We start from the raw sequence: 115,343 nt of genomic DNA on the forward strand, positions 1-115,343 counted from the left end.
AAAAGTGATTGTTAATGTTTTCTTTGGCTTTTTGCAACATTGCCTGTTTATCTTTAGTATTAAGACCACTTATAAACCTGATTTGCCCATTATGGACATCGCCCTGGTCAATTTGTGTTACAAACTCATAAAGCGACATTTGATCATTAAATAAGTCCTGTTGTCTTAATCTATGATTGGGCCTACGTTTTACATAATAATAATAGGATATTATACGCTCTACTGGGTCTCTCAAAAACGTAACATATTCAGAATTTTTAGAAAAATAGGCATGCAAACCAAACTCCATATGTCCTTTAATAAGCTTAATAGCATCACGTTCTTTCTGTGGCAGATCAATAAATGCTCGAGTGTTTAACGCATTATGATTTACCACCTTTATATCAAAAATTTCAGAGGGCTTATACATGCGTTCTAAAACACTATGAAACGTTGTGCCACCACACTTAGGTAAATGCATGAAAATTAAGTGATCGCCCATCATTTTGACTCCTTGTTATAATTTAAATAAGTTGCTCCTGTTTGTCTATTCCTCTCAACACTCTTTAAAATATCTCGTTTTGCTTTCATAAAAAGTTGCTGCTCCTGTTTCAACCCTTTTAGGTGTTTAAATCTACCCATACACAAAGATTTGACCATTTGCTTATTGTAAGCAGATATCTTTTTGTTTAACAATGATACATCAAAAGTATTTACATTAGCCTGCTGTATTTTAAAATTCTTTAGTTTATGTTCATAATAAACCCTAGAAAAAGGTTTCATAGGCTTTGGTGGACGATCTTCTCTATCATGAATAACCTTAGCCTGCGGCAGTACTCCTATATGTCCACCATGAAACAACACCCGTTGACAATAATTCTCATCCTCTCCATAATGAAAAAAAATGGGGTCGAAACCACCCACCATTTGCAAACAGGTCCTAGAAAGCAACCAAGCCGCAGCATTTACAAAAGGCACATCGTACACCTCTTGTATCGTATTACTTAAAACAAAATCGGAATAGAACGTAGGTGATTTATCATAAGTCATATAATACGAAAACTGTTTATCCAACCTTTTTTTATCTGGAGTTATATGTAAAGGACTCACAATCCAATAATTGGAATTTACTTTTTGAAATGCTACCAAGCGTTCCAATGCATTATCTTCCAAATAGGCATCTTGATTCAATAAAAATACGCTCTCTGCTCCTTGGTTTAAGGCATAACGAATACCTATATTATTAGCTTGACCAAACCCTAAATTTTCAGTTTGCTTGATTAAGCTTACCTTAGGATATCCTTTTTCAATAAGGGAAACAGTACCATCGGTTGAGGCGTTATCTACGACCACTACAGGATAATCTCCACAGCTTTCCAAGCAACGTCTTAACCACGAAGTCCCATTATATGCAACAATTACTATGTAAACAAGCTCGTTCACCTACGCCATAATTTAGATTTCAAGCGGAAAACTTTATCTAGCCACCTATACCGTTTTCTCAATAGCTGGAGTTGCTTCTTTCTCCCTAAATACCAAAAATAGTCATTTTCAATAAGCTCAAAATATGTGGTATAGTCAGCTGCATCCTTTCCTTTATTCAGTTGCGTAGCTTGATTGGAATGCAACCTAAATTTACATAACGCGACGTTGATTATCACAATTTCTTCTTGTTTTAAAATCCTATTACAAAATTCATAATCCAAAACCTGTTTTAAATCCTCCCTAAACCACCCTACTTTATCAATCAGATTTTTTCTAAAAATGAAAGTGGTAGGTTCACCTATTTTATTTAATGGAGACATTAAAAACGTGGGGGATTTAAAAATACTTTTATCCAAAACCATGGCATTCCCATCATTCTGTTTATAATACGCTATATTTTTTTGCAAATCACCATATTTTTTAAGCCATTCTTGTAATTCAGAAGTTTCATTTTCAAAAGATATGATAAACTCCCGCTTACAAGCTACAAGACCTAGTCCCTTTTTGCTTTCTATAACCTTAACCATTTCCTCTACACAAATTGGTAGCAGCACATCATCTTGAAATAAAAATTTTATATACTTCCCTTTGGCCTGTTTTACACAATGGTTCCAATTTGCACCGATACCCCTAGGTTGATGATGGTAGATGTAGATGGGTGTTTTGGTCTTGGCCTTATACCCTTCAACAATCTCCAAAGTATCGTCTTTTGATGCGTCGTCACTCACCACAATCTCAAGATTAGTATAGGTTTGAGCAAGGGCACTTTCCATGGTTTCAGCTATATAAGTAGCTCCATTAAAGGTAGGGATACATATTGAAACTAAAGGCTTAATCATTTTGCTCTAAGGCTTTTTTAGTAGCCTCTAAATAAGCTCTACCATATTTAATACAGGGCTCCAAATGGTTTCCCTCCGCCCATTCATTCATAGCGTTGATAAATACAAAATTTTCCTCTTTAGAATAAGGTTTAAAATGCGTAACAATATGGTGCAACCATTTGTAATACAATTCAGGACTACTACCTATGCATATTGTACCTTCTTTTCCTTTTCTAGCAGTATTATCCCATGATGGGGTAACACATCTAAATAATTTGAAATCTGGTTTAGGTCTAGACATGATAGTTGACACAGCACTCTTAAAATCTCTAAAGTCAAACGTTTTTTTAAACCCTTTTTTCTCCAAAAATGATTTAGGCACTCTCTGTTTTAAAACCATATGAGGTGAAAATTCAATAGTAGCGTCAAAATCATAAGCATTAGGATCAACAGATCTGTTAAAGCTCTCAATAACAATTAAATACAAATTTGGAAAACCATATTCTTCCTTTGCAATTTGTCGCCATAGTTCTCCTGTTTGCTTTAAATCAGGGAACTGTCTATGATCATAAACAGAAAATACTGGGCATCCATTAACCTTTATACAACGCTCATCAGAAAACACATTTTCACATAACCAACGTATATGTTCCATATCGTCATCAAGCCTATATTCCTGCTTCATTAAAACTTCGTTCTCTTTACCATCCCAGCGTCGGGTCCAGTTTTCATTGGCCCAACACAACATAAAAGGCATATCCAAATCCTTTTGTGCCAACATTCCATCTATAGGTTCATCCAACAAGCGCTTACCATTAAACCAATAGTGATAATAACAAAACCCATGTATTCCATATTCTTTTGCTAAATCAGCTTGTGCTTTTCTGGCTTCAGGAAGCCTTAGGTCGTAAAATCCTAAATCAGTAGGTAATTGAGGTTGGTAATGCCCTTTAAACAAAGGTTTAGCCCTCGTAACATTGGTCCATTCAGTAAAGCCTTTACCCCACCAAACATCATTTTCAGGAATGGGATGATATTGTGGTAGTACAAAAGCTATTGGTCTTAATTTACTCATTATAGTTTCTTTTTCTGAACAATAATTTCGATATATTCAGCTCTAATACCTTGTGATAAATCGTTTAAATAAATAATTTCACAATCGGCTTCGGTATGTGTTTCTATAAAATGTTTTATGTCATATCCCCAACGAAAAGTAACAGGTGAGCCTTTTTCATCTATAGGATTACTATGCCATTCTGGTTCAAATAAAAAATTAGGCTGTCCATCTTCTCCTTTAATCGCCCAACGTTGTGTAGGCTTGTGTTTATTAACCAATGGAACAGAAAAAATGTGGGCTCCTCCAGGTTTTAAGGTACGGTATATTTCTTTAAAAGCTCTGTCTGGTTCATATACATGCTCCATAACATCAGAGGTTATCACCAAATCAAACATTCTATCTTCAAAAGTCTGTTGTTCCAAATCTTCATTTCTAAATCCTTTAACTAAAGCACCTCGCTTTTGGTTTGGAAAAAATTGGGATATAGTATAGTACTTACAATGCTGTTTTAAACTAACACTATGCCCTCTATTACTTGGAGATGACTCGTGAATATGTAAATCTTTCCAGTAGGGATACATCGTTTGTATAACATACATTAAAGCTCGTTCTCTTGGCAAACTGCTACAATTACTACATGTAAAGTGATCGCGCAACCACGGGTCATGCGATATAAATACCACTTCCTGTTCACAACAAGGACAAAAACCTGGTTGTTTGAAAAAGAAATGACCTAAATTATTTTCATAAATTTCTGCTATTGTAGCCTTTATTTTATTTTTAATTTTTTTAATCAATCTAATTATAATATTTTTTTAATAGAATACCATCCTTGCCTATTATCTTGAAAAGTATATCCAAAATTGTCTATGTCCATTTTAAATTTAGATTCAACAAGTTTTTTATTAGAGTTACTATAAAACAACGAGTAGTCTCGTTTTCGATTACTTTTATTCTGATGTTCGCCAAATGATTTTGCTTTTCCTATATTCTCCAATATTTGATTTATATCTTCAGAGAAATTTTCAAATCTTCCAATAAAATCTAATGAATATTTCCCTTTATTATCAAAAAAACTTGACTGAGGCAATAAATGATCCCCTAAATACTGACTATTAGAATGGTCATTAAAAATATTGTAAAACTCTTTGCATTTATTTAGATAGTCTTTAAAACTACCTTTAACATTAGCAAAATCCTGAACCCATAAATAATCAGAATAGGCCCGATCCCAAGGGTTTCTAACAAAAGTGAACTTATAATAAGTATCCCATTGTTCTTTTGTAACCAAACCTGTATCTAACAATTGCTTTGCCGTAGCGTGTTGCATATGTATTTGCCGTTCAGGACACCAACCAAATAAAATCTCATAATTTGGCACATCTTGATAAAAAACTGTGTTTGGATTAAAAAAAGTATAAATGCTCATCCCGCCAGTTTTGGGAATGTGTATAAATATGCATTTATGTTTATGGGATATCATAAATTAAATAGCTTTTTGAATAATGATTATGTCTTGGAAAAACACACTTGGTATTTCTTTCCAGTTTCCTGGATAATATTCTATTAATTTCAATCCACTTTCTTTTAATAGCATCGCAATTCCACCTTCAGTAACTCCAATAGCTTTTTCAGGTACATCCAATATAGAAGGATAAAACCATTCCTTTGATTCATAAGCACTTTTATCAAAAATCCATTCAAGTTGTGAAGTAGAATGGTATTTTCCTTTTATATTTTTCCTTACACTTAAACTTTTTCTATATAAATCATCCAAATAGAAAAAAGTAATTATAGCTTTACCATTTTTTTTAAGAACTCTTTTAATTTCTTTGAAATAAAATAAAGCATCATTCTCATTTAAATGAGTCCAAACAGATAATGCAGTGATTAAATCAATAGAATTATTATTAATATCCCATTTTACATTAGTCTTTAGTTGATTGTTGGCATATAAAGCATTATTAGCATCAATATGCTTGAAAATAAAATTTGGATGAGTATAATAATTTTTACAAAAATCAATTTCTTTTCTATTTATATCTATCCCAAGATAAAATCCATCACCTTCTATAAAATTTTGAGCTGCCATAGACAGCAAACCTGAACCACAACCGATATCTAATATTTTATTTGCTTCTTTCTTTTCAAGCTGTTGATAAATTAAAGTTTGAAAAATTCCAATTACGTGAGCCCATTCTGCATAAGAATTTTTTCCACCTGTTCTATGGATTCTATATGGGATATTTTGAATATTATTTGTTCTGTAAACTTGTTTTTTATCTTCTTGTAAAAACAATTTATCCAAATCAATTTTTGGGTTGACTTTAATTTTTTTCTTATTAGGAATATCTGAACCAAAGTATCTATTTAATCTTTCTTTAAATGTCATTACTCTTTATACAAATTAATTTCAATTAATCTAAATTAATATTTTCATAGGTTGTGGGTAAAAAAAATGTGGGCCAAACATCTTCTTGGTGCAATACTTGAAAACTTAGCGCAGATTTTATTCGAATATATGGTTCTTTTGTATAAGCTTTACAAATTAAAAGATCAACAGTATAGATCCCTTTTGACAAATTTATTTTTTCGTGTATGATTTTAAAATTCAAATAATTATCCCTTTGTAAATCTTCCTTAACAAGTTCTATTTGTTTTAAATAAGCAACTGGCCGCTGTTCTTTATCAAAGAGTAACAAAATCACCCATGGCATTTCCTTAAGGTCCAAAAGTTGAAATTTGACATTAATACATAAGGAATCATTCCAATTCAATTGAGATATACCATGACTATATTTTCTTGCATTTAAGATTTTTACATGTTCAACCACCACAGATTGGTCATCAAACAAAATGCCGCTTTCATTGTTTGCAAAACGCATATAATATAAATCAATAGCCTTAGCCACATCATCCCCCTGAAAAATAGAATTGCCCCTATCCATCAAAATTATTTGATTACACATTCGATTAACCATGGGCATACTATGGGATACAAATATAACAGCTGTTTTGGGCAAAATATTATCGATGGTTTTAAAGCACTTGAGTACAAAACCTAAATCCCCTACTGCCAACACCTCATCAATGATCAACACATCGGGTTCCATTTGGGCGGCCACGGCAAAGCCCAAACGTACTTTCATCCCGCTACTGTAATGTTGTACGGGCATATCGATAAACTCCTCCAACTCAGCAAAGGCGATGATGGCCTCCAACTTGGCATCAATCTCTTTACGGCTAAATCCTAAAATGGCCCCATTGTTATAAATATTTTCACGGCCACTTAAAATGGGGTTAAAGCCCACGCCCAGTTCAATAAGGGCACCAACACGGCCTCTAATGGTCACTTTTCCGGCATCGGGCATGATAAGACCATTGAGGATCTTCAATAAAGTAGATTTTCCAGCGCCATTATGCCCTATCAAACCCAAACATTCCCCACGGCGTACCTCAAAGCTCACATCTTTCACGGCCCAGAACTCCTTGGGGCGCAACAAACGTTCATGTTGGTTACCACGCACATTCGAAATAAGATCCTTCACCCCATACCACAAACTGGTCTTCAAGTCCTTACAGAACTTTTTGCTCAAACCTTCAACTTTTACTAGTATGTCATCATGATCTTTCATGTTCAATATAAACCTCTTAAAATCTAACTTTTAAAATCTAAGCTTATTATTTAACGTTCTACAATGATAGGGATGGACAAACGGTAAAACACCAATCCTATCACAAATAAAGGGATACAACAGCCCATAACAACTAAAAAATAACTTAAGTGTTCCGGATGCTGGCCCGTAACAAAATCCCGCGTAGTTAAAATAATAGGGGTTAAGGGGTTATAGGTCATTACCATTTTCATAACACCGTCTTTGGGGATAGCATACACTACAGGAGTGACATACATTAAAAACGTAAGTCCAAAGCTGATGAGTTTCCCAATATCCTTATAGAGCATTCCAAAAGGGGTAATAAATAACCCAATGGCAGTGCCTATAAGGACGGCCCCCAATAAAATAAAAGGAAACAATAAAAGGCTCCAGTGAAAACCAATACCAAATGCAAACACAAAAACAACTAATAATAACACCTTAATGGCACTGTTAAATAACAATTTATAAATTCCTGAAATTACAAGGGCTTCCTTGGGAAAATTAAGTTTTGTCAAAAGTCCTTTGGCACTATTCGTACTGGCCATGGGTGCATTAATGGAATCAGTGATAATGGACCAGATCAGCGTCCCTGCAAAAGCATACACGGGATAAGGAATACCAGTTGGACTCAACCGCACTGTACCCGAATTTTTTAATAAAATCCAAACCAAAGCTGTGACCAAAGGGGTGATAAACGCCCACAAAATTCCTAAATACGATTGCCGGTATTGGGCACTGATATCACGTATGGCTAGCTGCTTGGACAAAAACCGTGAAGCATAGATATCGTGTAAAGACGCTTTTAAAAGTTTTCCAAAATGTAAGCGGTTTTCCTTTTGATAAACACGGGTTTCTAAAGCCATTGGGGTAATATGATGTTATAACTCTGGCTAAGATAGCAAATGCGCTTGAAAACAACCAACAACCTTTAATTTTAAAATAATAAACTTAAAACGTTTTGTCATCTTGAAAATGTCCTCTTGAGCCTAGTTTATCCCGAGCTTGATGAAGAGTGGAAGGTTTGTTTCTGGATCTAATAAACTTAAAAACAAAATCAAAAACCTGTCAATTTTAGGAAATAAGGTGCAAAAAAAGGCCTCTAAGATCTGGCAGGCGAGCGTCAATGATTTAAAGAGGACGTAAAAAAAGAAATGTTGTTTGAGTCAGAATGATGCGTTCATTTATTTTAGGTCTCAAAAATCTAATTGAGCGCCAAAGATCGAAAGGCTAAACCTTTTTGGTTCTTTTGCGGCAATGGGAAATAGAAGAGAATAAAATAATAATGAAAAAAATAATTTAGTGATTAAAATACTCCCAAGTCCGTTTCAACCCTTCCTTAACCCCAACCTCAGGCGCAAACTGAAGCAACCGCTTCGCCTTCGAAACATCCGCTAAACTATCCCGTACATCCCCTACCCGCTCCGGTCCATAAACAGGCTCAAGATCCGATTGGGCAGCAGTGCGTAAAGTATCCCACAACGCATTGACACTGATACGCTCGCCACAGGCGATATTGAACACTTCATTAGAAGCCTCCTCATCCGCAAAAAAGGATATGATATTGGCCTGTACCGCATTATCCACATAGGTAAAATCCCGGGTCTGTTTCCCATCCCCATGAATGGTGGGGGCCTTCCCCTCCCTTAAGGCCTGCATAAATAATGGAATGACCGCCGCATAAGGGCCCTTAGGACTTTGCCCCGGTCCGAACACGTTAAAATAACGTAGGCCAATGGTATCGGTACCATAAGTATGGGCAAACACCCCGGCATACAATTCATTCACATATTTCGTTACGGCATAAGGTGATAAGGGTTTACCAATCACGCCCTCCCTCTTGGGTAATGTGGTATTATTCCCATAGGTGGAACTGGAGGCCGCATATACCATACGTTTTACATGAGGGCTTTCCTTTAAAGCGATCATCATGTTTAAAAAACCGGTAATATTAACGGCATGTGTCGTGGCCGGATCTTCAATAGAACGCGGCACCGAACCCAAGGCCGCTTGATGGCTCACATAATCCATACCCATCAATGCTTGCTTACAGGTGTCCAGATCCCGTATATCCCCTTCCAAAAGTTCAAAATTGGCGCATTCCAGAAAGGGTTGGACATTTTCCTTATATCCGGTAGAAAAATTATCCAACACACGAACGCGCTTGGCTTTATACCTTAGCAAATACGACACCACGTTTGATCCAATAAAACCAGCCCCTCCGGTAACTAAAAATGAATACGGGCTTAAATCCTGATCGTGATATGGGGTGTTGTACATGTTATTGTATCTCTTACAAGTCAATCTATTCCTCCTTTATGGAGCCACTATAATTGCTTTATGAAGCGCTTTATTTTTTTTACCATAGTATCCTTACCGCCTTCATGGTAAGCTTCTCCGTATACCCCGTAACCATAACCATAGCCATACCCATAACCATAGCCATACCCATAATTCTGGTTGGTTTTATGCTTATAAAAGTTGAGGATGTAACTGATGTTTTTCAGTTCCCCACTTCGATACTTGGCATTTACCAATTGCAGCATGCCTTTTTTGGTGTAATCCAAACGTATGACAAAAAGGGTGGCATCGGCATAATTGGACAGTTCCAACGCATCGGTGACCAGCCCTAAAGGCGGGGTATCCATAACTATCATGTCATAAGCATCCCTTAGCCTGTTTATTAAATCAGGCAGGTCGCTGCCCATAATCAATTCGGAGGGGTTAGGCGGTATGGGACCGGAGGTAATGACGTCCAGATTTTCCACATGGGTCTTATTTAAAACCATTTCCAATGGTTCTTCACCCATAAAGTAATTCACGATGCCAAGCTCATTATCCAGGTTGAAATCATTAAATATTTTGGGCTTGCGTAAATCCATACCCAACAAAAGGGTCTTTTTACCCGATAAAGCATAAGCCGTCGCAATATTGATGGAACAAAAGGTCTTGCCTTCCCCACTTACCGAAGAGGTAATCATGAGTGTTCTCCCTAAAACCTTGGATCCATTATGCTGGTTTTTATAAAAAAACTGCAAACTGGAACGAATGGCTCGAAAGGACTCGGCAACGGCCGACTTTGGCTTCTCCAATACCACCAGGTTGTTCTTATATTTATATTTTCCTACCAAGCCCACAATAGGAATACTCGATAATCGTTCTACCACATCAGAGCCATGGATGGTGGTATCCAATAAAAAGACGACAAATATGAGAGCCAAAGGCACAAAAAAGCCCATCATAAGGGCGATCATATAATTGAGGCTCTTATTAGGCCCGATCAACCCACCCCCAATATCTTTGGCTTCGTCTATTACCGAAATATCAGATACGTTGGCAGCCTTCACGATGGCCGCTTCACTGCGTTTGGCCAGGTACACATCATAAGCCTCCTGGCTCAGGTCCATCCTGCGTTGTATCTTTAAATAGGTTTGCTGCTCCTCCGGAAGATCGCTTAATTTCGCCTCCAATGTGGCGATCTGACGGTTAAGGGTCTCTAATTGAATCCCCAAGGTATTTCTTGTCGCATTTACAATTTCAAACAACACATTCTTCTCTGCATCGATACGGCTATCCAGTTCCTTAAACAAACTGGAGCCCTCTTTGGTTGTCGCCTCTAAATTTTGACGCTCAATAGCCAGTGCCGTTATTTTCCCAACACTGGAAAGAATGTTGTTTTCTTCAATACCTACCGACGTGGGAGCTGCAATTTGTGTGTAGTCTGTTTTAGTTCGCAAATAATTCTCCAGGAGATCCAAATATTTAAGTTTGTTTTGAATACCCTCCTTTTCCAAATCAAAATTTTTAAGTTTTGAAGACACCTCGGCGACCTCCGCATCCACATCGAAGACACGGCTTTGCTTCCTAAACTGGTTCATTTCGTCGTTAACGTCCTGAAGATCCACATTTACTGCAGCCAAACTACTGTCAATGAACTTAATCGTATTCGTGGCATACATATTCTTGCGTTCCAATTCGGTTCGGCTCAAAATGGCTGCGGTAGTGTTCAAATAATCCACAATTTTATCCTTGTTGGTACCGGTCATGGATAAACTCAGTACGGAAGATGCATTGGAATTAGGGGCAGCCCTTACCACCCTGGAGTAACTTTGGACAATGGCATCAAAATTTAGAAACCGTAAATAAAACGCATTGCTCAAATCGATCTTATGTCCGGGGCGTTTAAATATTTTTAGGTTTAAAAAATGCAGTTGCACGGGGTCCCCAAGACGAAATGTTTGTTTGAAGGTACCCTGAGGCAAAGATATGCTTTGCATGGATTTATCATCATAACGCTGTACCGTGCCTTTTGGCTTTTCAAACTCAGCAGAGACCTCATATACGCTGTCATTTATAAAACGAATGCCCAATGGAGTGCCCAGTAATTGGCCCTTGGATTTGTCCAATTCCGCATAAAAAGGTGCTTTTTTATAGATATCTTCTTTTCTGTATTTACCCTCTTTTAAATACAGCATATAAAACTGCAGGGAATCCACCACTAGAGCATTATGCCTTCGTGTATTGAGTGCGGTAATGATCTTTCCTACCTTTCCCGACACCCCGCCCCAGTTAAAGGATATACTCGTATTGGCCGTAAAAAAGGGGTTTTGATCATTCTCGATCGATATTAAGGACCCCAAACGATAAACGTTTTGTTTCCTTACATTGATGGAATAGGCAATTATTAAGGCGATACCAATACTCACTAGCACCAGCTTCCATAAGTGCAGCACTTTAAATAAAAAGCCTTTAAAATCGAAGGTCGTGCCCTTGGCTTCAATATGGTCGAGATCTTCAAATTCGTTATAAGACATAGGTTTAAATGCGTTGGAATAGTAAAATTGATGTCGTAATTAAAGACAAAACCGTGGCAATGGCCCCGATATTCTGTAAGGTGGTCGTTCCCGTTCCCCAGGATTTTTGCTTTAAAGGTTTCACATAGATCATATCGTTGGGTTGGATATAGTAATAAGGCGATTGCATGACCCGTCTATCGGTTAGATCGATATGGTGGATCTGTTGTCCGTTGGGATACTGCCTGATGATCCACACATCTTTTTTATCACCCGTATCGGGGATATCCCCGGAATTGGCAATAGCCTCAAAGATATTGGCGCGCTCTTGATAGAGTATTCTAGTACCTTTGTTGCCAATTTCCCCATACGTAGTATACTTCAACCCCGTTAGTTTCACCGTTACAAAAATATTGGCCGTTTCCTTAAATTGTTCCTCTAAAAGCCTTTCGGTGATCAATTGTTCAATTTCCGATGAGGTATGACCCAGGACAAAAATCTCACCCAATTCTGGGATTCGAATCTTACCATGCAAATCCACGGTAAAGCCATCAAAATACGCCCGTTCCCCGGCAGAGGCATTTAAATTGCCTTCCCCAATGGGATTGAAGATCTCTGCGTTTTCCTGATCGGTCACCTTAATGCGGATATTCAAGATATCATTAATCTGCACCCGATACGGCTTTTGTTGCTCTACAATCACCTGGGTGCTATCCGATGCCTGGGATTTGTTCTGTAAATACAGGGTATCTTTATAAGGAATGCAGGACACCAGGGCAACCTGCATGAGTATAATGGTAATTAAAAAGGCGTTCTTCATATTGAGGCATATAGCATAATCACAAATCTACATATTTTTTTTGGCATTCGGCGTACCCACCTTGTCCATCGGTTAACATGGCTCTCCGTCCTCTGTCACCAGATGCTTTAGTGGGTCGTAAACGCAGTTCTTCAGAATGACACGACTGTCATTCAGAGCGCAGTGAAACGCAGCGAAGCATCTCATTATCATACCACTTTACATAAAGTGAAGACTACTTAAATGACCTGGTTTTTATACCGTAGCAAAATCTAGACAATGGATCGCTCAGGGCAGTGGAGCATTGCCTAAGCGAAGTGGTTGCAATGCGCATGATAAGCCATTGGTGACAGATTTTCAAGGTATAAAAAGCAAGTCTAGAGTTTTTGCATACTTTTTTATCAATGAAAAAAGTATGAACCAAACAAAAATAAATTGAACATCATCAATTAAACGGTTGTTTTTAAGAACCACTGTCATTCAGAGCGAGCGTAGTGAAGTGAAGCATCTCAATATCATACCACTTTACATGAAGTGAAGACTACTTAAATGACCTGGTTTTTATACCGTAGCAAAATCCAGCCAATGGATCGCTCAGGGCAGTGGAGCATTGCCTAAGCGAAGTGGTTGCAATGCACATGATAAGCCATTGGTGACAGATTTTCAAGGTATAAAAAGCAAGTCTAGAGTTTTTGCATACTTTTTTATCAATGAAAAAAGTATGAACCAAACAAAAATAAATTGAACATCATCAATTAAACTCCCCTTTCTCCCATTACTTAGCCTGCCCGCCAGCTCGCCCCTTCGCTAAATCTATCCACTGGATAGATCTCTAACGCTCGGTCGTCTTGTTTATAAGGGAGGTGGCTAAAGGCCTGAGCCTTTAGACGGAGGGTTTAGAAATAGTTAAATAATTCTGGATCATTTAAATCAAACTCCCCTTTCTCCCGCTATACAGCGGGATTCATCCCCCTCTTTACCCAAAGAGGGGAACAAGTTCATTTAGTGCTTTTGATATTTAGATGGAGGGTTTAAATAAACACCTGAGAACTTCCCATTTTTTTCCGTTCTTTGCTAAAACATCACGTTGAATTACCTTACCGTAGAAAATATATCCAAATCGTATGGTGAATTGGTGCTATTCGAGAACCTATCCTTTAGCATCCATAAAGACCAAAAAATTGCCTTTGTGGCCAAAAACGGTACCGGAAAGACCTCCATACTCAATATACTGGCCGGTGAGGACCAGGCCGATTCCGGAAATATCATCTTTCGAAAGGATATTAAAGTCTCCTTTTTATCGCAGGATCCGAAATTTGACCCCGCCCTAACCGTTGAGGATACTATTTTTGCCAGTGACAACCCCATTTTAAAGATCATAGCCCATTACGAGCATGCCCTTAAAACCCCTGAGGATACGGAAACCTACCAAAAAGCCTTTGAAGCCATGGAGCGGCACCAGGCATGGGACTTTGAAACCCAGTACAAACAAATTTTGTTTCAATTGCAACTGGAGGACCTCGACCACAAGGTAGGTACCCTTTCCGGGGGTCAAAAAAAACGGTTGGCCCTGGCCATAGCCCTCATCAATCATCCCGATCTCCTCCTGTTGGATGAGCCCACCAACCATTTGGACCTGGAAATGATTGAATGGCTGGAATCCTTCTTTGCTAAAGAAAATATCACCCTTTTTATGGTGACCCACGATCGGTATTTTTTAGAGCGCGTCTGCAATGAAATCATCGAGTTGGATGAGGGGCAATTGTATACCTATAAGGGCAATTACTCGTATTATCTGGAAAAACGCGAAGCCAGGATGGAACGTGAGGCCGTTGAAACCAACAAAGCCAAACAACTCTTTTCCAAAGAACTGGAATGGATGCGCCGACAACCCAAAGCCAGAACAACCAAATCGAAATCAAGAATTGACGATTTTAAGGACATCAAACATCGGGCACACCAACGCCGTAAGGACCATGTGGTACAGTTAGCCCTTAATATGGAACGCCTGGGCAGTAAAATCCTGGAACTGCACCGTGTTTCCAAAGCCTACAAGGACAAAACCATACTGCATGCATTCGATTATACCTTTAAAAAAGGTGAACGCGTCGGGATAATTGGTAAAAATGGTACCGGAAAAACCACATTCCTGGATATACTGACGCAAACCACCAAACCGGACTCCGGGAAGGTCATTCAGGGTGACACGGTTAAATTTGGGTATTATACCCAGCATGGCATGACCCTTACTCCGGAACAAAAGGTGATTGATGTTATTCGTGAGTACGGCGATTATATCCCCTTAAAGAAAGGACGTCAAATTAGTGCCCAACAATTATTGGAACGCTTTTTATTCGACAGAAAGAAACAATACGACTATGTTGAAAAATTGAGTGGCGGTGAACGGAAGCGGTTGTACCTGTGTACCGTTTTAATTCAGAATCCTAATTTTTTAATCCTCGATGAGCCTACCAACGATCTGGATATTGTTACCTTAAATGTGCTGGAGGAATTTCTATTGGATTTCCCGGGATGCATTATCGTGGTATCCCATGACCGTTATTTCATGGATAAGGTGGTCGATCATTTGTTTGTGTTTAAAGGGGATGGCGTCATTGAAGATTTCCCGGGGAATTATACCGATTACAGGGTCTATGAGGACAGTCAGCCTGCCGTTTCAAATGCCTCGGAACCGAAAAAGGACAAAGCCTCCTGGAAACAAAACGAATCCACAAAACTCAGCTATAATGAAGAAAAAGAATTAAAGAATATCGAAAGTAAGCTCAACACGCTAGCCTATGATAAAAAAGCCTTGGAAAATAAATTCAATAATCCCAATTTAACCCAGGAACAAATCCAAACCCTGTCCCTGGAGTTACAACACCTTATCGAGACTATTGAAGCCAAGGAAGCCCGTTGGTTCGAACTATCGGCGAAATTGGAGCCATAACTTCTCGATACCATCCTGTTTCAGCTCATGCCGGACCAGGATTACTCGAAGTGACAGTGCCCATAATCGTTTGGACGTCAATTGGAGTGACATGCTGAGGTACAAAAATGTATTATCGAAAGCAGCTAAAAATATGTTTTATAACATCTTACAATACATCAAATTCCTATTCAAATCCACCAACCAACATGGAGTGCACTCCCCGTTTGTATTTCAGCTAGTCACCAGCTGTTTTTATGACAAGACCCCTTATCCGGCATATGAGGCCATAGCACATTACAGACACACCTTATTGCAAGACGGCACGCAGATTAAGGTGGTCGACCTCGGTGCGGGCTCACAGGTGATGACGGCCGGGAACCGTAGGGTGTCGACCATAGCCAAACATGCAGGAACACCGCTAAAACGGGCCAAATTACTTTACCGATTGAACCATTATTTTAAGTGCGATACTATTTTGGAATTAGGGACTTCACTGGGTATCGCTTCACATGCCTTGCACCTGGGAAACCCCAAAGCCCATATCACCACCCTCGAAGGATGCCCCAACACCGCGGCCTATGCGAAACAAGCTTTTGAAGCACAGGGCATCACCCGAATCACTACCCTAGTGGGCCCATTTGAGGATACTATACATCAATTAACAGCCCCTACCTACGACCTTGTCTTTTTTGATGGCCACCATCAGAAAACAGCGACCTTACATTATTTTGAATTACTGATCGATCGTGCCCATAACGATTCGGTATTTATTTTTGATGACATCCATTGGTCTAAAGGCATGACCGAAGCCTGGGAGACCATTAAACGGCATCCCAGGGTTTCTGTAACCCTGGACACCTTTTTCTGGGGTTTCGTTTTCTTTAGAAAGGAACAGGCCAAAGAACACTTTACCATAAGAGTTTAGTCGTTTTGTTGTTAAGTCGCTAAGTTTGCTTTACTTTTGAAAAAAAACAGGCGTTCCTGGCGCCATTGCGAGATACATACCATGAAAATTTATACTAAAACAGGCGATTTGGGCACTACGGCATTATTTGGTGGCACACGGGTGCCCAAGCACCATATGCGCATTGATAGCTATGGCACCGTGGATGAGCTCAACGCCTTTCTGGGCTTGATTCGTGATCAACCCATCGATCAGGCCTATAAAAACACGATTATTAAAATTCAGGAAAACCTATTTACCATAGGCGCTATATTGGCCACCGATCCTGAAAAAGCCACGCTTAAAAGTGGAAAGGACCGATTGAACATTGAAAAAATTACTGCGGAAGACATACAACTTCTGGAACAGGAAATGGATACCATGGATGCCGCTCTGGCGCCTATGACCCATTTTGTGCTGCCCGGTGGGCATCCAACCGTGTCATTCTGTCATATTGCGCGCTGTGTTTGCAGAAGGGCCGAACGTTTGGCTTCTGCCTTAAATGCCATAGAGCCATTCGAACCGAATGCCTTAATTTACTTAAACCGTCTATCTGACTATCTTTTTGTCTTGGCACGAAAGTTGACTTACGACTTGAAAGCAGAAGAATTGAAATGGATTCCTGAGAAAACCTAGTTTTACTAAGAAATGCTTAAAAACGTATATCGAATGCTCTTAAGCATATTTTAAAAAAACAAAGACCGGGTAACCTTTAAAGATATGAATTTAATTTCAACTGCAAGGACAAAATTAACGCTCTTTAAAGTAATGATTAATTAATTGAAATTTTTCTTGTTTGTTTAAACTAAAAATTTATTTTTGCAAAAATTTAAACGCGCAATAAAATGTATTGGACTTTAGAATTAGCATCGTATTTGAGCGATGCGCCGTGGCCAGCAACAAAAGATGAATTAATAGATTATGCTATTAGAACCGGAGCCCCTTTAGAAGTTGTTGAAAATTTACAGTCAATTGAAGATGAAGGTGACTCATACGATTCCATTGAAGAAATTTGGTCCGATTACCCAACGGATGAAGATTATCTGTGGAACGAAGATGAATATTAAACAAGATGATTGATATTAAACAAAAAGCATAAGGAATAGTTAAAAAAGTCTCGATTTGAGACTTTTTTTTATTCTAAAATTTAATAAACTGATTACATAATGTATCTTTGAATGCTGTTAAAAGCATAAACATACTACTTTAAATCATGATAAACTGAACGGTAGCATTTGGTCAATTCAAAATGCAGTTTCAGTTTCATATATAAAATACATATACCCATGAATTTTTTAAATTCCGTAATCAAGGTTTTTGTTGGAGACAAATCCAAACAAGATGTGAAGGCCTTGATGCCCCTTGTGGAGCAAATAAAAACATTCGAAGCGGCTCTAGAGGCCCTGTCCCATGATGAATTACGAGCTAAAACCACCGAATTTAAAGCCGTTATAGCCGAGGCCACTAAAGCCATTGACCAGCAAATTGCAGCCTTGTTGGAAGAAGCTGAAAATACGGAAGACATAGACCGCCGTGAGGACATTTATCAAGATATTGACAAGCTTCATGACGAAGCCTATGAGATAACCGAAGCCGTTTTAAACGACCTCCTTCCTGAAGCTTTTGCGGTAGTTAAAGAAACCGCCAAGCGTTTTGTGAATAACGAATCCATTCCTGTAAAAGCCAACGAATTTGACCGCCTCCTTTCCGGTGAGAAAGATTATGTAACACTGGACGGCGATCAAGTGATCTGGTCCAACTCCTGGGATGCCGCCGGAAAGCCCATTACCTGGGATATGGTGCATTACGATGTGCAGCTTATAGGTGGTATTGCCCTGCACCAAGGTAAAATTGCCGAGATGCAAACCGGTGAGGGTAAGACCTTAGTAGCCACTTTGCCTGTGTATTTAAATGCCTTGGCCGGTAAAGGGGTACACCTGGTAACCGTGAACGACTACCTGGCCAAACGGGATAGTGCGTGGATGGCTCCCATTTTTGAGTTCCACGGGTTAAGTGTAGACTGTATAGACTACCATCAGCCCAATTCAGCGGCTCGTAAAAAAGCCTATAATGCCGATATTACCTATGGTACCAATAACGAATTTGGTTTTGATTACCTGCGTGATAATATGGCACATGCGCCGGATGACCTCGTGCAACGCCCCCACCATTACGCTATAGTGGATGAGGTGGATTCGGTATTAATCGATGACGCCCGAACACCACTAATTATTTCCGGGCCCATTCCTAAAGGCGACCGCCATGAGTTTAACGAGTTAAAGCCCAAGGTCGACGATATTGTAGGTGTGCAGCGTAAGTATTTAACGGGAGTCCTGGCGGAAGCCAAAAAGCTTATAAAAGAAGGCGATACCAAAGAAGGGGGGGTTCAATTGCTACGCGTTTTCCGGGGCATCCCCAAAAATAAAGCCCTTATTAAATTCCTTTCGGAAGAAGGTACCAGACAACTGCTTCAAAAAACCGAAAATTTTTACATGCAGGACAACAACCGCGAGATGCCTAAGGTGGATGCGGAATTGTATTATGTAATTGATGAAAAGAACAACCAGATTGAGCTTACCGATAAAGGCGTGGAATACCTCTCGGGAAAAGACGACCCGAACTTTTTTGTCATGCCTGAAATTGGTTTGGAAATTGCAAAAATTGAAAAACAAGGTCTTCCCGTTGCGGAAGAAGCCAAACTCAAAGAGGAATTATTTAAAGATTTTGGTGTAAAGTCCGAACGCATCCATACACTCAATCAGCTTTTGAAGGCCTACGCCCTGTTTGAAAAAGACACGCAATATGTCGTTATCGACAACAAGGTCATGATTGTTGATGAGCAAACCGGTCGTATCATGGAGGGGCGTCGCTACAGTGATGGTCTGCACCAGGCCATTGAAGCCAAGGAAAATGTAAAAATCGAAGACGCCACACAAACCTTTGCTACGGTTACCCTGCAAAATTACTTTAGGATGTACCGCAAATTATCAGGTATGACGGGTACCGCGGTGACCGAAGCAGGCGAATTTTGGGAAATCTACAAACTGGATGTCGTTGAAATCCCTACCAACCGCCCTATTGCGCGGGATGACAGGGATGACCTGGTGTATAAAACCAAACGGGAAAAATACAATGCCGTTATTGATGAGGTAACCAATTTGTCTGAAGCCGGACGCCCGGTATTGATTGGTACCACCTCGGTAGAAATTTCAGAGTTGCTGGCCAAAATGCTGAGTATCCGTAAAATTCCACATAACGTATTGAATGCCAAGCTCCATAAAAAAGAAGCCGATATTGTAGCGGAGGCCGGTAGATCGGGACAGGTCACCATTGCAACCAATATGGCGGGACGGGGTACCGATATTAAATTAACCGACGCGGTCAAAAAAGCCGGAGGGCTGGCCATTGTTGGTACAGAACGTCATGATTCCCGTCGGGTGGACCGCCAGTTACGCGGTCGTTCCGGTCGACAAGGTGATCCGGGAAGTTCACAATTTTATGTATCGCTGGAAGATAATTTAATGCGTTTGTTTGGAAGTGAGCGTATTGCCAAGATGATGGATCGCATGGGATTGAAGGAGGGTGAAGTGATTCAGCATTCCATGATTTCAAAATCCATTGAGCGTGCACAGAAAAAAGTGGAGGAAAATAACTTTGGGGTTCGTAAGCGATTACTGGAATATGACGATGTCATGAACGCCCAACGTGAGGTGGTTTACAAACGCCGGCGCCATGCCTTGCACGGAGAACGGTTACGCGTTGACTTAGCCAACATGATTTTTGACACTTCAGAAGGTATAGCCGAAACCAACAAAGGCGCCAACGACTATAAAAATTTTGAGTTTGAATTGATCCGCTATTTCTCAATGAGTTCGCCCATTTCGGAAGCCGATTTTGGTAAACTTACCGGTCAGGAGATCACCTCAAAAATATATAAAGCGGCCTTTGAACACTACCGGGAAAAAATGGAACGCAATGCCGATATTGCCTTTCCCGTCATTAAAAATGTATATGAGACCCAAGGTGACAAATTCAAGCGCATTGTGGTGCCGTTTACCGATGGCGTGAAAACCTTAAATGTGGTGACCGATCTTGAAAAAGCCTATAAAACCAATGGTAAACAACTCATTACCGATTTTGAAAAGAACATTACCCTGGCCATCATTGATGATGCCTGGAAAACCCACCTTCGTAAGATGGATGAGTTAAAACAATCGGTTCAGTTGGCCGTTCACGAACAAAAAGATCCCTTATTAATTTACAAGTTTGAGGCTTTTGAGTTGTTTAAGGGCATGATAGACCAGGTTAATAAAGATGTGATCTCCTTCTTGTTTAAAGGAGAGCTGCCACAGGAAACCCAGGATACCATTCAGGAGGCACGCGCCAGGAAACGCGAAAAGCTGAGCATTCAAAAGGATGAGATTCCTAATTTGGATGAACGCTCATCTCAGGCCAGGGCTGCCGGTAATACTCAACGGAACCAGGAACCTGTTGAAACCATTGTACGGGACCGCCCTAAAATTGGTCGTAATGACCGCGTTACCATTAAGCATGTCATTAATGGTGAGAACAAAACCCTAAAATACAAACAGGCTGAACCTTTAATTGCTAAAGGGGATTGGGTTTTGGTTGAGGATTAAGAGCGGGTTTATCCTTTTCCCATCGGACGAAACTTGTTTCATATTATTGAGATGCGTCGCTGCGTTGCACTACGCTTTGAATGACAGGAAAATTCAATAAAAATGTTTTTTTACAAACCCTCCGTCTAAATATTCTATACATTAAATCAACTTGCTCCCCTCTTTGGGTAAAGAGGACGACCGAGCGTTAGAAATCTATCCGGTGGATAGATTTAGCGATGGGGCGAGCTGGCGGGCAGGCTAAGTAATGCGAGAAAGGGGAGTTTGATTAAAATTATCTGGAATTATTAATCTATTTCTAAACCCTCCGTCTAAAGGCTCAGGCCTTTAGCCACCTCCCTTATAAACAAGACGACCGAGCGTTAGAAATCTATCCTGTGGATAGATTTAGCGATGGGGCGAGCTGGCGGGCAGGCTAAGTAATGCGAGAAAGGGGAGTTTGATTTAAAATCACCTATGTTATGAAACCAACTTGCTCCCCTCTTTGGGTAAAGAGGGGAATGAATCCCACTGCTAAGTGGGAGAAAGGGGAGTTTGATTAAAATTATCTGGAATTATTAATCTATTTCTAAACCCTCCGTCTAAAGGCTCAGGCCTTTAGCCACCTCCCTTATAAACAAGGGAGGAACAAGGTACATTCATCTTTCTTGCTTCCCTCTTGATATTAAGAAAGGCGTTTACGACCGACTGAAGCATCTGGTTGAATAAAAGTGAGATGCTTCGCTGCGCTGCGCTGTACTTCGTTCTGAACCAGTGGTTTTCCTTACATGCGCTCCGGTACCGCAATACCCAATAGCTCCAGGGCGCGTTTTATGGTTAATCCGACTTTCTTGGAAAGTCGTACTCGAAAGTGCTTATCCGTCATCGTCTCTGCTCCTAAAATAGACACGTTTTGATAAAACGAATTAAACTCCTTGACCAAATTGTAGGTATAATTGGCGATTACAGCAGGACTATGTTGCTCGGCCGCTTGTTGAATAGTATCTGGAAACCCTTCCAATTGCTTGATCAGTTCTCTTTCTTTACTGTGAAGCGGCTGTTCCAGGTCATCGGGGGCAGTATCCGTTTCAAATTGGGCCTTTCGAATGATCGATTGTATCCTGGCATAGGTATATTGAATAAAAGGCCCTGTATTACCTTGGAAATCAATAGATTCCTTAGGATCAAACAAGATCCGCTTTTTAGGGTCCACCTTTAAAATAAAATACTTTAAGGCACCTAAACCAATCACTTTGTATAGCTCCTGTTTTTCATCTTCAGTGTAGCCGTCTAATTTTCCCAATTCTTCTGAAATCTCTCCGGCGGTTTGCGTCATTTCGTCAATCAAATCGTCGGCATCCACCACGGTTCCTTCCCTGCTTTTCATCTTGCCGCTCGGTAAATCGACCATACCGTAGCTTAAATGGTACAGGTTTTTGGCCCAGTCGAACCCCAGTTTTTTCAGAATTAAAAACAAGACCTTAAAGTGGTAATCCTGTTCGTTACCCACGGTATAAACCATACCGCCCACATCCGGAAAATCCTTAATGCGCTGGATCGCGGTACCAATATCCTGAGTCATATACACTGCAGTACCATCTGCACGTTGTACAATTTTCTTATCTAAACCTTCATCGGTTAAATCGCACCACACTGAACCATCTTCGGCCTGTTCAAAAACCCCCGTTTTCAATCCTTCGGTCACCAATTCCTTACCTAATAAATAGGTCTTGCTTTCGTAATACAAGGTATCAAAATCCACTCCAAGGTTCTTGTAGGTCTCGTTAAATCCATCATAGACCCAACCGTTCATGGTTTTCCAAAGTGACACCACCGCGTCATCCCCTGCCTCCCATTTACGAAGCATGTCCTGCGCTTCCAGGAGTATGGGGGCTTGTTTCCGGGCTTCTTCGTCCGACAATCCCGCATTCTTCAGTTGCTCAATTTCAGCTTTATAGGCCTGGTCAAACTGGACGTAGTAATTCCCAACCAGTTTATCACCCTTTAATCCGGTGCTTTCCGGTGTTTCCCCTTGACCAAAACGCTTCCAGGCCAACATACTCTTGCAGATATGAATGCCTCGGTCATTTATGATCTGCGTTTTATACACTTTTTTGCCGGAAGCCTTCAAAATTTCGGCAACGCTGTAGCCCAATAAGTTATTCCTTATATGTCCCAGGTGTAACGGTTTGTTGGTATTGGGAGAGGAATATTCGACCATGATGGCCTTATCCCCGGGTATTGGAGTCTTAAATCCGAAATCATCCTCGGTAAAAATGCCATTAAAAAAGTGGCGGTAATAGGAATCGCTTATTTCAAGGTTTAAAAATCCCTTCACGACGTTAAACGCCTTCACATCTCTGGCATGTTCAACCAAATAGTGACCAATGGCTTCTCCTATATGTACCGGATTCCCTTTAACAAAACGCAACATGGGAAACACCACTACAGTAACATCGCCCTCAAATTCCTTTCTGGTCGCCTGAATTTCAACGGCTTCTAGAGCAACTTGAAATACCGTTTTTACGGCCTGTTTTACCTGGATGGTGATCGTATCTTGAAGATTCATTCTGCGGGTATTATTGAAGGTGCAAAGATAGAATTTTTACACATACTGCACACGATACGTCCCTGTTATTCCCATACGCTATGTACCATAAAATTCATGGTCATGAACCACCAGGGTTGTTAACTCCACGACATGTCCGTCCGGATCCCTGGTATATATGGAATGAAAATAGTGGTGATCCTGAATCTGGAATTCCAGTTCTAATTCGGTGTAATGCCGCTTTGCCTTTTCAAAATCGGTATTGGTGACATGGAAGGCAAAATGGTCAATCTTTACATGCTTCGACTGTAAATCCAGTGCAGGGTCGTCCATTTTAGCCGGGAAAAGTGCGATTCCCGATTTACCCGACATGAGAAAAATGGGAAATTCACCCCATTCGGGAAGTTGATATTTTCGCAGTCCCAGGACCTTTTGATACCAGGCCACCGAATGGTTTAAGTCCCTTACCCTAATAGCCACATGGTCTAAAAATGCAATGTCGAATCCATTTTTCATTTCAATTTCAGGTTTTAAAAGAGTGCCCATTAAAAAAAAACATCCATTTCGCCTTTAATGAAATGGAACATAATGGGTTTTAATTTTTTTTAGCGGCCACCAAGCCTAAAACAATAGCCACCAATCCAAAGGCCATAGTGATATAGGCATCTGAATTATCTTGAGTTTCAACACTAAAATCACCAATACTTACCGATGCTTCGGGTGCAATAAGGGTGTAAATTCCGTAAATTAAGAGCCCAAATCCTACAATCAATAGAATTTTTTTTACCGTATTATTCATAATAGCAATTCATAAAGTTAACCCCTGAATATAAGCATTATTTAATTACGATATGGTCCATTTCGCGGGAACACCGTGGCATTAAAAAAAAGAGGGTTCCCTCGGAATGCATTTCATCGACAGAAGTGTCGTTATTCCATAATATCTGCTGTTTATCTATTCGTCGATTATTATCCGAATTTTTACGCTCCATTTCATCTAATATATTGGTAGTAAAACCTAAATATTAGCTTTTGATAGGCGATTTTACAAATTTTGTTAAGCTATTGATTATCCATTTCAACCAAAAATATATTTTTAATACTAACGCGCAGATACATTTAAATTTAGTAATATAGAGAACTCTTGTTTCCCTCGATGAAGGTCTCCTTAAAATACCTATTTATTAAATGCTTTAGTTTAATGTAGATATTGTATGAGGAAATTAATTACGTTAGGTGCTTTTTTAACTGTTTTCTTAGGTTTTTCACAAACTCAGGATATAGATAGCCTTACGTTGCAATTAGCCTATCAAAAACAAGACACCTTAAAGGCAGATACTTCCCTTGAACTTATTAGACGCCTTTACGACCATGAGGACTATAACAGAGCCCTAAGATTTATTGTAAAAAGCGAAAAATTAACCACCGAATTAAACTACAAGAAAGGGCTTGCCGATATTACCTATTACAAAGCCTTAATTTATGCCAAAAAGAACGATTATATCAATGCCATAAACAGTTACCACACATGTAAAAGCCTATATCACCAACTCAAGGACACCCTGGGCATAGCCAAAGTGAACAACGGTATTGGGCTCATTGAAATAAAACGGGGGAATTACGCTAAAGGCTTGCGTTATGCCTTATCTGCCATGACCACTCTGGAAGAAAAAGGACTCGACCGGGAACTGAGTCTGTCCTATAGTAATCTTGCCGATGCCTATTACCATATTGGGGTGTATGATAAAGCCATCACCTTTTTTTTAAAGGCCTTGCCACTGCAGGAGACCTTACAGGATGTTCAGGGAAAAAATAACTCCTACGGTAAATTGGCAGAGTTATATTCTCTAAAAAGGGAGCATCGAAAAGCTATAGAATACTATAAAAACCTGTTACAGAACAATACCGATAATGATTCCCTGAAAGGGGCGATCTCAGCCAAATTAGGAGGTGAATATTTACAGTTTAATGATTTTACCAATGCTTCAAATTATCTATTGGAAAGTCTGTCCATCAACAGAGGCAACAACAATACCTCCGGCCTGTTAACGACCTTAATAAATTTAGGAACCCTAAACCTGAAACAAGGACGGTTAATCCTTGCCGAACGTCAATTGATGGAAGCAAGCGTTATGGCCAAGGAATTGGATAATAAACATGAACTCTTACGGTATTACGACCGAATGAAGCAACTGGACTCCACCAAAAGACGCTTTGACCGCGCTTTTGTCTGGCAGCGCGAATATTACAGTTTAAAGGAACGGTTAGACCGAAAACAGGTTTCATTAAGCAGGGACAGTTTAAGTCCTGATGCCATTTACGACCACTTAGAAGGTCGTGATCCGCTTTTAATAGATGATTCCAATGCCCTGCTTCCCTCAGCCCCTGAAACCGGACTGGATGGACATACCCCCTTCAAATTGTTCTTTTATATTTTATTGGCCATTCTTATCATGGCCATTGTATTTATTGTAATGACCAATTCCAAACGCATGAACAACATGAAGTTGGTACAGAATCTGGAGGAAGAAAACCTGAAAGCCAAATTACAGTATGAAGCCAGCCTTGAACAAATAGCCCAGTTGGAAAACATTAATAATGTTAAAGACAAATTATTTTCAATTATTTCCCACGATTTAAAGGATTCGTTATCATCCATTAATGGTTTCATCGATTTGCTGAAGGATGATACCCTATCCAAGGAAGAGTTCGACAAATTAATCCCTGAATTGAGTGAAAATGCCAATAATGCCTCGCTCCTGCTCTTTAATCTTTTAAATTGGTCTAAATCCCAAATGCAGTCGCTAGAGCCCAAGCCCAGCCTGTTTGATATTCAGGAAGTTTTTGAAGATAAAATCAATCTGATTGAACAACGCATGGCTCAAAAGGGGATCCAACTGATAGACCATTCCCTGCGCGATTTTGCCTATGCCGATAGGAGCATGATTGAAATTGTGATTCAGAATTTGCTTGCCAATGCCTTAAAGTTTTGTAACAAAGGAGATACCATTACCGTGTCTAACCATATTAGCAATGGCAGTTGTATTTTAAGCATCGCCGATACCGGGGTGGGCATTTCCAAGGAGAACTTAAGTAAACTCTTTAAAGGCAGTTCTTACACTACAACGGGTACCCATAATGAAAAAGGCACTGGTTTAGGCTTGTCCATTTGTAAGGAGTTGGTAGAACTTAATAATGGTAAGATCTGGGTGGAAAGCACGTTAAACGTTGGCAGTACATTTTATGTTCAGCTTCCAAAATCTAAATCCGTTTAATAGGATCCTATACCTTCTTGGGCAAAAACACCTCTGCCAGCATACAACGCGCACTACCCCCCCCACAGGCTTCAATGGTGTCCAAAGAACTGGACATAATATGAGTATGTCTCTGCAAGCGTTGTATTTGTTGTTTGGTTAAGGCATTGTAGGCGGCCTGGCTCATCACCAAATAGCGGGTACTGTCTTCTCCTTTTACCTGTAACATATTTCCAGCAAAATGACTCACCTGGTCTTCGGTGATATCAATAATCTCCTTGCCGTCGTCTTTTAATTGTTTTACAACGGTTCTGCGTTCCTTCTGATCGTCAATACTTTGCAAACAAATAACGGCAAAGGTTTCCCCTATACACATCATGACATTCGTATGATAAATAGGTACGCGTGTCTCATTAACCGACTGGTAGGCGGTAAACATCACCGGCATATATTCAAAATCTTCACAAAACTCGATGAACAGTCCTTCATCTGCACGAGCCGACAGGGCACAATAGGCCTTTCGGTTAACGCGGTCCAATACCGCACTTCCCGTTCCTTCAAGAAAAACACCTTCATCTTCGGCACTGGTATAATCTATAATATTATGGATCACAAAACCCTTATCTTCCAGAATTTGAAATACATCCTCCCGCCGTTCCAAACGCCTATTTTCAGCGAACATCGGATAAATCGCTATATCGCCGTTTTCATGAAAAGACACCCAATTATTCGGGAAAATGGAATCCGGGGTATCAAATGCCCCGGTATCGCTAATCACAATAACCTGAACCCCGATTTGCTCTAACTTTTCAACATAGGTATCAAATTCCAGTTGTGCCCGGGTATTAATGGTTTCGGGTAAAACATGTTCTAGCTCCTTTTGATAGAAGTTATTAATGGCCGTTTGCTCATTCATCCTGTAATTTATAGGACGAATCATTAAAACCGTATTTGTAATTTGTTCCATGAGTCTTGGTGACCTCTACAAACAAGAGGTCTTTTTTAGTATTACAACGCATTAATTAATTTAAAAACCACAGCATCCGCATCAGATGAATCGATTAATCCCGGATAAGCGGCAAGGTGGTACAGCGCAACAGGCCTTCCTGCTTCCCTATTTCGGCATAGGGGACTTCTTCAACGGTAAACCCCTGTTGTCTTAACCAGGTATTCAGGCGTGTAAATCCCTGTTCACTGATGATAACATCGTCTGAAATGGAAAACACATTGCTATACATATCATACATCTCGTCTTTGGTAATCTCAAAAACATGATCTTTTCCAAAGAAATCGACCAACCACTGGTATTCCTCTTCCTTTAGGAATCCGTTTTTATGAATTATGGCTTTCCCTTTCCCCAATGGATTGAAACAGCAGTCCAGGTGTAAGGCATTTTCTCTTGGATCGGTATTCGATTTCCGCAATTCGAAGGATTTAACGGTTTTATCCGGAAACAAGTCCTGAATGGCTGCTACCGCTTCCCGATTGGTTCTGGCAGTAATGTATTCCGCATAATCTGCTCCGGAATACACGCCCACAAAGATATAATCATTCCAAGGCATGACATCACCGCCTTCAACGTGGCAAGCTTCCGGTAGAACAATTCTGTTTGCTCTATCTACCTGATCCCAGACATATCTTATGGCTTCCACCTCATCTTCGCGATCGGGCAAAATATTAGCCCTGATGATTTTATCCTCGATGACAAAGGCGATATCCCGGGAAAATATTTGGTTACAATCCTCAATGACATTGGGTCTGTAAACAGTAACGTCATATTTTTTGAATACTGCAGCAACGGCCTCCATTTCCAAAATCATATCCTCCTCCCTGGGGTAGGTCCCGTTTAGGACATGCTGAATGCTTTTGGGATCATAACAGTCTTCAACTTTAGGTATGGGCCCATTACTTTTTGCCGTACCTAAAATCACAGCCCTTAACCTGGAGGTTTCGTTTTTTATGTTGAGTTTTAGCATAAATTTTACCGGCTCGATTTAAAAGTCAAAACTAAGGATAATTAATCCGCTTTTAGAAATAAATTTACGAATAATGACCAAAAAAAGGAAAAGCTTCATGACATTAACATGAAGCTTTATGATGGTATAAATTCAAGGTCTTATCGTTTATCTATTGGAACAAATGAGCGTGCTGTTTTTCCTACATACAGTTGTCTCGGCCTACCGATAGGTTCCTTATTTAATCGCATTTCAAACCATTGGGCAATCCATCCCGGTAAGCGTCCCAGTGCGAACATGACGGTAAACATATCTGTGGGAATCCCTAAAGCACGATAAATAATACCGGAGTAAAAATCGACATTGGGGTATAGTTTTCGATCCACAAAGTACTGATCTTCCAGGGCTTCCTTTTCGAGCCCTTTGGCGATATCTAAAATGGGATCATCAATACCTAAGTCATCCAGAACGTCATCGGCTGCTTTTTTAATGATACGTGCTCTGGGGTCGAAGTTCTTATAAACACGGTGTCCGAAGCCCATTAATCGGAAGGGATCATCTTTATCCTTGGCCTTGGCCATATATTTTTTGGTATCTCCTCCATCTTCCTTAATGGCTTCCAGCATTTCCAGTACAGCCTGATTAGCCCCGCCGTGAAGTGGACCCCACAAGGCGGAAATTCCGGCAGAAAGGGAAACAAACAATCCGGCATGCGATGAACCGGTAATTCTGACCGTTGATGTCGAACAGTTTTGCTCATGATCGGCATGCAGAATTAAAAGTTTGTTCAGAGCCTCTACAATAACCTTATTCTGAACATATTCTTCATTGGGCTGCTTAAACATCATTTTAAGAACATTCTCCACGTAGTCCAGATTCTTGTCCCCATAATCCAAGGGTAGTCCGTGTTTTTTTCTAAACGTCCACGCAACAAGTACAGGAAATTTTCCTATGATTCTTACAATGGCCTTATACGCCTCTTGCTCGGAATTGACATTGACAGAGGAGGGATTAAACGCTGTCAAGGCACTGGTTAAGGAGGATACAATTCCCATTGGATGCGCCGATTTTGGAAAGGCATCTACAATTTTCCTAACGTCGTCATCTACAACCGAGTACGATTTAATGTCGTTATAGAACTTCTCATATTGCTCCTGAGTGGGAAGTTCACCAAAAATAAGCAAATAAGCCACTTCAAGGAAACTGGCTTTTTCTGCTAATTCTTCAATAGAATACCCCCTGTATCTCAGTATTCCATTCTCACCGTCAAGAAAGGTGATTTTACTTTTACAGGATCCGGTGTTTTTATAACCCGCATCTAACGTAATGATACCCTTTGTTGCACTTCTCAATGATGAAATATCTATTGCAACTTCATTTTCTGTTCCAGTAATTAGTGGGAATTCGTAGTTTTGACCATCTATCGCAATGGTAGCTGTTTTTGCCATAAGTTTAAGTAAATTTATGTTATTACGCAGAACGCTAAGTTACGAAATATCTCCCTATTTTTAAAGCCGGTTCGCCGGATTTAGACCTTTTTGAATATTATTTAAATTGAGTTAAAATAAAATAGCGATTGCTCAAAAAAACAACCGCTATCAAAAATTCAAAAATGTGTTTTTATTTTACTTTAAAGGCTTTTTCTTGTGGAAAATAGGCCACATCATCAAGTTCTTCTTCAATACGAAGCAATTGGTTGTATTTCGCCATTCGATCACTACGTGACGCAGAACCGGTCTTGATCTGACCACAGTTTAAGGCTACTGCCAAATCGGCGATAGTATTATCTTCCGTTTCTCCTGAACGATGGGACATCACTGAGGTATAGCCTGCATTTTTAGCCATATTCACGGCTGCAATAGTTTCGGTTAAGGACCCTATTTGGTTTACCTTAATTAATATGGAATTGGCTATGCCGTTTTCGATCCCTCGAGAAAGGCGTTCTACGTTGGTAACAAATAAATCATCACCCACTAATTGCACTTTATCCCCAACCAATTCGGTAAGGTATTTCCAACCCTCCCAGTCATTTTCGTCCATACCATCTTCAATGGAAATAATGGGATACTTTGCTACCAACTCCGACAAATAATCCGCCTGCTCCTTACTGGTTCTTACCTTTCCTGTGTCGCCTTCAAACTTGGTGTAATCATATTTACCGTCCACATAAAACTCTGCCGAAGCACAATCCAATGCAATTTTTACCTCATCTCCAAAGGCATAGCCTGCATTTTGAACCGCTTTTGCTATGGTTTCGATCGCATCTTCCGTACCATCCAAAGTCGGTGCAAATCCCCCCTCATCACCTACGGCCGTACTTAAGCCGCGATCATGCAATACTTTTTTCAAATGATGGAATATTTCGGTTCCCATTTGCATGGCATGCGTAAAGTTTTTTGCTTTAACGGGCATGATCATAAACTCCTGAAACGCAATTGGCGCGTCACTATGCGATCCTCCATTGATGATATTCATCATGGGAACCGGTAAAGTATTTGCGGACACCCCTCCAACATATCTGTATAACGGCAATCCCAACTCCCCAGCTGCTGCTTTGGCCACAGCCAAAGAAACACCCAGAATGGCATTGGCTCCTAATTTTGATTTATTTGGAGTTCCATCCAAATCGATCATGATCTGATCGATGAGGTTTTGCTCAAAAACCGAAATACCCAGTAAGGCATCGGCTATGGTGGTATTTACATTTTCCACTGCTTTTAACACGCCTTTACCCATGTAGGCAGGTCCTCCATCTCTAAGTTCAACCGCTTCGTGTTCTCCTGTAGACGCTCCCGAGGGTACCGCAGCCCTACCCAAAACATTGTTTTCGGTAATGACATCGACCTCCACGGTGGGGTTCCCTCTTGAATCTAATATTTGTCTTGCATGAATATTTAATATAGCACTCATAATTGGTTTGATTATAAACTGTTAACAGCTCAAATTTACGACTTAATCTTAGCATTATAGTCCTAATTTTGGACAAATACCTAAAAAAAGCATCTATAACGTTTTAGTGAAATCTGAGGATAATTTTATGGATTTATTCTACTAATGACAGTTTACTTTTTTTGATATTTTCAATAAACTGATCAAACAGGTACGACGAATCATGTGGCCCCGGACTGGCTTCGGGGTGGTATTGTACCGAAAAACAATTTTTATGTTTCATGGCCAATCCTGCTATGGTATCATCGTTAAGATGAACATGCGTTATTTGGAGTTCGTCATGCTTTTCGGCTTCTTCTCTATTCACGGCAAAACCATGGTTTTGTGAAGTGATCTCTCCTTTTCCCGTAATCAAGTTTTTAACGGGATGGTTGATTCCCCTGTGCCCATGATGCATCTTATAGGTAGACACCCCATTGGCAAGGGCAATGATCTGATGCCCGAGGCAAATCCCAAATAAAGGCAAATCCCGTTTGATTATTTCCCTGGCCAGGGCTTGTGCCTCCTTTAAGGGTTCCGGGTCGCCGGGACCATTGGACAAGAAATACCCGTCCGGCTGAAAGGCCTCCAGGTCTTCAAACCTGGCATTATAAGGAAACACCTTAATATAGACATCCCGGCTTGCAATACAGCGCAGGATATTCTTTTTTATTCCTATATCCAAAGCGGCAACCCTGTAGGTGGCTCTTTCATCTCCAAAATAATACGGTGCCTTGGTAGACACTTTTGAAGCCAACTCCAAACCTTCCATATTGGGCACCTCTGCCAATTCTTTTTTCAGCCGTTCAATTTGATCCACTTCGGTGGATATAACGGCGTTCATAGCCCCATTATCCCGAATGTAACTCACCAAGGCTCTTGTATCGACATCTGAAATGGCCAATAGGTTATTTTTGTCCAGGAAGGCTTCCAGGGAATCATCGGCACTGACCCTTGAATACTCATAACTGAAATTTTTCACAATGAGTCCGGCAATTTTAATGGAATCGGACTCCACTTCATCCACATGGGTGCCATAGTTGCCAATATGTGCATTGGTGGTTACCATTAATTGCCCATAATACGACGGGTCTGTAAAGATTTCCTGATAACCGGTCATACCCGTATTAAAACAAACCTCACCGAATGAAGTGCCTTGTTTATTACCTACTGCTTTACCGTGAAAAATAGTGCCATCTGCAAGGAGAATGATGGCTTTTTGTCTTTTTTGATATTTCATATGTTTATTTAAATTCAAAAAGTTCCTGCCGGGCAGGAATGAAGTTTTACAAAATTGCATAAAAAAAAGGATAAACTAAAATAGTTTATCCTTTATATGTTAAACGTTTATCAACATTTACTCTTCTTCCTCATTTGAAGATGTCGTCTCTACCGGAGCAGCGGCAGCAGGCTTGGAGCCTCCTCTTCGACTTCTTCTGGTGGTTTTCTTTTTAGGTTTATCGGCATTGTAAATGTCGTTGTAATCTACAAGCTCGATCATGGCCATATCGGCATTATCTCCCAAACGATTTCCAAGCTTTATGATTCGCGTGTACCCTCCTGGTCGATCCCCAATTTTAGCGGCAACATCCCTGAACAATTCGGTTACCGCCTCTTTTTGTCTTAACCTGCTAAAAACGATCCGTCTGTTATGGGTGGTATCTTCTTTGGATTTCGTTAAGATGGGCTCTACGAATTGTTTTAAGGCTTTGGCTTTAGCCACCGTTGTATTAATTCTTTTATGTTCAATTAATGAACAGGCCATATTCGCCAACATAGACTTTCTATGCGGGGCCTTTCTTCCCAGGTGGTTGAATTTTTTTCCGTGTCTCATGACATTTGTGTTAAACCTTTATCTTGCTACAATCCCTTTTTCCGGGGAGAGCAAACTATAAAGGAGTTAGAATTAATTAATCTTTATCTAATTTATATTTGCTTAAATCCATACCGAAGTTCAAACCTTTAACACTGACTAGTTCCTCTAGCTCCGTCAAAGATTTTTTACCGAAATTACGGAATTTCATTAAGTCGTTTTTGTTAAAGGACACCAGGTCCCCTAAGGTATCCACTTCAGCAGCTTTTAAACAGTTCAGTGCTCTTACGGAAAGATCCATATCGATCAACTTCGTTTTAAGCAACTGCCTCATGTGAAGTGATTCTTCGTCATAGGTTTCCGTTTGTGCGATTTCATCGGCTTCCAGAGTAATACGCTCATCAGAGAATAACATGAAGTGATGAATTAAGGTTTTAGCGGCCTCGGTTAACGCATCCTGAGGAGTAATAGAACCATCGGTGATGATTTCAAAAACCAATTTTTCGTAATCTGTTTTTTGCTCAACACGATAGTTTTCTATACTGTACTTAACATTTTTTATCGGGGTATAGATGGAATCCGTAAAAATAGTTCCAATGGGCGCCGACGCTTTCTTGTTTTCTTCGGCAGGCACATATCCTCTACCCTTTTCGATGGTGATCTCGATGTTGAAATTCACCTTGGGATCCAAATTACAAATAACCTGTTCTGTATTGAGTACCTGGAATCCCGAAATAAACTTTTGAAAATCACCAGCTAATATCTGTTCCTGACCAGAAATTGATATGGACACCGATTCGTTATCGATATCGTCAATTTGTCTTTTAAAACGAATTTGCTTTAAATTTAGGATTATTTCAGTAACATCTTCCACCACTCCGGCAATTGTAGAAAATTCATGATCTACGCCTTCAATTCTAACCGATGTTATTGCAAAACCTTCCAGGGAAGACAATAAAACTCGTCTTAATGCATTTCCTACTGTTAATCCATACCCAGGTTCTAAAGGACGAAATTCAAATTTCCCTTCAAAATCTGTTGAATTAATCATGATTACTTTGTCCGGCTTTTGAAAATTAAATACTGCCATATTTGAGATTTGTATCTGTTATTATTTAGAATATAATTCGACTATAAATTGTTCATTTATGTTTTCCGGAATTTGGATTCTAGCCGGAACTGAAACGTATGTTCCTTGCTTGGTTTCATTATTCCAGGTAATCCATTCATAAATGTGATTTGAATTGGAAAGAGAATTATCAATAGATTCAAGTGATTTAGATTTTTCTCTAACAGCCACCACATCTCCGGCTTTCAATTGGTAAGAAGGAATGTTAACCAAATTACCGTTTACCGTTATGTGTCTGTGAGAAACCAATTGTCTTGCTGCACTTCTGGAAGGTGCAATACCCATTCTGTATACCACATTATCCAATCTGGACTCACAAAGTTGTAACAATACTTCACCTGTAATGCCCTGAGCACTTCTCGCCTTTTTAAATAAATTTCTAAATTGGCGCTCTAAAATACCGTAAGTATATTTCGCTTTTTGTTTTTCCTGCAACTGGATTGCATATTCGGATCTCTTACCACGTCTTCTGTTGTTTCCGTGTTGACCCGGAGGGTAATTTCTTTTTTCAAAAGACTTATCGTCTCCAAAAATAGCTTCGCCAAACTTACGCGCTATTTTAGTTTTAGGACCAGTATATCTTGCCATTTTTAAATTGAGTTTTAAGAGCGATTATGAATTAAGGTCTTAATCTTATCCTTCGATAACCGTTAATCTCTTGTTGATACTTGTTATTAACTATTTTCTATTATTAAAATAAACTGAAAGGTGTTCAGCTTAAACTCTTCTGCGTTTTGGAGGTCTGCACCCGTTGTGCGGAAGTGGCGTAACATCGATGATTTCTGTTACTTCTATTCCCGCATTATGAATAGACCGAATAGCAGATTCTCTACCATTACCGGGGCCTTTCACATAAACCTTTACCTTTTTCAATCCGGCTTCCAATGCTACGGAAGCAGCATCTTCAGCAGCCAACTGAGCGGCATAGGGGGTGTTTTTCTTGGAACCTCTAAATCCCATTTTACCGGCAGACGACCATGAAACCACATCGCCTTTTTTATTGGTAAGGGAGATAATAATGTTGTTAAATGAAGCTGCTATATGGGCTTCGCCCATTGCGTCTACAATAACTTTACGTTTTTTTGTACTTGTTTTTGCCATGTTCTTTTAGTTTCTAGTTGTTAGTTTTTAGTTATTGGAATCCTAAACTTTTACATTTCGGGCAGATTCTTCTAACGTCCAAATACTAATGACTAATGACTATTGTTTTAATGATTATTTAGTTGCTTTCTTTTTGTTAGCAACTGTTTTTCTTCTACCTTTTCGTGTTCTGGAATTATTTTTGGTACGCTGACCTCGTAAAGGAAGTCCAGATCTATGACGAATACCTCTGTAACATCCAATATCCATTAAACGCTTAATGCTCAATTGGGTTTCAGACCGTAATTCACCTTCAATGGTATAAGACCCTACAGCTTCACGGATTGCACCAATCTCGTCGTCTGTCCAATCTTGTACCTTAGTGTTTTCGTCTACTTTAGCGGTCGCTAAAATCTCTTTTGCTCTACTTTTACCAATACCATAGATATAGGTTAAGGAGATAGCACCTCTTTTGTTTTTTGGTATGTCTACACCTGCAATTCTTGCCATAATTACCCTTGTCTTTGTTTAAATCTAGGATTCTTTTTGTTTATTACGTAAAGTCTGCCTTTTCTACGCACAATTTTACAATCTGCGCTTCTTTTCTTTACTGATGCTCTTACTTTCATAATGCTTTGATTTATGATGCACGATTTACGATTGAGAAAACCTTATTTCTAAAACCGTAGGCCGTATTTCTAAAATTTAATATCTATACGTTATACGAGCCTTTGTTAAATCGTAAGGACTCATTTCTAATTTTACTTTATCTCCCGGTAACAACTTGATGTAATGCATCCGCATTTTACCGGAAATATGCGCCGTCACAATATGACCATTTTCCAGTTCAACGCGAAACATAGCATTGGATAATGCTTCGATAATTGTTCCATCTTGTTCGATTGCTGCTTGTTTTGCCATAGTTTATCTATATTAAGCTACTGCTTTTCTATTTTTACCAGTTTTCATCAAGCCGTCATAATGTCTGTTCAACAGATACGCATTGATCTGTTGCATCGTGTCAATTGCAACTCCAACCATAATTAAAAGTGACGTTCCCCCAAAAAACAAGGACCATCCTTGCTGCACGTTCATTAACTTAACAATAAATGCAGGGAATACCGCAATTAATGCTAAGAATATAGAACCCGGCAGGGTAATCTGGGACATTATTTTATCCAAATATTCAGAGGTTTCCGATCCAGGTCGAATGCCGGGAATAAACCCACCACTTCGCTTTAAATCATCGGCCATTTTATTGGTAGGAACGGTAATTGCCGTATAAAAGTAGGTAAATACAATAATTAAAAGTGCAAATACCAGATTATACCAAAATCCGAAAATATCCGAAAATTGTGTTTGCATCCATGTCCCCACAGTGGTTTCTTTTAAAAATGACGATCCCCCTATTAAACCGGGCACAAACATGATGGCTTGCGCAAATATAATGGGCATAACACCGGAAGCATTTAACTTTAAAGGAATATACTGTCTGGATCCGGCCATAACGTTTCGTTCATAACCCCCGGATGCCGTTCTTCTGGCATATTGTACGGTCACTTTTCTAACGGCCATCACCAATAATATGGATAATAAAATAATGACAAACCAAATGACCAGTTCAAAAAGAATAAGCATCACATTATTCCCGTCCAGTCGTGTTGCCGCGTTTTGAATAAACGCTTGAGGCATTCTTGCTATGATTCCCACCATGATTAACAGGGAAATACCATTACCAATACCTTTATCTGTAATTTTCTCTCCTAACCACATGGCGAAAATACATCCTGTAACCAGGATGATCACCGACGAAAAATAGAATAATCCACCGGTACCCAGTAAGAATGCGGATTGGGGAATACCCAATGCGGGTAAACTCGCCAAATAACCAGGGGCTTGCAATAAACAAATGGCAATGGTTAACCATCGCGTAATTTGTGTGATTTTCTTTTGGCCACTGGCACCCTCTTTCTGCAGCTTTTGCAAATACGGAATCGCTATTCCCATTAACTGAACCACAATGGAGGCAGAAATGTAAGGCATGATACCCAGGGCAAACACTGATGCATTTGCAAAAGCTCCACCCGTAAACGCATTAAGTAACCCTAATATACCGCTTTCTGTACTATCTGCTAAACCACTTAACTGTTCGGCATCAATACCGGGTAGTACCACCTGTGCACCAAATCGGTAAACTAACAACAGACTCAACGTCACGATGATTCTGTTTCTCAGTTCTTCGATTTTCCAAACATTCTTTATAGATTCTATAAACTTCATGTAATGTAAAGTCTTATAATGTTATTGCTTCTCCTCCTGCAGCTTCTATAGCAGCTTTTGCCGAAGCAGAAAATTTATGGGCTGATACTTTTAATTTGGCCTTCAATTCACCGCGTCCCAATATTTTAACAAGATCATTTTTCCCGGCCAAACGATTGGTAAACAATGTTTCAAAATCTACGGTGTCCTTCACTTTTTTATCATCGACCAATTGTTGTAAGGTGTCTAAATTAACTCCTTGATATGCCACACGGTTAATATTAGTGAACCCAAATTTAGGCACACGTCTTTGCAGTGGCATTTGGCCTCCTTCAAAACCTATTTTCTTGGAATATCCGGAACGTGACTTAGCCCCTTTGTGCCCACGCGTTGCCGTACCGCCTTTACCAGAACCCTGGCCTCTGCCTATTCGTTTGCCTTGATGTTTTACTGAACCTTCTGCAGGTTTTAAATTACTTAAATCCATTTTTTCAGTCTATATTTTTAAGCTTCTTCAACAGAAACTAAATGTGAAACTTTCGCAATCATACCCAAAATGTTTGGCGTTGCTTCGTGTTCTTTAACCTGACCTATCTTTTTAAGACCCAGAGCTTCTAAAGTTCTTTTCTGTCTTAATGTGCGATTGATAGCGCTCTTAACTTTTGTTACTTTAATCTTTCCCATTTCTGATGTTTTTTACGCATTAAAAACCTTTTCAAGTGAAATACCCCTGTCCCGAGCTATGATATGCGCATCTCTTAACTGCAATAAGGCATCAAAAGTGGCTTTAACCACGTTGTGTGGATTGGAAGAACCCTGAGATTTTGACAATACGTCATGAACTCCCACTGCTTCCAATACGGTTCGTACAGCACCACCGGCAATCACTCCGGTACCGGGAGCCGCAGGAATGATATTTACCCTTGCTCCACCATATTTACCTTTTTGCTCGTGTGGTACAGTTCCTTTTCGAATAGGTATTCTCACTAAGTTTTTCTTAGCATCCTCTACAGCCTTGGCAATGGCACTGGCCACATCCTTAGACTTCCCTAAACCCTGGCCCACAACACCGGCTTCATCTCCAACAACAACAATAGCTGAAAAGCCGAATGCTCTACCACCTTTGGTTACTTTTGTAACTCTTTGTACACCAACTAAACGATCTTTTAGATCTAATCCACCTGGTTTTACTAATTCTGCACTTTTATATTTCTGAAACATATTTTCTTTAGAATTTAAGTCCTGCTTCTCTAGCTCCGTCGGCTAACGATTTAACTCTACCATGATATAAATAGCCTCCTCTATCAAAAGCAATGGCATCTACACCCGCTTTTAACGCTTTTTCAGCCACGGCTTTACCCACAAGGGCTGCAACTTCAGATTTGGTTGCTTTAGCAGTATCTATATCCTTATCTCTGGAAGATGCTGCAGCAATGGTTTTCCCATTTACATCATCAACGATTTGAGCATAAATTTCTTTATTACTTCTGTAAACAGATAATCGCGGTCTTGTCTCGGTACCGGAAACAACCTTTCTAATTCTGTTTTTTATTCTTATTCTTCTTTCGTACTTTGTCAATGCCATAACGTAATTATTAAGCTGATTTACCTGCTTTTCTTCTTATTTCTTCACCAACAAACTTGATTCCTTTTCCTTTGTAAGGTTCAGGTTTTCTAAAACTGCGGATCTTGGCGGCAACCTGACCGACAAGTTGTTTATCGTGAGACGTTAATTTCACAACAGGATTCTTTCCTTTTTCTGAAACGGTCTCAATCTTTACTTCCGGAGCAATGTCTATTAATATGTTGTGCGAAAACCCTAAGGCCAAATCTAATTTTTGTCCCTGGTTGCTGGCTCTATAACCAACACCAACCAACTCTAACTGCTTGGTCCATCCTTTGGTTACGCCCACGATCATATTGTTTATTAAGGCTCTATATAAACCATGCTTCGCCTTTTGGTCTTTGGTTTCCGAAGCACGTGCAACTAACACGTTACCATCTTCAACTTTTATCGCAACAGAATCGTAAGGTTGTGTTAATTCGCCTAATTTTCCTTTTACAGTAATAACGTTATTGCTGACGTCTACTGTTACACCTTCTGGAATGGCTACTGGATTATTTCCTATTCTTGACATTTCTTTACGGTTTTATATTAGTAAACGTAGCACAAAACTTCACCACCTACATTTTCTCTTTTGGCTTGTTTACCAGTCATCACTCCATGAGAGGTCGACACGATGGCAACACCAAGACCGTTAAGAATTCTAGGCAATTCATTAGCACCGGCATACTTTCGTAAACCTGGTTTACTAACCCTTTGAAGTTTCTTAATTACGGGTTCTTTTGTTTCCTTGTTGTACTTTAGCGCTATCTTAATAGAGCCTTGTACCGTTGAATCATCAAACTTATAACTTAAAATATATCCCTGATCGAATAATATTTTAGTTATGTCCTTTTTTAAATTAGATGCAGGGATTTCAACCACTCTGTGATTCGCACGCACTGCGTTTCTAATTCGAGTAAGATAATCCGAAATTGGATCTGTATACATATTTATTAATTTGCGGTTGTGGTTTTCAATACCGTCTCTCGGTCCCGAACCTTCAACCCGTTTATAATTCTTTTTTTTACCAGCTGGCTTTTTTAACACCCGGAATTAGACCCTGATTGGCCATTTCCCTGAACGTGACACGAGAAATTCCAAACACTCTCATGTATCCTTTAGGTCTTCCTGTTAACTTACATCTATTATGCTGACGTATTGGGGAAGCATTTTTAGGCAGCTTTTGTAAGGCATCATAATCGCCAGCTTCTTTCAAAGCTTTGCGTTTTGCCGCGTATTTAGCCACTATTTTTGCTCTTTTTACCTCACGGGCTTTCATTGATTCTTTAGCCATATCTTAATTTCTTTTAAAAGGTAACCCTAATTCCGTTAATAATGATTTTGCTTCTTTATCTGTTTCCGCAGATGTGACAAAAGTAATATCCATACCAGAAATTCGATTAACCTTATCGATATTAATTTCTGGAAAAATAATTTGTTCGGTAACGCCTAAATTGTAGTTACCACGACCATCAAATCCGGTTGCTTTTACCCCGTTAAAGTCTCTAACACGTGGTAAGGCAGAGGTAACCAATCGATCCAAAAACTCATACATTTTCTCTCCCCGTAAAGTTACTTTAGCCCCAATAGGCATCCCTTTACGCAATTTAAAAGATGCCACATCCTTTTTTGAAATGGTCTGTATAGCCTTTTGTCCGGATATGATGGTTAATTCTTCTACAGCGTAGTCAATTAACTTTTTATCTGCAACTGCAGCGCCAACGCCCTTAGATATCACTATCTTTTTAAGCTTAGGAACCTGCATCACATTTTTATATCCAAATTCATCTGTAAGAGCAGCAATTACCCTGCTTTTATACTCTTCCTTAAGTCTTGGTGAATATGCCATAACTATATTACTTCATTAGATTTTGTTGAAAACCTCACTTTCTTATCGCCTTCCATTCTGAATCCAACTCGGGTTGCCTCTCCTTTAGAGGTTAACAACGCTAAATTAGACACATGTATAGGCGCTTCTTTTTCAATAATACCACCTTGAGGATTCTGTGCGCTTGGTTTCGTGTGTTTCTTAACCATGTTCACTCCTTCCACGATGGCTTTGTGATCGTCTTTAAATACTTTTTGCACTTTACCTTCAGCACCTTTGTGGTCTCCGGCGATAACGCGCACGGTATCTCCTGTTTTTATTTTAAGTTTTCCCATCTTCATATTGGTCTTAGAGCACTTCCGGTGCCAATGATACAATTTTCATGAATTGTTTATCACGAAGTTCTCTTGCAACAGGTCCAAACACCCGGGTACCTCTCATTTCTCCTGTAGGATTTAAAAGGACACAGGCATTATCATCGAATCTGATGTAGGATCCGTCCGGACGCCTTACTTCTTTTACGGTACGTACTACAACTGCAGTAGAAACAGCACCTTTTTTTATGTTTCCATTGGGCGTTGCATCTTTTACGGAAACAACAATTTTATCGCCTACAGAGGCATATCTTCTTTTAGTACCACCCAGAACACGAATCGTTAAAACTTCTTTTGCTCCGGTGTTATCTGCTACCTTAAGTCTTGTTTCTTGCTGTACCATAATTACTTCGCTCTTTCAATTATTTCAACTAATCTCCAACACTTGGATTTACTCAAAGGTCTTGTTTCCATAATCTTTACAGTATCTCCAATATTGCAGTCATTTTTTTCGTCGTGCGCCACATACTTCTTTGTTTTTAACACGAACTTACCATACATAGGGTGCTTTACTTTTTTAACCTCAGAAACTACAATAGATTTCTGCATTTTGTTACTTGTAACAACGCCTATACGTTCTTTTCTTAAATTTCTTGTTTCCATCTTTCAGCAGAATTATTGTAATTCTCTTTTAGTTAATTCGGTTGCAATTCTTGCCACTGTTCGTCTTACCGTACGCAGTTGAATTGGATTTTCTAAAGGAGATATGGCATGAGCCAATTTCAGGTCTGCATAACTCTTTTTTGTCTCACCAAGTTTTTCCTGTAACTCAGCTGTTGATAATTCTTTAATTTCTGATTGTTTCATCTGTAATCTTAATGTTTTTGTTTTGGTCAGATGTCATTCGCAATTCTAATTTTTAATTACATTAGGAATTGCTCATTTCATAATATCAAATAAATTATGCTTCGTAATCTCTCGCAATTATAAACTTAGTTTTTACCGGTAGTTTCTGTGCTGCTAAACGCAAAGCTTCCTTTGCGGTATCCAAAGGCACACCACCGATTTCAAATAAAATACGTCCAGGTTTTACAACGGCTACCCAATACTCAACAGCACCTTTACCTTTACCCATACGTACCTCCAAAGGCTTTTTGGTTATGGGTTTATCCGGAAATATTTTAATCCATAACGACCCTTCCCTTTTCATATAACGTGTAGCTGCAATACGTGCTGCTTCTATCTGACGGGAAGTTATGAATGTTGAATCCAATGCTTTTATACCAAAGGTACCGTATGCCAGTTGATTCCCTCTTTGGGAAACCCCCTTCATGCGACCTTTTTGTTGCTTACGAAATTTTGTTCTTTTAGGCTGTAACATTTTCTTTTACTTTAAAAAATTACTTTCTACGACGCGGTGTTTTTCCACGTCCTCCTCCTCCTTTTCCTTGCTTCTTGGATAACCCAACAAGCGGAGAAAGTTCTCTTTTACCATACACTTCGCCTTTCATAATCCATACTTTAACACCTAACCGACCATAAGTGGTATGGGCTTCTACTAAAGCATAATCAATATCGGCTCTGAATGTTGACAATGGAATACGTCCTTCTTTATAGTGCTCACTACGTGCCATTTCAGCACCATTTAAACGACCACTAATTTGAATTTTGATTCCTTCAGCATTCATACGCATAGTAGCAGCAATCGCCATTTTTATGGCACGTCGGTATGAAATACGATTTTCAATTTGACGGGCAATACTTGATGCTACTAAAAAGGCATCGAGTTCAGGTCTTTTAATCTCAAAAATGTTAATCTGAACCTCTTTACCGGTAATTTTTTTAAGCTCTTCCTTTAACTTGTCTACCTCTTGACCGCCTTTACCGATAATGATACCTGGTCGGGCAGTAGTGATAGTAACGGTTACAAGTTTAAGGGTTCTTTCAATAATTACCCTACTCACACTAGCTTTGGCTAGACGTACGTGAACGTACTTTCTTATTTTATCGTCTTCGGCAAGCTTATCGCCATAATCGTTTCCTCCATACCAGTTGGATTCCCATCCTCTGATAATTCCTAAGCGATTTCCGATTGGATTTGTCTTTTGTCCCATACTTCTACTATCTTAGCTTTGTGTGTTATTGTTAGCACCAACCACCAATGTAACGTGATTGGAACGTTTTCTAATTCTGTGTGCACGACCTTGCGGTGCCGGACGTAATCGTTTTAACATCGATCCGCCATCCACTCTAATTTCTTTCACGAATAATTCAGCCGATTCTACATCCACATCTTCGTTTTTCGATTGCCAGTTGGCAATCGCAGAAAGTAATAGTTTTTCTAAACGACCTGATGCTTCCTTTTGGTTGAATTTTAAAATGTTGAGGGCCTTTTCCACGCGCTCACCTCTTACCAAATCGGCAACTAAACGCATTTTTCTTGGTGATGTAGGACAGTTATTAAGCTTCGCAAAAGCCACTTCCTTTTTTGCTTCCTTAATAGCGTCTGCCATTTGTTTTTTACGACTTCCCATAGCTTACTACCTTTTACCTTTATTTTTAGCACCTGCATGCCCACGGAATGAACGTGTTGGTGAAAATTCTCCTAATTTATGCCCTACCATGTTTTCGGTTATATACACCGGAACAAATTGACGGCCATTATGAACTGCTATGGTTTGCCCAACAAAATCCGGTGTAATCATACTTGCTCTTGACCAAGTTTTGATGACTGATTTTTTATTGGCTTCAACATTTGCAGCCACTTTTCTTTCTAATTTATAATGAACGTAAGGTCCTTTTTTTAATGATCTTGCCATGTGTCTTATTTCTTTCTACGTTCTACAATATATTTATTACTAGCTTTCGATCTGGAACGCGTTCTGTAGCCTTTGGCCGGTATCCCTTTTCTTGATCTTGGGTGACCTCCGGAGGCCCGTCCTTCACCACCACCCATCGGGTGATCAACCGGGTTCATTACCACCGGTCTGGTACGTGGTCTTCTGCCTAACCATCGTGTTCTACCCGCTTTACCGGACACCATCAATTGGTGGTCGGAATTGGAAACAACACCTATGGTTGCCATACAGGTTACCAGTATTAAACGGGTTTCACCGGATGGCAATTTAATCGTGGCGAACTTACCATCCCTTGCCATTAATTGAGCAAAGGCACCGGCACTACGCGCCATAACAGCACCCTGACCCGGACGTAACTCCACACAGGAGATTATGGTTCCTAAAGGAATTTGACTCAACGGCATGGCATTTCCAATTTCCGGAGCAACGCCTTCATTCCCGGATACCACATTTTGCCCTACCTGTAAACCATTTTGAGCTATAATGTATCTTTTCTCACCGTCCTGATAATTCAGTAAGGCGATAAAAGCCGTTCTATTTGGATCGTATTCTATGGATTTTACCTCGGCAGGTATTCCCGTTTTATTACGTTTAAAATCGATAATACGATACTTTCTCTTATGACCACCGCCTATGTAACGCATGGTCATTTTTCCTTGACTGTTTCTACCACCAGACCTTTTATTCGGAGCTAATAAACTTTTCTCCGGCTTATCAGTAGTAATGGCGTCAAATCCATTAACTACTCTAAAACGCTGCCCTGGTGTGATTGGTTTTAATTTTCTTACTGACATTGTTGTCTAATTACAGGTTACTGTATAAATCAATCATTTCACCTTCCGCCAGTTGTACAATCGCCTTTTTAACGGCGTTTGTTTTACCATGTTGCATCCCCGTTTTTGTATAACGGGTCTTTCTTTCTGGACGGACATTTATAGTACGAACTTTTTCAACAGAAACCCCATAAGCAGCTTCAACTGCTTTTTTAATTTCTATCTTGTTCGCCTTTGGATTCACCGAAAACCAATAGCAATTCTTTAACTCGCTATCTGCTGTCGCCTTTTCCGTGATTATAGGTTTAATTAAGATACTCATGGTCTCTATTTACTTAAATTTGATTCAATTCCTTCTATAGCACCTTCTAAAAGTACTAATTGACTTGCATTTAAAATTTTGTAAGTGCTTAATTCTGAGTTTGTTATAACTTCAGAGCCTTTCAAATTACGCGATGACAAATATACATTATTATTTGACCCGCCCAACACAAACAAAGATTTTTTGTTTTCCAGATCCAGAGCCTTTAAAACCGCAGTGAAGTTTTTGGTTTTTGGAGCTTCAAAGTTGAAGTCCTCCAAAACAACAATAGCCTTTTCACTTGCTTTGATACTTAAAGCCGATCGACGTGCTAAACGCTTCAGGTTTTTGTTAAGCTTGAAGCTATAGTTTCTTGGTCTCGGACCAAAAATACGTCCACCACCTTTAAATACACCTGACTTTATACTCCCTGCTCTGGCCGTACCTGTTCCTTTTTGCTTTTTAATCTTACGTGTACTTCCGGTAATCTCATTTCTTTCCTTAGATTTATGAGTCCCTTGTCTTTGGTTTGCCAGATATTGCTTAACATCCAAATACACGGCATGATTATTAGGCTCAATAGCAAACACTTCCTGAGAAAGCTCTGCTTTTCTACCGGTGTCTTTTCCGTTTATATCTAAAACTGCTACTTTCATTATTTTCTAATAATTACATAAGCGTTCTTATGACCAGGCACACAACCTTTAACTACAATCAAATTCTTTTCGGCCACTACTTTTAAAACTCTTAAATTTTGAACTTTCACTTTTACGCCTCCCATTCTTCCGGCCATTTTCATGCCTTTGAATACTCGTGAAGGATAAGATGCCGCACCAATAGAACCCGGTGCCCTTAAACGGTTATGCTGCCCGTGGGTTGACTGTCCAACACCACCAAAACCATGGCGTTTAACCACCCCTTGAAAGCCTTTACCTTTCGATGTTCCTGCAATATCAACAAATTCACCTTCGTTGAAATGTGCTACGGTGATCGCGTCACCTAATTTGTACTCCTCATCAAAACCTTTAAATTCCACGACTTTGCGTTTTACAGAAGTACCCGCTTTTTTAGCATGACCTAAATCTGCTTTTGTAGCGCTTTTTTCTGTCGCGTCATCGAAACCAAGCTGCACAGCCTCATAGCCGTCAACTTCTTTGGTTCTGACTTGGGTAACGATACATGGTCCAGCTTCAATGACCGTACAAGGAATGTTTTTCCCGTTCTCATCGAAGATGCTGGTCATACCGATTTTTTTTCCAATTAACCCAGACATACTGATTTTTGATTTACGATTGTTGACCCTTTCGTTTTACTCAGGGCAGGTGTTCGATGTTTTTCTTATTCTAAATCGAAACCTTCAATCTTGTTAATACTTACTTTACTATTTAAAAAAACCTCAGGGACAAATACGTTTCGTCCCTGAAATGTATTTTTCCGTTTTTCCCGCGACCGCATCGGTGGGACATTTTATCCCCGCAAAAGCGGAGATCTCATAGAACTTTTCACCAAAATTTACACTTCGACTACGCTCAGTGTTTGTTCGGCTAAGACTTTCATGAAAAAGAAAGTCAAGTCCTCACTAAACTTTTATTTCAACTTCAACCCCACTAGGTAATTCCAGTTTCATCAAGGCATCAATGGTTTTTGATGATGACGAATAAATATCCAATAAGCGCTTAAAGGAGCTTAATTGAAATTGTTCTCTAGATTTCTTGTTGACGTGTGGTGAACGCAAAACAGTAAAAATTTTCTTGTGTGTTGGTAACGGAATTGGACCTGTTACCACAGCACCTGTACTTTTAACTGTTTTTACAATCTTATCGGCAGACTTGTCTACCAAATTGTGATCGTATGATTTTAATTTTATTCTGATTTTCTGACTCATGTTCTTAAATTATTAAGCTTCAACGCCTTTAGCTGCTTTAATGACTTCTTCAGATATATTTGAAGGTGTTTCGGCATAGTGTGAAAATTCCATTGTTGACGTTGCACGCCCAGATGACAATGTACGTAATGCGGTTACATAACCGAACATTTCAGACAATGGCACATCTGCCTTTACAACTTTAGCTCCCGCTCTGTCGCTCATATTATTGACTTGACCGCGACGACGGTTAAGGTCCCCTACAATATCACCCATATTTTCTTCAGGCGTAATCACCTCAAGTTTCATGATAGGTTCCATGATAACCGCTTTTGCAGATTTTGCTGCAGCTTTAAATCCAATTTTAGCGGCCAGTTCAAAAGACAGCTGATCGGAATCCACATCGTGATAGGATCCATCGGTAAGCGTCACCTTCATGGCATCGACTTCATATCCTGCCAATGGTCCATTGACCATAGCCATTCTAAATCCTTTTTCCACAGAAGGAATAAATTCCTTGGGTATGTTACCCCCCTTAATTTCGGAAACGAAATCAAGACCTTGCTTCCCTTCTTCGGCGGGTTCCAGCGTAAAGACAATATCTGCGAATTTACCACGTCCACCCGATTGTTTTTTGTAAACTTCTCTGTGATCCGCACGTTGGGTAATGGCTTCTTTGTACTCCACCTGAGGCTGACCCTGGTTGACTTCAACCTTGAACTCACGTCTCAATCGATCTACAATAATATCTAAGTGAAGCTCACCCATTCCTGAAATAATGGTCTGACCTGAAGCTTCATCGGTTCTAACGGTAAAGGTAGGATCCTCTTCAGCTAATTTAGAAAGGGCCATCCCTAATTTATCCACATCGGCCTTGGTTTTAGGCTCCACGGCAATACCAATTACGGGATCCGGGAAATCCATGGATTCCAATACTATAGGATGCTTTTCATCAGACATGGTATCTCCTGTCTTAATGTCCTTGAATCCTACTGCAGCTCCGATATCCCCGGCTTCAATAAAGTCGATGGCATTTTGTTTGTTGGAGTGCATTTGGTAAATGCGTGAAATACGCTCTTTCTTACCTGAACGGTTATTCAAGATGTAAGATCCTGCATCCAAACGCCCTGAATAGGCACGGAAGAAGGCTAAACGACCCACAAAAGGATCTGTAGCAATCTTAAAGGCTAAAGCAGAAAAAGGTTCTTTAGCATCCGGCTTACGAGATATGGGTTCTCCGGAATCCGGATCTGTTCCCATAATATTATCCCTGTCTAAAGGAGAGGGTAAGTAACGGCATACCGCATCCAATAAGAATTGAACACCTTTGTTTTTAAATGAAGATCCACAAATCATAGGAATGATGGCCATATCCATAACAGCAGCTCTTAGTGCAGCATGCACTTCTTCTTCTGTAATGGAATCTTCATCCTCCATAAATTTTTCTAAAAGATTTTCATCATAAGTAGCCACTTCTTCTATTAACAGTGCACGATACTTATGGGCTTCTTCTTTTAATTCCTCCGGTATATCGACAACATCAAACGTCGCCCCCTGTGTTTCATCATGCCATATTATGGCCCGGTTTTTTACCAGGTCTACAATCCCTTTAAAGTCCACCTCATCCCCGATGTTCAATACAATGGGAACGGCGTTAGACTTCAGCATATCTTTTACCTGTTGACAAACGGCCATGAAGTTAGCTCCCTGACGGTCCATTTTATTTACAAAACCAATACGCGGTACCTTGTAGTTATCGGCTAACCTCCAGTTGGTTTCAGACTGGGGTTCCACACCATCAACGGCGCTGAACAAAAAGACCAATCCATCCAACACACGTAACGAACGATTTACCTCAACCGTAAAGTCCACGTGACCCGGAGTGTCTATAATATTGAAATGATATCCTTTTGTATCCGGCGTTGGCTGACCGTTTTCCAAAGGGAAATTCCAGGTACATGTTGTTGCTGCCGAAGTTATGGTAATCCCTCTTTCCTGCTCTTGCTCCATCCAGTCCATGGTCGCTGCGCCATCATGAACTTCTCCTATTTTGTGAGATACCCCTGTATAATACAGGATACGTTCTGTAGTTGTTGTTTTACCTGCATCAATATGCGCAGCAATACCTATATTTCTTGTATATTTTAAATCTCTTGCCATGTCCTAATTAAAATCTAAAGTGAGAGAATGCTTTATTTGCTTCTGCCATTTTATGAGTATCCACTCGTTTCTTAACTGCTGCACCCTCTTCTTTGGCAGCTGCTAAAATTTCGGCGGCCAATCTTTGAGACATTGATTTTTCATTACGCTTGCGCGAATAACTAATCAACCATTTCATGGCAGTGGAAACCTTGCGATCAGGACGGATTTGCATTGGAATTTGGAAGGTTGCTCCCCCAACGCGACGGCTTCGTACCTCTACGTGGGGCATCACATTTGATAAGGCGTCTTTCCAAATTTCTAAAGCCGACTTTTCTTCATCAGTTTTTTTAGCATCTACAATATCGATGGCATCATAGAATACTTTAAAGGCTACAGACTTTTTACCATCCCACATCATGTTGTTCACGAAACGTGTCACCAACTGATCATTAAACCTGGGATCCGGTAAAAGTGGTCTTTTTTTAGCTTGTCTTTTTCTCATGTCTTCTTCTTAAAGTTTAATTACTTTTTAGGGCGTTTAGCACCGTACTTAGATCTACGTTGCGTTCTACCTTGCACACCAGCTGTATCCAAAGCACCACGCACAATATGATATCTAACTCCCGGTAAGTCTTTTACCCTTCCACCTCTAACCAATACTATCGAGTGCTCTTGTAAATTATGTCCTTCTCCGGGGATGTATGCGTTCACCTCATTACCATTGGTCAACCTTACCCTTGCTACTTTACGCATAGCCGAGTTGGGTTTCTTAGGTGTTGTCGTGTAAACACGAGTACATACGCCACGTCTTTGAGGACAGGAATTCAAAGCAGCCGATTTACTCTTCTTGGTTATTTTGGCTCTTCCTGTTCTTACTAATTGTGAAATTGTTGGCATAAATTATTATATAAATTTAAAAATCCTCTTATTAGAGGGCTGCAAAGGTAGAAATTAAAATGAATTATTCAAACCCTAAATCATTAATTTTTAAGCGAATCCAAAAATTACTTCAGACCCTATATTATAAGTCTCTATTTTCCGTTAGATTTACATGAAAATTCAGTTTTAATTAACGTGCAAATCAACGGTTTCTTTCTCCTTATAATCACTGTCCTTTTTTCGACAGGACTGGCCTCACAAAATTTGAAGCTAACCATTACCGGAAAAAATAAAGAAGAAACGACGCTCATAGAGACTTTGGGTTACCAGAAGAAGCACCTGGATTATCAATCCATTCTCAGCGAGATGGACTCGGTTCAACATACCCTGTACAAATTGGGCTATATTGAAAATAAATTGGAGTCCCTGGTAAAGGGCAGTGATTCGACCTTTACTTCCAAAATGCATTTAAAACGAAAATTCGACACCATATATATATATACGGACTTCATTAAAACGTTAAGGGATCCCATTTTGATGGAGGCCATATCGCCTTATGTTGAAGACCGGGTTTTAAGATTACCTCTAAAGGATGTCGAAAATACCTTATCGGTCATAAACTCCAGGATCGCTAAAAACGGCTTTCCGTTTACAGCACTAAAACTATCGGATATTGAGGTGGACCATAATACGCTAAGGGCTGAACTCATTATTGATCTCCGCGATAAAAAACGAACGATCAATGCCATTATCATTAAGGATTATGAAAAATTCCCAAAGTCCTACCTCAAGTACTATTTAAAGCTCAGGCCCAACCAGACCTTTGATTTGGCCTCCATTAAAAGCAAAACCGAAAGGCTGGACAATTTAAAATTTGCCAATCAGATAAAACCGCCTGAAGTTTTATTCTCCAATGACTCCACACAGGTTTATTTGTACATCACTAAGGTTAAAAGCAACAATTTTGAAGGCTTTTTGGGTTTCGGGACCAATGAAGATACCGGGAACATCGAATTTGACGGTTACCTTAATTTAAATCTTACCAACAATTTAAATTATGGAGAAACCTTCAGGTTATTGTACAAAAGCGATGAAAATGACCAAAAAACCTTTAATGCACAAGTATCCATGCCCTATATATTTAAAACTGCTGCCGGTTTAGATATGCAATTACATATTTTTAAACGGGATTCCTCCTTTACCAATGCCAACCAATCCTTCAGACTGCATTATCAAATAAATCCCAAAAACAAAATTTATACGGGTTTTAATTCCACAACATCGAACAATCTCTTGACCACCACCACATCCTCCATTACGGATCTTGACGCCAACTATTTTTCCCTGGCCTACGAATACCTTAACCTTCACCTGCAGGATGTGTTATTCCCCGTGCATACGATGCTTTATATGGAATCCAATTTCGGAAAACGAAAAACATCGGATATATCAGAAAATCAATCTAAATTCTTAATAGATGCATTCAGGATCTTTAGCCTCAATGACAGAAATAGTTTATTTTTTCGCATCAATGGGGCAACTGTGACTTCAGAACATTACTTTGAAAATGAACTACTCCGATTTGGCGGCATAACCTCGATTCGGGGATTTGAAGAAAATAGTTTGTACGCCAACTTTTTTGGATTGTTGAATACGGAGTACCGGTTCCGGTTAAGTCAGGGCATCTATGTCCATTCTATAATAGATGCTGCCTATTTTGAAAATGACATTACCCGTACCAAAGAAAAACTTTTTGGCTTTGGGTTTGGCTTTGGACTGTTCACAAAATCGGGGGTGTTCAAGTTCATTTATGCCAATGGAAAGGCTGAAAACCAAAACTTTAAACTTTCAAACTCAAAAGTCCATTTAAGCTTAACAACCGCATTCTGATTTGGACTTTCTTGGCAAAACTTAATTTTATTTGAAGAATTCAAAAAATTTTAACCTAAAATTATTGTTTTATTAACAATTTATTAAGACTTTTGGCCTTGACTAATTCAAATAATTAAAAAATGAAAACAAAGTTTAGCGGAATGCTAGTGTTATTCCTAGCATTAGCTGTGCAATTTACTTTTGCACAAGAAAAGACGGTTTCTGGTAAGGTTACGGACGGAAACGAACTGCCTTTACCGGGTACAACAGTCTTAGTTAAAGGTACTTCTTCTGGTACCTCAACCGATTTTGATGGTAATTATTCTATTGAAGTTAGCGAAGGACAATCTCTTGTCTTTAGTTTCGTAGGATATACGACTCAGGAAATCGTCGTAGGTGCCTCCAATACCATTAACGTAAGCCTCATGGAAGATGCGGAATCCCTTGAGGAAGTTGTGGTAACGGCCTTAGGTATTAAAAGAGAGAAAAAATCCTTAGGTTATGCAACGCAAGAAGTGGATGGTGAAGCCGTTTCGAAGGTTCAAAGTCAAAACTTTGTTAACTCGCTATCTGGTAAGGTAGCCGGTTTACAAATTAAGCCTTCCGGAACTTTAGGCGGTGGTACCCAGGTGGTGATTAGAGGTAATGCCTCTGTACTTGGAAACAACCAGGCCTTATTCGTCATTGATGGTGTTCCTATTGATAACAGTATCAATAACCAAATTGTAGCCAGTATCTCTACCGAATCGAGACAGACGGTAAACGGTAAGGGTGGATACGATTACGGTAATGCCGCTTCGGATATCAATCCGGACGACATTGAATCCATAAACGTTTTAAAAGGTGCTGCGGCTTCGGCCCTTTATGGTTCTCGTGCTGCCAATGGGGTAATCATGATTACCACGAAAAAAGGATCTAAAAAAACCGGAATAGGCGTAACCATTAATTCAAGTCTTATGGTAGGTACGGTTGATGATTCTACCTTACCGGTGTACCAAAAGAAATACGGTGCGGGTTACGGCCCGGGCTATGGTGCCTCAGGTGAAGAATACTTTAATGACCAGTTTGACATTAACGGCGATGGTATCAACGATTTATCGGTGCCGTATACTGAAGATGCCTCCTGGGGTGCAGAATTCGATCCTAGTTTATTAGTGTACCAGTGGAATGCTATTTATCCGCAATTGGATACCTATCTGCAACCCACACCATGGGTAGTTGGACAACACGATCCTAATTATATTTTTGAAACCTCCAGTACGGCTGTAAATTCTGTGTCGTTAGATGGTGGTAGTGATAATGGTAGTTTTAGATTAGGGGCCACCAATATGTTGACCACCGGGATTCTACCAAACAGTGAAATTAAAAGAAGCAGTCTTAACTTCAACGGAAGTTTGGATTTAACCGACAAGTTCACCGTATCGACAACCTTCAACTTTGTGAAAACGGATGGTAAGGGTCGTTATGGTACAGGGTATGACTCCAACAACGTGATGCAGCAAAACAGACAATGGACACAAATGAACATTGACTTTAAAGAGCAAAAGGAAGCGTATTTCGCCACTCGAGAGAACATCACCTGGAACTCCAACTCTCACCTGGATACCAGTCCTATTTATTCGGATAACCCCTGGTGGACCTTCTATGAAAACTATGAAACCGATACCCGTAACAGATTCTATGGGAACGTCGTTTTAAATTACGAACTTACAGATTGGCTAAGTGTATTGGGTAGGTTTACTTATGATACCTACACCGAATTCCAGGAAGAAAGAACTAACGTAGGAAGTTCCAATGTACCGGCCTATATTAGATTTAACAACTCGGTTTCGGAATACAACTACGATGCTATTTTGAGCGTTAATTATGATTTAACGGATGATCTGAATTTAGATGGAAACCTTGGTTTCAATTTATCGCGTAAGCAATGGAACAATATGTTAGCACAAACTAACGGCGGCTTAAATGCGCCGAGACTGTATGCCTTATCCAATAGTGTGAGTCCTATCAACGCGCCCAATGAATTTGACGCCACCCGAATGATCGACGGTGTATTTGCACGTGCGAGCTTAGGATACCTTAACACCTATTTTGTGGAAGGTACCTTTAGAAGGGACAGAAACTCCAGTTTACCAATGGCGGACAACACCTATAACTATTGGTCTCTAACGGGTAGTATGATTTTCTCCCAATTAATTGAGGCCGATTGGCTCACTTTTGGAAAACTAAGAGGTAACTATGGAACCGTAGGTAACGGTACCGATCCTTATCAGGTATTTAACACCTATGCGGTTTCTTCACCCTTTGGTGGTGCCGGTAATGCCTCCAATCCTACTACAAAAGCTAATTTAAACTTATTACCTGAGGAGCAAGAAAACTGGGAAATAGGTTTGGAAATGTCCTTCTTACAAAGACGTTTAGGTTTTGATATTACCTATTACAACACCCAAAATAAAAATCAGATTACCAAAGTACCTGTTAGTACAGCCACAGGATATGGTACCGTACTTTTAAACGCCGGTACTATTGAAAATAAAGGTTGGGAAGTTCAGTTATTTGCGACACCCCTTAAAATAGATGATTTTAGTTGGGACTTCAGATTGAACTGGGATAGAAACAGGAACAAAGTATTGTCGTTGGCTGAAGGTATTGAGGTATTGGAATTATCCAGTAATTTACAAACCGGTGTATCCATCAATGCTGCTGTAGGGCAACCCTATGGAACCATTCGTGGTCGTGACTGGGTCTATTATGACATCAACGGAAACGGTGCAACCGATGCATCAGAACGTTTTGCTGCCAATAGAGTGATTGCTACCAGTGGTCGTCCTTTGAGAACCTCCACCAGTAATGAAAACATCGGTAATATCAACCCCGATTGGAAAGCCGGTATTTTTAACAGTTTTACCTATAAGAATTTCAATTTAAGTTTCCTTATTGATATTCAAAAGGGTGGCGATATATTTTCACTAGACACCTACTATGGATACGGTACAGGGTTATATGACTTCACAGCCGGCCTAAATGATAAAGGAAATCCATTAAGAGATCCTGTTGCTTCAGGCGGTGGATGGCTATGGGAAGGTGTTCAGGCTGACGGATCAACGAATACGGTTTACAGAGACATGACCAATCCGGGTGAATTTGGATATCGTTTAGCACAAGCTGCTCACGTTTATGATGCAGGTTATGTGAAATTAAGAGAAATATCTTTAGCTTACACCGTTGATAAAAAGTTAATTGATAAAACATTTTTAACCGGTGCCACGATATCATTAATTGGTAGAAACCTTTGGATCATTGATAAAAGCACACCGTATACCGATCCGGAAGCCGGATTGAGTGCTGGTAATATTCAAGGGAACCAATCTGGTGCGTATCCTGCTGTTAAAGAAGTAGGTGCAAGTCTTAAATTACAATTTTAAAAATATGAAAATGAAAAACTTAATAATAACATCGGTTCTATCATTCATTTTGATATTGGTCTCTTGTCAATCAGATGAACAATACGAAAATTTGAACAGAGACCCTAAGAACCCCACTCAAGTAGCTGCTGATTTCTTATTTAACGGCGCTACAAAGAGCTTAACGGATCAAATGACTTCCATCAATGTTAATCGTAATGTCTTTCGGTTTTTTGCACAAACCAATTCCACGACGACCTATATTGATGAGCCCAGTTACATCATTACTACCAGAGGAATTCCGGATTATCATTGGTCTGAAATGTACAGAGATGTCCTGTTAGATCTTAAGACATCCAAAGAAGTTGCAATGGCTAATACTGAGTTATCTTCAAGCGAACAAAATGCCCGTGTGGCACAAGCAGAAGTACTCATGATATACACCTTCCAGCAATTGGTAGATACTTTTGGTGATATTCCTTATTCTGAAGCATTGTCGGATGTGACCTTACCGAAATATGACGACGCAGCAACGATCTACAATGATCTTATTGCCCGATTGGATGCTGCCATCCCGGATTTAAGCGGAACAGGTTACACCGGTGCAGATCCGCTTTATGGTGGTGATTCCAATGCCTGGAAGAAATTTGCCTACTCTTTAAAATTACGTATAGGTATTCGCCTGGCAGACGTGAATCCATCATTGGCAAAATCGACTGTTGAATCAGCGGTTAGTGGTGGTGTGTTTACTTCTAATGCAGATAATGCTACTGTTCATTATGAAGGAGCTACTCCCAATACCAATCCGGTTTGGGTTGATTTAGTGCAATCCGGTCGTGCCGACCACTTGCCTTCTAACACGATCGTAGATATTATGAACGATCTTGATGACCCAAGACGAGAAGTGTATTTTGATGATAATTTAGGCGAAGGTGTCTATGTGGGAGGTAACTACGGTGCGCTTTCTCCTTATACAAGTCATACCCATTTGGGTACGGCATTGCATGAACCAACAACACCGGCCAATTTAATGGATTTCGTTGAAGTATCCTTTATGTTAGCCGAAGCCTCGGAAAGAGGATACACGGTTGGAGGTACCGCAGAACAGCATTATAATAATGGGATAGCGGCATCCTTTGAGATGTGGGGCGCCACCGGACTTTCAGAATATATGGCCAACCCCGATGTGGCCTATGCCACAGCACCGGGAACCTGGAGACAAAAAATTGCCGTTCAGTTTTGGTTAGGTATGTTTAACAGAGGATTTGAAGGGTTTACCGTTTGGAGAAAGTTTGACTGGCCACAGTTTCAGCTTCCAGCAACGGAAATGACTCCATTCCCTTACCGATATACTTATCCTGTTCCTGAACAGAACTTAAACGAAGCCAATTGGGCAGCGGCATCCACTGCCATTGGCGGTGATTCTCAGCAAACCAAATTGTTCTGGGATGTCAACTAACGATTCTGTAGATTAATAAAAAAAGGTTGATTCTTAAGGGGATCAACCTTTTTTTATTTAATAACTTTACTTCTCAGTTATGTAAGCCATATTAATTGTATCATGAAATTGAATCTTTATTTTATCCTTGTCTTAACCTGTATCCTTTTTAATTGTAATCGCTTTGAAGAGGAATTTGTAAATGGTGGAAATGATCCCGATCCTACCGGGCCCCGAACCGCTGAGGATGTTATTGCCGATTTCAAGGCAATAGACTTTCAGCCCGGGATTAATGACGTTTCCCTTGAGTCAACCACTGAAGGCTATTTTTGGAATTTCAGAGTCATCGTTCCTGAAGATGCGAGTGAGACCAATAAAAAACCAATGATTTTCAGTCTGCATGGCGGAGCACAAAACACCGCACCGGATGCCCATAAAAACACAGATTGTTTAATAAGTCCGGGTATAGAAAATATCATAGATGCCTTTGTTGTGAGTCCGAACAGTAACAGCTATTTATGGTATCATCAGCTTAACCAAATTCAAATACTCGCCTTGCATGATCTGATCACTTCAAATTTACCTGTTGATATCGATAAGATGGCCATTACGGGATACAGTGATGGTGGCAACGGCAGTTGGTTTTATGCCCAATATTATCCGCATTTGTTTAACGCAGCCATACCCCTGGCAACCTCTTATAATACAGCAAAAAATGATGGTAGTATTGAAGCATTCGCCCACCCGTTATATGTCATCCATGGCGAAAATGATCAGTTATTCCCTTTAGAGATTACCCAGGGATTTGTAAACGAATCCATTGCTGCGGGATCTGAGATCGCATTTGTAGTCGCTTCGGGTTTGGATCACTACAGTGTATGTGACTATCTGCCTTATTTTAGGGATGCCGCCGTATGGCTCAATACCTTATGGAATAACTAACCATTACATTTTGAGGGTAAAATGCCCTATATATTCCTCTCCATTCGGCAGTAACAAACGATACCAATAATCGTCGGCAGCCATCTGCAAATTATTGTACCTGCCATTCCAGCCTGATGAATAAAAAGGATTAAAGGTTTTAAGAAGTTTGCCGTATCGATCATAAATACTAACGGAAATATGGTCGGTTCCAAATTGGTCTGGCTTTAATCCGTAGGCATTCCAGGTATCGTTTTGCCCATCCCCATTGGGTGTGAAATATTTAGGGAAACCAAAAATGTAAAAATCCTTTTCAATGATTTCACATCTATTTAAATCACTCACATACACCGTATGAAGACCAGGTGCCAAATCTAAAAATACGTCACTTTCCTGAACGTTGTCCACATGGTCCACACTATACAAAAAGGGTTCATCTGTCGCAGCCAGGACCACCTTTAAGGTACGCCCGTTAGTATCGAGGCGTTGTATGACGGGTATTTCATTTTGTTTTACCAAAAAGGAAACGGTCTTTCCACAATTAAAAACAGGGTCATTAACGGTAACATCGTAAAGGCCGGGATCATTAACATGAATACCATTTTCAGTGTTTCCCGTGTTCCAATAATAATTATAATTACTGATTTCACTTTGTGGAACTCCAGAATCCAAATGAATGGGAAACGCATAGGAACATACCGTAATGACCTGATCTTCAATTAAAGGAAATGGCTTAATATGAAGGCCCACAGTTCCGATACCAAAACATGCGCCATCATTTTCAACCCTGACAAAGATATTTTTTTCATTCGACCTGAACAGCAAAGGCAAGGGGTTCACTCCCAGACCGGCATCGTTTTGAGTGTCGTGAAAGGTGACTCTTGAGTCCGCCAGCAAATTCAACTTAAGTCTTATTTCACTCGCCTTGGTCTCAAGATCAAAATCACCTATTCCCTGACCCACGGGCACGCATGCATTTAAGGATTCATCGTCTATTGATATGGGTGCTACGGTAACCAGGTTAATGGTGGCCAAGGCATAACAATCGGTATTGCTTCTCAATACTTTGGCATAAACCGCTTCGTTCTGTGCAACATTCCTATAAATGTTGTCCATGGCCATACTATTAGTAATATCCAGCTCGGCATCATCTAAGGAATGGTAATAATAAACTTCAAAGGTATCGGGTGTATTGAATGTTATCGGCGCATTGGCCAGTTGAAGGTTAAAGCTTGTTATCCCGTCTTCACTATCGCTGTCGAATGAATCGCATTGGATCAAATCGTAAGTCGTTTGCATCACCTTTGGAGGGTCAGAGATGATTATTTGCTTTAATAATGGGGCACTTTCTATACCATTGAACGACAAGGTTAAACTTACGGTATAGACCCCGGGCGCTTCATACTTATAGTAGGGATCAATATCTGTTGACTGGTGACCATCACCAAAATCCCATATAACACCGTCATAAGGTTCTTCGGAGGTAATAAAGAAATGGGTGTCATAGCCCAAACAGGTCGATTCATAATCGAATGTGTATAAAAACAAGGATTGCACAAAGGGAGGGAGTCCTAATTGCACGGCCTTGCCTCCCAGGCTAACCGCATTTTGCTTGTAATCGCAGGATGATCCCAAATAATTAGGCAGATGGATCACCGATAAACTTGATCCGGAGGAAAGCACCGGATATCCGGCTCTGTATATCTTACCATTAAGCGCTAACTGCAGGGCCCCGGCAAACATTCTTGAAGCATTAATGGTCTTCCGAGACGCTTCAACATTTGCACTTTCCAGGTCAAATTGAAACAAATTGCTTTCTATGAAATTATCGGATTCATCAAAAACATTATTGGTAACGTATAACCGTTTGGAGTTGGGAGAAAATTCCACCCCGTAAGGATAACCATTGGAAAACAGCTGCCTTTGGTTGGACACCTCACCCGTGGCATTATTAAAGTCATACAACAGGACCTGTCCCGAGCGCTTACTTCCGTTTCTTGGATTTCCCAGTCTTGTCGAACTATGGGCAATGGCCACCTGTTTCCCATTAGGAGATGCCTTAAGATATCCTATGGCAGTAACATTGGCACCGTCATCGTTTACTTCGGGGTTTACTGTTTTGGTTACTGTCGAAACTACCGGATTCTCATTGACGCCGTTGCCAATTTTAAAGGCATAAAATCGATTAATAAAAAAAGTGATCACCCAAATGGAACTGCCATCGCTATGGGATACAGCGGTTAATTTTTCGGTGGACTTATACTCTTTCTCCAATAAATTAGAGTCATCATAAGTTCTTAAATGGATGTTCATCCTGTTGGGAACCACATCGCCAAACCCATTATTCAATTGCATATCGACTTCAGTATAGTTAATCCCGTGAATGATTTTGGTATCCTTGAGATAATAACTGGGCTGATCGACCGTAAAAATATAATATCGCGAACTGCTTCCCGGTTTCTGTACGATGAGTGCAGAGGTCGTACTGGATTTATGACCATATAATCCCAGACCATTTGGCATGACCCCATGACGTCTGTCCCAGATCGTCACACCATCGGTATAAAACAAGAGGTTACCATTGGAATCGGATATGGTGGCACAGCCCTCACTAGAGGTTAGCTCCCCATCTAAAAGAACTGTTGGCGTGTCTGTATTAAAATCAAGACCTGCAAAATCGCCAAAATACCAGTTAGCCGATTCTTTTTGAGAATACACATGGTTACACCAAACGATAACCAGTAATACAACTATTCGCTTCAATGGATTTTCATTTTTCTAAAAGTAAAGAATACTTCGATGTGGTACAAATACATAAGTTAAAAAGCAACTTTAAAAGTTTAAATGGAATTGTAAAAAAACTGGAGGCATAAGGCCCTTCAAAATCAATTTAAAAGGAACTATTTTCAGGAAATCCCTCATTCCATTATAGATTAAAAATCAAAAATCCCGTTATATTGACAATAATTCAATGCCGAAATGTTAATTATTGGCATAAATTATACTTTTCTGTGGTCATTCTTTGCTTATTTAAGATTTTATTAAGATTTTTGAAACGGACTAATTCAAATAATTATAACATGAAAACAAAGTTTAGCGGAATGCTAGCGCTTTTCTTGGTGCTAGTGGTGCAATATTCTTTTGCACAAGAAAAGACAATTACCGGTACAGTTTCAGACGAAAGTGGATTACCTTTGCCGGGAACAACTGTCTTAATTAAAGGTACTTCTTCTGGTACATCTGCCGATTTCGACGGTAAATATGCAATTACAACGACTACAGGATCTGTTCTTGTATTCAGTTTTGTTGGATATACTTCCCAGGAAATCACGGTTGGATCATCCAATACCATTAACGTGGTCATGCAGGAAGATGCTGCACAGTTAGAAGAAGTTATCGTAACAGCTTTAGGTATAAAACGTAAGCCCAAAGAACTTGCCTATGCCACCACCGTTGTAGAAAATGATGCGATTATTCAGGCGGCTCCCGTAAATGCAGTTTCCGCATTAGTCGGTAAGTCTTCCGGTCTGAATGTCAACTTCAGTGATAATGGTGTAAAACCAAACTCTACCGTGCGGTTAAGAGCAAGTAACTCCCTCACGGGAAATAACAACGCCTTGATCGTTATTGACAATGTTCCCCAATCCAGTTCCTCACTGGGTGATATTAATCCGAATGATATTGAATCGGTAAATATTTTAAAAGGGGCCTCTTCAGTAACCTTATACGGTTCTGCCGGTGCCAATGGAGCCTTGATCATTACGACAAAAAAAGGTAGTAAAAATGAAAAACTCAATGTATCCATAAATTCAGCGGTTACCTTCGAAATTCTTAAATTCTTCCCAGAATCGCAAAGCGAATTTGGAAGTGGGTCAACCAACGTATTCGATTATACGCCCTATGAGAATGAAAGCTGGGGACCACGATACGACGGCACGCTTCGTCAAGTAGGACCCGTTCTTCCTGATGGCACCTTTAATATGTTACCTTATGCCCCGGTGAGAAAAGGTCGGGAGAGTTTTTTTGAAACGGGTATCACCACTCAAAATTCCATATCCATTAGCGGTGGAGATGAAAACTCCACTTACTTTTTCTCGGCACAACGTATCGATAAAACGGGTATCACCCCGGGAGACAAATACTGGAGGGATAATTTCAGATTTAATGCAACGCGCACCTATGGCAATTTAGAATCAACGACGTCTGTAGCCTTCTTTCAAGATAAATTTGATGTGGCCGGCCCCAGTCCAACGGATGGTAGTTTTTACAGAATTTTATTGAACACCCCGGCGCATTACAGATTAAGTGATTACAGAAATTGGAGAACAGACAAATATTCCACTCCTGAAACTTATTTCAATGCCTATTTTAAAAACCCCTATCAAATAGTGGATCAAAATAGGGATAGTAATCGCTCTAATCGTTTACAGGCCATCGCCAATTTAAAATATACCTTTACCGATTGGCTGTCGGCCACCTATAGCTTAGGGGGCACATGGTTTAATAGCGAGCGAAAAAATACGCAGGAAGGATTTACTTACGATCCTACATTAACCTATACAAGACCGAGTAATGAAGTTAGTGCCGTTCTCGATGCTACAAGCAGTAACTTTAGGTTGAATTCCGACCTGTTGTTCAACATTGAGAAACAAATCAATGATGATTTTAATGTACGCCTAATTGTTGGAACACACCTGGAAGCGTTTAGAAGCAACCAAATGAACATACTGGGTAATAATCTATTTACGGATGAGATCTTTAACGTGAACGTCCGGACCGGGAACTTATCCTTTAATAGTGCGAATTTTTCTTCCCCACAGAGTAACACTCAAAAGCGGTTGTACTCTTATTTGGGTGATTTAACCCTGGGATTCAAGGATTATTTATTCTTAACGGGTTCCTGGCGACAAGATACGTCCTCGACCCTGCCCGTTCAAAATAACACCTACGACTACTACAGTGGTGGTTTGTCCTTTGTAGCAACCGATGCCATTCCGGGTCTTAAAGGTGGTGTTCTTGATTATTTAAAGTTAAATGCCAGTTATGCCAAGGTAGGTAACGATGCCGGTATTGGCGATATTAATGAGAACTTTATAGTACCCATTGGATTTCCATTTAACAATCCCGGGGTACGACCCACAACCATTGCGGTTGACCCTAATTTGAGTCCGGAATTTTCCTACTCTACTGAAGCCGGGTTTAGAGCCGAATTTTTTAAACAACGTATTAACCTTGATGCCAACTATTATTTTGTGAAAGCTGAAGATCAAATTAATTTTTCTGCGGCATCAAGAGCCTCTGGGGCTTCCTCTTATTTAACCAATATTGGTGAAATTCAAAATAAAGGGGTTGAGATCGATCTATCGGTTACCCCTATAAAATCAGAAGACTTTAGATGGGATATAGGCTTTACCTATACCTTCAATGAATCGGAGGTCATTTCTTTAAGTGAAGGGGCCAATCGTATTCAAATCGGAACCGGATTTACCAATACCGCTACTATTTTTGCCGAAGTAGGTCAGCCTTTCCCTTCATTGTATGCTCCCGGTTATAAGCGGGATCCACAGGGAAGAGTTATCGTGGAAGCCAATGGTAACCCGGCACCCACAAGTGAACTTCTTAATTTAGGAACTACGGTTCCCAAGATTATTGCCGGATTATCCACAAAATTTGAATACAAAGGATTATCCTTAAGAGCCGTCGCAGATTATAAAACAGGTCATGTGTTTTACAGTACCCTGGTTGAAATTTTGGAATTTGCCGGTTTGACGAAAAACAGTGTTTCTACGAACAGACAACCTTTTATATTCCCTAATTCCGTTTATAATACGGGAACCGCCGAAAACCCTGTTTATGTGGAGAATACCGATAGACCAACCACAGATGGTACTCGAAACTTCTGGCAGACCTCATTTAATGAAATCAAGGAAAATTATGTCGTGGATGCCTCGGCGATAAAGATTCGAGAAATTGCCATAGATTATACTGTACCAAGTAAATATTTAGAAAGAACACCTTTAACGGGTATTACGGTTGGATTTGTGGCCAATAATTTAATTATGTGGCGGGCTAAAGAAAACATCTATACTGATCCTGAATTTTCCATTAACTCAGGTAATGAAGCGAATTATGGTATTGGAGCAGGTAATGCCTTCCCGGCTACGAATGGTGTAACTGGTATTGGATCTTCCGATCAAGCACCTCCTACCGGTACTTATGGATTTAAAATGAGTTTAAAATTTTAAAAAATTGTGAATATGAAAAATTTAAAATATGTAACAGGTCTCGTCATGCTACTATTCATTGTGTCTTGTAGTGATGAGTATTTAGACGTTAATAAGAGTTCTACGAGTCCTTCGAATGCCTCGCCGGAATTATTGCTTCCTGCTGCGCAAAAGAATTCAGCCGATATGTTATGGCGGGCAAGTATTTCAAACGGGTCGGACATCTCGTTTAACCTTATTGGAGGCATCCATGCCGGTGTTATTGCCGATTCCGGCGACCGTGTGTGGTACGAACCCGAACAACAGTATTTAATACTTAATACAACCTATGAGCGTTGTTTTGAGAATACCTACCAATTAACACTGTATCCTTATCATTTGATTGAAAATTTTGAAGGAGAGGGTTATGATTATTACAAGGCCATCGCCAAAATCATGAAGAGTTTCCATTTTGCGATGCTCGTAGATACCTATGGTGACATACCATATACTGAAGCTTTTGGAAGAGGTGCAAATACCCAACCGGCTTACGATGACGATAAAGCCGTTTACGATGCCATTTATGATGAACTCAATGTGGCCATCGATATGATTGACAATGCGCCATCCGGAACACTAGATCCTCTAAGTATAGATGCCATGTTTTTGGGTAATATGTTGAGATGGAAGCAATTTGCCAACACGCTCAAATTAAGAATGTTATTACGCCAGGTGAACACCGGAGAAAACTTAAGCGCAAAATACAGCGAACTAACCGGTAACGGTATTGGTTTCTTGGTGGGGACTGCCTCCATAGACCCCGGTTATGGCGATCAGACGGATCAGCAAAATCCTTTCTGGACCGTTTTCGGATATGTCCCGGGTAGTACCACAACACCCGCACAAAACAATGAAGCCACGCGTGGTAATGAAGTCTACGTTAACTTCTTAAAAGATAACAATGACCCAAGGACCACCCGATTATTTCTTCCGGCGGAAACCGATGGTGAAATACGAGGTATTCCTCAAAATGTATATACCAATGACTTGAGAACGGACGCGACTTCCGCCTTAGGACCTGGTTTATTGAAATCGCCTGCTCAGAGATTATTTGTTATGGCCGGTTCTGAATCCCTGTTCCTACAGGCCGAAGCGGTTGAAAGAGGCTTTATTTCAGGAGATGCCGGTGCCTTGTATAAGGCAGCCATTGCGGCCTCCTTTGCAGAACTAGAGGTGCCAAATGCGGCTACCGCGGCAGTTACCTATGAATCCACGTCTGTAAACAACTTAGTGAATTGGGATACCGCTGTTGCTGCAGGTAAAGAAATTGAGGCCATCATTACCCAAAAATGGCTAGCCATTGGTTATATTTCAGGATTTGAGGTTTGGATGGATCGTGTAAGAACCAATTTCCCATCTTTTGTACCCATTCCAACAGGAGCTTTATCAACAACGTTCCCCTCTAATTTGTTATATCCCGAATCGGAGTATGCCACAAATTCAGCTAACGTACCCACACAGGGGAATAATGCGGCTTTTGATAGACATACCTTCTGGATGCAGTAATTGAACTAATTAAAAAATATATATAAATATGAAAAATTTAATAAAATCCATAACGTTACTCATCGCTCTGGGGGTATCCTTTAACTCCTGCTTGCTTGATGATGATAACTTAGCTGATTCGTTCGATGATGGCCCAAATTTCACCAGTTTTTCTAATTTGAATCAAACTGTGAGTGCTGTTGCCGATGGTGAATTAAAAACTGCTAATGTTAATATTGAACTTCAAGGCCCAAACATGGTCGGCTTTAGTGAAGATGTAACCTTAACTATAGGAGTCGATGCGGCTAATACCACTGCTATTGAGGGCGTACATTATACCTTAAGTACAAATTCAGTTACCCTGACTAAGGCCAACAACTATATTGGAACCATTCCAGTTGGTATCATAACCGAAGGAATTGATCCTCCGTTGGCGGTAGCTCCTATTATTACTTTAGAGTTTACTGATGCCAGTGGCACCAATGTAATTCCTAGCTCAAAAGAGACCAAGTTGACCATAATTTATCAGTGCTTTGCTGATTTATCCGGCATCTATTTGGTAACAAATGATGCCTGCAGTCCATCAAAATTAGCAACAATAACTCAAAATGCCGATGGTTCATGGTTTCTTGAATCCGCTGATGGTTATTTCCTAGATCAATGTACTGCAAATACAGGACTTTATAATAGTGGCAATATTGTTGAATTATGTGGGGAAATAATTCCAACTAATGACTTAACTTATGGTTTTTTAGATTTAGGGACCATTTTAAGTGGTACATGGGATTCAGAGAACGGTATCCTTACTTTAAACCATCGTCAGACCTTTACTGGTAATTGGCCAGGTACATGGACCTCAACTTATACAAGACAATAATTCAAAAAAAATTAATATGAAACAATTTAAATATATTCTGGGGGTTCTTGCACTGGTAAGTATCATTGGTTGTGACAACTATGATGTAGAACCTGTAATAGATGAAAGTGCAAAGCCAACGGTTACAGCTACAGCAATGGACTCATCCATTAGTGAAGCCGGTTCTCCAATTACTACGGTAACTATCAACATGGATAAACCCATCAAAACGACAACTACTTTTACTGCCATTAAAGTTGGTGGTGATGCAACAGAGGATGATTTTGAGGTGGAAAACGCTGTTATTCCGGCCTATCAGACCTCCACAACAATGGAAATAACAATTAAAGATGATTTCATAGCTGAAGGTACGGAATCCATTCAATTACAAATTACGCCATCGGACGTTCCTGATCTTTATGAAGTTTTAGGAACTCCCACGGTAACATTCAGTATTGAAAACTCCATTTCTTTTTCAGCAGAGTTAGATTGGGATGGCAGCTATATGGATGCCAGTGGTGGTGATCATAGTTTTTGTGACTACGATTTAGATTTAGAGTTATATAGTGCAGATTTCAATGATTTATACTATGCCAGCTATAGCCATTGTCCTGAAGACTATGTAGTAGGACAAGGAGAATTGGAGGATGGAGATTACTGGATTGTTCCAAGTTTTTGGACAAACAACGGTCCAACAGAACCTGCAAGTCCTGAAAATATCCCCGCTATGCTGCATTTTGGCGTTTTGGGAAGTAATACGGAGTCCGTTACCATAGATTTATCAACTGTTTGGGATACTCAAACAGGTGGCTATCTTCAAGGAAATCCTGATGCCTATTTGGTTAAATATGTATTGACTGTTTCAGGAAACAGCTATACTGTTACTGATGCTGATTCTGGTTCTGTAGTGTTTGAAAATTAAAATAATCTAAAACTAATAGTTTTTAAAATTTGCCTCCTGTAGTTTTTACTATTTGGAGGCATTTATTTTATAAAATTTCAAGCAAACAGAGACGCAAAAGTTCTTGCAAACTCATGAATATTTTTTTTTAGCAATAAATTTTATTAAACCAGAAAAATAAACTAGCTATAGTTTAAAGTAAAACCCTCCTATCTTATTAGTCTAACATGAATAATGAATAAGGAATTTATATGTCCGTTTGAGTGCTAAATCACAGATTTAGCATATTACGACTGTGCTCAAGAACTATAAAATGCGCTCAAGAACTATAAAAACTGATACTTCTGAATATAGTTTCGGATCTAGGTTAAACGTTATTCATGTTAATCTAAAAACCCAATCAACTCTTAATTCTAATACATATCATATTATTCTGTATATAAAATATCGTCTTATTTCAAAATGAGAGATAAATGGAGTACTTTTATATAGTTCTCAATAGATTTATATACTTTAATGATTAATGATTATTTTTTCATTCGTATTAATATAATTGCCTTTTATGTTAAGAATATAGATTCCAGATGTTATATTGCCAATGTTTAACTCAACTTCACCTAATAATGTAGCTTTTTGACTCTTTACTAGTCTACCATTAATATCCACTAAGTTAATAATAGCATCTCCCAAGTTTTTATTTGCTTTTATGGTTAACTTATTGTTTGTTGGATTAGGATATATTTTATAATCTTTAAAAGTAAAAGTATTTGCACTTAAGGTTGTACAATTAACCAAGGCTGGACCATATATGGGATGACTTAAATCTGGCTCAGTAAAATCTTCAACCTGATCTTCTAATTTAATAGGTATACCTTCATTCGCATCTACCCCAAGACCTCGTCTTGCAAAGACTTCCCATATTAAACATTGGTCCTCCCCATTGTATAAGGCTACATCTGCAGCAAGAATGGCATCTCGCGCCTCAAAATATTCAGCTCCGCAGCCCTGAAGTTTCAGACCCTCAATAACCACCTTCAACACTCTGTTGTTACCTCCTGTACCATTAAATAAATTGGGATCAAAACCATATTTATCGATATAGGCCCAGGTTAAATCCCAAAGCATACTCGCCCAAATTTCTCCATGGTAATAAATAAACCGATTTAATATGATAGGATTGCCAGTATCCGGATCCGTTCCAATCTGTGTGTTATCGTTTGTATCCCCATAGGTATAATCGTTTATGGCAAAATCGGTACTGTATCTTCGGAATCTAACTCCCGGACCATCTATGGGTTGATAAAAGGCATAATTTCCAATCCCTCTGCCATCAGTACCCACATCAGAAGCCTTCATCGTGAGCATCAAGGCAAACCAATCCGACCAACCCTCACCTGCTTGGAATATAGTTTCTAAACAATCCGAATTACCAGCCCCACCAGCAAGACGCGTGGAAATACCATGTGCATATTCATGAATAACAATCCCATTATCCAAACTCCCATCCAATTGAACATCTTGTTCATTAACAATAGTAGCATTAATAGTTTCGCCATTGCCAATGGCATCAAAAAAGGCCTGTCCATCGGTATAATTAATAAATATGGAAGGAATGGTAAAAGGCGGGTCGGTAACCCCGTACATCGCCACATATTCGCTGTAATTGGGGTCGTTGGTCGGATTGTTATGGTTGGCGACAATAACGGCCACCGCTCCCGCATCCTGGGCATTTTGTATTTTAACCGTAAAATTACAGCTTCCCCGTCTTATTAACGCTATTTTACCACTTACCTCCGCGCCGTTTGTCAAGGCATTGCATCCCTCTTCTCCGGCTGCCGTGCCATCATCTACAATAACGACATCGGCCGTAATGGGTACATCGGTAGGTCTGGTAATATTTCCTACACCATCATCACCTGCGGTATTTGAAGGTAATGCCGCATAGTATTCTCCTACTAAACTACCCCCATTAACGTATAGAAAAGGCGGTAGAGGAGCATCAAACAAAAACATTTGCATTCTTGGATTAGTACCATCCGGTGGTGTAGCAAAATTGGCATTATCCACGCCTCCACCATCCTGGGCTTCCGCAATAACATAATCTCCGGCCACGCCCCCATTGCCATAATTATTCTCCTGAAAGTTACCGCTGGCCTCATCGAACCCATGATTATACAGAATATCATGCATCATATTGTTTATATAGAACAGATTTGTAGTTGCCGCGTCTTGATACACCATAGGTTCCTGACTTAAATCTAAAGGAAAATTAAAATCCAACCCTGCCGTTCCATCCGGGGAATTCCCGATGGTTGTCGGATCTGCTTCATCAAGATTGTCAGCGGCCATATCTTCAAGTGCCCATACGTTATTTCCTCTGGTAATCGTGTATTCCGGTCCCGCCACACCATCGGTATCATGCCATCCATAAGGGGAGGCCGTCGCATCCGCAGGATTGGCAACTACACTTCTGGAACCTTCCAATGGACTTTCCAAAGGCAGGGCAAACACCGTGTACTCGGATCCATCATTCACCATAAAAGAACTTGCTTTAAACAAACTAAAGGATTTCGTATTGTTTTGAACATCATGTAGCGCAAAATGAGTTCGATCCTGTCCAAACCGGCATTTTATGACCCAATCGTTAACATCCAGAATTTCGCCATTTACAGCATCAATCCTTGCACTCCACCAATGTGCACCATCCATGGTATAAATGCTTAAATTCCAGGCAAGCCTAAGGGTGCCGTCCTCTAATGGTGCATATACCAACTCAACAGGAATGTTTTCTTTAGAAATTCCAGCCTTTGAAAAAATGGATTTGCCCTGATCCATTTCGATTAATTGCAGCCCCTGAACCGTACCCAGCTTGAAATGGGATACCGCCTGCTGGATGGCCTGTTCCATTGTTAGTGAAGGACTCTTGACATTAATCTTTTCTTTAATTTTCGTTTTAAATTTATTGGCAAAATGAAAAATTTTATTGTTCTTCACCCCAACCACGGAAATGGCATTGTGGATCTTTATACCCTGGTACGTCTGATTTAAGTAATAATGGGTGATATCCGTCTTCCTGGAAACTACCTCCCTGTTGATCGTTATATCTGCAATATCGGAAGGTGAAAAAGGATACTTGTCTTTATGCTTATTTAAATAATCATAAATATGAGGTCCAAAATTAGATTCTTTTAATGTATTCTGCCCAAAAGAAACATTATGAAACAGAATAGCACCAAGGAGCATGACTACTATTTTGTATTTGTTTTTCATTATAATTTTTTTTTTTTTGAATTAGTCGATCCTAATATAGTAAAAATTGTAGTTTTAAATAAACGGATATTTAATTTTAAATAAAATGACTGTTTATCCATGTATTAATGGCCGAATTAAAATCATGAATCCCATTTTTTAATACCTTTGGCCCATGAAGGACCAAACCCAAATATTTGGCATACGAGCGGTTATAGAGGCTATAAATGCCGGTGAAACCATAGATAAGGTATTTTTACAAAAGGGGCATAAAGGGGACCTGTTTCATGACCTTGAAACCCGGTTACGATCTACGGATATCAATGTCTCCTATGTCCCTGCGGAAAAACTTAATCGTTTAACCCATAAGAACCACCAGGGCGTGGTGGCTCAAATATCGCCCATTGCGTTTCATCCACTGGAGGAATTGGTGTTGCAGGTGATTGAATCCGGTAAAACACCATTATTTTTACTATTGGACCAGTTAAGTGATGTCAGGAATTTTGGCGCGATTATAAGAACTGCCGAATGCACAGGTATTGACGGGATTATCATCCAGAAAAAGGGCGGGGCCCCGGTAAACGGAGATACCATTAAAACCAGTGCCGGTGCTGTTTTTAAAGTTCCTATCTGTAAAGTAGATCATATTAAGGACGCCGTGTTTTACATGCAGGCATCGGGCATTAAAGTAATTGCTGCCACCGAAAAAACCCATACTCATGTATACGATATCTCCTTTACGGAACCCTGTGCCATTATCATGGGATCTGAAGGCAGGGGTATACATCCTTCGATTTTAAAGGTTGTGGATGCCAAAGCCAAACTCCCTATACTGGGTGACATTGAATCCTTGAACGTTTCTGTGGCTTGTGGGGCCTTTCTTTATGAGATTGTTAGGCAACGGCTTGTTCATGGCCATGGACCCTTATAATTTATCCTTTCGCGCTTTATAGGTATAATTAATGGTGGTTTTGTCATCCTCATCTTCTTCCATCGCTTCAATAAAATTACCGTCTTCATCAAAATGCTTTAAAAAGGGATCATCAGCTTCATCATAATGCCGCTCCTCCCAGTCATATTTTTTTGGTTTTGCAATGGTCTTCTTAAATAGCAAGGCGAAAAGTAATCCCACTAAAAGACCCGATAAATGGCCCTCCCAGGATATGCCCTCTTCAATTGGAATGGTATACCAGACCATGCTTCCATACAGAAAAACGACTACCAGGGACAAGGCAATTAACCTGTAGTACTTCGCAAAAATACCCTTAAAGAAAGTGAAACTAATTAAAACGTATATGAGTCCGCTAGCACCAATATGATAGGATGGACGGCCAATGCACCAGGTTAGAAAACCCGAAAGCAGAATGCCCCAAAAGAGCACCTTCCATGCTATAGTTCGGTAAAAATAAAATAAGGCCATGGACAACACCAATAATGGAATGCTGTTGTGGTAGAGGTGTTCCATATCACCATGTATGAAAGGGCTAAAGAACAGGCCCCGCAAGCCCTTAAAGGTTCCCGGATAAATGCCATATTTACTGAAATTGAACCCAAAACGCACCTCAAACCAAAATACCAACCAAATTATAAGTACAAATAGTATGGGGTAGGCAATTACGCCTGTGGAGAATTTAAATTGCTGTCGTGCATTCATCTCTATCGAACAGTTGTGTTTCAGGGTTAGGGTTCATATCATAACACTAAAGATAGCAAATAGCTCACCAAAAGTACTATTAATGTTAAAATGGCAGGGATCCATCAACCTATACTACTCCGAGTTCACCATTCCTGTGTTGGGAAGGATAATAATATTTTCCCCTATGGCACTTTTAAAGGTATCAGGAGCTGCAGGCAGCCATGCAGACCATAACATTAAAACAAAAAGGCATAAGTTTCCTTTTTACAAAGGAATTATTTTAATTTTACGCTTATGAATGCCAATGCGCCTTTAGCGGAACGCTTACGTCCTAAAACCTTAGCTGACTTTGTTAGTCAATCCCATTTGGTTGGGCCTAATGGGGCCTTAATTCAGCACATAAAACAGGGGCTCATTCCTTCTATGGTGTTTTGGGGTCCCCCGGGAACAGGCAAAACTACATTGGCCCATATTATTGCTAATGAATCCGGGCGCCCCTTTTATACCCTAAGTGCTATCAATTCCGGTGTTAAGGATATTCGTGATGTCATTGAAAAAGCAAAACAAAGTGGGGGTTTGTTTACCACAAAAAACCCCATATTGTTTATTGATGAAATACACCGCTTTAGTAAATCGCAGCAAGATTCCTTATTGCAAGCGGTTGAAAAAGGTTGGATTACCCTTATTGGGGCCACGACCGAAAACCCCAGTTTTGAAGTCATTCCTGCATTATTGTCACGTTGCCAGGTCTATATTTTAAATCCTTTTGATAAAACCAATCTAGAGCTACTTTTAAAACGTGCTGTAGAACAGGATGAATACCTTTCGGAAAAGCAGATTAAACTTAAGGAAACCTCGGCACTCCTGAGGCTTTCGGGAGGCGATGCCAGAAAACTCCTCAATAGTTTTGAGCTCATCGTCAATGCCTTTACAACCGAGACTATTGAAATTACGGATAAAGCGGTTTTGGAAAAAGTTCAAAATAATACGGTACGTTACGATAAAACCGGGGAGCAGCATTACGATATCATTTCAGCCTTTATTAAATCGATCAGGGGGAGTGATCCTAATGCCGCCGTGTACTGGTTGGCCCGAATGATCGAAGGCGGTGAAGATGTCAAGTTCATTGCACGAAGATTACTAATTCTGGCCAGTGAGGATATTGGTAATGCCAATCCAACGGCATTAGTGATTGCCAACAGTACCTTTCAGGCGGTATCCATTATAGGGTATCCGGAATCGCGGATTATTTTAAGTCAATGTGCCACCTATTTGGCCTGTTCTCCAAAAAGCAATGCGGCTTATCAGGCCATTGGCAAGGCACAGCAACTGGTAAAAGAAACGGGTGATTTAAGTGTTCCGTTGGAGATCAGAAACGCCCCTACTCAACTCATGAAGGAACTGGGATATGGCGATCACTACAAATATGCCCACAATTATGAAGACAACTTTGCCGAACAGGAATTTCTTCCCGAAAGCATAAAAAACACCAGACTCTATGATCCCGGATCTAACGCCAGGGAAAAGGGACAACGTGACTTTTTAAAAAGTAGGTGGAAAGACAAATACGGATACTAAATGGGTTCCCAAGCTCCCCTTTAAAACTTAATATTTAAAGGCTCCTTTATGGTCGTTCCCTCCGAATGTTGTTCGATAACCCAACGATTACCGTCCTTGTACACCACGGCACTTAATCCTTCTACCAGGAATACATTGGTCAACCCGGTTCTAACAAGCCTATAAATTACCTTTGGAGAACTGTCCACCAGCTGAAAGCCATTGTCAATGGCCTGGGCATATAACCTATTTTCCATGGGTTCCGGATCGGGTTCCGGAGCCCATTTTTCATCGGCAGATCCCTCTTCAACGGGGTCAACCTCAGGGGCATTGGCCATTGGGATGACTTCGACCACTTCAGTTTGCTTTTCTTTTTTCAAGGTTTCTATTTCAGCCTTCAGTGCTTCAATCTCCTGGGATACCGCCTTTTTTTCTGCCTTAGGCGGCGGAGGGACCTTATTGGAAGCCACGGGAGAGGTCTTTGGATCGTATTTATATCCTATAGTTTCAAAGGATTCAAAGGCATTTCGCAAGGCTTCGTTATAAGCTTTAGCATATTCCTTTTCTCTACTTTCTCCCAATGGAGAGGTATAGACCACCCTATCGTTACAGTCCTTAAGAACCACATTAAGTTTGGTTTTAAATAGCCCGGAGTCTTTTATTACATCCGATTTTAAAGCCAGGCATCGGTTAGTAATTATGTCTCCCGGATAATCCTCACCTTCCATGACCGTTTCAAACCCGTATTTATCGAATAAAAATTTCGTCAACGCATTTAATTGATATTGATTTTCCTCCTTTAAAAAATCGTATTTCTTGGGTACGATGACATATTTATAATGGTTTAAATTTGATTGGGAAAATAGGGCAGTAACAATAAAACAAGTAAGAACAGTAAATAATAGTTTAATCTTCATTTTTATTAAATATATAGTTAAAACCAAATTGTAAAGATACACTTTGTGCATCGTAAACATTTCTTAAAGATAAAAAATTATCGGCCATGACATAAAAATTTAGGCTTCCCAAATAGGCAGAAATGCCCAGGCCTATGTTACTATAAGAGAAAGAATCCAAGGTATAGGTAGCTTTAGCTCTTAATCCTTTGAATAGCTGTCTGTAATAATAAGTGGTTAAAGCCATTTGAGGTTGCCTGGGCCTTTTTATGGCATATAGCTGTAAACCTACTGCATTTAAATACCTATCATCCTTTCTTAAGCAATCACAATCTTCATATTTTTGCTTTTCGAAAGCGTAGTTAATAGAAGTATTTAACTTTATTGGACGCCATGTGGTGTATTTTGATTTGGTACTGTCTAGCTCAAAAAGCGCCTCAAAATCCTCACCGACCTCATTCCAATAATCTTCTGCTGTTTGACCCTCATCGGATTCAGGGAAAAGCGGGTTAATACCTTCAAACTCATACACCCCTTCAACTTTATAATTTTTAACATCTTTAGAATGTCTTACAAAACCAACATCCAGCACACTGGCATCCCATGACCATTGCTTTGTTACATTATAGGTAAAACCAATATCAAACCCCAATCCCAAATTACCCCCAAACAGGGTTCTTTTAACGATATCCTTTCCAGAAAAATCCGAATCATCTTCAACAATGCTATTTATTCCTGAGGTCTGTAACTCTAAATCTAAATTAAATAAATGTGTGTAAAAATTATTTTCTCCCGGAACAGTTATAAATACCCCTCTGTTCCTTATAGAGTTAACATTGGCTATACTTGAATATATCTTACCACGAAATCCATAAGTGAAGTCACTATTTACTTTCTCATTGTAGCCTATATGATATACCGAAAGTACTTCTCCCCTCAAATTAACATGTTTTAAATTAAAAGGTTTACCAATATTGTTAGCGTTGCCCTCCAGAGCCAAAATTGCCATATCTTTAGGAAAATAAGCGATGAAGTCTGTTTCTTGGTACAATCCAAAACTTAAATATCCTTTCTTCTTAAAAAATGTTCCAATCTCAAACCCTCCTGATAAAATTTCCAATTGTTGTGTAAGCGTAAAAAAATCATTAGGCTTCATTTTATTCACTGCTCTTCGAAGTTTAGTATTAAAATCTACGCCATCATTAGAAAAAATATCATATACTGTAGTTCCCGATGTTCCTGCAATGACATGAATATGAGATAATAACGGTATTCCAAAATAGCCTCTGTTATTGACTTTTATTCCGGGGTTCACCATTAACGCTTGAGGTATTTCCGAAAAACCATATAACACTTGTTTGTTTTGGGAAAATGACATGTTAGCAATTAGAAAAACCAAAACACTAAACCTTCCCATTATAAATCGTTAATGGTTGTATAAAACACCCCTTTGGATTTAAGTTCTATCCTTCCTGGGGTATTCATGTTTAAGAGGTCTCCACCTGCAAGGAATTGCATAGTTAATACCACCTTATCAGAAGCTTTTAATGCATTAAGTGAGTTGTTTTCAAAAACTTCAGTATGTGTTGTAACTAGGTCTATATTATTTGGTGAAGCAGGTGTCAAAATTGAAAATTCATGACGTTTTTGATCATTTATATCAAAAAATTCAATGGTTATATTCCCTCTTCTATTAATGGAGTTTGTAACTTCAAAAACAAACTCTGCCTTTACTACATAATCGATAAAGAAGTCACGTCTAAATAAATCGATAATCACAGAATCCTTAATGGTAGTTAATTCAGTAGTATCAACACTAAAGTCACTTGCATTGGCCTTAAAATAGATTAAATTTGAAGCAACAACCGGATTTAAACTTAAATCGTTTGCCTGATCAAAATCTACTTCCTTTGTACAAGAAGCCAGAACAATACAAAAAAGAATATAGGTAGCCGCATACTTATAACATATCTTAATCATAGCCTAAATAGAAAATCATACTGAACAACAGTTATTATAAATATCTTTTTATTTGAATTAGATCATCGACTCGTTTTACTGTTCTATAAACCTCTTTATAGGAAGCACCAACAAAAATGGCATCCATTCCTATATTAATGGCTCCAAGTATATCGGCCTCATAGTTATCTCCTATCATCACAGATCGACCGGCATTTACATTGGCAACCTTCAAAGCATGATTAAATATTTTAGGATGGGGTTTTTTTACGCCTACTTTTTCGGAGTTTGTAATAGTTTTAAAATAATTATAGATCTTAGAATTTATTAATTTTCCGTGTTGCACCTCTTCAAAACCGTTGGTTATAATATGTAAATTGTAATTGTGGTATAAGTAATCCAAAATTTCCAAAGTATGGTCAAATAAGTGGTTGAAAGACGGGAGGTGTTCTATGTAATCTGAAGACAATCGATATATCATGTCCTCGGGGACCTTGAAATCTAAAGCTTCAAAGGCGTCATGTAATCTCCCAAATCGCAAAGAGGCCTTGTCTATCCTTTCTTCGCGGTAAAGTTTCCAATAGTTCAAATTTATTGGTTCATAAAAGGATAAAAAGGCATCCAAATGAATTTTTATCTTATTCATTTCAAAAATCTTCTCAAAGGTCAGAGCCGAATTTTTATCAAAATCCCAAAGGGTATGATCCAGGTCAAAAAACACATCGGTTATGCCATTAAGCTTATTCATGGGCCGAATCCAGAATAATATTGAACAATTCCTTAAACCCCTGCCATCGGTTCACATTACCAAAAGTATAATTATGAAATACCGGTACAAACTGGCCATTTACCTCCTTTATCTCGGAAATAATTTCATTTAGCGCTTTCTTTTTGTCCAATAGGGACCTGTATTTCAATAGGGCATAATCCATAAGGTGATAGGCATTTATCATAAGCGGTGTTTGGGTTTCATAATCCAGATCATAAAATAAAAAAGGGGTACATGAGCCTGCCCTAAAACCCACCTGATTCACATAACCCATGGTATAGTCTTCTTTAATCTCCAACTCAACCAGATTCCTGTACGATTCCGGAAAATTCAGTTTGGAATACGATTGTCTTGTAGCCACCAGGGAGGTGTTAATTATAGACTCCATTCGCTCTTTTTCTTTCTTTAATACACCGATGTCCTCTATTCCAAAAAAGGACACTTTAAGCCCCACATGGCAATAATCTGCAATGTGCTTTATTAAGGATTTAAAGGCTTTGTTATTGGGGTTAGTCCCTTTGTCATAGGTAGAATATCCTCCAATCAAAAAGAAAAACCAAAATTTAAATTTAGTTTGCTTTTGTTTGTTAATGATATACTTAAAGGTATCGAACGGATCGTGTTTAAAACCAAAGAGCACGGCAAATCTATTGTAAAGTGTTTTCAATTTTAGACCAAAAAAATCTTTAACAATCCCCCCAATGGTGCGCATAATCCCCTTCAATCTAAAATTATAGGCACAGGGTACATCTATAATGGGTTTAATGCTATAGGTTCTCTCAGGAAAATGGAAATTTGGAAATTGTTTTTGCAATTGTGCTTTGAACTTATAAGCCCATATATCTACAACCGGTTGGTGTAAGAACCCATATTTAAAGGCAATGCTTTCGGTCGCCAAAAATCGTCCATATTCGTCCCTTACCTGTGGCAAATACTCTTCATATCGTGATAAAAGATAGAATGAGGCCGCAAAAATATCAAAGGGAATGGCACTTTTCTCTCCATTGTAAAAAAAGCATTTTGTATTTTCCCAATCATGTACATTTATCTCAATATCGGTTATCCCCTGTTCGAATAATATATCGTGGCTTTTTATAAAAAACTCATTCCCCAATTGTTGTCTTGTATAAGACATTTTTAACTGGTCATGAGCAATGAAATCTTCAACTTTTGTCGTAAAGGAAACCTCCAACCCTAAAATGCGCGTGCAAATATGTTTAAAAACATATTTTAGTCGGGGTGAGATTCTATGTGTATAAACCAGCAGCATTAAAGAAGGGATTCATCAGCAAAACTAAAGTATGCCTTTTCTGTAATAATAAGATGGTCCAGCACCTTTATATCCAAACTTTGTGCAGCTAGTTTTAATTTTTTGGTAATTTGCTTATCGGCTTCACTGGGCAATATGGTCCCGGATGGGTGATTATGGGCCAGTACTAAGCCCGTGGCCCCGTATTCAAGTGCGTTTTTTAGGACCAAACGTACATCTACTAATGTCCCTGTAATGCCTCCCTTGCTCAATTGGCTTTTTTGAATAACCCGATTAGAATTATTCAAATAGACAATCCAAAACTCTTCATGATGCAACTCTCCTATTATAGGTTGCATGAGTTCGAAAACAGACATGCTCGAGATGATTTTGTGTTTTTCCAAGGCCTCTTCTCCCCTTCTTCTTCTACCCAATTCCATCGCAGCGGCAATGGTAATGGCCTTTGCCTCGCCTATACCCTTAAAGGCCATGAGCTGGTTTACGGACAATTTACCCAACTGACTTAAATTATGGTCAACACTGGCCAACATGCGTTTACACAAATCTACCGCGCTTTCATATTTGTTTCCTGTCCCTATTAAAATAGCCACTAATTCGGCATCACTCAATGCGGCTTTACCCTTGGATAGTAATTTTTCTCTTGGTTGATCATCTTGTGACCAGTTTTTAATTGAAAAAGACGCTTTGACTTCAGACATGTGTTAAATATATATTGTAATTTTATAAAGATAAAATCATTTTCGTAATTCCATTTTATTTTGACTTTTCTCTGCCATCACAACCCTAATAAAAGTTATATCTCCCTTTTAGGTTTGGTTGTGATTTTTATATTTAGCGGTTGTTCAAAACTAATTAAAAAAGATGATAGTAAGCCCAATATCATCTATGTTTTGGCAGACGATTTAGGGTATGGCGATATTTCAGGCTTTAACGAAGAAAGCAAAATTAAAACACATCATATCGATCAACTTGCTACTCAGGGAATGCTGTTCACCGATGCCCACACGTCTTCATCGGTTTGCACGCCTACAAGATATGGTATTTTAACGGGACGTTATAATTGGAGAAGTACACTGAAAAGTGGGGTGCTCACGGGTAAATCCAATGCCTTAATTCCTACTTCAAGAAGCACTGTGGCTTCTATGCTTAAAACACAAGGGTACCATACCGCTTTTATGGGGAAATGGCATTTGGGTTGGGACTGGGCGTTGAAATACCGGGATAGTCTTTCCGGAGCCGGCTGGGATGCCCATGATTTTGACCCGATAGATTTTTCAAAACCCATAATGCATGGGCCCAACGATTTAGGTTTTGATTATGCCTACGGATTTTCGGGTTCCCTGGATATGGCCCCCTATGTTTATGTTGAAAATGGTAAGGCCACTATGATTCCGGATTCTGTAACCCAAAATACAGGGAAATATTCCTGGTGGCGCAAAGGTCCTACTTCAAAAGATTTTATTCATGAAGACGTTACCCCTAACCTCTTTAGACGAGCGTTCACATATATTCGTGAAAAGGCTGAAGAAAAAGATCCTTTTTTCCTCTATCTTGCATTGCCTTCTCCACATACCCCCATTTTGCCTACTAAATCATGGCAAAATAAAAGTGGCTTAAATCCTTACGCCGATTTTGTATTGATGATAGATGCTTATATTGGGGCGCTTACCAAAACCATTGAGCAAGCGGGTATTGCCGAAAATACTCTTGTTATTTTTACCAGCGACAACGGGTGTTCCCCTCAGGCGGATTATGAAATTTTAAAAGCCAAAGGGCATAACCCCAGTTATATTTACAGAGGCCATAAGGCCGACATTTTTGAAGGTGGTCATCGGGTCCCTTTTATTATAAAATGGCCAAAAGTGATACCCCCGGGAACGGTTTCAAACGAAACCATATGTACGACGGATTTTATGGCCACCTGTGCCGAACTATCGGGTTATACACTTTCTGATCACGAAGCCGAAGATAGTTTCAGTATGCTGCCTTTGCTGAAACAAGAAGACTTAAGTACCCCGTTTAGAGAAGCCGTGGTCCATCATTCTATTAACGGTAGTTTCGCCATTAGAAAAGGCCCTTGGAAACTCATTATGTGTCCCGGTTCCGGTGGATGGAGTTTTCCAACACCCAAGAATAGAGAGGCCCTGGACTCCTTGCCTCAATATCAGCTCTATAACCTAAAGGATGACCCTGGTGAGACCCAAAATGTGATAGATTCCTATCCGGAAAAAATAAAAGATTTAAAGACCTTGCTCATTTCCTATATTGAAAACGGACGCAGTACACCCGGAATAGCACAAAACAATGATGCAATAGATTTCCAATGGAAGCAGATAGACTTCATCGAGTAAGTCGGCTCCTGAATCGCTATTTTTTATTGGATGTTATACGGATGTAATCCATCCCTTGATTTCATCGAAATCCAAACCGCCATAGTTCCCGGAACTCATTAACAGCAAGGTCTTATTGTGAAAATCCTGAGTACACAAATAACTCTTAAAGTCCTCTGGATGCGTGTAAATGATTAAGTCCTCCCGTTCAAATGCCGTGGCTATTTGTGTTTTGGTTATTTTCTCCAAATTTTTAATTTCAACGGCATGTGGAGAATAAAAAACCACGGCGATATCGGCGGCATCCAGGGTGCCTTTGTATTCCTTTAAAAATTCGGCATTCAAACTGCTATAGGTATGCAATTCTAAACAGGCCAGCAAGATTCTATCCTTAAATTGCTCTTTTACCGCTTGTGTCGTCGCCTGCACTTTACTTGGTGAATGTGCGAAATCCTTATAGGCCACACTGGTTGAACCTTCGGCGATCTTTTCCAATCGTTTACTTGCCCCTTTAAATGAAGCAATGGCCTCATAAAAATCATCTTCATCAATACCCATATGCTGGCAAATCCATTTGGCGCCGGCCAGATTATTTAAATTATGCCTACCAAATATTTCAACAGGTAAATCGCCTTCCGGGGTTGACAAAACCGTTTGTCCATTTTCAACCCTGTATTCCGGAGTATGGTATGCCAATTTACGAATGGTATTTTCACTATCTTCTACCAATCGCCTTAGATCTTCGTCCTCCTCGTTGTAATTAATGCTTCCACCACTTACTATGGAATCCACAAATATCCTAAACTGTTCTAAATACGTTTCATAAGTAGGAAATACGTTAATATGATCCCAGGCAATACCACTTAATAAAGCAATATTGGGTTTGTACAAATGAAATTTTGGACGTGGATCTATGGGAGAACTCAAATATTCATCGCCTTCCAAAACGATAAAGTCATTATCCTCGGTTAACCTAACCATGACCTCGAAACCTTCCAACTGCGCTCCAACCATGTAATCCACATCCCGGTCGTGATAATGCATGACATGCAAAATCATAGAAGTAATCGTGGTTTTTCCATGGCTTCCACCAATGACCACCCGGGTTTTATGCTTGGACTGTTCGTATAAGAACTCCGGATAGCTATAAATTTTAAGTCCCAATTCTTGTGATTTTAACAATTCAGGGTTGTCGGCCTTGGCGTGCATCCCCAAAACTATGGCGTCGATATTAGGGGTAATCTTTTCGGGAAACCATCCAAAATTATCCGGTAATAGCCCTTTTGCTTCCAATCGGGATTTCGATGGTTCGAATATCGTATCATCACTTCCCGTGACCGTATATCCTTTGTGATGTAAGGCCAAGGCCAAATTGTGCATCGCTGCACCTCCAATAGCTATAAAATGTACATTCATGAGTTTCACCCGAAAGCCCTTTCTATGGCTTTTCTTATCTAAATTTTAATATTGATACATTAGAAAGTAAATATATGAATTGAAGTTAGAAGCACGAAAACTGAAGACAGAAGTTTTTGCATCTGGTCAGTTCAAGGTAAGCCGGAAGGGCATAACGCATAAAGTCCAATCTGTGGAGCAATAAGGACCACGAACTACATATTGACAATCTTTTCCTTCTGCTCTTTAAACGTTTTTATTTTGGGAAGCTCGGCTATAGCCAATTCAATATGTTTTAAAGCTTCACTTTTGTGCTTTTTATGCATATGGATCTGTGCCAAGCGATAATGTGCCCATGCTTTCGGTACACCATCGGTTACTGAATAATTTTTAAGATAGGTATTGAGACACTGTTCGCCTTTTTCAACCTGAATATTATATTCGGCTGCAATCTTACCAATTTGATAGTGCAATGCATTTCGCGGATGTCTTTTCTGTGCCTCTTCAATATTCTCAATGGCTTTCTGAGGCTGGTTTTCACTTTCATAAAATTTGGTGAGTTTGTCAAAACAGGTTAATGAACCGCCTTCAGTAATAGCCAATTTGTAATACTTCTCCGCTAAATCGGGCGCATTGTCATATTCATAAATATAGCCCTTGGCGAGGTAGCCGTCTACTTTGGACAGACGCTCCAATTCTTCGGCATACTCCAAAGATTTATGTTTACTCCCTCCAAATATTCCCGGTAATTGCATGTACAACTCTACTAAAGCCCATCTTGCCTCTATATGGGTCGTATCGAGTTCCACTGCCCTTTTAAATGACGATTTTATATCGCCTATAAGGCCTATCGCATTAAACTTATTCTCCAAAGCTTTCATACCTAGCATTCCACCATATTTATAATGGTAATTCGCATTATTATCATCTGCCACAAGGAGCTTTTTAAATTCAACTTTTGCTTTATCCCATTTTTTTTGGTAGGCATAAGCATCCCCCAAGAGCTCAATGGCCTCAAAATTATTGGGATATTGTTCTAAAAAGGTGACCATTAATTGTTCGGTTTTGTTAAAATCCTTCTCTTGAAAAAAGTGTCGCGCTTTTTCAATTTCTGACTGACTTAAAACCAGAATCGGCATTACAAATGGTATCAAAAACTTTATCATAGGAATTCTGTCAAAATCACAAAGTTAAACTTTCCATCCTTACTTTAAAATTAATTAACTTCACTTTAATTGTAAATTTGATTTTATGATTCTTCTTTTTTGGAATGGCTTTTGAACGTAACCTTTAAACAAATTCTAATTTATGAAAATTGCCATAAGTCTCTTGTTATTTTTATTACTCCCCTTGCACATAAACGCCCAATCCAAAGATTACAAAAATTTATGGGCCGAAGTTGCGCAATTTGAAAAGGGAGGTCTGCCAAAATCAGCCTTAAAAGTCGTTATGGATATTAACAAAAAAGCCCTAAAAGACGATAACATCCCGCAATTCATTAAAACGCTGCTGTATAAAAGCAAATTCGCCCTGGTATTGGAAGATGATGCTCAACTTAACATCATTAAGGAGTTAAGGTTTGAAATTGATAACCGGACATTTCCCGCAAAACATATCTTACAAAGTATTTTAGCGAATCTTTACTGGCAATACTTTAGTGCCCACCGTTGGTCATTTTATAATCGCACAAAAACGGCAGAAAAGGTAAACCATGAGGACTTCAGAACCTGGGATTTACAAACACTTTTCAATGAAATTCACACGCTTTATCAAAATTCTCTTGAGAATGGACAACGGTTACAGGGTGAAGATTTAAAGCGGTATGATCTATTACTCGATCTCAGGCAGGACTCTAAACTCTATCGGCCAACGCAATATGACTTTTTGAACCATCGTGCCCTGGAATTTTATAAATCCGATGACACCCAAATTACCAACCCGGCCTATAAATTTGAAATGGATAGCCCCAAATATTTTGATCAGGCCCGAAGCTTTTCAACATTAAACTTGTCTGCTCGTGATTCCCTGTCATTGCAGCGTCATGCCCTTGAAATCTATCAGAATTTAATCACGTTCCATCTTAAGGACCGTACCTCGCTGGCCTTGGCCGACGTCAATATAGGTCGCCTAAAGTTTGTAGCCGAAAACAGTACATTGGAAAACAAAGATTCCCTTTTATTAGAGGCCCTGAAAGAAGAAAAAGCCCAATTAACGGGACGCGAAGTTTCAGGCTTGTACGACTTTGAAATGGCCTCCCTGTATTATGAACAAAGTCGGCAATATCAACCTGAAATTCATGAAGAACAGCGATGGAACGCTCGGGAAGCCATGATTATTTGCGAGGCTGTCATGCGTAAATTCCCGCACAGTAAGGCCGCCGAAAAATGCCGGGATTTAAAGACCAAAATCGAACAGCAAACCCTTCAGATTACCACAGAGCGCTTTATCCCCATACAGAACCATGGTCGATTATTGCTTAGGTATAAAAATTTGAATACCCTCCACTTTGAGGTCTTCAAACTGAATAGAGCTCAATTAGAGACCTGGAACAAACTCCACCGAAAAGAGGAGCAACTCGACTTCATCCATAATCTGGAACCCCATGAAAAATGGGACACCCCCTTACGAAACGAAAAGGATTACCAAACCCATACCACAGAGGTGGTCATCCCCAGGCTTGATCATGGAACCTATTTAATATTTGCCTCTAACAGCCATGTTAATAACCCGTTTGCCCATGCTACTATTCAAGTCACCAATATGGCTCTGGTTGAAAGTGAAAGCAAAAACCACAAGACTTTTCAAGTTATTGACAGAACTAATGGTGCCCCTTTAAGCGGAGCTCGAGTAGAATTGACTTTTTACGAAAACAACGACAGAACCCCGCAGCAGGAATTAGTAATCACTAACGGCCTCGGCGAATTCCAAATAGAAAAAACAAAGGACCGCTATAGAAATATATCCGTAAGGATGAGTCACGGAAACGATACGGCTTATGTCGCTAATTATTATGTGAACCGACCTCTCCAAACAGAAAAAGAGGGCCCCCATTTTAAAGCCTTCATTTTTACGGATCGAAGTATATACAGACCCGGGCAAACGGTTTACTTTAAAGCTATAGCCATGAGCACTAAAAATGGTACTTCCGAAGTGGTTGCCGATGAACCTGTTCAAGTCGTTTTATATAATACCAATGGTGAAGAACTCAACGCATTGGAATTTAAGACCAACGCATTTGGTTCCGTTTCGGGTGAATTTATTTTACCGAGCAAAGGATTGAATGGGGAATATCATATTGAATTTGATGGGAATGAAACGGACTTTTTTACCGAACATTATTTCTCGGTGGAAGCCTATAAACGCCCAAAATTTGAAACCCTATTCGCTCCAATTACCGAAACCTTCAAAATAAATGACTCTGTTACTGTAAAAGGGACCGCACGGGCCTATGCCGGCAGCACGATTACCAATGCAAAAGTAGTGTATCGTGTGCATCGAAAAGTACAATACCCGCAGTGGTATTACTGGAGTCGACCGTATTTTTACAGCAAACCTCAGGAAATCACGCACGGGGAGGGCATGACCAATGAAAAGGGCGAATTTGAAATCACTTTTAAAGCGCTCCCGGACCACAGTGTGGATGAAAGCCATTTACCCATTTTTAACTATGAAGTTACTGTAGATGTCACCGATTTAAACGGTGAAACCCGAACTGCCACCACAATCGTTAATGTGGGCTACCACAGTTTAACCGTTCAATTAGACATAGATCCTAAGCTAGATAAAACCAAAAAAGACCACAATATTTCCATTGATAGCAAAAACTTAAATGGTGAATTTGTGCCGACGAGAGGCCTGATTAAAATATATAAATTAAAAGCTCCAAATACCGTACTAAGACCTCGACCATGGGCCGCTCCGGATTATCAGGATATTTCGGAAACTGATTTTAAAACATTATTTCCGCACGAGGCCTATACCAATGAAAACGATCCCAATTATTGGGAAAACGGTGCTTTGGTTTTTGAGAAAACTTTCGACACGCATACCTCCAAGGAGGTTCATCTGGGCAACATCAAATCATGGGAATCGGGTGCCTACAGGATCACCCTGGACACACAGGACAAATTTGGGAAACCGGTTAGAAATGAAATTAAAACCACCCTGTACAGCACGACAGATAAGACTTTGGCCGATAGACAGTTGTTCAGTATGTCCACAGACAAAACCCATTATAAGGTTGGTGAATCCGTACAGTTAACCATGGCCTCCGCTGCCCATAACTTAACGGTACGCATCCAGGTTGAAAAAGCCCACCGGATGCTTAACACCCAAATCATTACACTTAGCAATAACAAAAAGACCATAGCAATACCTGTTGAATCGAACGATGTCGGAGGCTTTTCCGTACATTACAGTTACGCAGCATTTAACAGTTTCCAATCGGGTACCTTAACGGTTCTGGTGCCTTATCCCAAAACGGCCCTGACTATTGAAACCACCACCTTTAGGGACAGAATGCAACCCGGTACGGAGGAAGAGTGGAGCTTCAAAATAAAAGGACCTCACAGTGAGACCGTGAGTGCCGAACTATTAGCAAGTATGTACGATGCTTCTTTGGACCAGTTTAAATCACATCAATGGCTATTTCAGCCTACAAATTATCCCAATTATTCGCCATATCGACAAAGTAACGCCTACCGAAGTTTTGGCATTACAAACTTTAACGCTTACCACAACAGTTTACGTTTGAACAATTTAAATCAGGACTACGATCAATTGAATTGGTTCGGGTTGTATTTTGGTTCTAAAAACAACTATTTGATGAAGGCATTACAAGGCCAATCAGGGGGAATACAACGTGTTGAAGAGGATACGGAGGTAGAAGGAATGCCCTTTGCTCATGACCATGAGGCCAGCCTGGAAGAGGTAGTCGTTACAGGTTACCAAGCCGAATCGGAGGAAGATCGAATATCAAACAAGCCGCAACAACCGAATGGAGATACTTCTATATTTAAGCCTATTCCCACACGCAAAAACCTACGAGAAACGGCGTTTTTCTTCCCGTACCTTAAAACGGATAATGAAGGACATGTAAGTTTCAAATTTACCGTTCCCGAAGTCTTAACCCAATGGAACTTGCAATTATTAGCATATACCAAAACCTTGCAAAGTGCAACAAAAACCCTTACAACGGTTACTCAAAAGGAATTGATGCTTACCCCTAATGCGCCCCGGTTTTTGCGAGAAGGTGATACCATTAGCATTAGTACAAAAATTGCTAATCTTACCCAAAAGGTACTGACAGGACAAGCGGCTATACAGTTATTTGATGCTGTATCAGGTCTGGATATTACCCATCAATTACTCATACAGGAGAATCGAAATGAACAAACCAAGGACGATTCAAGGACCCAAAATATCCGAAGTTTTGTTGTTCAGGCCAAAGACAACCAGCAAGTCTCGTGGCAATTGCATATTCCCAACCATGTGCAAGCCGTCCAATATAAGATAATCGGAACATCCGGTAATTTTAATGATGGTGAGCAAAACACCCTGCCTGTTTTAAGTAATCGTACGTTAGTGACAGAAACTTTGCCCATGTGGGTGCGAAGCAATGAAACACGTGATTTTGAACTGGAAAAACTTAAAACGGGGTCTTCAAGCAGCCTCAAGCATCATAAACTCACTTTGGAAATGACGTCTAATCCGGCATGGTATGCCGTTCAGGCTTTACCCTATTTAATGGAATACCCCTATGCGTGCAATGAGCAGATTTTTAGTCGGTACTATGCCAATGCATTGGCCAGTCATATTGCCCTTTCCAATCCTAGAATTCAAGAGGTTTTTAATATGTGGGCCACCCAACAGGTACTCTTGTCCAATCTTGAAAAGAATCAGGAGCTCAAGTCCATTTTGATTCAGGAAACTCCTTGGTTACGCGATGCACAAAGTGAAACCGAACAGAAAAAGCGTATGGCCCTTTTATTCGATCTGAACAAAATGAATTCCGAATTGCAATCCTCCTTACGCCAGTTAAAGACCAATCAGACGGTTTCGGGGGCTTGGGCCTGGTTTAATGGGGGTCGTGAAAATCGATATATCACCCAACATATCATGAGTGGATTTGGGCATCTTATAAAACTGGGTGTCCTTTCTACAGAACGAGAAACGCCGGAAGGGCAAGCACAGTATCAAATGATGGAGAAAGCCATAGCCTATCTGGATCATGCTTTTGTTAAGGACTATGAGGCCATTAAAAAATACGATGACAAAGTGGATTTAAATAAGGACCATTTAAGCTATTCCCAGTTGCATTATTTATACATGCGAAGCTTTTTTCCACAAATTAAAGTTTCGCAAGAGGTTAGAGCGGTTATGACCTATTACCACTCCCAGATCCAAAAGTATTGGTTAAAGCAGCCGTTATATGCGAAAGGATTAATGGCCTTGATTTCTTATAGAAATGATGATAAAAGCACCGCCAAGAACATATTAAAATCCCTGCAAGAAACCAGCATCACGGATGAAGAGATGGGTATGTACTGGAAATCCAACAGGAATTCCTTGTTCTGGTATCAAGCCCCAATTGAAACCCAAGCCTTGTTAATTGAGACCTTTTCAGAGGCCGGTTCCATCCTTCTCAATGAACCGCAGTTACGCGATACCATCGACCACCTAAAAATATGGTTACTCAAAAACAAGCAAACCCATTCATGGAAAACGACCAAAGCCACAACTGAAGCAGTATATGCCCTTTTACTTCAAGGCAGTGAATGGATCGGTATCACGGACGCTGTAGACGTAATGGTTGGCCATAAAAAAATTGATCCTTCCATAGGTGAAGACGTTAAAGTCGAAGCCGGAAGCGGATATTTTAAAACGTCATGGGATGCTTCAGAAATTACACCCGAGATGGGACACGTTAGACTTTCAAAAAGGGGAACCGGATTGGCATGGGGAAGTTTGTACTGGCAATATTTTGAGGATTTAGATAAAATCACCAGACATGAAACACCGTTATCCTTAACGAAAACACTATTTCTTAGAACCTATTCCGATTATGGTGAAGAAATTTCAGAAATAACGAATAGCACCCATCTAGAAATAGGGGATCTGGTTCGAGTTCGCATTGAACTTCGAACGGATAGGGACATGGAATTCGTTCATATGAAAGATATGCGTGCATCGGGATTAGAACCGGTAAATGTGCGCTCTCAGTACAAATGGCAGGATGGGCTGGGGTACTACGAAAGCACTAAAGACGCCAGTACGAATTTCTTTTTTGATAATTTACCTCAAGGCGTTTATGTGTTTGAATACGATTTACGGGTAAACCATGCCGGAAATATGAGCAACGGCATTACCAGCATACAAAGTATGTACGCCCCTGAGTTTAGCAGTCATAGTACAGGGATCCGAATAAGGGTGAAATAACCTCCATACCTCCTATTTCGTTGGAGGTTTTGTTGGACGGACTTCTATTTTACTGGGTAAGGTACGGGGGTTCATTTTAACCAAATCAACAACCAGTTCACCAATATCTTCAATTTGAATTTTCCAGGCGTCCTGATCATTGGGTTCGTGATTATTGAAATACGTTGCAACGGATCCCGGCATGATTGTACTCACTTTGATATCGTGTTGTCGTAAATCCAACATCACGGCCTGGGTAAAACCAGTCAAACCAAATTTACTGGCATTGTAGGCCGATCCCTTGGCAAAGAAATTCGTGCCCGCCAAACTGGAAATGGTAATAAAATAGCCTTTGGATAATTTTAAAGCCTCTACCGTCGATTTAATGGTATAGAATACACCGGTTAAATTGGTATCTATCGTGTCGTGCCATTGCTCAGTGGTTAAGTCCTCAATACTTGCAAAATGACCTAAACCGGCATTGGCAATAACTATATCCAACTGATGAAATTGATCTAATACAGCCTGTACGGCCTGCTGTTGGCTTTCCAAACTTCTAACATCGGCCTCAATACCAACGGCTATGGCTTTGGAACGATGCCCTGAATTTAACTTTTTAGCCGCATCTTTAGCTGAAGCGTCATGTCTGCTGGTTATCACAACGTTAACACCTTCCTCTAACAGGGCCTGTGCAATACCAAAACCAATACCTTTTGACCCTCCTGTTATAAGAGCGACTTTTTGTTTTAAGGATTCCATAATCTTAATGCTTTTGGTAAAACTACAAAATGCAATTGACGTTTTAGAACTTAGGCGGGTATTTGTCCAATACTTTTTTAACGACTGCCTTAAATAGGGCTTCCCGATTTTCGGGTGTGGCACTTGGGTTCATACTGAACTCGCTAACCGCTTGCCAAAAAAGGCCCTGATTATGTTGTTCATCCACAAAATCAAAAATAATTTGTCGGTTTACATTTGCCTGACCAATGGGTAAACCAATGGAAATGCCACCCCCCACATTTCGACCACTCCCGCCAAGACCAACACCTACCGTGTTGCGCTGAACTTGTTGAAATTCACTACTCTTAATATCTATGAAAAAACCCGGAGTATCGGAAGGCATAAATCCGCGAGATTTCAACCCTTCATCCAAGGCGTTTAATAAACGTTGCGTATCAAATGCACTCAAACCTGTTTGCATATCCACATAATAATTATAGGTCCGGTATTTAGAGAAATCCGTGCTTTTCTCAAAATCGTAATTAACACGTATCGGAGCACATGAAGTCAGGAGGATAAATAGCGAAAAAAAACATAGGAGTTTCATTATCTTTTTTCCATAAATGTAATCAAAAATTATTCCAAGCCCTCGAAAATCTTATTTTTGCTAAAGATGCTTTAACCGATGCCTTTTTTCTCAATAGTCATACCGCTTTTCAACAAAGTAGATTATATCTACGATACCTTAACCAGTGTCCTTAACCAATCGTTTCAGGATTTTGAAGTAATTATCGTTAATGATGCCAGTACGGACGGAAGTATCGATATTGTAAAATCTTTTAAAGATCCAAGAATAAAAATTTATGAACAGGAAAATCAAGGGGCATCTGTGGCAAGAAATTATGGCATAGAACAAGCAGAATCTGACTTTATTGCGCTTATTGATGCCGATGATATTTGGTATCAAGACCATTTAGAAGAACTAATAAAATTAATCAACACTTTTCCGGAATCCGGGCTATTTTGTAATAACTATGAGATCAAACGGAGTGACCAAGTAATTACACCGGCAAAGTTCAATTTTAAATACTACGGGGACTGCTTAATTATTGAAGACTATTTTAAATCGAGTATTATAAACTCTGTGGCTTGGACTTCTTCTTCATGTTTTAAAAAGGAAATATTTAACGAAATTGGTCGTTTCGACATTAATTTACGTACTGGCCAAGACATTGATTTATGGATTAGAATTGCTTTAAAATTCGAAGTCGCTTTTAATCCAAAAACGACCGTCCTATATCATAATTTTGACAGATTAAGTCTTTCAAATAGCAAATATAACAATCAAAGATATTATCTCATTAGTAAATTCACTGAGGAAGAAAAAAGCAACCCATCGTTAAAAACATATCTGGATATAAACAGATATGCTTTAGCCATAAGGTGTATTTTGAATGATGAAAAGATTCTTTATGGAAAGTTAAAAAAAGAAATTAATTACAATAACCTTAACTTCAAGCAACAAATTTTACTACGTCTCCCTAAAAATGTATTACGATTAACAAAAAAAATCCAAGACTACTTTATTCAAAATAATATCTACTTATCCGCATACGGATAACTTAAATCGATCATAATCACGAATATAATCATCCTCTTTAAAAATATCTGAAGCTATAACCAAACATATTGCGCCTGAAGAAAAGTTTTCTAATTCCCTCCAAATCATAGTCGGAATTAATACGTTCTTATCTGGTTTATTTGACATTTTATTGCTTTTAAACACCATTAAACTCAATTGTAATTATCATTTCTGAATTCCTTTTTTTAATTCTTGATAACGATAAATTCCTTTAATTCCAACTAAGTATTTAGACACAAATTCATTTAACTTTATCTCCTTGGCCATAAAAGCCTGATAAAGATACTTTACAAGTTTTAAATAGGTTAGAATTCCAGAATATTTGAAGATTACTGCACTTCGAGCATAAATCATTTTATCTGTTCCCATAACCCTCCCTGAACTAAAATATTTGTGGGATAAAATTATGGTTTTCTCAAAATAAATTTTCAAACTATGCTGTAGGGCATCCCTTAGAAAAATATACTCATCAGCTGTTGGAAACTCGGCTCCTAATCCAAAATGGGGGTTAAACGATATCCCAGATTTTAATATATTTTCTCTTCTAAACGCTATGACAACCGAATTTACAGTAATTATCGATTTTTTGTTATGCCACTCTACATTAGGGTACGCTTTGAATAACCGTCCCGAATCGTCCTCCATTTGAAATGTTATGAAGTCTGCCTGGGGATGATTATTAAATGCCATAATTATATCCTTTTCAAATCCGCGCTTATATATAATATCATCATCGGCAATCAGGCAAATATCCCCAATGGCATGACGTATGCCCAAATTCCTACTTCTGGAAAGACCTTTCTCAAAACTGTTAATTATCCGAACATTTTTTAATTCTGATTCCAGTAAATTATCCTCAGTTGTTTGATTGATGATAAGAATAGAATAGTCGTTAATAGTATTGTTTATAAACATCCTATTTAAAAAGGAAGTATCCTTCCTATTCATCGTGCTCACGAGGATCTCTAAAATCATAATATTAGATTATATTTGTTATTATGAAAGCATCGTTTTTAATTGCATGAGTAATCTAGGAGATTTATTTAAACTAGCAAAACATTAATCGCTCAAGTTTTATTCTAAAATCGTTAAACCTCCAACAATGGTCGAATTATCCATAGCACTAATCACTTATAATAGTGAACTTTATATTCATGAAACCCTGAAATCCCTATTAAAGCAAAAATGTGCTTTCGACTATGAAATCGTAGTGGGCGACGACGGTTCGACCGATAACACTTTTGAGATCCTTCAATCCTATAAAAGGGATTACCCAAATGTTTTCAACATAAAAAAAAATGAAAAACAGTTAGGCATACTGCATAATTTCAAAACCACCATAGATCGATGCGTTGGAAAATACGTTTTTAATTTTGATGGAGATGATATCGTAAAAAGTCCTTTTGCCTTTGAAAAATTAGTTGCGGTATTTCGAAACAAACCTCATTTAGGTTTTGTGGATTCCGGATACGATAAATATTTTGAAGCTAAAAATAAGACCCAGTATTTTGTAAACAAGAATTCGATAACCGCATCTAAAACTGACTACAAAAATTACATTTTTCTAGGAAAAATTATTCCAATTGGCACCTGTTTTAATAGGTCCCTTTTGATGAAGTATGTCGATTTTGAAACTTATATCGCTAAAAATGTCACCATTGAAGATTACCCTACCTTAGTCGATATGGTTGCAAATTGCGATTTCGAAAGGATAAATGAATCCTTGTTTATTTACAGAATTCATGATAAATCTTATTCATACCAAACAGATTTTGAAAACTATTTTTTTCTAAGACAGGAGATGCTTGGTTTATTTAATTATTTTAAATCCAAATATCATTTCAAGGAAGACTTAAGTGAGGTATTTCACCAGAAATATTATAAAACCATTCTTTACCTGGCCGGTTCCTATGAAAAAAAAGACCTGGGAAAGGAAATGTTCGCTAAAATAAAAACAAAGAATAGTTACGATTACATTCACTACCTGGCAAGTCAGTACAAAATTATTAGAAAACTGGTCGGGTTGAGGAAAACCAAAAATTTAATTTTGCAAAAAATACGATTGGCTCTAAATTAAAGATTTAAACTAAGCTTTTAAAAATGTTCCAAAATCTCTAATATAATCTTCTTCTTTGTGAACATCGGATGCAAGAACCAAACATATTGCAGCATAAGAAAAATCACGAACTTCATGCCAAACCATATTTGGCACAAACAGTCCTTTATTTGGCCTTTCCAGTTTAATAGTTAATTTCTCCTGCTCTGTATCTATTAAATCTATGGTAAAACTCCCATTGAGGGCGATTAAAAGGGTTAAGTGTTCGATATGGGCATGTCCTCCTCTCATACAATGTTTTGGGACATTATAGATGTAAAAGACTCTTTGTATATCAAAAGGCAATAGTTTATTCTCAACGATGGCCATCCCACCCCGATAATCATTAAAATCGGGGATATCAATTAGTTTTACTTTACTTATGCTCAATCTTTTTAATTTTAATGGATTATTATTTTAGTCATGCTTAAACCTGTCAAAAAAATTAAAGTGATTGTTTAATTTAAATAAGGTAAAACACAATGAACACAAAATTACTAAAATCATAATGGTGTGTTTTATAATTCCGTTGTCTATAAATAATAACCCCACCATTATGAGGAATTGAAATATACATACATAAAACAGGTTATTGAAATTTAAGTCGAATTTAAATCCGTAATTTTTGGTCACGATCCATTTTATAAATAAAAGATCAAGGATATGGTAAACCAAAAATCCAATTCCAATTCCTGTTAGTCCGTAAATTTGGTATCCCGCGACAACGAAAGTCAATAAAACCAAATGCGTTATGAGTTCGGTTATAAAATATAATTTAGAATCTCCCTTTGCCAATAACATAAATCCCATGGACCAGGATACGGATTTGAACGCCGTTGATAACATCCCATAGGTAATCATTCCAAGTATGGGTAAAAATGCCTTTGAATAGAGCAGGGTGACAATGAAAGGCTTAATAGCTAAAAAAATGACAATCAAAGGTGTTATTAAAAGGAGTAGGATATAGGCCTGTTCATTAACCGTCTTATTCACCATGCCACTATCTTGGGATACTTTCGACAGTCTCGGGAAAAAATCCTTACTTAAGGCACTAAAAAATATCGCCACATAGGAATGTATAAGTGCAAACCCGGCATTATACAGGCCAACTTCCTCTACACCTCCCGTATTGGTGATATAGACCTGAATGATATATGCTATGGCCAATGCCATAATACTCGCCAAACTTAAATAGAGTCCGGGCTTCAAAATAGTCTTTCCGGTCTCGATAAGCTTCTTTAAGGGGTAATTGCCGGCACTTATTTTTAATTGTTTTATATAATAATTAGATACAAAGAAGCTGATTCCGGCGGTGGTTACTATTACCCAAGGAATACCTTTTTCCCCAAAAAAGTAATAAATCCCCACCGTTGGTATTAAACTTAACACACTGGATAGGGTAATCACCTTTGCTAAATTTTTTAATGATCTTAAACCCTGTAAGATTGCTAAATTTCCCGTTGCCAATTGATTAAACAAAATCGCCATCGAAACTATAATAAAAAATGAGGTATAGGATTTATGGTTAAAGGCCAATTGACTCAGCAAAGGTGACCCTATTAAAATAATCAGGGCACCCAGAATCGCGGTGATTAAGGTTATTTTCAATATTAATTTCACCAACTGCGGTTGTTTCTCCTTTTCTGAAGACGCTATTTCTTTAACTGCGGTAACATCTATACCACATCTTGTTAATGCCTGGATTAAATTTAAGGTGGACATTAAAACACCAAAGATGCCAACACCTGAAACCCCAATTAACAGGGCTGCTGCTTTCGTTTTTAATATGGAAACCAGAATGGTAATGGATTGAACTCCTCCAAATAAGGAAGTCGCCTTAATAATTTGCTTGTATGAGTTGCTTTCCGTTTTCAAATAATCTCTTAGGGTATAAAAATCACCTAAAGTTGGTTAAAAGGTTTGCAATTTTTTCTATTTCTGATGATTTCAAATAGGTATTTAACGGTAAACTTAAAATTTCATTGTGCAATTTACTTGTTATTGGCAGATGCAAGGTTTTAAGATGAGAATAAGCCTTTTGATGGTGTATGGCTTTAGGATAATGAATGAAAGTCTCCACCCCATTTTCAAATAAATAGGACTTTAATCGGTCCCTATTCACATTTTTAATAACAAATAAATGAAAAACATGTTCATTTATATGGGTAAACTGGGGTAAGCTTATTTGGTCATTATCAATCAGACTTAAATACTGTTGCGCAATGGATTTTCGCTTTTGGTTATCTGAATCCAAACGGGTTAACTTAACCCTTAAAAATGCGGCTTGCAGCGCATCTAATCTGCAATTATAACCGACAAGATCATTGTCATAAGCTGTTGCCCTTCCATAATTTCTTAATTTATATACCACCTCTGCCAATGCACTATCATTGGTTGTTACGGCCCCGGCATCCCCCAGGGCTCCCAGGTTTTTTGTAGGATAAAAACTAAATGCCGCAGCATCCGATACATTACCCGCTTTCCTCCCATCAAAACAAGAAGCCCCGTGTGCCTGAGCAGCATCTTCTATTAAAATTAAATCCTGTTCCTTGCATAAGGTTTCTAATCCATGGACATCGTATAATTGTCCATATAAATGTACGCCTAATATGGCCTTGGTTTTATGTGTTAACGCGGATTTGGCTTTATGCACATCAATATTGAAGCTGATACTATCCGGTTCAACCAATATCGGTTTCAAATTGGCGCTACTAATGGCAAGAACAGAGGCAATATAGGTATTTGCAGGAACAAGGATTTCATCGCCATCATGTAATTTGCCTAATGTCTTATAGCCTTCAAATATTAAGCGCAGGGCATCCAGTCCATTGCTCGTCCCTATACAATGCCCTGTACCACAATATAATTTAAATGCCGACTCAAATTTTGAAACTTCCTCTCCTAAAATATAATTTCCAGAGTTTAAAAACCTGTTAAAGACGTCTTCATATTCCTCTTTAAATCTAGCGTTTACTTTTTTTAAGTCTAAGAATTTTATCATGTGAAACATTCGTATTAATCTTCTCTACCGTTTTCAATTAATGACTAGTCTGAAATCTTATTAAATACCACTTCACCCTTTTCATTAATACATTCATATATGCCCTTGGGAGCACCCTTATAAATTTCAATATAACTTTTATCCTGCTCCAAATGCTCTAAATAACTTTTATCATTACTTAAATAAGCCATTAGAACTCGAAATAAATTTACGGATGTTTTAATTTTATGATCAAACAAGGGCGCTTTATTTTTGGGCCATTTTATAGCCAAAAGTGATGTGAAAATTGAACGGATTAATTCTGAATCACTCTGTTTTATCTTGCTTTCATAAGTATCATTAAATCCTAAAAACCCACCGTGATCCGATGCAATGATTATAAGTCCATTTTCATCCTTTTCCAGTATCATATCAATGGTACGTTCCATCCATTGATTGGCCTTTTTTAAACCTTTTGCATACACTTCAATGTGTCCACCGATTTCTGTAGAACCGGGATTATTAATATGGCCCGGAGTTAGCTTTTCCATAAAATAAAAATTATGGGTGTCTTTGTTTTCCATAATTCGATGCTCCAGGTCAGCTTTTATATCCTTTTTAAAATTAAAGCCACTTGGAAAGAAAGAAACCTCATGCTGAGCCATGTTACAATTATCATAAAATAGTTTTGGTCTATTCAACAATAAATAAGGGAATTCCAATAATAAAAAGGTTTTGTATTCATTGTTCTTAAAAATGGACAGGACAGGATTTTCTCCTACAATGATATCTCTGGCATTATATAGTTCGGCCCCGGCTCGCTTATCCCCAAAATAATAATGATGCTTCATAGCGAACATGGAACTGTTTGAGCTTAAAGTAGAATAATAATTGCTTCTGTAATCGTCATATATTTTAAAATCATGATTCTTGAGATAGGTTTTAAAACCGGTATTGTCAAAATTGTAATAGCCCTTGTTGAATTCAGAAAAATTAGCATATCCATCCGGTTGAATGACATATACATTTGGATGTTTTTCGAATTCAACAGAGGTAATATCGTCGACCGGATTCATCCATGTATTGGAATAATTAGCACAGGCGTAAAAATCCGGAATTAATCTCGCAAACACCAAAATGGCCAGCAGCAATTGGGACAAAACAATCTTTCTAAGATACCTTCGTAAAATATAACTGGATATAAATGCCAAAATTAAAATAAGGGCTAAATACCTATAATTAAATCCAAACAAAACAATAACCATATAGGACCCAAAGAACCAATGATTTAAAAATGACATCACATAGGTAATCGTTTGTTCCGATACTTTTAACTTTCCTGCAATCCAGAATATTGCCTTAAATGTAAAGACAGGAGCCACTAAAAAAAACGATATGAAAAAAATGAGCTGATCCCAGGAATTAACTAAGCTTAAATTGGAATTGTAAAAATGAAAAACAGGAGATAATCCAGTAGAAAGCGCCGATAATAACACAACTGCTCCAGTATGTGTTTTTTGATTTAAAAAACGGTTTACCCAAATTCTAATTTTACCGATCATCCTTAACTTTTAACAAATACATTACGCGCTCCGTACCTTCTATGGCCTGAATTTCTATAACCTCAAAGTATTTTGAATACACCGCTTCAAAATGTTCAAGATTGTAAAAATCGAAATGCCCCTCGAACTCCCTTTTTGTTTTAAGTAATCGCTGTACCCATGAATCTTCTCGTTTTGGAAATTCGATGATCAAATACTTTGAAAAAGAGGCAAAAAATTCGGCCGACATGAAAAATGGGACATTTCCGGACAACGACATATGGTGAATAACCGCCAAAGCCAAAGTAACATCCGGAGCAAAGGATTTAATACGATCCAGAAATGAATCTCTTTCTTTATTATTGAACCCTATAGAAGCTGATGGATTTAACACATCTAAGACAAAAGGTAAAATAAAGTTTTCCCTGTTTTTTTTTACCAAATGGTAATTTACATCAATGGCATTATTATCGATGTCACATACTAATGCCTGTTGCAAAGTCCTTGATATTCCTCTAACAAAGGTTCCATCATTACCTCCGATGTCGATTAAGGTATTGGCTTTGAGACTGCCCACCCAGGAATCAACCTGTTTCGATTTTATCAAAAAACTTGGTTCCGAGTAATTTGTTTTTGCATAATAATCCCCCCATTCGCTATCCTCATGAATTTGCAAATTACTGATAAAATCAAATAGGCTGTTTATCAAATTGACTTGTGCTTTTTTGGATAGGGATACTGTTTTAGTATGGCCCTTATAATCCTTATTGTGCTTCTTTTCAAATTTAGCCAACAAGTGAATATTGGCAAATATAAATGGATTAAACCTGGTCTTTAAGGGCAGCATGGAGGACAGCATATCCAAAGGTAACCCGTCAATGAACGCGTTCATTAATTTTAAGGCTTGTGCTCCATTATATTTGGCCAAAATCAAGGGTCCCAGAAAATGCATGATAAATTGTTTATAGGCACGCCATGGGCTATTCTTATGATAAAAATCAAAGGACAGGGTATCCATAAAAATAGCTTTTCCCTTATGAAAAGTAACATTAAAGGCCGATGCGTCTTTAAGTGTGAAGTTCTGGTCCAAACAAAATTTTTGCAATTGGAGCGTTAAAAGAGCCGCTTCCTTGTATTGATAAAAACTCCATTCGTAAGGATAGGTGATAAAAGGTATGTATTGGGGCTGTATTATAATGTTGGTATTTGACGCATGGAGTTCTTCATGCTTAATCAAATGCCCGGAAGACCACAATCTGTTATAAATTCCTTGGTCCTTTAACGCATAATATTGATTGAAGTAAATGGGATTTATACATCTTTTTATTTGACCGCTATCAAAAAAAACATACCCCGAAGGATCCCGAAATGAAGCGGAATGAAGGTCATTACTACTCACCCTTTTCTTTATTTTCTATATCTGCTTTAGGAGCATTAATGTCGTCGATCCCGTTATCTTCTTTAACCAGGCCCAAAAAAAGTTTTATTTTGTAAACCACATTTTTCGAAAACAGCAACACCCCGGCAACAGCTGCAACTATGGCTTGAACGATCATCGCTCCCAAGCCCGGGTCAAAATACAGGAATATCATATTTTTATATTCATTTAAAATTTAAAGCAATCATTTTACAAGGTTTCAATGCAAAGAAAACCATATTATTCAATCTTTTCATTTACCACTCCAAACAAGGAACTTCCGAAGATAAGCAAAATCACACCAAAATACATTAAGTAGCTTACCAAATGACCTATAACCGCCCCCTCTACACCGAATACTTTTATAAAGTAAATACTTGTGACGTATAAAATGATAACAAGAAATGCCTCGGTTACAATATAATGCCAAAACATTTTCTTCGCTAAAAATTGATACGCTATAATTGTGGACAGGACTTTCACAAAATCACCAAGTAATTGCCAAAAAAATAAATCTTCAACGGGTTTAAATTCTTCTGAAAAAATAAACAGAACAATATAGGAGCGTAAAAAATATATAGCTATTAAACCCAGTCCAAAAAGGGGTATCAAAGCTTTATAAAAACGAAATACTTCCTTTCTAAATTCCTTTACGGTATCAATATCGGAAAACCTGGGCAAAACATACAATCCCATAATGGAAGTAACAAACATCAAATAGTATTTTGAAATTCGGGTCATCGCTTCCCAAAAACCGGCATCTTTATAACTTATATGATCAATTATGTAAGACCGAATGGCTAAAAAAATGAAAGGCAAAATCATGGCCGAAAAGAAGGCCATTATCGTATGCGAACTTAACTTTTTAACAAATTTAAAACTTATGCGCTCCACCTGAATTAATCCTACTAAGCTGCGCCTGTGTATTATACCCACCAGGGTTATTAAAAGGATTAAGGCCTCTGCTATGGCAACAGAGATTAAAGCCCCATCAATTTTTTTCTGATAAATTAATACCAATGCCACCGACAATCCCAGCATTTGTCCAATAATATTAATAATTATCAAATTCTTGTACTTAGCAAACCCGTTCATTATGGAAAATGAAAACATATTGAGTGCATAAAACGGGAGCACTATGGCAAAAATCTTTATAACGTAGGCATAATCGTTGTAACTTGGAAAAATAAGATCGTTAATGGATCCTGCAAAAAAGTAACATAAAAAGGACATTAAAATCGTGGTTGCAAACCCTAAATAAAATACCGTAGATAACGTTCTGCTTAATTTTAATACATCCTCCCTAAATTGGGCAATGTACTTTACAGCACCATTATATAATCCCAAAATGGAAATAGACTGTACAGCGCTGGTAAAGTTTCTTAAATTTCCAATAAGGGCAAGACCCTCTGCTCCAATGAATACAGCAATTGCCTTGGAAGTTAAAATCCCCGAAAAGACCTTCACAAAAACCGAGATCGATTTTAATGAAATTACTTTTACAAGCACCTCTTTATTTATGTAAGCCAATAATTTTTTCAAATATCTTGAATAGCAATTTAAACATTCATAACTATAAAAATACAGTAAGTGCCAAGCTTTCCTATGGGATTCAAATATACAAATCGTTTAAGTAATGAAATACGTCCCGGGCTAATAATTACATTATTTTTCCAATCCGGGTCCGTAAATTAGATAATAAAAATTAACCAAAAGAATGGCTGTATTGGCAATGATAATGGGTAATCCAATACGAAGTGATGGCATTAAAAATCCGTAAATAATAAACAAGATACAACCCATCATATTTACAAGGCGCAATGTTTTGACCGTTTTCATGATAAATGACAACAATACCATTAAAGAGGCCAAATAACCAATATATTCCAATCCTGTAATACCAAATAAATCCATAAATCAATATTAAAAAAAAAGAGAAATCTTTGAAAAAATTTCTCTTTATATTTTTGCTATTTAAAGGTATTAAATCACTTTACTGCGCTTTCGTTCCACTTCAGTCAATAATATTTTTCGTAAGCGTAAATGGTTTGGGGTAACTTCAACATATTCATCTTTTTGAATATACTCCAGGGCCTCTTCCAATGAAAACTTAATCGCTGGTACTATTTTAGCCTTATCGTCGGCACCTGAAGAACGTACATTACTCAATTTTTTTGTCTTGGTCACATTTACCACCATATCATCTCCTCGAGAATTTTCACCAATGACCTGTCCCTCATAAATATCTTCTCCGGGATCGATAAAGAACTTACCACGCTCCTGTAATTTGTCAATGGAATACGGAATAGCCTGTCCCTTTTCCATGGAAACCAAACTTCCATTTTGTCGTTCCGGAATGCCTCCCTTTAAAGGTTGATATTCTTTAAAACGATGCGCCATAATGGCCTCTCCGGCAGTAGCCGTAAGTAATTGGTTTCTCAACCCAATAATACCTCGCGACGGCACCATAAATTGACATACCATACGGTCTCCTTTAGCTTCCATGCTTAGCATTTCACCTTTTCTTAAGGTTACCATTTCTATGGCTTTTCCTGAAACCTCTTCCGGTAAATCTATGGTCATTTCTTCAACCGGCTCACATTTTACCCCATCTATTTCTTTAATGATTACTTGTGGTTGTCCGATCTGCATTTCATAACCTTCGCGTCGCATCGTCTCGATTAATACCGATAAATGCAGTACACCACGACCAAAAACCATAAATTTATCAGCGCTATCGGTTTCTTCTACCCGTAAGGCCAGGTTTTTCTCCAACTCTTTGGTTAGTCGTTCTTTTATATGACGGGATGTCACGTACTTACCATCTTTTCCAAAAAAAGGTGAATCATTAATGGTAAACAGCATACTCATGGTAGGTTCATCTATAGCAATTGTTTTTAATCCTTCCGGATTTTCCCAATCGGCAATAGTATCTCCAATTTCAAAGCCTTCAAGTCCTACCAATGCACCAATATCTCCGGCAATGACCTGATCTACTTTTTTACGACCTAATCCTTCAAAAGTATGGAGTTCCTTAATTTTTGACTTGACAACCGTTCCATTACGCTTTACCAATGATATGTTCTGCCCCACTTTTAATTCACCACGGGTTAAACGACCAATAGCAATACGTCCTGTAAATGAAGAGTAATCTAAAGAGGTAATCAACATTTGGGTCGTACCTTCCACAATTTTAGGCGACGGGATATGGTTAATTACCATATCCAGTAGGGGTTCAATACTGTCGGTTTGGTTTTGCCAATCCTCACTCATCCAATTGTTTTTAGCCGATCCATAAACGGTTGGGAAATCCAGCTGCCATTCCTCTGCCCCAAGTTCAAACATTAAGTCGAATACCTTTTCATGTACTTCCTCAGGGGTACAGTTTTCTTTATCAACTTTGTTGATAACCACACAAGGCTTCAACCCTAAATCTAATGCCTTTTGCAACACAAACCGGGTTTGGGGCATGGGGCCCTCAAAGGCATCAACCAACAACAACACCCCATCGGCCATATTAAGAACACGTTCCACTTCACCTCCAAAATCGGCGTGACCGGGAGTATCAATTATGTTAATCTTGGTCTCCTTATAGGTGACCGACACATTTTTTGAAGTAATTGTAATGCCACGTTCACGTTCCAGATCATTATTATCCAGAATTAAATCACCTGTATTTTCATTTTCCCGAAACAACTGACAATGGTACATAATTTTATCAACCAAGGTGGTCTTACCATGATCCACGTGTGCGATGATTGCAATATTTTTAATATTAGCCATAACTCTATGCCTTATTTTAAGCGTGCAAAGGTACTTATAAATAATGGATATATTTATAGTAATGTTTGTTTTGGGCTTTCTTTTTTATTTTTGGTAAAAAAGAAGGCATTAAATACCTTATCTTTCTTGTTTTTAGACACTTAATATGGGTAAAGCTGCGGTTGCCATTCCCATACAAAATCGTAGAATTCAATTATAAAATTATACATTTAATAGTATCTTTGTTCCATAATTTGAAAATGGAAGCCAATGAATCTGCACCAGTTACCCAAACTAAAGCATACAGACTCTAATAACTTTTTTTTACTAGCCGGCCCTTGCGCCATTGAGGGTGAGGACATGGCCTTGCGTATTGCAGAAACCATTGTGAATATTACCAATAAGCTTGAAATCCCTTATGTATTTAAAGGCAGCTTTAAAAAAGCAAACCGAAGTCGGATTGATAGTTTTACCGGAATTGGGGATGAAAAGGCCCTCAAAATTTTAAAAAAAGTTTCAGGCACCTTTGATATTCCTACGATTACTGACATCCATGAAATTTCAGATGCTATTTTTGCAGCGCAATATGTTGATGTTTTGCAGATACCGGCCTTTTTAGTCCGCCAAACGGATTTGGTAGTTGCTGCAGCCAAAACAGGTAAAGTCGTAAATCTTAAAAAGGGGCAGTTTATGAGTCCGGAAGCCATGAAACATGCGGTACAAAAGGTGAAAGATGTAGGAAATGATAAGGTGTGGATTACAGACCGTGGCACCATGTTTGGTTACCAAGACATGATTGTAGATTTTAGGGGCATTCCTACTATGAGAAATTATGCCCCAACCGTTTTGGATGTGACCCATTCACTGCAACAACCCAATCAATCCGCAGGGGTTACCGGAGGGAGACCGGATATGATTGAAACCATTGCCCGCGCCGGTGTTGTTAATCATGTAGATGGTTTATTTATTGAGACCCATTTCGATCCTGCCCATGCGAAAAGTGACGGTGCCAACATGCTCCATTTAAATAATTTGGAACGACTACTCACCCATTTGGTCGCCATTAGGAAAACCATAAACAAATTTAATTAAAGAGAAGAAATTCAAGTACCATAAAAAAAGGTGATCTCCTATATGGTTTGCAAGCCAACCAATTAACTTGAACTTATAAGAACCAGGACCTGGTACTATGCCTGATGTGATTTGCGGCGGTTTGCAAAAGGCTGACAAATTGCTCTTGATCTAAATCTTCCAATGCTTTTAATTGAATTGACCGCACCTGTTTGCGTTGGTTGTCATTCTTAAGTAAGGGAAACTCTTTTTCCAATAAAACACCTTGTACGAATGCGATATCGACGTAATCCCTTCCTTTTAAAATGTTTAAGTATAACAGGGGTTTCTTTCCAATATGGTAAAACGGAATTTTGTAACTGTATCTTTCGCTTACATCGGGTAAAGTATTTAAAATAACACCTCTCACATAAAGCATTATAGATTGGTATGGTTCCTTTTGGTTTATGAAGTATTGGTCAACTGGTTTCAAAATCTTAGAAATGGCATGATGTAGTCTTGACCATTCAAACCTAATAAAAATTCATAACAGTTAATAATCATTACCGTTAATTCCTTTTCCCTATCATCATTTTTTTTCTTTATGCAATACTTCCTCCGGGAATGGAAACAGTATGGTTGAATTTTTCTCGGAGGCGATATTGGATAAGGTTTGGTACAATCTTAATTTAATTGCCGATGGGGACTGATCGATTAACTTACCAGCCTCTAATAACTTCCCGGCCGCTTGCTCTTCGGCTAGTGCTAAAATGATTCGAGCTCGTCTCGAGCGTTCTGCTTCAGCCTGGTTAGCCATCATGCGTTTCATGTTTTCAGGCAATTGAATATCTTTTATTTTAACATCTATAATTTCAATGCCCCATTCCTTAGTTTCAATTTCAACGATATTCTTGATGTTCTTACCCATTTCTTCCCGTTTAGACAAAATGGTATCCAATTCAACCTTACCACAGACATCACGTAAAGCTGCTTGTGATAATTGTGTAATGGCAAATTTGTATTCTTCAACCTCCAAGACGGCCATCTCCGGGTCGACAACCTTAAAAAATACCACCCCATCAATACTGCAGGGTACGTTATCTTCTGTCATAACCTCTTGCGAAACCACATTTATGGTTATCACCCTGATATCCACTATTTGTATCGTTTCAACCAGGGGAATAATCCATCTAAATCCAGGCTGTAAGGTCTTAATATATCTGCCAAACCTAAATTTTATAGCGCGTTTGTATTCAAAAATAATGCGTATCCCTGATAATAGAAATACCACAATAAAAACCGTAAATAATAAAGGAGGATTCATGACTCATTACTTTATGGTTAATACTCAGTTAATCACCTTATAAGGTAACTCTTTTTTATCAACTATAAAAAGATATTCATCAATTAATTATTCAGGATAATTATTCAAAACACAAGGATAGAAACCTGCTTTTATCAATCCTTTATTTTCCTATTGTTTTACTCCATGTCATCAACATAATCCTGCAAATGAGCAAACCGTTCGGTTAATCGTCCGTTCTCCGTAATTTTAGCACGTCGTAAGACACCATCCTTATCACCGTTATAAAAGGCAGGGATCACATGTTCTAAAAACATATCTCCAAAACCTTCGCTGGCATCTTTGGGCAATTCGCATGGCAAATTGTCTACCGCCATTACCGTAATAGCCCCTTTAGCATCAAATGCCACTTCCTGCTCTAACAAGGGATCATAACCGTAAAACGGGTCGGCGATGGTTGACGGTCTTATGGTGCTCGCCACAGGACCATTGATATCACAACTAATATCAGCGATCAAATCAATTTTAAAATCAGGGTCTTTGGCATCTTCACGGGTAAACAAAAATGGAGCACCATCACCATAAAAATGTCCTGCTATAAAAAAGTTAGTTTCCTTGGCATAAGGCATAAAATTACTTTCATAACCTGACGGATCTTTATAAAATTCATTAGTATTACCCACTTTACCATCTTTACGTTTGGCATACTCCATAACATCAACCATACAATACACGGGTTCGGTAAATTTAGAGGTTAAGTACAAGGCATCACTAACCTCCTTTATTTTTAAATGGTCTAAAATTTCTTTTGCTCCACGAGCGACTTTTCCGGTGCCTGAAAGCAAAATTTTAATATTTGGCACTTTTATTTTGTCCAACTCCATTTTTACGGCATTCAAATCGGCAAGGGATTCCACTTTGGGCAATTGAAACAGTTTGTTCTTTAAACCCAAGGCTCGAAATCCATTATAGGCCCCTACCAAACCGGCATAGCGTCCAAATCCGATTAATCGGAAGCCTTCAATGTTCACAATAGCTTCATGATCGTATAGCTCAATGTTTTTATCTAAAATAGCTTTCAATAACCCTCTGTTGTAGGGTTGCCTTTTGATGGTGTGGGAGAAAAAAAAGTATGTTTTATTGGGTATTAGTGCCTCTATCGGAACTTCTTTTACACCTATCATCACATCACAACCGGACACATCGTCGGTCACCTTGAATCCGGCTTCCTGATATTGCCTGTCCGGAAAAATTCGTATATCTGATGATTCCACTTTAAAATTACTTTCCGGAAATTGGATTTTGACTTGTTTTAGCTTTGATGGTGAAAAGACAACACGACGATCTGGCGGATTTTTGCGTTCTTTTATGATGGCAAACTTCATAATAGTATTATGGAATAATTTTTGCACTAAAATACTCGGATTTATATTGAATTACAAAGTTTTTGATAACTTTGCTGGCCTGAGTTTGAGATTCTTTGTGATCTTATAAATTTGTAATTTACTATCTCATCATGGGGTCGACTGGTTTTGACAGCGAGATGTATTGAATGGTAAGCACGTCGTGTAAGGGTTTTGAAACACGTAAAAGGCTAGACCAAATATTAAACGGCGAGAATAACTACGCTTTAGCTGCTTAAGAACCGAATTATAGTAAGTTCAAGCCTTTGTCCCGCTAGGCGGGAAAGCTAAATGTCCCTTGAAAGCCTTGGTTTATGGCGTTCTAATTTGGGGCATCGTAAAAGTAAACCTAGAGGTGTTAGTGCATCGATAATGCTTCGAAACTTAAGATGATAAGCTAAAAGTAGATGGTTTTTAGTCGGCTTTTAGTCGAAAACCAAATAAAAACTAAACGTGTAGAAGGCTATTTGATAACTTGTTTGGACGAGAGTTCGATTCTCTCCGACTCCACAGTTAACTCCCATAACATTAATGTTTATGGGAGTTTTTATTTATGGTTGATAATTTAGTTGATAATTTAGTTGATAATTTAGTTGATAATTTAGTTGATAATTTAGTTGATAATTTAGTTGATAATTTATACGATTTTTCTATTACAACGATAGAATAATCAAACTTAATATTATTCTTTAAAATTATTTCTTTAAGTATAGATAATTTTAAGTGCTTTATATGAATTATATTACACTTTGATAGTTTATCCGATTTAATTTTAATAAATTAGAATCTTAAACCTATTATATATTACAAATACGATTAACTCGTTATAATATAATATTATTAAAATTCTAAATATGAAAAATTTAATTTTTTGCTTTCTATTCGCTTTTGTTTTAAATATGGATTTGAACGCTCAAACATCTCCTAATTATGATATTTATACTTATGGTCAATACGGTCAGAAGCAAAAAGCAGCAACTACACAACAAAATTATGGTGGCGGAACGGATGTTTATCAATATGGTCAGTATGGTCAAAAACAAAAAACTCAAACCTATGAGGATAATTACAGTGGTGGAACAGATGTTTATCAATATGGTCAGTATGGTCAGAAAGAAAAGATTGGAACAATTCAAAAGAATCCATATTAATTTTTCAACTTGAAATTATAAAACCTTTCTTCATCCCCAGATTCTGAAAATCTTTTACCATTATTAATTAGAGTCTTGTTGAATAACGACCAACAATGGTTACGAAATTCGTTACCCCCGGCATGTATCTTTAAAAATTCCTCTATTTCTTTATTGCTAAAAATAATCTTGACAATAGGGAATTTTAATAAAAACTTTTCGAAAGTCTCAACAGTGTAAGGTTTTCCTTTTCTCATAATGACTTTTGTGAATTGACACATTCGATAATATATACCTTTTCTCTTACAAAGAATAATATTTATCTTACGAATAATAAAATTGTACCTTTACTTTCAATCAAATTAATATTAAAAATGATAGAAACTTTCACTAAGGCAATTGTACGGGGATTGGAAGAAATTATGGAAAAGCGGCAAGTAACAAATTATTAGGCGATGCACATTCAACGCCCTATAGAAGGGTTGAGAATTATTCAAAAGCAAAAAAAGTATTGGGTTCTTCAACAGGAGGATATAAACATGAAAATCAACTCGATAGATTAATAAGGACATTTCAGATAAAAGGTGAGTTGGCAACTTTCAATTCAGCACAAAATATATACAACGAATACTTTAACCTTGTTAAAGAGGCTAATGCAGATGACGATATTGACCCTTCAGAAGCTGTTTATCTTATAAAGCAATATTATAGAACAGCTGAAATACTTAATAAGATTTCCATTGCATTGAAAGAAATGGGTGCCCAAGAGAAATCACAAGTCGTTATTGAAAAGGTTATCAATCTCAATGAATTTATGAAATCACTTGATGAGAATTACGAGGAGGTTAAAAAAGAAAAGTTAAAAGAATTCAACTATTCATTATTCCATTTATAAAAAAATTTACCACATACGGATGAAGCCAATAGAAGACTTTACATATGGAAATACAATTAGTAAGGATTTGGGCTATCTTGTTTGGTACGCCACCCTCTATGATTACAATAAAACAACAAGGATTTTTAAAAAGATAGTATCTAAAGAAATAAAAATCGTTGCAGTTTATCCAATTTTAAATGAAACCCCTCCTAAAAATGGCAAGTATATTGGATCAATCATTGACGGAGAATTATATTCTGTAAAAATTGAGAAAATATAAGAAAAGGTATTCAAGTGAACTCCGACTCAGCAATTTAAATCCCTACTTATTTGTATTAATGAGTGGGGTTTTTAATTTTTACCATTACCAACCCATGCCATCTTTTTTTTTAATAGCTTTTAACTATGCTTATTTATAAAAGATGGATGGCTAAATTAGACCAAACGAACGTCTACCTCTTATGGCATCATAGGCATTTCCTTAATTATCGGGGTCAAAATAGTCATTAAAATCAATTTTCAACAGCTTTTCAATGTTTTCACTACTTTCCTCAAGGGTATAAACTCCAAAGGCCAATTGTTTCCTGTAATCAAAACTGGTCCTGTTTAAAATCTTGGTAAACTCGTTTTCCAATTTATTTAAATTGGGCCGCTGTAGGGCCTTATTAATGTCAGTACCATTATAAGCTATAAAATAGACAAAATTACTAGTAGGCCAATCCCTCCATATCCTATCCCAATTAGGACTTTGTTCATTAATAAAATGCTCGTAAGGGTTCACCTTTAAGCTGTGATATATCATGTTTCCTAATCCCATGCCACCAAATCGCATGGCATTAATTTCTATGGGTACCAGTTTATGGGATCGCTTAAATTCCGAATGAAGGGCCATGTTCTTCACCTGTAATTTAGCGTTCAACTTATAAAAGAACGTCATGGCCTCATCGTAAACTGTTTCAAAAATTATTTTACTTGTATAGTATATCATATGCAAATAGTCCTGGTGTTTTGGAAGGGGATGGTAATAAATATTAACAATATGAGGTTTTCCCTGAGAGTCGTAAAACATATCCACAGCATATTCTTCCCCATCGATAAAATCTTCAAGTAGAAATGCATTTTGAGATAAAACACTATCTGAAAACACCGATGAGTTTACCCCAATTTCCGATTTGATTTCTTCAGCGATTAAGTTTAAATCACTGTGTTCGTCAATAATTTTTACTGCAGTACCAAAACATCCTTTTACAGGCTTAAGGACTTTCTTATTTGAAATTTTTAATGCTTTAATATCGTCGTAATTAATGTAATAATACTTTAGTGCGGGAAAATCATCCTGCAATAACTTACGGAATAAGAGTTTATCCTTCATGGATTCTATGGCTGTTTTTGTTACATCATCATCGATTCCATTCAGAATACTATCCAAAGTAGCTTCAGAAGTTGTACATATTTTACAAGGGAATGACATGGTCTTATATTTATCTAAAAAATCACGTTCAGCAATAAGTTCCATTCCGTTGGTATCGGGTAGGGTCTCTAAGGTTCCTGATTCTGAATGATCTGGATAAACTAAATACAGCTTACTATTCATAAATTATTACAATGTTTTGTCTTCGAATTATTTTCGTTTATTAGAATAAAAAACCCCTTAACCATATTGTGGATAAGGGGAAATCAAATTTGTACATAAAAGCGTTGTTTTATTCCTCTGCCATATCTTCGTTATCCATGGTCTCTTCCTTTTTCATTAAATGATTTAATAGTCCAGTGAAATCACCATAAATTTGTTGAAATGCAATTTTGCCTTCATCATTAAAATCAAAAGATTCATATAATTTTATTTTACCGGATTTTGCCTCTGTGGAATCGGTTGCCGGAAGCGTAACTTCCCAAGTACTATAATGTCTAACGGATCCATCGGGTTCTTTTGTATCTGGATTTACACCTGGTAATAATACTGGTTCATTAAGCATTTTAAAATCAAAATACTCCCATGACCTTTTATCAGATTCTTTCATCTCCTCTAAGGAAATGGAATCCTTTTCGGCTCCAAACATCGTTTCCAATAAAACAAAATCATCTGCGTAAACCGAATAGTCAAGATTCTCATCTTGCCACTGTTGTAGATTAGCCAGAACGGTTTTGGAATTAGCTTCAAATTTTAGTTCTGCTGTATTATCAACCTTTTCTTGGCAGGACATAAAAAGTAAGGCAATACATAATAAAGAACAAATAGTTTTCATATTTAATGGGTTTAGTGTTAAGCTTACAAGGTACGAAAAATAACCATCTCTTGTAATTTAAAGTCCATTATTATAATCAAAACTCATACTTCTTACATATCATGTAAACAAATCGAGTTTACTGAATTTTCGATTCAAAATGGCACTATCCTTAACATTTAACCATTGGTCCAAAATAGTAGCATAAATAGATCTAAAATCAACGGTATAGATTAAATCCCCATTATCATCCAGTCTTAACAGGTTTGGTGATTCATTGTAAAATCCTTGTGTTTTTAGGTTTTCACCTATGAGGAAAACGTTATTTGCTGCGCCATGATCGGTGCCAGAAGCGGCATTTTGTTTAACACGCCGACCAAACTCTGAAAAGGTAAGAATCAACGTATCTTTAAATGTATCATTTTCTTTTAATTCCTTTATAAAAACTTCAATAGATTCGCTATAGGTTCTCAATAACCGACTTTGTCTATTGGATTGATTAGCATGGGTATCGAATCCTCCCATGGAAATATAATAGACCGATGTCTTTAAATTGGAATTTATAAATTCAGCAGTTGTTTTAAGTTGACCGGCAAATGGATTATCTGGATAAGAAAACTTACTCTTATAAGTTTTTGAGGTCTCATAAATATAATTAGCAGATGATTTGGCTTCTATCATTGTTTTATAGAGATAGCCCAAATTATGTTCACTTAAATGGTCATCGGTCTGATAGTTTAGGATCTTTTTAAAATATGGGGTGTGCGTATTTCCATACAATATTTTTGGGTTTTTAGTAGCAATGCCATTTATATGTTCTCCTTTCATTATTAAAGACAAACTATCATCCAACTCAATACCCGCATAAGGCATTTTACCGAACAATTCAATATAGCGTCCAAGCCAACCTGTATTTAAATATTCTTTTGGGTCGCTTGCTGTATGCCATATATCGGTGGATCTAAAATGAGACCGATTGGGGTTTGGATAACCAACATTGTTAATAATGGTGAGATAGCCTTGATCGAATAAATTTTTTAGGGGTGCCAGGTTAATATTAAATCCTAATTCGTCATTAATTTTTATAAGATTGTTCCTGCCAATCGAAATCTGAGGCCTTTTCTTGTAGTAAACATCATTAGTGTATGGTACAATAGTATTTAAACCATCATTTCCTCCAGAAAGCTGGATAATAACCAATTTCTTAACGCCTAAGGTATTTTTTGCCACATGTTCGAAGGCCTTTACAAAATTTGGCACAAACCATAAACTACTGGCCAATGCACTTTGCTTAACAAAATCCCTTCTATTCATTTGTGTATAGTTTAACAATTAACATAATTGATATTCCGGTAAGGACATTAGCTGGATACAAAAATCCCTGTTAGATCTTACTAAAAGATTGGAAACTAAAGCTTCTGTATCCTGGTCGGTAGAGGCAACCAAAAGCAGACGTTTTAATTCAGCTGGCCTCAGTTTTCCATACTGTTTATTAAAAGCATCCCAGTCGCTATTGACTTTAAAAAATCTATTTTTACCTTTTTGTTTATAATAATTAGTAAAGGTATCCTCGAACTCCCCTTTTTCCTTCAGGTTTATTTGGGCATTATTTAAAAGCAAGGAAGGCAATTTCATTCTAAACATTAATGTATTGGAATCTATCCACGATTTGTCGCCTCTCCAACCCGCAACATTAACAGGATACAACAGTACCTGGCCCATCATTTTTTGTAAATAAAACAGTTGTTTTTTGTTAACAAAGGACATCGAAATTATGGTATTAATGCCTACCAATAACTCCATGGGGGATTTTATCTTAACACCAACATTTTTAGCTTCATAAAACCAGTCAGAGCTAAAGATATAATGCATCAATGCTTTAATATTGTAATCTTGATAAAAATAATCTGTAAGTTCCTCCAATCTTTTGGCATCAATTTCAGGGTTTACAAAATACGTATATATTTTCCCACAAATAAACCGGGCGCACTGCTTCTGTTCTAATATAATGTCTATAACATCGTCGCCATCAAAATGACCCGACTTGCCAAAAAATGTCTTTTTCTCAAAATCGTGTTTAACTTTGCGTAGAAAGAAATCACCATTGGGTTTAAAAGACCATCCCGTAAACGCCCTGGCTGCTTCTTTGATATCTTGTTCTGTATAATTACCTATTCCCAGTGTGAACAACTCCATTAATTCGCGTGCGAAATTTTCATTAGGACTTTCCTTTATGTTTTGCCTATTATTCAAATACTTACTCATTGAAGGTTCCTTGGCAATGGCTTTTATAAAGTCTTTAAAGTTACCTAAGGCATGCTTTCTGAGGGTGTTATTATATTGCTGAAAATGAAGAATATTATTATCCCGACAAACAAAAACATTGGCCCAAAACAAGGTCATTTTTTCGTTTAAAATGGCATCTGTTGTACACAAGCGTTCTATCCAAGTGTAATTTAAGTCCCTTATTTTTATTCTGCTTTTCTTTAAAAGCTCTTGCGTATTTTTTAAATCTGAATTATTACGCCCGGTAGTGTTCATTTGCACCACCGATTCAAATTCGGAAAGATCAAGTTGAATGGGTATTGGATTTTCTGAAGCCGAAAACATCGCATTGATAATCTTGGTTTTTGACATGGACTTTAAATTATTCAGCGCATTCAAACCTATTCCAAATCCGGCCCTCATATATAAATGCTGAATTTGTTTTTGTTTCATAGTTAAGATGTATTTGCTTCAAGGATAAGACATTAATATTGAATAATAGTTTAATCGTCATCATTAAAAAAACCATTACCTCTCATGGTGGTAATGGTTTTACTCAACTAACTCAAGATTTAAAACTAAATCAAGTCCTTTATACGTTGTGCTGCTGTCTCTGCAGTAATATCACGCTGTGGGGATCCAAACATTTCATAGCCCACCATGAATTTTTTAACTGTTGCACTTCGCAATAACGGCGGATA

Annotated in this window: 107 protein-coding genes, 1 other RNA gene and 1 pseudogene (2 of these 109 running past the window's edge); 25 read left to right on the forward strand and 84 right to left on the reverse strand. The window is 38.7% G+C overall.

The annotated features are described in order from the left end of the window. The 12 genes from MR054_RS00490 to MR054_RS00545 all read right to left on the reverse strand — a co-directional run. Window positions 1-484 carry the 5' portion of a sulfotransferase family 2 domain-containing protein gene (locus MR054_RS00490; RefSeq protein WP_338081487.1) on the reverse strand. The gene continues 335 nt to the left of window position 1, outside the view, so 484 of the gene's 819 nt are visible here — the first part of the coding sequence; its start codon is at window positions 482-484; its stop codon lies beyond the left edge, outside the window. Further along, entirely contained in the window at window positions 481-1,422 is a 942-nt protein-coding gene (locus tag MR054_RS00495) for a glycosyltransferase family 2 protein (RefSeq protein WP_242155179.1), read from the reverse strand. The genes MR054_RS00490 and MR054_RS00495 overlap by 4 nt, the downstream gene beginning before the upstream one ends. Next, window positions 1,419-2,303, reverse strand: a complete 885-nt coding sequence (locus MR054_RS00500) for a glycosyltransferase family 2 protein (protein WP_242155182.1) — start codon at window positions 2,301-2,303, stop codon at window positions 1,419-1,421. Before MR054_RS00500 ends, MR054_RS00495 begins: the two co-directional genes overlap by 4 nt. Continuing rightward, the gene (locus tag MR054_RS00505; RefSeq protein WP_242155183.1) at window positions 2,296-3,360 is read right to left on the reverse strand and encodes a glycosyltransferase WbsX family protein; all 1,065 of its coding nucleotides are present in this window, start codon (window positions 3,358-3,360) and stop codon (window positions 2,296-2,298) included. The genes MR054_RS00500 and MR054_RS00505 overlap by 8 nt, the downstream gene beginning before the upstream one ends. Then, window positions 3,360-4,139: a class I SAM-dependent methyltransferase gene (locus MR054_RS00510; RefSeq protein ID WP_242155186.1), complete on the reverse strand. Its 780-nt coding sequence runs from the start codon at window positions 4,137-4,139 to the stop codon at window positions 3,360-3,362. Before MR054_RS00510 ends, MR054_RS00505 begins: the two co-directional genes overlap by 1 nt. Before the next feature lie 5 nt (window positions 4,140-4,144). Continuing rightward, a complete protein-coding gene (locus MR054_RS00515; protein ID WP_276520129.1) occupies window positions 4,145-4,825 on the reverse strand; it encodes a sulfotransferase family 2 domain-containing protein in 681 nt (226 codons plus the stop codon). A 3-nt stretch (window positions 4,826-4,828) separates the two neighbouring features. Then, the gene (locus tag MR054_RS00520) at window positions 4,829-5,734 is read right to left on the reverse strand and encodes a class I SAM-dependent methyltransferase (RefSeq protein ID WP_242155191.1); all 906 of its coding nucleotides are present in this window, start codon (window positions 5,732-5,734) and stop codon (window positions 4,829-4,831) included. Window positions 5,735-5,759: 25 nt separating this feature from the next. Then, on the reverse strand, window positions 5,760-6,977 hold the full coding sequence (locus tag MR054_RS00525) for an ABC transporter ATP-binding protein (RefSeq protein ID WP_242155193.1): 1,218 nt from the start codon (window positions 6,975-6,977) through the stop codon (window positions 5,760-5,762). 50 nt (window positions 6,978-7,027) lie between these two features. Next, window positions 7,028-7,864, reverse strand: coding sequence for an ABC transporter permease (locus tag MR054_RS00530; protein ID WP_242155195.1), 837 nt, complete (start codon window positions 7,862-7,864; stop codon window positions 7,028-7,030). Window positions 7,865-8,297: 433 nt separating this feature from the next. Beyond that, window positions 8,298-9,278, reverse strand: coding sequence for an SDR family oxidoreductase (locus tag MR054_RS00535; protein WP_242156350.1), 981 nt, complete (start codon window positions 9,276-9,278; stop codon window positions 8,298-8,300). Between the two features lie 47 nt (window positions 9,279-9,325). Further along, window positions 9,326-11,812 (reverse strand): exopolysaccharide transport family protein, encoded by a 2,487-nt coding sequence (locus tag MR054_RS00540; RefSeq protein WP_242155197.1) that lies wholly within the window; start codon window positions 11,810-11,812, stop codon window positions 9,326-9,328. A 4-nt stretch (window positions 11,813-11,816) separates the two neighbouring features. Continuing rightward, on the reverse strand, window positions 11,817-12,611 hold the full coding sequence (locus MR054_RS00545; RefSeq protein WP_242155199.1) for a polysaccharide biosynthesis/export family protein: 795 nt from the start codon (window positions 12,609-12,611) through the stop codon (window positions 11,817-11,819). 1,066 nt (window positions 12,612-13,677) lie between these two features. Here MR054_RS00545 and MR054_RS00550 point away from each other — a divergent pair. The 5 genes from MR054_RS00550 to secA all read left to right on the forward strand — a co-directional run bounded on the left by MR054_RS00550 (window position 13,678) and on the right by secA (window position 21,105). Continuing rightward, on the forward strand, window positions 13,678-15,540 hold the full coding sequence (locus MR054_RS00550) for an ABC-F family ATP-binding cassette domain-containing protein (RefSeq protein ID WP_242155201.1): 1,863 nt from the start codon (window positions 13,678-13,680) through the stop codon (window positions 15,538-15,540). Window positions 15,541-15,673: 133 nt separating this feature from the next. Beyond that, window positions 15,674-16,447, forward strand: coding sequence for an O-methyltransferase (locus tag MR054_RS00555; RefSeq protein WP_242155204.1), 774 nt, complete (start codon window positions 15,674-15,676; stop codon window positions 16,445-16,447). Between the two features lie 81 nt (window positions 16,448-16,528). After that, window positions 16,529-17,101: a cob(I)yrinic acid a,c-diamide adenosyltransferase gene (locus MR054_RS00560; protein ID WP_242085973.1), complete on the forward strand. Its 573-nt coding sequence runs from the start codon at window positions 16,529-16,531 to the stop codon at window positions 17,099-17,101. Window positions 17,102-17,310: 209 nt separating this feature from the next. Continuing rightward, window positions 17,311-17,532 carry a DUF2795 domain-containing protein gene (locus MR054_RS00565; protein ID WP_019387375.1) on the forward strand — a complete coding sequence of 74 codons (222 nt, stop codon included), beginning with the start codon at window positions 17,311-17,313 and terminating at the stop codon, window positions 17,530-17,532. Window positions 17,533-17,751: 219 nt separating this feature from the next. Then, window positions 17,752-21,105: a preprotein translocase subunit SecA gene (gene secA, locus MR054_RS00570; protein WP_242155206.1), complete on the forward strand. Its 3,354-nt coding sequence runs from the start codon at window positions 17,752-17,754 to the stop codon at window positions 21,103-21,105. A 763-nt stretch (window positions 21,106-21,868) separates the two neighbouring features. On the opposite strand, the gene argS is transcribed toward secA, so the two are convergent. The 3 genes from argS to MR054_RS00585 all read right to left on the reverse strand — a co-directional run bounded on the left by argS (window position 21,869) and on the right by MR054_RS00585 (window position 24,431). Then, window positions 21,869-23,653, reverse strand: a complete 1,785-nt coding sequence (gene argS / locus MR054_RS00575; protein WP_242155211.1) for an arginine--tRNA ligase — start codon at window positions 23,651-23,653, stop codon at window positions 21,869-21,871. Between the two features lie 78 nt (window positions 23,654-23,731). Then, window positions 23,732-24,148 (reverse strand): VOC family protein, encoded by a 417-nt coding sequence (locus tag MR054_RS00580; protein WP_242155212.1) that lies wholly within the window; start codon window positions 24,146-24,148, stop codon window positions 23,732-23,734. A gap of 79 nt (window positions 24,149-24,227) precedes the next feature. Then, window positions 24,228-24,431 carry a hypothetical protein gene (locus MR054_RS00585; protein ID WP_242155214.1) on the reverse strand — a complete coding sequence of 68 codons (204 nt, stop codon included), beginning with the start codon at window positions 24,429-24,431 and terminating at the stop codon, window positions 24,228-24,230. A 415-nt stretch (window positions 24,432-24,846) separates the two neighbouring features. On the opposite strand from MR054_RS00585, the gene MR054_RS00590 reads away from it, so the two are divergent. After that, a complete protein-coding gene (locus tag MR054_RS00590; RefSeq protein WP_242155216.1) occupies window positions 24,847-26,907 on the forward strand; it encodes a tetratricopeptide repeat-containing sensor histidine kinase in 2,061 nt (686 codons plus the stop codon). Between the two features lie 7 nt (window positions 26,908-26,914). On the opposite strand, the gene ctlX is transcribed toward MR054_RS00590, so the two are convergent. The 37 genes from ctlX to rpsL all read right to left on the reverse strand — a co-directional run bounded on the left by ctlX (window position 26,915) and on the right by rpsL (window position 50,633). Continuing rightward, on the reverse strand, window positions 26,915-27,853 hold the full coding sequence (gene ctlX, locus MR054_RS00595; RefSeq protein WP_242155218.1) for a citrulline utilization hydrolase CtlX: 939 nt from the start codon (window positions 27,851-27,853) through the stop codon (window positions 26,915-26,917). Window positions 27,854-27,947: 94 nt separating this feature from the next. Beyond that, a complete protein-coding gene (locus MR054_RS00600; RefSeq protein WP_242085931.1) occupies window positions 27,948-28,862 on the reverse strand; it encodes a dimethylarginine dimethylaminohydrolase family protein in 915 nt (304 codons plus the stop codon). Window positions 28,863-29,002: 140 nt separating this feature from the next. Further along, window positions 29,003-30,289, reverse strand: a complete 1,287-nt coding sequence (locus MR054_RS00605; RefSeq protein ID WP_242085929.1) for a citrate synthase — start codon at window positions 30,287-30,289, stop codon at window positions 29,003-29,005. A gap of 172 nt (window positions 30,290-30,461) precedes the next feature. Further along, window positions 30,462-31,751, reverse strand: coding sequence for a phosphopyruvate hydratase (gene eno / locus MR054_RS00610; protein ID WP_242085919.1), 1,290 nt, complete (start codon window positions 31,749-31,751; stop codon window positions 30,462-30,464). A gap of 133 nt (window positions 31,752-31,884) precedes the next feature. Beyond that, a complete protein-coding gene (gene carA, locus MR054_RS00615) occupies window positions 31,885-33,009 on the reverse strand; it encodes a glutamine-hydrolyzing carbamoyl-phosphate synthase small subunit (protein ID WP_242155229.1) in 1,125 nt (374 codons plus the stop codon). A gap of 117 nt (window positions 33,010-33,126) precedes the next feature. Further along, window positions 33,127-33,603, reverse strand: coding sequence for a 50S ribosomal protein L17 (gene rplQ / locus MR054_RS00620; protein WP_242085915.1), 477 nt, complete (start codon window positions 33,601-33,603; stop codon window positions 33,127-33,129). Between the two features lie 76 nt (window positions 33,604-33,679). Continuing rightward, the gene (locus MR054_RS00625; RefSeq protein ID WP_242085913.1) at window positions 33,680-34,672 is read right to left on the reverse strand and encodes a DNA-directed RNA polymerase subunit alpha; all 993 of its coding nucleotides are present in this window, start codon (window positions 34,670-34,672) and stop codon (window positions 33,680-33,682) included. Between the two features lie 21 nt (window positions 34,673-34,693). After that, window positions 34,694-35,299: a 30S ribosomal protein S4 gene (rpsD, locus tag MR054_RS00630; protein WP_242085912.1), complete on the reverse strand. Its 606-nt coding sequence runs from the start codon at window positions 35,297-35,299 to the stop codon at window positions 34,694-34,696. 129 nt (window positions 35,300-35,428) lie between these two features. Continuing rightward, window positions 35,429-35,812, reverse strand: coding sequence for a 30S ribosomal protein S11 (gene rpsK, locus MR054_RS00635; RefSeq protein WP_242085909.1), 384 nt, complete (start codon window positions 35,810-35,812; stop codon window positions 35,429-35,431). Between the two features lie 114 nt (window positions 35,813-35,926). Continuing rightward, on the reverse strand, window positions 35,927-36,301 hold the full coding sequence (gene rpsM, locus MR054_RS00640; protein ID WP_242155231.1) for a 30S ribosomal protein S13: 375 nt from the start codon (window positions 36,299-36,301) through the stop codon (window positions 35,927-35,929). 2 nt (window positions 36,302-36,303) lie between these two features. After that, complete coding sequence (gene ykgO, locus MR054_RS00645) at window positions 36,304-36,420, reverse strand: type B 50S ribosomal protein L36 (RefSeq protein ID WP_013305171.1); 117 nt, start codon at window positions 36,418-36,420, stop codon at window positions 36,304-36,306. A gap of 76 nt (window positions 36,421-36,496) precedes the next feature. Continuing rightward, the gene (gene infA / locus MR054_RS00650) at window positions 36,497-36,712 is read right to left on the reverse strand and encodes a translation initiation factor IF-1 (RefSeq protein WP_007094967.1); all 216 of its coding nucleotides are present in this window, start codon (window positions 36,710-36,712) and stop codon (window positions 36,497-36,499) included. A 12-nt stretch (window positions 36,713-36,724) separates the two neighbouring features. Next, complete coding sequence (gene secY, locus MR054_RS00655; RefSeq protein WP_242085897.1) at window positions 36,725-38,071, reverse strand: preprotein translocase subunit SecY; 1,347 nt, start codon at window positions 38,069-38,071, stop codon at window positions 36,725-36,727. A 13-nt stretch (window positions 38,072-38,084) separates the two neighbouring features. Beyond that, window positions 38,085-38,537, reverse strand: coding sequence for a 50S ribosomal protein L15 (gene rplO, locus MR054_RS00660; protein ID WP_242155233.1), 453 nt, complete (start codon window positions 38,535-38,537; stop codon window positions 38,085-38,087). Between the two features lie 17 nt (window positions 38,538-38,554). Then, on the reverse strand, window positions 38,555-38,734 hold the full coding sequence (gene rpmD / locus MR054_RS00665) for a 50S ribosomal protein L30 (protein ID WP_223549370.1): 180 nt from the start codon (window positions 38,732-38,734) through the stop codon (window positions 38,555-38,557). Window positions 38,735-38,746: 12 nt separating this feature from the next. Then, window positions 38,747-39,271, reverse strand: a complete 525-nt coding sequence (rpsE, locus tag MR054_RS00670) for a 30S ribosomal protein S5 (protein WP_242085893.1) — start codon at window positions 39,269-39,271, stop codon at window positions 38,747-38,749. A 7-nt stretch (window positions 39,272-39,278) separates the two neighbouring features. After that, complete coding sequence (gene rplR, locus MR054_RS00675) at window positions 39,279-39,635, reverse strand: 50S ribosomal protein L18 (protein WP_242085882.1); 357 nt, start codon at window positions 39,633-39,635, stop codon at window positions 39,279-39,281. Window positions 39,636-39,645: 10 nt separating this feature from the next. Continuing rightward, window positions 39,646-40,188 carry a 50S ribosomal protein L6 gene (gene rplF / locus MR054_RS00680; RefSeq protein WP_242085873.1) on the reverse strand — a complete coding sequence of 181 codons (543 nt, stop codon included), beginning with the start codon at window positions 40,186-40,188 and terminating at the stop codon, window positions 39,646-39,648. 17 nt (window positions 40,189-40,205) lie between these two features. Continuing rightward, window positions 40,206-40,604 (reverse strand): 30S ribosomal protein S8, encoded by a 399-nt coding sequence (gene rpsH, locus MR054_RS00685; RefSeq protein ID WP_242086030.1) that lies wholly within the window; start codon window positions 40,602-40,604, stop codon window positions 40,206-40,208. Window positions 40,605-40,680: 76 nt separating this feature from the next. Continuing rightward, entirely contained in the window at window positions 40,681-40,950 is a 270-nt protein-coding gene (rpsN, locus tag MR054_RS00690; RefSeq protein WP_242085871.1) for a 30S ribosomal protein S14, read from the reverse strand. 3 nt (window positions 40,951-40,953) lie between these two features. Next, window positions 40,954-41,505, reverse strand: a complete 552-nt coding sequence (gene rplE / locus MR054_RS00695) for a 50S ribosomal protein L5 (RefSeq protein ID WP_242085851.1) — start codon at window positions 41,503-41,505, stop codon at window positions 40,954-40,956. A gap of 2 nt (window positions 41,506-41,507) precedes the next feature. Continuing rightward, window positions 41,508-41,819: a 50S ribosomal protein L24 gene (gene rplX, locus MR054_RS00700; protein ID WP_242085841.1), complete on the reverse strand. Its 312-nt coding sequence runs from the start codon at window positions 41,817-41,819 to the stop codon at window positions 41,508-41,510. A 13-nt stretch (window positions 41,820-41,832) separates the two neighbouring features. Next, on the reverse strand, window positions 41,833-42,201 hold the full coding sequence (gene rplN, locus MR054_RS00705) for a 50S ribosomal protein L14 (protein WP_242085836.1): 369 nt from the start codon (window positions 42,199-42,201) through the stop codon (window positions 41,833-41,835). Between the two features lie 2 nt (window positions 42,202-42,203). Continuing rightward, on the reverse strand, window positions 42,204-42,461 hold the full coding sequence (gene rpsQ, locus MR054_RS00710; protein WP_242085828.1) for a 30S ribosomal protein S17: 258 nt from the start codon (window positions 42,459-42,461) through the stop codon (window positions 42,204-42,206). Window positions 42,462-42,473: 12 nt separating this feature from the next. Continuing rightward, window positions 42,474-42,665 carry a 50S ribosomal protein L29 gene (rpmC, locus tag MR054_RS00715; protein WP_242085826.1) on the reverse strand — a complete coding sequence of 64 codons (192 nt, stop codon included), beginning with the start codon at window positions 42,663-42,665 and terminating at the stop codon, window positions 42,474-42,476. Between the two features lie 94 nt (window positions 42,666-42,759). Further along, the gene (gene rplP, locus MR054_RS00720) at window positions 42,760-43,179 is read right to left on the reverse strand and encodes a 50S ribosomal protein L16 (protein WP_242085820.1); all 420 of its coding nucleotides are present in this window, start codon (window positions 43,177-43,179) and stop codon (window positions 42,760-42,762) included. Between the two features lie 19 nt (window positions 43,180-43,198). Next, window positions 43,199-43,912: a 30S ribosomal protein S3 gene (gene rpsC, locus MR054_RS00725; RefSeq protein WP_242085818.1), complete on the reverse strand. Its 714-nt coding sequence runs from the start codon at window positions 43,910-43,912 to the stop codon at window positions 43,199-43,201. 12 nt (window positions 43,913-43,924) lie between these two features. Further along, complete coding sequence (gene rplV / locus MR054_RS00730; RefSeq protein ID WP_242085815.1) at window positions 43,925-44,332, reverse strand: 50S ribosomal protein L22; 408 nt, start codon at window positions 44,330-44,332, stop codon at window positions 43,925-43,927. Window positions 44,333-44,338: 6 nt separating this feature from the next. Continuing rightward, entirely contained in the window at window positions 44,339-44,617 is a 279-nt protein-coding gene (gene rpsS, locus MR054_RS00735; RefSeq protein ID WP_242085813.1) for a 30S ribosomal protein S19, read from the reverse strand. 5 nt (window positions 44,618-44,622) lie between these two features. Continuing rightward, entirely contained in the window at window positions 44,623-45,450 is an 828-nt protein-coding gene (rplB, locus tag MR054_RS00740) for a 50S ribosomal protein L2 (protein WP_242085811.1), read from the reverse strand. 10 nt (window positions 45,451-45,460) lie between these two features. Beyond that, the gene (rplW, locus tag MR054_RS00745) at window positions 45,461-45,751 is read right to left on the reverse strand and encodes a 50S ribosomal protein L23 (protein WP_242085808.1); all 291 of its coding nucleotides are present in this window, start codon (window positions 45,749-45,751) and stop codon (window positions 45,461-45,463) included. A gap of 5 nt (window positions 45,752-45,756) precedes the next feature. Continuing rightward, window positions 45,757-46,386: a 50S ribosomal protein L4 gene (rplD, locus tag MR054_RS00750; protein ID WP_242085806.1), complete on the reverse strand. Its 630-nt coding sequence runs from the start codon at window positions 46,384-46,386 to the stop codon at window positions 45,757-45,759. After that, window positions 46,386-47,003, reverse strand: a complete 618-nt coding sequence (gene rplC / locus MR054_RS00755) for a 50S ribosomal protein L3 (RefSeq protein WP_242085805.1) — start codon at window positions 47,001-47,003, stop codon at window positions 46,386-46,388. The genes rplD and rplC overlap by 1 nt, the downstream gene beginning before the upstream one ends. A 306-nt stretch (window positions 47,004-47,309) precedes the next feature. Beyond that, a complete protein-coding gene (rpsJ, locus tag MR054_RS00760) occupies window positions 47,310-47,615 on the reverse strand; it encodes a 30S ribosomal protein S10 (protein ID WP_223549398.1) in 306 nt (101 codons plus the stop codon). A 12-nt stretch (window positions 47,616-47,627) separates the two neighbouring features. Further along, window positions 47,628-49,754: an elongation factor G gene (gene fusA, locus MR054_RS00765; protein ID WP_242085803.1), complete on the reverse strand. Its 2,127-nt coding sequence runs from the start codon at window positions 49,752-49,754 to the stop codon at window positions 47,628-47,630. Window positions 49,755-49,761: 7 nt separating this feature from the next. Beyond that, window positions 49,762-50,238, reverse strand: a complete 477-nt coding sequence (rpsG, locus tag MR054_RS00770; RefSeq protein ID WP_242085801.1) for a 30S ribosomal protein S7 — start codon at window positions 50,236-50,238, stop codon at window positions 49,762-49,764. Between the two features lie 20 nt (window positions 50,239-50,258). Continuing rightward, entirely contained in the window at window positions 50,259-50,633 is a 375-nt protein-coding gene (rpsL, locus tag MR054_RS00775) for a 30S ribosomal protein S12 (RefSeq protein ID WP_223549403.1), read from the reverse strand. Window positions 50,634-50,879: 246 nt separating this feature from the next. Between rpsL and MR054_RS00780 the strand changes: the two genes are divergently transcribed. From MR054_RS00780 to MR054_RS00795, 4 genes are all read left to right on the forward strand, one after another. Then, entirely contained in the window at window positions 50,880-52,505 is a 1,626-nt protein-coding gene (locus MR054_RS00780; protein WP_242155236.1) for a BamA/TamA family outer membrane protein, read from the forward strand. A gap of 122 nt (window positions 52,506-52,627) precedes the next feature. Continuing rightward, window positions 52,628-55,912: a SusC/RagA family TonB-linked outer membrane protein gene (locus tag MR054_RS00785; RefSeq protein WP_242155237.1), complete on the forward strand. Its 3,285-nt coding sequence runs from the start codon at window positions 52,628-52,630 to the stop codon at window positions 55,910-55,912. Between the two features lie 10 nt (window positions 55,913-55,922). After that, the gene (locus tag MR054_RS00790; protein WP_242155240.1) at window positions 55,923-57,350 is read left to right on the forward strand and encodes a SusD/RagB family nutrient-binding outer membrane lipoprotein; all 1,428 of its coding nucleotides are present in this window, start codon (window positions 55,923-55,925) and stop codon (window positions 57,348-57,350) included. 102 nt (window positions 57,351-57,452) lie between these two features. Further along, window positions 57,453-58,271, forward strand: a complete 819-nt coding sequence (locus MR054_RS00795) for a dienelactone hydrolase family protein (RefSeq protein WP_242155241.1) — start codon at window positions 57,453-57,455, stop codon at window positions 58,269-58,271. Between the two features lie 3 nt (window positions 58,272-58,274). Here MR054_RS00795 and MR054_RS00800 read toward each other — a convergent pair whose 3' ends face one another. Continuing rightward, complete coding sequence (locus MR054_RS00800) at window positions 58,275-61,013, reverse strand: T9SS type B sorting domain-containing protein (RefSeq protein WP_242155243.1); 2,739 nt, start codon at window positions 61,011-61,013, stop codon at window positions 58,275-58,277. A 317-nt stretch (window positions 61,014-61,330) separates the two neighbouring features. Between MR054_RS00800 and MR054_RS00805 the strand changes: the two genes are divergently transcribed. From MR054_RS00805 to MR054_RS00820, 4 genes are read left to right on the forward strand one after another with little or no spacing between them, the layout of a single operon-like run. Beyond that, the gene (locus tag MR054_RS00805; RefSeq protein WP_242155256.1) at window positions 61,331-64,495 is read left to right on the forward strand and encodes a SusC/RagA family TonB-linked outer membrane protein; all 3,165 of its coding nucleotides are present in this window, start codon (window positions 61,331-61,333) and stop codon (window positions 64,493-64,495) included. A 12-nt stretch (window positions 64,496-64,507) separates the two neighbouring features. After that, a complete protein-coding gene (locus MR054_RS00810) occupies window positions 64,508-66,019 on the forward strand; it encodes a SusD/RagB family nutrient-binding outer membrane lipoprotein (protein WP_242155259.1) in 1,512 nt (503 codons plus the stop codon). 28 nt (window positions 66,020-66,047) lie between these two features. Beyond that, window positions 66,048-66,875, forward strand: coding sequence for a DUF4843 domain-containing protein (locus MR054_RS00815; protein ID WP_242155263.1), 828 nt, complete (start codon window positions 66,048-66,050; stop codon window positions 66,873-66,875). Between the two features lie 16 nt (window positions 66,876-66,891). Next, window positions 66,892-67,776 (forward strand): hypothetical protein, encoded by an 885-nt coding sequence (locus MR054_RS00820; protein WP_242155267.1) that lies wholly within the window; start codon window positions 66,892-66,894, stop codon window positions 67,774-67,776. A gap of 492 nt (window positions 67,777-68,268) precedes the next feature. Here the strand turns inward: MR054_RS00820 and MR054_RS00825 are convergent, their stop codons facing one another. After that, the gene (locus tag MR054_RS00825) at window positions 68,269-71,025 is read right to left on the reverse strand and encodes a T9SS-dependent M36 family metallopeptidase (RefSeq protein ID WP_242155269.1); all 2,757 of its coding nucleotides are present in this window, start codon (window positions 71,023-71,025) and stop codon (window positions 68,269-68,271) included. Window positions 71,026-71,179: 154 nt separating this feature from the next. Between MR054_RS00825 and rlmB the strand changes: the two genes are divergently transcribed. Next, complete coding sequence (rlmB, locus tag MR054_RS00830; RefSeq protein ID WP_242155271.1) at window positions 71,180-71,935, forward strand: 23S rRNA (guanosine(2251)-2'-O)-methyltransferase RlmB; 756 nt, start codon at window positions 71,180-71,182, stop codon at window positions 71,933-71,935. Here rlmB and MR054_RS00835 read toward each other — a convergent pair. Beyond that, window positions 71,930-72,658, reverse strand: coding sequence for a rhomboid family intramembrane serine protease (locus MR054_RS00835; RefSeq protein WP_242155274.1), 729 nt, complete (start codon window positions 72,656-72,658; stop codon window positions 71,930-71,932). The genes rlmB and MR054_RS00835 overlap by 6 nt on opposite strands. 276 nt (window positions 72,659-72,934) lie before the next feature. Between MR054_RS00835 and MR054_RS00840 the strand changes: the two genes are divergently transcribed. Next, window positions 72,935-74,218 carry a replication-associated recombination protein A gene (locus tag MR054_RS00840; protein WP_242155276.1) on the forward strand — a complete coding sequence of 428 codons (1,284 nt, stop codon included), beginning with the start codon at window positions 72,935-72,937 and terminating at the stop codon, window positions 74,216-74,218. A 20-nt stretch (window positions 74,219-74,238) separates the two neighbouring features. On the opposite strand, the gene MR054_RS00845 is transcribed toward MR054_RS00840, so the two are convergent. The 6 genes from MR054_RS00845 to radC are packed head-to-tail and all read right to left on the reverse strand — an operon-like array spanning window position 74,239 to window position 79,789. Continuing rightward, window positions 74,239-75,114, reverse strand: a complete 876-nt coding sequence (locus tag MR054_RS00845; protein ID WP_242155277.1) for a hypothetical protein — start codon at window positions 75,112-75,114, stop codon at window positions 74,239-74,241. Continuing rightward, a complete protein-coding gene (locus MR054_RS00850) occupies window positions 75,104-76,471 on the reverse strand; it encodes a DUF5723 family protein (RefSeq protein WP_242155279.1) in 1,368 nt (455 codons plus the stop codon). The genes MR054_RS00845 and MR054_RS00850 overlap by 11 nt, the downstream gene beginning before the upstream one ends. Window positions 76,472-76,509: 38 nt before the next feature. Then, window positions 76,510-77,073, reverse strand: a complete 564-nt coding sequence (locus MR054_RS00855) for a hypothetical protein (protein ID WP_242155280.1) — start codon at window positions 77,071-77,073, stop codon at window positions 76,510-76,512. A 34-nt stretch (window positions 77,074-77,107) separates the two neighbouring features. Beyond that, window positions 77,108-77,800, reverse strand: coding sequence for a YjjG family noncanonical pyrimidine nucleotidase (locus MR054_RS00860; RefSeq protein WP_242155282.1), 693 nt, complete (start codon window positions 77,798-77,800; stop codon window positions 77,108-77,110). Continuing rightward, window positions 77,793-79,091, reverse strand: a complete 1,299-nt coding sequence (locus MR054_RS00865; RefSeq protein WP_476774949.1) for a polysaccharide deacetylase family protein — start codon at window positions 79,089-79,091, stop codon at window positions 77,793-77,795. Before MR054_RS00865 ends, MR054_RS00860 begins: the two co-directional genes overlap by 8 nt. Next, a complete protein-coding gene (radC, locus tag MR054_RS00870) occupies window positions 79,091-79,789 on the reverse strand; it encodes a RadC family protein (protein ID WP_242155287.1) in 699 nt (232 codons plus the stop codon). The genes MR054_RS00865 and radC overlap by 1 nt, the downstream gene beginning before the upstream one ends. Before the next feature lie 120 nt (window positions 79,790-79,909). On the opposite strand from radC, the gene MR054_RS00875 reads away from it, so the two are divergent. Next, the gene (locus MR054_RS00875; protein WP_242155289.1) at window positions 79,910-81,442 is read left to right on the forward strand and encodes a sulfatase family protein; all 1,533 of its coding nucleotides are present in this window, start codon (window positions 79,910-79,912) and stop codon (window positions 81,440-81,442) included. A 33-nt stretch (window positions 81,443-81,475) separates the two neighbouring features. Here MR054_RS00875 and MR054_RS00880 read toward each other — a convergent pair whose 3' ends face one another. Further along, entirely contained in the window at window positions 81,476-82,837 is a 1,362-nt protein-coding gene (locus MR054_RS00880; protein ID WP_242155292.1) for a UDP-N-acetylmuramate--L-alanine ligase, read from the reverse strand. Between the two features lie 194 nt (window positions 82,838-83,031). Continuing rightward, the gene (locus tag MR054_RS00885; protein ID WP_242155294.1) at window positions 83,032-83,982 is read right to left on the reverse strand and encodes a tetratricopeptide repeat protein; all 951 of its coding nucleotides are present in this window, start codon (window positions 83,980-83,982) and stop codon (window positions 83,032-83,034) included. Window positions 83,983-84,124: 142 nt separating this feature from the next. Between MR054_RS00885 and MR054_RS00890 the strand changes: the two genes are divergently transcribed. After that, window positions 84,125-90,253: an alpha-2-macroglobulin family protein gene (locus MR054_RS00890; RefSeq protein ID WP_242155295.1), complete on the forward strand. Its 6,129-nt coding sequence runs from the start codon at window positions 84,125-84,127 to the stop codon at window positions 90,251-90,253. A gap of 12 nt (window positions 90,254-90,265) precedes the next feature. Here MR054_RS00890 and MR054_RS00895 read toward each other — a convergent pair whose 3' ends face one another. Continuing rightward, the gene (locus MR054_RS00895; RefSeq protein ID WP_242155298.1) at window positions 90,266-90,991 is read right to left on the reverse strand and encodes an SDR family oxidoreductase; all 726 of its coding nucleotides are present in this window, start codon (window positions 90,989-90,991) and stop codon (window positions 90,266-90,268) included. A 43-nt stretch (window positions 90,992-91,034) separates the two neighbouring features. Next, window positions 91,035-91,559 (reverse strand): DUF4136 domain-containing protein, encoded by a 525-nt coding sequence (locus MR054_RS00900; RefSeq protein WP_242155300.1) that lies wholly within the window; start codon window positions 91,557-91,559, stop codon window positions 91,035-91,037. A gap of 78 nt (window positions 91,560-91,637) precedes the next feature. Here MR054_RS00900 and MR054_RS00905 point away from each other — a divergent pair, with 78 nt between their 5' ends. Further along, window positions 91,638-92,573 (forward strand): glycosyltransferase family 2 protein, encoded by a 936-nt coding sequence (locus MR054_RS00905; protein WP_242155302.1) that lies wholly within the window; start codon window positions 91,638-91,640, stop codon window positions 92,571-92,573. On the opposite strand, the pseudogene MR054_RS00910 reads toward MR054_RS00905, so the two are convergent. Together MR054_RS00910 and MR054_RS00915 are read right to left on the reverse strand one after the other, a co-directional pair. Beyond that, window positions 92,556-92,714 (reverse strand): annotated as a pseudogene (locus tag MR054_RS00910) (WxcM-like domain-containing protein); the annotation flags it as partial. The gene MR054_RS00905 and the pseudogene MR054_RS00910 sit on opposite strands and share 18 nt — an antisense overlap. 45 nt (window positions 92,715-92,759) lie before the next feature. Next, window positions 92,760-93,569: a glycosyltransferase family 2 protein gene (locus tag MR054_RS00915; RefSeq protein ID WP_242155304.1), complete on the reverse strand. Its 810-nt coding sequence runs from the start codon at window positions 93,567-93,569 to the stop codon at window positions 92,760-92,762. Window positions 93,570-93,696: 127 nt separating this feature from the next. Here MR054_RS00915 and MR054_RS00920 point away from each other — a divergent pair, with 127 nt between their 5' ends. Then, complete coding sequence (locus MR054_RS00920; protein ID WP_242155306.1) at window positions 93,697-94,671, forward strand: glycosyltransferase family 2 protein; 975 nt, start codon at window positions 93,697-93,699, stop codon at window positions 94,669-94,671. A gap of 9 nt (window positions 94,672-94,680) precedes the next feature. On the opposite strand, the gene MR054_RS00925 is transcribed toward MR054_RS00920, so the two are convergent. From MR054_RS00925 to typA, 9 genes are all read right to left on the reverse strand, one after another. Next, entirely contained in the window at window positions 94,681-95,079 is a 399-nt protein-coding gene (locus MR054_RS00925) for a sugar 3,4-ketoisomerase (protein ID WP_242085688.1), read from the reverse strand. 27 nt (window positions 95,080-95,106) lie between these two features. Then, window positions 95,107-96,564, reverse strand: a complete 1,458-nt coding sequence (locus tag MR054_RS00930) for an oligosaccharide flippase family protein (protein ID WP_242155307.1) — start codon at window positions 96,562-96,564, stop codon at window positions 95,107-95,109. A 22-nt stretch (window positions 96,565-96,586) separates the two neighbouring features. Beyond that, on the reverse strand, window positions 96,587-97,690 hold the full coding sequence (locus MR054_RS00935; protein ID WP_242155308.1) for a DegT/DnrJ/EryC1/StrS family aminotransferase: 1,104 nt from the start codon (window positions 97,688-97,690) through the stop codon (window positions 96,587-96,589). A 44-nt stretch (window positions 97,691-97,734) separates the two neighbouring features. Further along, window positions 97,735-99,231, reverse strand: a complete 1,497-nt coding sequence (locus MR054_RS00940; RefSeq protein ID WP_242155310.1) for a hypothetical protein — start codon at window positions 99,229-99,231, stop codon at window positions 97,735-97,737. Next, entirely contained in the window at window positions 99,221-100,609 is a 1,389-nt protein-coding gene (locus MR054_RS00945) for a class I SAM-dependent methyltransferase (RefSeq protein ID WP_242155311.1), read from the reverse strand. Before MR054_RS00945 ends, MR054_RS00940 begins: the two co-directional genes overlap by 11 nt. Beyond that, window positions 100,602-100,802, reverse strand: a complete 201-nt coding sequence (locus MR054_RS00950) for a hypothetical protein (protein ID WP_242085679.1) — start codon at window positions 100,800-100,802, stop codon at window positions 100,602-100,604. The genes MR054_RS00945 and MR054_RS00950 overlap by 8 nt, the downstream gene beginning before the upstream one ends. Before the next feature lie 65 nt (window positions 100,803-100,867). Further along, window positions 100,868-102,169 carry an O-antigen translocase gene (locus MR054_RS00955; protein WP_242155312.1) on the reverse strand — a complete coding sequence of 434 codons (1,302 nt, stop codon included), beginning with the start codon at window positions 102,167-102,169 and terminating at the stop codon, window positions 100,868-100,870. A 123-nt stretch (window positions 102,170-102,292) separates the two neighbouring features. Then, window positions 102,293-102,541 (reverse strand): uroporphyrinogen decarboxylase, encoded by a 249-nt coding sequence (locus tag MR054_RS00960; RefSeq protein ID WP_242155313.1) that lies wholly within the window; start codon window positions 102,539-102,541, stop codon window positions 102,293-102,295. Between the two features lie 69 nt (window positions 102,542-102,610). Further along, a complete protein-coding gene (gene typA / locus MR054_RS00965) occupies window positions 102,611-104,410 on the reverse strand; it encodes a translational GTPase TypA (protein WP_242155314.1) in 1,800 nt (599 codons plus the stop codon). Window positions 104,411-104,659: 249 nt separating this feature from the next. On the opposite strand from typA, the gene kdsA reads away from it, so the two are divergent. Continuing rightward, on the forward strand, window positions 104,660-105,481 hold the full coding sequence (kdsA, locus tag MR054_RS00970) for a 3-deoxy-8-phosphooctulonate synthase (protein WP_242155315.1): 822 nt from the start codon (window positions 104,660-104,662) through the stop codon (window positions 105,479-105,481). Window positions 105,482-105,554: 73 nt separating this feature from the next. Here the strand turns inward: kdsA and MR054_RS00975 are convergent, their stop codons facing one another. From MR054_RS00975 to MR054_RS00985, 3 genes are all read right to left on the reverse strand, one after another. Continuing rightward, window positions 105,555-105,878 (reverse strand): DUF1801 domain-containing protein, encoded by a 324-nt coding sequence (locus MR054_RS00975; protein ID WP_242155316.1) that lies wholly within the window; start codon window positions 105,876-105,878, stop codon window positions 105,555-105,557. Window positions 105,879-106,028: 150 nt separating this feature from the next. After that, window positions 106,029-106,763, reverse strand: a complete 735-nt coding sequence (locus tag MR054_RS00980) for a slipin family protein (protein WP_242085673.1) — start codon at window positions 106,761-106,763, stop codon at window positions 106,029-106,031. A 158-nt stretch (window positions 106,764-106,921) separates the two neighbouring features. Further along, window positions 106,922-108,127 (reverse strand): NAD(P)-dependent oxidoreductase, encoded by a 1,206-nt coding sequence (locus MR054_RS00985; protein ID WP_242155317.1) that lies wholly within the window; start codon window positions 108,125-108,127, stop codon window positions 106,922-106,924. 133 nt (window positions 108,128-108,260) lie between these two features. On the opposite strand from MR054_RS00985, the gene ssrA reads away from it, so the two are divergent. The 4 genes from ssrA (at window position 108,261) to MR054_RS01005 (ending at window position 110,432) form a co-directional block, all read left to right on the forward strand. After that, window positions 108,261-108,658, forward strand: a transfer-messenger RNA (tmRNA) gene (gene ssrA / locus MR054_RS00990). Window positions 108,659-108,999: 341 nt separating this feature from the next. Beyond that, entirely contained in the window at window positions 109,000-109,296 is a 297-nt protein-coding gene (locus tag MR054_RS00995; RefSeq protein WP_242155318.1) for a hypothetical protein, read from the forward strand. 490 nt (window positions 109,297-109,786) lie between these two features. Next, window positions 109,787-110,170 carry a hypothetical protein gene (locus MR054_RS01000; RefSeq protein ID WP_242155320.1) on the forward strand — a complete coding sequence of 128 codons (384 nt, stop codon included), beginning with the start codon at window positions 109,787-109,789 and terminating at the stop codon, window positions 110,168-110,170. A gap of 19 nt (window positions 110,171-110,189) precedes the next feature. Then, window positions 110,190-110,432 carry a hypothetical protein gene (locus MR054_RS01005; protein ID WP_242155322.1) on the forward strand — a complete coding sequence of 81 codons (243 nt, stop codon included), beginning with the start codon at window positions 110,190-110,192 and terminating at the stop codon, window positions 110,430-110,432. Window positions 110,433-110,633: 201 nt separating this feature from the next. Here the strand turns inward: MR054_RS01005 and MR054_RS01010 are convergent, their stop codons facing one another. From MR054_RS01010 to MR054_RS01030, 5 genes are all read right to left on the reverse strand, one after another. Further along, window positions 110,634-111,746 (reverse strand): ATP-grasp domain-containing protein, encoded by a 1,113-nt coding sequence (locus MR054_RS01010; RefSeq protein WP_242155325.1) that lies wholly within the window; start codon window positions 111,744-111,746, stop codon window positions 110,634-110,636. A gap of 109 nt (window positions 111,747-111,855) precedes the next feature. Continuing rightward, a complete protein-coding gene (locus MR054_RS01015) occupies window positions 111,856-112,398 on the reverse strand; it encodes a hypothetical protein (protein WP_242085671.1) in 543 nt (180 codons plus the stop codon). Between the two features lie 99 nt (window positions 112,399-112,497). Further along, complete coding sequence (locus tag MR054_RS01020) at window positions 112,498-113,691, reverse strand: DUF1501 domain-containing protein (RefSeq protein ID WP_242155327.1); 1,194 nt, start codon at window positions 113,689-113,691, stop codon at window positions 112,498-112,500. 18 nt (window positions 113,692-113,709) lie between these two features. After that, the gene (locus MR054_RS01025) at window positions 113,710-115,095 is read right to left on the reverse strand and encodes a DUF1800 domain-containing protein (RefSeq protein WP_242155337.1); all 1,386 of its coding nucleotides are present in this window, start codon (window positions 115,093-115,095) and stop codon (window positions 113,710-113,712) included. 125 nt (window positions 115,096-115,220) lie between these two features. Next, a protein-coding gene (locus MR054_RS01030) for a UDP-glucose--hexose-1-phosphate uridylyltransferase (RefSeq protein ID WP_242155339.1) crosses the window boundary here: on the reverse strand, window positions 115,221-115,343 show its 3' end. It continues 900 nt past the right edge of the window; 123 of the gene's 1,023 nt are visible here — the last part of the coding sequence; its start codon lies off the right edge, out of view; it ends in the stop codon at window positions 115,221-115,223.

Origin of the sequence: Aestuariivivens sediminis (assembly GCF_022662105.1) — a bacterium.
GTDB lineage: Bacteria > Bacteroidota > Bacteroidia > Flavobacteriales > Flavobacteriaceae > Aestuariivivens > Aestuariivivens sediminis.

What these genes read in the sequence shown, in the direction of transcription:
- MR054_RS00520 (WP_242155191.1), bottom strand. Translation starts at nt 5,734, where the DNA reads ATGACATTTAAAGAAAGATTAAATAGATACTTTGGTTCAGATATTCCT.
- MR054_RS01020 (WP_242155327.1), bottom strand. Translation starts at nt 113,691, where the DNA reads ATGAATAGAAGGGATTTTGTTAAGCAAAGTGCATTGGCCAGTAGTTTA.
- rplP (WP_242085820.1), bottom strand. Translation starts at nt 43,179, where the DNA reads ATGTTACAGCCTAAAAGAACAAAATTTCGTAAGCAACAAAAAGGTCGC.
- MR054_RS00815 (WP_242155263.1), top strand. Translation starts at nt 66,048, where the DNA reads ATGAAAAATTTAATAAAATCCATAACGTTACTCATCGCTCTGGGGGTA.
- rpsJ (WP_223549398.1), bottom strand. Translation starts at nt 47,615, where the DNA reads ATGAGTCAGAAAATCAGAATAAAATTAAAATCATACGATCACAATTTG.
- MR054_RS01010 (WP_242155325.1), bottom strand. Translation starts at nt 111,746, where the DNA reads ATGAATAGTAAGCTGTATTTAGTTTATCCAGATCATTCAGAATCAGGA.
- MR054_RS00785 (WP_242155237.1), top strand. Translation starts at nt 52,628, where the DNA reads ATGAAAACAAAGTTTAGCGGAATGCTAGTGTTATTCCTAGCATTAGCT.
- MR054_RS00560 (WP_242085973.1), top strand. Translation starts at nt 16,529, where the DNA reads ATGAAAATTTATACTAAAACAGGCGATTTGGGCACTACGGCATTATTT.
- MR054_RS00625 (WP_242085913.1), bottom strand. Translation starts at nt 34,672, where the DNA reads ATGGCAGTATTTAATTTTCAAAAGCCGGACAAAGTAATCATGATTAAT.
- rpsC (WP_242085818.1), bottom strand. Translation starts at nt 43,912, where the DNA reads ATGGGACAAAAGACAAATCCAATCGGAAATCGCTTAGGAATTATCAGA.
- rpsG (WP_242085801.1), bottom strand. Translation starts at nt 50,238, where the DNA reads ATGAGAAAAAGACAAGCTAAAAAAAGACCACTTTTACCGGATCCCAGG.
- MR054_RS00825 (WP_242155269.1), bottom strand. Translation starts at nt 71,025, where the DNA reads ATGAAAAACAAATACAAAATAGTAGTCATGCTCCTTGGTGCTATTCTG.
- rpsM (WP_242155231.1), bottom strand. Translation starts at nt 36,301, where the DNA reads ATGGCAAGAATTGCAGGTGTAGACATACCAAAAAACAAAAGAGGTGCT.
- rplC (WP_242085805.1), bottom strand. Translation starts at nt 47,003, where the DNA reads ATGTCTGGGTTAATTGGAAAAAAAATCGGTATGACCAGCATCTTCGAT.
- MR054_RS00895 (WP_242155298.1), bottom strand. Translation starts at nt 90,991, where the DNA reads ATGGAATCCTTAAAACAAAAAGTCGCTCTTATAACAGGAGGGTCAAAA.
- rplQ (WP_242085915.1), bottom strand. Translation starts at nt 33,603, where the DNA reads ATGAGACACGGAAAAAAATTCAACCACCTGGGAAGAAAGGCCCCGCAT.
- rplF (WP_242085873.1), bottom strand. Translation starts at nt 40,188, where the DNA reads ATGTCAAGAATAGGAAATAATCCAGTAGCCATTCCAGAAGGTGTAACA.
- MR054_RS00840 (WP_242155276.1), top strand. Translation starts at nt 72,935, where the DNA reads ATGAATGCCAATGCGCCTTTAGCGGAACGCTTACGTCCTAAAACCTTA.
- MR054_RS00795 (WP_242155241.1), top strand. Translation starts at nt 57,453, where the DNA reads ATGAAATTGAATCTTTATTTTATCCTTGTCTTAACCTGTATCCTTTTT.
- MR054_RS01025 (WP_242155337.1), bottom strand. Translation starts at nt 115,095, where the DNA reads ATGAAACAAAAACAAATTCAGCATTTATATATGAGGGCCGGATTTGGA.
- MR054_RS00500 (WP_242155182.1), bottom strand. Translation starts at nt 2,303, where the DNA reads ATGATTAAGCCTTTAGTTTCAATATGTATCCCTACCTTTAATGGAGCT.
- MR054_RS01015 (WP_242085671.1), bottom strand. Translation starts at nt 112,398, where the DNA reads ATGAAAACTATTTGTTCTTTATTATGTATTGCCTTACTTTTTATGTCC.
- rpsN (WP_242085871.1), bottom strand. Translation starts at nt 40,950, where the DNA reads ATGGCTAAAGAATCAATGAAAGCCCGTGAGGTAAAAAGAGCAAAAATA.
- ctlX (WP_242155218.1), bottom strand. Translation starts at nt 27,853, where the DNA reads ATGGAACAAATTACAAATACGGTTTTAATGATTCGTCCTATAAATTAC.
- MR054_RS00790 (WP_242155240.1), top strand. Translation starts at nt 55,923, where the DNA reads ATGAAAAACTTAATAATAACATCGGTTCTATCATTCATTTTGATATTG.
- rplR (WP_242085882.1), bottom strand. Translation starts at nt 39,635, where the DNA reads ATGGCATTGACAAAGTACGAAAGAAGAATAAGAATAAAAAACAGAATT.
- ykgO (WP_013305171.1), bottom strand. Translation starts at nt 36,420, where the DNA reads ATGAAAGTAAGAGCATCAGTAAAGAAAAGAAGCGCAGATTGTAAAATT.
- argS (WP_242155211.1), bottom strand. Translation starts at nt 23,653, where the DNA reads ATGAATCTTCAAGATACGATCACCATCCAGGTAAAACAGGCCGTAAAA.
- MR054_RS00505 (WP_242155183.1), bottom strand. Translation starts at nt 3,360, where the DNA reads ATGAGTAAATTAAGACCAATAGCTTTTGTACTACCACAATATCATCCC.
- MR054_RS00950 (WP_242085679.1), bottom strand. Translation starts at nt 100,802, where the DNA reads ATGATATTCCTGTATTTTGACCCGGGCTTGGGAGCGATGATCGTTCAA.
- MR054_RS01005 (WP_242155322.1), top strand. Translation starts at nt 110,190, where the DNA reads ATGAAGCCAATAGAAGACTTTACATATGGAAATACAATTAGTAAGGAT.
- infA (WP_007094967.1), bottom strand. Translation starts at nt 36,712, where the DNA reads ATGGCAAAACAAGCAGCAATCGAACAAGATGGAACAATTATCGAAGCA.
- MR054_RS00940 (WP_242155310.1), bottom strand. Translation starts at nt 99,231, where the DNA reads ATGATCGGTAAAATTAGAATTTGGGTAAACCGTTTTTTAAATCAAAAA.
- secY (WP_242085897.1), bottom strand. Translation starts at nt 38,071, where the DNA reads ATGAAGTTTATAGAATCTATAAAGAATGTTTGGAAAATCGAAGAACTG.
- MR054_RS00915 (WP_242155304.1), bottom strand. Translation starts at nt 93,569, where the DNA reads ATGATTTTAGAGATCCTCGTGAGCACGATGAATAGGAAGGATACTTCC.
- MR054_RS00545 (WP_242155199.1), bottom strand. Translation starts at nt 12,611, where the DNA reads ATGAAGAACGCCTTTTTAATTACCATTATACTCATGCAGGTTGCCCTG.
- MR054_RS00935 (WP_242155308.1), bottom strand. Translation starts at nt 97,690, where the DNA reads ATGATAAAATTCTTAGACTTAAAAAAAGTAAACGCTAGATTTAAAGAG.
- rpsL (WP_223549403.1), bottom strand. Translation starts at nt 50,633, where the DNA reads ATGCCAACAATTTCACAATTAGTAAGAACAGGAAGAGCCAAAATAACC.
- MR054_RS00600 (WP_242085931.1), bottom strand. Translation starts at nt 28,862, where the DNA reads ATGCTAAAACTCAACATAAAAAACGAAACCTCCAGGTTAAGGGCTGTG.
- MR054_RS00880 (WP_242155292.1), bottom strand. Translation starts at nt 82,837, where the DNA reads ATGAATGTACATTTTATAGCTATTGGAGGTGCAGCGATGCACAATTTG.
- carA (WP_242155229.1), bottom strand. Translation starts at nt 33,009, where the DNA reads ATGAAATATCAAAAAAGACAAAAAGCCATCATTCTCCTTGCAGATGGC.
- MR054_RS00905 (WP_242155302.1), top strand. Translation starts at nt 91,638, where the DNA reads ATGCCTTTTTTCTCAATAGTCATACCGCTTTTCAACAAAGTAGATTAT.
- rpsD (WP_242085912.1), bottom strand. Translation starts at nt 35,299, where the DNA reads ATGGCAAGATATACTGGTCCTAAAACTAAAATAGCGCGTAAGTTTGGC.
- MR054_RS00805 (WP_242155256.1), top strand. Translation starts at nt 61,331, where the DNA reads ATGAAAACAAAGTTTAGCGGAATGCTAGCGCTTTTCTTGGTGCTAGTG.
- MR054_RS00810 (WP_242155259.1), top strand. Translation starts at nt 64,508, where the DNA reads ATGAAAAATTTAAAATATGTAACAGGTCTCGTCATGCTACTATTCATT.
- MR054_RS00850 (WP_242155279.1), bottom strand. Translation starts at nt 76,471, where the DNA reads ATGTCATTTTCCCAAAACAAACAAGTGTTATATGGTTTTTCGGAAATA.
- MR054_RS00835 (WP_242155274.1), bottom strand. Translation starts at nt 72,658, where the DNA reads ATGAATGCACGACAGCAATTTAAATTCTCCACAGGCGTAATTGCCTAC.
- MR054_RS00860 (WP_242155282.1), bottom strand. Translation starts at nt 77,800, where the DNA reads ATGAATAAGCTTAATGGCATAACCGATGTGTTTTTTGACCTGGATCAT.
- MR054_RS00525 (WP_242155193.1), bottom strand. Translation starts at nt 6,977, where the DNA reads ATGAAAGATCATGATGACATACTAGTAAAAGTTGAAGGTTTGAGCAAA.
- MR054_RS00515 (WP_276520129.1), bottom strand. Translation starts at nt 4,825, where the DNA reads ATGATATCCCATAAACATAAATGCATATTTATACACATTCCCAAAACT.
- MR054_RS00980 (WP_242085673.1), bottom strand. Translation starts at nt 106,763, where the DNA reads ATGAATCCTCCTTTATTATTTACGGTTTTTATTGTGGTATTTCTATTA.
- MR054_RS00855 (WP_242155280.1), bottom strand. Translation starts at nt 77,073, where the DNA reads ATGATTAAGATATGTTATAAGTATGCGGCTACCTATATTCTTTTTTGT.
- rpsQ (WP_242085828.1), bottom strand. Translation starts at nt 42,461, where the DNA reads ATGGAAACAAGAAATTTAAGAAAAGAACGTATAGGCGTTGTTACAAGT.
- rplB (WP_242085811.1), bottom strand. Translation starts at nt 45,450, where the DNA reads ATGTCAGTAAGAAAATTAAAACCAATCACACCAGGGCAGCGTTTTAGA.
- fusA (WP_242085803.1), bottom strand. Translation starts at nt 49,754, where the DNA reads ATGGCAAGAGATTTAAAATATACAAGAAATATAGGTATTGCTGCGCAT.
- rplV (WP_242085815.1), bottom strand. Translation starts at nt 44,332, where the DNA reads ATGGGAAGTCGTAAAAAACAAATGGCAGACGCTATTAAGGAAGCAAAA.
- MR054_RS00885 (WP_242155294.1), bottom strand. Translation starts at nt 83,982, where the DNA reads ATGATAAAGTTTTTGATACCATTTGTAATGCCGATTCTGGTTTTAAGT.
- rpsE (WP_242085893.1), bottom strand. Translation starts at nt 39,271, where the DNA reads ATGTTTCAGAAATATAAAAGTGCAGAATTAGTAAAACCAGGTGGATTA.
- MR054_RS00820 (WP_242155267.1), top strand. Translation starts at nt 66,892, where the DNA reads ATGAAACAATTTAAATATATTCTGGGGGTTCTTGCACTGGTAAGTATC.
- rpsS (WP_242085813.1), bottom strand. Translation starts at nt 44,617, where the DNA reads ATGGCAAGATCATTAAAAAAAGGACCTTACGTTCATTATAAATTAGAA.
- rplN (WP_242085836.1), bottom strand. Translation starts at nt 42,201, where the DNA reads ATGGTACAGCAAGAAACAAGACTTAAGGTAGCAGATAACACCGGAGCA.
- MR054_RS00920 (WP_242155306.1), top strand. Translation starts at nt 93,697, where the DNA reads ATGGTCGAATTATCCATAGCACTAATCACTTATAATAGTGAACTTTAT.
- MR054_RS00975 (WP_242155316.1), bottom strand. Translation starts at nt 105,878, where the DNA reads ATGCTTTATGTGAGAGGTGTTATTTTAAATACTTTACCCGATGTAAGC.
- rpsH (WP_242086030.1), bottom strand. Translation starts at nt 40,604, where the DNA reads ATGTATACAGATCCAATTTCGGATTATCTTACTCGAATTAGAAACGCA.
- MR054_RS00590 (WP_242155216.1), top strand. Translation starts at nt 24,847, where the DNA reads ATGAGGAAATTAATTACGTTAGGTGCTTTTTTAACTGTTTTCTTAGGT.
- MR054_RS00540 (WP_242155197.1), bottom strand. Translation starts at nt 11,812, where the DNA reads ATGTCTTATAACGAATTTGAAGATCTCGACCATATTGAAGCCAAGGGC.
- MR054_RS00960 (WP_242155313.1), bottom strand. Translation starts at nt 102,541, where the DNA reads ATGGATTTATTTGGTATTACAGGATTGGAATATATTGGTTATTTGGCC.
- MR054_RS00535 (WP_242156350.1), bottom strand. Translation starts at nt 9,278, where the DNA reads ATGTACAACACCCCATATCACGATCAGGATTTAAGCCCGTATTCATTT.
- MR054_RS00555 (WP_242155204.1), top strand. Translation starts at nt 15,674, where the DNA reads ATGTTTTATAACATCTTACAATACATCAAATTCCTATTCAAATCCACC.
- rpmD (WP_223549370.1), bottom strand. Translation starts at nt 38,734, where the DNA reads ATGGGAAAGATTAAAGTAACAAAAGTTAAGAGCGCTATCAATCGCACA.
- rplX (WP_242085841.1), bottom strand. Translation starts at nt 41,819, where the DNA reads ATGGGAAAACTTAAAATAAAAACAGGAGATACCGTGCGCGTTATCGCC.
- MR054_RS00565 (WP_019387375.1), top strand. Translation starts at nt 17,311, where the DNA reads ATGTATTGGACTTTAGAATTAGCATCGTATTTGAGCGATGCGCCGTGG.
- secA (WP_242155206.1), top strand. Translation starts at nt 17,752, where the DNA reads ATGAATTTTTTAAATTCCGTAATCAAGGTTTTTGTTGGAGACAAATCC.
- MR054_RS00530 (WP_242155195.1), bottom strand. Translation starts at nt 7,864, where the DNA reads ATGGCTTTAGAAACCCGTGTTTATCAAAAGGAAAACCGCTTACATTTT.
- MR054_RS00985 (WP_242155317.1), bottom strand. Translation starts at nt 108,127, where the DNA reads ATGAAGTTTGCCATCATAAAAGAACGCAAAAATCCGCCAGATCGTCGT.
- MR054_RS00900 (WP_242155300.1), bottom strand. Translation starts at nt 91,559, where the DNA reads ATGAAACTCCTATGTTTTTTTTCGCTATTTATCCTCCTGACTTCATGT.
- MR054_RS00580 (WP_242155212.1), bottom strand. Translation starts at nt 24,148, where the DNA reads ATGAAAAATGGATTCGACATTGCATTTTTAGACCATGTGGCTATTAGG.
- rplD (WP_242085806.1), bottom strand. Translation starts at nt 46,386, where the DNA reads ATGAAAGTAGCAGTTTTAGATATAAACGGAAAAGACACCGGTAGAAAA.
- rpsK (WP_242085909.1), bottom strand. Translation starts at nt 35,812, where the DNA reads ATGGCAAAAACAAGTACAAAAAAACGTAAAGTTATTGTAGACGCAATG.
- eno (WP_242085919.1), bottom strand. Translation starts at nt 31,751, where the DNA reads ATGAGTGCTATATTAAATATTCATGCAAGACAAATATTAGATTCAAGA.
- MR054_RS00585 (WP_242155214.1), bottom strand. Translation starts at nt 24,431, where the DNA reads ATGAATAATACGGTAAAAAAAATTCTATTGATTGTAGGATTTGGGCTC.
- MR054_RS00605 (WP_242085929.1), bottom strand. Translation starts at nt 30,289, where the DNA reads ATGGCAAAAACAGCTACCATTGCGATAGATGGTCAAAACTACGAATTC.
- MR054_RS00845 (WP_242155277.1), bottom strand. Translation starts at nt 75,114, where the DNA reads ATGAAGATTAAACTATTATTTACTGTTCTTACTTGTTTTATTGTTACT.
- rlmB (WP_242155271.1), top strand. Translation starts at nt 71,180, where the DNA reads ATGAAGGACCAAACCCAAATATTTGGCATACGAGCGGTTATAGAGGCT.
- typA (WP_242155314.1), bottom strand. Translation starts at nt 104,410, where the DNA reads ATGGCTAATATTAAAAATATTGCAATCATCGCACACGTGGATCATGGT.
- MR054_RS00995 (WP_242155318.1), top strand. Translation starts at nt 109,000, where the DNA reads ATGAAAAATTTAATTTTTTGCTTTCTATTCGCTTTTGTTTTAAATATG.
- rpmC (WP_242085826.1), bottom strand. Translation starts at nt 42,665, where the DNA reads ATGAAACAATCAGAAATTAAAGAATTATCAACAGCTGAGTTACAGGAA.
- rplO (WP_242155233.1), bottom strand. Translation starts at nt 38,537, where the DNA reads ATGGATTTAAGTAATTTAAAACCTGCAGAAGGTTCAGTAAAACATCAA.
- MR054_RS00865 (WP_476774949.1), bottom strand. Translation starts at nt 79,091, where the DNA reads ATGCTGCTGGTTTATACACATAGAATCTCACCCCGACTAAAATATGTT.
- rplW (WP_242085808.1), bottom strand. Translation starts at nt 45,751, where the DNA reads ATGAGTATCTTAATTAAACCTATAATCACGGAAAAGGCGACAGCAGAT.
- MR054_RS00890 (WP_242155295.1), top strand. Translation starts at nt 84,125, where the DNA reads ATGAAAATTGCCATAAGTCTCTTGTTATTTTTATTACTCCCCTTGCAC.
- kdsA (WP_242155315.1), top strand. Translation starts at nt 104,660, where the DNA reads ATGAATCTGCACCAGTTACCCAAACTAAAGCATACAGACTCTAATAAC.
- rplE (WP_242085851.1), bottom strand. Translation starts at nt 41,505, where the DNA reads ATGGCATATTCACCAAGACTTAAGGAAGAGTATAAAAGCAGGGTAATT.
- radC (WP_242155287.1), bottom strand. Translation starts at nt 79,789, where the DNA reads ATGTCTGAAGTCAAAGCGTCTTTTTCAATTAAAAACTGGTCACAAGAT.